The 114629-nt window shown below is 68.7% G+C and carries 109 protein-coding genes and 2 pseudogenes (1 of these 111 only partly in view); 44 read left to right on the forward strand and 67 right to left on the reverse strand.

The window, feature by feature from the left end:
- Positions 1 to 7: 7 nt before the first annotated feature.
- The 3 genes from AB0H50_RS02835 to AB0H50_RS02845 all read right to left on the reverse strand — a co-directional run bounded on the left by AB0H50_RS02835 (position 8) and on the right by AB0H50_RS02845 (position 2204).
- A complete protein-coding gene (locus AB0H50_RS02835) occupies positions 8 to 778 on the reverse strand; it encodes an oxidoreductase (protein WP_357445722.1) in 771 nt (256 codons plus the stop codon).
- Positions 779 to 1245: 467 nt separating this feature from the next.
- Entirely contained in the window at positions 1246 to 1623 is a 378-nt protein-coding gene (locus tag AB0H50_RS02840; protein WP_357445725.1) for a hypothetical protein, read from the reverse strand.
- On the reverse strand, positions 1620 to 2204 hold the full coding sequence (locus AB0H50_RS02845) for a TetR/AcrR family transcriptional regulator (RefSeq protein WP_357445728.1): 585 nt from the start codon (positions 2202 to 2204) through the stop codon (positions 1620 to 1622). Before AB0H50_RS02845 ends, AB0H50_RS02840 begins: the two co-directional genes overlap by 4 nt.
- A gap of 405 nt (positions 2205 to 2609) precedes the next feature.
- On the opposite strand from AB0H50_RS02845, the gene AB0H50_RS02850 reads away from it, so the two are divergent.
- The 5 genes from AB0H50_RS02850 to narI are packed head-to-tail and all read left to right on the forward strand — an operon-like array spanning position 2610 to position 10764.
- Positions 2610 to 3947 (forward strand): MFS transporter, encoded by a 1338-nt coding sequence (locus AB0H50_RS02850; RefSeq protein WP_357445731.1) that lies wholly within the window; start codon positions 2610 to 2612, stop codon positions 3945 to 3947.
- Between the two features lie 34 nt (positions 3948 to 3981).
- Positions 3982 to 7683: a nitrate reductase subunit alpha gene (locus tag AB0H50_RS02855; RefSeq protein WP_357445734.1), complete on the forward strand. Its 3702-nt coding sequence runs from the start codon at positions 3982 to 3984 to the stop codon at positions 7681 to 7683.
- Complete coding sequence (narH, locus tag AB0H50_RS02860; protein WP_357445737.1) at positions 7683 to 9377, forward strand: nitrate reductase subunit beta; 1695 nt, start codon at positions 7683 to 7685, stop codon at positions 9375 to 9377. The genes AB0H50_RS02855 and narH overlap by 1 nt, the downstream gene beginning before the upstream one ends.
- A complete protein-coding gene (gene narJ, locus AB0H50_RS02865; protein WP_357445740.1) occupies positions 9374 to 10009 on the forward strand; it encodes a nitrate reductase molybdenum cofactor assembly chaperone in 636 nt (211 codons plus the stop codon). Before narH ends, narJ begins: the two co-directional genes overlap by 4 nt.
- Before the next feature lie 38 nt (positions 10010 to 10047).
- Positions 10048 to 10764, forward strand: a complete 717-nt coding sequence (gene narI, locus AB0H50_RS02870) for a respiratory nitrate reductase subunit gamma (protein WP_357447217.1) — start codon at positions 10048 to 10050, stop codon at positions 10762 to 10764.
- Between the two features lie 184 nt (positions 10765 to 10948).
- On the opposite strand, the gene AB0H50_RS02875 is transcribed toward narI, so the two are convergent.
- Complete coding sequence (locus AB0H50_RS02875) at positions 10949 to 11797, reverse strand: SDR family NAD(P)-dependent oxidoreductase (RefSeq protein WP_357445743.1); 849 nt, start codon at positions 11795 to 11797, stop codon at positions 10949 to 10951.
- Positions 11798 to 11901: 104 nt separating this feature from the next.
- Here AB0H50_RS02875 and AB0H50_RS02880 point away from each other — a divergent pair, with 104 nt between their 5' ends.
- The 7 genes from AB0H50_RS02880 (at position 11902) to AB0H50_RS02910 (ending at position 19576) form a co-directional block, all read left to right on the forward strand.
- A complete protein-coding gene (locus tag AB0H50_RS02880) occupies positions 11902 to 13200 on the forward strand; it encodes a helix-turn-helix domain-containing protein (RefSeq protein ID WP_357445746.1) in 1299 nt (432 codons plus the stop codon).
- Between the two features lie 403 nt (positions 13201 to 13603).
- Positions 13604 to 14167, forward strand: a complete 564-nt coding sequence (locus AB0H50_RS02885; RefSeq protein WP_357445749.1) for a GNAT family N-acetyltransferase — start codon at positions 13604 to 13606, stop codon at positions 14165 to 14167.
- Between the two features lie 299 nt (positions 14168 to 14466).
- On the forward strand, positions 14467 to 15282 hold the full coding sequence (locus tag AB0H50_RS02890) for a class I SAM-dependent methyltransferase (protein ID WP_357445752.1): 816 nt from the start codon (positions 14467 to 14469) through the stop codon (positions 15280 to 15282).
- Positions 15283 to 15583: 301 nt separating this feature from the next.
- Positions 15584 to 16249, forward strand: a complete 666-nt coding sequence (locus AB0H50_RS02895; protein ID WP_357445755.1) for a TetR/AcrR family transcriptional regulator — start codon at positions 15584 to 15586, stop codon at positions 16247 to 16249.
- A 94-nt stretch (positions 16250 to 16343) separates the two neighbouring features.
- Entirely contained in the window at positions 16344 to 17579 is a 1236-nt protein-coding gene (locus AB0H50_RS02900; protein ID WP_357445758.1) for an MFS transporter, read from the forward strand.
- Positions 17580 to 17773: 194 nt separating this feature from the next.
- Entirely contained in the window at positions 17774 to 18691 is a 918-nt protein-coding gene (locus AB0H50_RS02905) for a universal stress protein (protein ID WP_357445761.1), read from the forward strand.
- Positions 18692 to 18709: 18 nt separating this feature from the next.
- Entirely contained in the window at positions 18710 to 19576 is an 867-nt protein-coding gene (locus AB0H50_RS02910) for a universal stress protein (RefSeq protein ID WP_357445764.1), read from the forward strand.
- Between the two features lie 124 nt (positions 19577 to 19700).
- Here the strand turns inward: AB0H50_RS02910 and AB0H50_RS02915 are convergent, their stop codons facing one another.
- Positions 19701 to 20138: a MarR family transcriptional regulator gene (locus AB0H50_RS02915; RefSeq protein ID WP_357445767.1), complete on the reverse strand. Its 438-nt coding sequence runs from the start codon at positions 20136 to 20138 to the stop codon at positions 19701 to 19703.
- Between the two features lie 66 nt (positions 20139 to 20204).
- Here AB0H50_RS02915 and AB0H50_RS02920 point away from each other — a divergent pair, with 66 nt between their 5' ends.
- Positions 20205 to 21125 (forward strand): PHB depolymerase family esterase, encoded by a 921-nt coding sequence (locus tag AB0H50_RS02920; protein WP_357445770.1) that lies wholly within the window; start codon positions 20205 to 20207, stop codon positions 21123 to 21125.
- A 141-nt stretch (positions 21126 to 21266) separates the two neighbouring features.
- Here AB0H50_RS02920 and AB0H50_RS02925 read toward each other — a convergent pair whose 3' ends face one another.
- Positions 21267 to 21830, reverse strand: a complete 564-nt coding sequence (locus AB0H50_RS02925) for a DUF1772 domain-containing protein (protein ID WP_357445773.1) — start codon at positions 21828 to 21830, stop codon at positions 21267 to 21269.
- Between the two features lie 67 nt (positions 21831 to 21897).
- Here AB0H50_RS02925 and AB0H50_RS02930 point away from each other — a divergent pair, with 67 nt between their 5' ends.
- The gene (locus AB0H50_RS02930) at positions 21898 to 22485 is read left to right on the forward strand and encodes a TetR/AcrR family transcriptional regulator (protein ID WP_357445776.1); all 588 of its coding nucleotides are present in this window, start codon (positions 21898 to 21900) and stop codon (positions 22483 to 22485) included.
- A 142-nt stretch (positions 22486 to 22627) separates the two neighbouring features.
- Here AB0H50_RS02930 and rox read toward each other — a convergent pair whose 3' ends face one another.
- The gene (gene rox, locus AB0H50_RS02935; protein WP_357445779.1) at positions 22628 to 24052 is read right to left on the reverse strand and encodes a rifampin monooxygenase; all 1425 of its coding nucleotides are present in this window, start codon (positions 24050 to 24052) and stop codon (positions 22628 to 22630) included.
- Between the two features lie 381 nt (positions 24053 to 24433).
- On the opposite strand from rox, the gene AB0H50_RS02940 reads away from it, so the two are divergent.
- The gene (locus AB0H50_RS02940; RefSeq protein ID WP_357445781.1) at positions 24434 to 24589 is read left to right on the forward strand and encodes a hypothetical protein; all 156 of its coding nucleotides are present in this window, start codon (positions 24434 to 24436) and stop codon (positions 24587 to 24589) included.
- A gap of 80 nt (positions 24590 to 24669) precedes the next feature.
- Positions 24670 to 25506, forward strand: coding sequence for a class I SAM-dependent methyltransferase (locus AB0H50_RS02945; protein ID WP_357445784.1), 837 nt, complete (start codon positions 24670 to 24672; stop codon positions 25504 to 25506).
- Between the two features lie 126 nt (positions 25507 to 25632).
- Here AB0H50_RS02945 and AB0H50_RS02950 read toward each other — a convergent pair whose 3' ends face one another.
- The 3 genes from AB0H50_RS02950 to AB0H50_RS02960 all read right to left on the reverse strand — a co-directional run bounded on the left by AB0H50_RS02950 (position 25633) and on the right by AB0H50_RS02960 (position 28669).
- On the reverse strand, positions 25633 to 26739 hold the full coding sequence (locus tag AB0H50_RS02950; RefSeq protein ID WP_357445787.1) for a mechanosensitive ion channel domain-containing protein: 1107 nt from the start codon (positions 26737 to 26739) through the stop codon (positions 25633 to 25635).
- A gap of 75 nt (positions 26740 to 26814) precedes the next feature.
- On the reverse strand, positions 26815 to 26961 hold the full coding sequence (locus AB0H50_RS02955; RefSeq protein WP_357445790.1) for a hypothetical protein: 147 nt from the start codon (positions 26959 to 26961) through the stop codon (positions 26815 to 26817).
- Between the two features lie 202 nt (positions 26962 to 27163).
- A complete protein-coding gene (locus AB0H50_RS02960) occupies positions 27164 to 28669 on the reverse strand; it encodes an MFS transporter (protein ID WP_357445792.1) in 1506 nt (501 codons plus the stop codon).
- A gap of 75 nt (positions 28670 to 28744) precedes the next feature.
- Here AB0H50_RS02960 and AB0H50_RS02965 point away from each other — a divergent pair, with 75 nt between their 5' ends.
- Positions 28745 to 29653, forward strand: a complete 909-nt coding sequence (locus tag AB0H50_RS02965) for a LysR family transcriptional regulator (RefSeq protein WP_357445795.1) — start codon at positions 28745 to 28747, stop codon at positions 29651 to 29653.
- 60 nt (positions 29654 to 29713) lie between these two features.
- Here AB0H50_RS02965 and AB0H50_RS02970 read toward each other — a convergent pair whose 3' ends face one another.
- From AB0H50_RS02970 to AB0H50_RS02985, 4 genes and pseudogenes are all read right to left on the reverse strand, one after another.
- Positions 29714 to 30295 (reverse strand): TerD family protein, encoded by a 582-nt coding sequence (locus AB0H50_RS02970; RefSeq protein WP_357445798.1) that lies wholly within the window; start codon positions 30293 to 30295, stop codon positions 29714 to 29716.
- A 189-nt stretch (positions 30296 to 30484) separates the two neighbouring features.
- Positions 30485 to 30610 (reverse strand): annotated as a pseudogene (locus AB0H50_RS02975) (aldo/keto reductase); the annotation flags it as partial.
- Entirely contained in the window at positions 30606 to 31334 is a 729-nt protein-coding gene (locus tag AB0H50_RS02980) for a TetR/AcrR family transcriptional regulator (protein WP_357445801.1), read from the reverse strand. The pseudogene AB0H50_RS02975 and the gene AB0H50_RS02980, both read right to left, overlap by 5 nt.
- A complete protein-coding gene (locus AB0H50_RS02985) occupies positions 31235 to 31930 on the reverse strand; it encodes a type 1 glutamine amidotransferase domain-containing protein (protein WP_357445804.1) in 696 nt (231 codons plus the stop codon). Before AB0H50_RS02985 ends, AB0H50_RS02980 begins: the two co-directional genes overlap by 100 nt.
- Positions 31931 to 32204: 274 nt before the next feature.
- Between AB0H50_RS02985 and AB0H50_RS02990 the strand changes: the two genes are divergently transcribed.
- The 5 genes from AB0H50_RS02990 to AB0H50_RS03010 all read left to right on the forward strand — a co-directional run bounded on the left by AB0H50_RS02990 (position 32205) and on the right by AB0H50_RS03010 (position 38296).
- Positions 32205 to 33080, forward strand: coding sequence for a metal-dependent hydrolase (locus tag AB0H50_RS02990; protein ID WP_357445807.1), 876 nt, complete (start codon positions 32205 to 32207; stop codon positions 33078 to 33080).
- A 47-nt stretch (positions 33081 to 33127) separates the two neighbouring features.
- Complete coding sequence (locus AB0H50_RS02995) at positions 33128 to 34150, forward strand: PDR/VanB family oxidoreductase (RefSeq protein ID WP_357447222.1); 1023 nt, start codon at positions 33128 to 33130, stop codon at positions 34148 to 34150.
- Between the two features lie 43 nt (positions 34151 to 34193).
- Positions 34194 to 35672, forward strand: coding sequence for an NAD(P)/FAD-dependent oxidoreductase (locus AB0H50_RS03000; RefSeq protein ID WP_357445810.1), 1479 nt, complete (start codon positions 34194 to 34196; stop codon positions 35670 to 35672).
- Positions 35669 to 36604 (forward strand): SDR family oxidoreductase, encoded by a 936-nt coding sequence (locus AB0H50_RS03005; protein ID WP_357445813.1) that lies wholly within the window; start codon positions 35669 to 35671, stop codon positions 36602 to 36604. Before AB0H50_RS03000 ends, AB0H50_RS03005 begins: the two co-directional genes overlap by 4 nt.
- A gap of 63 nt (positions 36605 to 36667) precedes the next feature.
- Positions 36668 to 38296 (forward strand): FAD-binding oxidoreductase, encoded by a 1629-nt coding sequence (locus AB0H50_RS03010; protein WP_357445816.1) that lies wholly within the window; start codon positions 36668 to 36670, stop codon positions 38294 to 38296.
- Between the two features lie 128 nt (positions 38297 to 38424).
- Here the strand turns inward: AB0H50_RS03010 and AB0H50_RS03015 are convergent, their stop codons facing one another.
- Positions 38425 to 38814, reverse strand: a complete 390-nt coding sequence (locus AB0H50_RS03015; RefSeq protein WP_357445819.1) for a hypothetical protein — start codon at positions 38812 to 38814, stop codon at positions 38425 to 38427.
- Positions 38815 to 39010: 196 nt separating this feature from the next.
- The gene (locus tag AB0H50_RS03020) at positions 39011 to 39436 is read right to left on the reverse strand and encodes a DUF6010 family protein (RefSeq protein WP_357445821.1); all 426 of its coding nucleotides are present in this window, start codon (positions 39434 to 39436) and stop codon (positions 39011 to 39013) included.
- 214 nt (positions 39437 to 39650) lie between these two features.
- Between AB0H50_RS03020 and AB0H50_RS03025 the strand changes: the two genes are divergently transcribed.
- Positions 39651 to 40589, forward strand: a complete 939-nt coding sequence (locus AB0H50_RS03025) for a helix-turn-helix domain-containing protein (RefSeq protein ID WP_357445824.1) — start codon at positions 39651 to 39653, stop codon at positions 40587 to 40589.
- Positions 40590 to 40643: 54 nt separating this feature from the next.
- Here the strand turns inward: AB0H50_RS03025 and AB0H50_RS03030 are convergent, their stop codons facing one another.
- Positions 40644 to 41186: a hypothetical protein gene (locus AB0H50_RS03030; protein WP_357445827.1), complete on the reverse strand. Its 543-nt coding sequence runs from the start codon at positions 41184 to 41186 to the stop codon at positions 40644 to 40646.
- Positions 41187 to 41432: 246 nt separating this feature from the next.
- On the opposite strand from AB0H50_RS03030, the gene AB0H50_RS03035 reads away from it, so the two are divergent.
- A complete protein-coding gene (locus AB0H50_RS03035) occupies positions 41433 to 44138 on the forward strand; it encodes an AAA family ATPase (RefSeq protein ID WP_357445830.1) in 2706 nt (901 codons plus the stop codon).
- Positions 44139 to 44142: 4 nt separating this feature from the next.
- Here the strand turns inward: AB0H50_RS03035 and AB0H50_RS03040 are convergent, their stop codons facing one another.
- Both AB0H50_RS03040 and AB0H50_RS03045 read right to left on the reverse strand, forming a co-directional pair.
- Positions 44143 to 45318 carry an NAD(P)-binding protein gene (locus tag AB0H50_RS03040; RefSeq protein ID WP_357445832.1) on the reverse strand — a complete coding sequence of 392 codons (1176 nt, stop codon included), beginning with the start codon at positions 45316 to 45318 and terminating at the stop codon, positions 44143 to 44145.
- Entirely contained in the window at positions 45315 to 45965 is a 651-nt protein-coding gene (locus tag AB0H50_RS03045) for a helix-turn-helix domain-containing protein (protein ID WP_357445835.1), read from the reverse strand. Before AB0H50_RS03045 ends, AB0H50_RS03040 begins: the two co-directional genes overlap by 4 nt.
- A gap of 150 nt (positions 45966 to 46115) precedes the next feature.
- Between AB0H50_RS03045 and AB0H50_RS03050 the strand changes: the two genes are divergently transcribed.
- From AB0H50_RS03050 to AB0H50_RS03060, 3 genes are all read left to right on the forward strand, one after another.
- Positions 46116 to 46976 carry a helix-turn-helix transcriptional regulator gene (locus tag AB0H50_RS03050; RefSeq protein WP_357445838.1) on the forward strand — a complete coding sequence of 287 codons (861 nt, stop codon included), beginning with the start codon at positions 46116 to 46118 and terminating at the stop codon, positions 46974 to 46976.
- An 84-nt stretch (positions 46977 to 47060) separates the two neighbouring features.
- Entirely contained in the window at positions 47061 to 48446 is a 1386-nt protein-coding gene (locus AB0H50_RS03055) for an APC family permease (RefSeq protein WP_357445841.1), read from the forward strand.
- A gap of 143 nt (positions 48447 to 48589) precedes the next feature.
- Positions 48590 to 49081 (forward strand): hypothetical protein, encoded by a 492-nt coding sequence (locus AB0H50_RS03060; RefSeq protein WP_357445844.1) that lies wholly within the window; start codon positions 48590 to 48592, stop codon positions 49079 to 49081.
- 105 nt (positions 49082 to 49186) lie between these two features.
- Here the strand turns inward: AB0H50_RS03060 and AB0H50_RS03065 are convergent, their stop codons facing one another.
- On the reverse strand, positions 49187 to 50161 hold the full coding sequence (locus AB0H50_RS03065; RefSeq protein ID WP_357445847.1) for a WYL domain-containing protein: 975 nt from the start codon (positions 50159 to 50161) through the stop codon (positions 49187 to 49189).
- A gap of 170 nt (positions 50162 to 50331) precedes the next feature.
- Here AB0H50_RS03065 and AB0H50_RS03070 point away from each other — a divergent pair, with 170 nt between their 5' ends.
- Complete coding sequence (locus AB0H50_RS03070) at positions 50332 to 50685, forward strand: RidA family protein (protein WP_357447225.1); 354 nt, start codon at positions 50332 to 50334, stop codon at positions 50683 to 50685.
- A 76-nt stretch (positions 50686 to 50761) separates the two neighbouring features.
- Positions 50762 to 51238 (forward strand): DUF488 domain-containing protein, encoded by a 477-nt coding sequence (locus tag AB0H50_RS03075; protein ID WP_357445850.1) that lies wholly within the window; start codon positions 50762 to 50764, stop codon positions 51236 to 51238.
- Positions 51239 to 51497: 259 nt separating this feature from the next.
- Here AB0H50_RS03075 and AB0H50_RS03080 read toward each other — a convergent pair whose 3' ends face one another.
- Both AB0H50_RS03080 and AB0H50_RS03085 read right to left on the reverse strand, forming a co-directional pair.
- Positions 51498 to 51917 carry a hypothetical protein gene (locus AB0H50_RS03080; RefSeq protein WP_357445853.1) on the reverse strand — a complete coding sequence of 140 codons (420 nt, stop codon included), beginning with the start codon at positions 51915 to 51917 and terminating at the stop codon, positions 51498 to 51500.
- Positions 51918 to 52049: 132 nt separating this feature from the next.
- Positions 52050 to 52646 (reverse strand): AAA family ATPase, encoded by a 597-nt coding sequence (locus AB0H50_RS03085; RefSeq protein WP_357445856.1) that lies wholly within the window; start codon positions 52644 to 52646, stop codon positions 52050 to 52052.
- Between the two features lie 140 nt (positions 52647 to 52786).
- Between AB0H50_RS03085 and AB0H50_RS03090 the strand changes: the two genes are divergently transcribed.
- A complete protein-coding gene (locus AB0H50_RS03090; protein WP_357445859.1) occupies positions 52787 to 53284 on the forward strand; it encodes a peroxynitrite isomerase in 498 nt (165 codons plus the stop codon).
- A 25-nt stretch (positions 53285 to 53309) separates the two neighbouring features.
- Here AB0H50_RS03090 and AB0H50_RS03095 read toward each other — a convergent pair whose 3' ends face one another.
- Positions 53310 to 54647, reverse strand: a complete 1338-nt coding sequence (locus tag AB0H50_RS03095) for a serine/threonine-protein kinase (protein WP_357445862.1) — start codon at positions 54645 to 54647, stop codon at positions 53310 to 53312.
- 205 nt (positions 54648 to 54852) lie between these two features.
- On the opposite strand from AB0H50_RS03095, the gene AB0H50_RS03100 reads away from it, so the two are divergent.
- Together AB0H50_RS03100 and AB0H50_RS03105 are read left to right on the forward strand one after the other, a co-directional pair.
- Positions 54853 to 55989, forward strand: coding sequence for a BTAD domain-containing putative transcriptional regulator (locus AB0H50_RS03100; RefSeq protein ID WP_357445865.1), 1137 nt, complete (start codon positions 54853 to 54855; stop codon positions 55987 to 55989).
- 105 nt (positions 55990 to 56094) lie between these two features.
- Positions 56095 to 56433, forward strand: a complete 339-nt coding sequence (locus AB0H50_RS03105) for a peptidoglycan-binding domain-containing protein (protein WP_357445868.1) — start codon at positions 56095 to 56097, stop codon at positions 56431 to 56433.
- Positions 56434 to 56482: 49 nt separating this feature from the next.
- Here AB0H50_RS03105 and AB0H50_RS03110 read toward each other — a convergent pair whose 3' ends face one another.
- The 5 genes from AB0H50_RS03110 to dxr all read right to left on the reverse strand — a co-directional run bounded on the left by AB0H50_RS03110 (position 56483) and on the right by dxr (position 63187).
- Positions 56483 to 58270: a penicillin-binding transpeptidase domain-containing protein gene (locus AB0H50_RS03110; protein ID WP_357445871.1), complete on the reverse strand. Its 1788-nt coding sequence runs from the start codon at positions 58268 to 58270 to the stop codon at positions 56483 to 56485.
- Positions 58271 to 58391: 121 nt separating this feature from the next.
- Complete coding sequence (locus AB0H50_RS03115; RefSeq protein ID WP_357445874.1) at positions 58392 to 59255, reverse strand: GNAT family N-acetyltransferase; 864 nt, start codon at positions 59253 to 59255, stop codon at positions 58392 to 58394.
- A 69-nt stretch (positions 59256 to 59324) separates the two neighbouring features.
- The gene (gene ispG, locus AB0H50_RS03120) at positions 59325 to 60482 is read right to left on the reverse strand and encodes a flavodoxin-dependent (E)-4-hydroxy-3-methylbut-2-enyl-diphosphate synthase (protein WP_357445877.1); all 1158 of its coding nucleotides are present in this window, start codon (positions 60480 to 60482) and stop codon (positions 59325 to 59327) included.
- 150 nt (positions 60483 to 60632) lie between these two features.
- The gene (locus AB0H50_RS03125; RefSeq protein WP_357445880.1) at positions 60633 to 61829 is read right to left on the reverse strand and encodes a M50 family metallopeptidase; all 1197 of its coding nucleotides are present in this window, start codon (positions 61827 to 61829) and stop codon (positions 60633 to 60635) included.
- A gap of 218 nt (positions 61830 to 62047) precedes the next feature.
- Positions 62048 to 63187 (reverse strand): 1-deoxy-D-xylulose-5-phosphate reductoisomerase, encoded by a 1140-nt coding sequence (gene dxr / locus AB0H50_RS03130; RefSeq protein ID WP_357445883.1) that lies wholly within the window; start codon positions 63185 to 63187, stop codon positions 62048 to 62050.
- A 154-nt stretch (positions 63188 to 63341) separates the two neighbouring features.
- On the opposite strand from dxr, the gene AB0H50_RS03135 reads away from it, so the two are divergent.
- Positions 63342 to 63611, forward strand: coding sequence for a DUF2631 domain-containing protein (locus AB0H50_RS03135; protein WP_357445887.1), 270 nt, complete (start codon positions 63342 to 63344; stop codon positions 63609 to 63611).
- 245 nt (positions 63612 to 63856) lie between these two features.
- Positions 63857 to 64795: a dihydrodipicolinate synthase family protein gene (locus AB0H50_RS03140; protein ID WP_357445890.1), complete on the forward strand. Its 939-nt coding sequence runs from the start codon at positions 63857 to 63859 to the stop codon at positions 64793 to 64795.
- A gap of 50 nt (positions 64796 to 64845) precedes the next feature.
- Here the strand turns inward: AB0H50_RS03140 and AB0H50_RS03145 are convergent, their stop codons facing one another.
- Complete coding sequence (locus tag AB0H50_RS03145; protein ID WP_357445893.1) at positions 64846 to 65802, reverse strand: LysR family transcriptional regulator; 957 nt, start codon at positions 65800 to 65802, stop codon at positions 64846 to 64848.
- A 95-nt stretch (positions 65803 to 65897) separates the two neighbouring features.
- On the opposite strand from AB0H50_RS03145, the gene AB0H50_RS03150 reads away from it, so the two are divergent.
- Positions 65898 to 66323 (forward strand): DUF5997 family protein, encoded by a 426-nt coding sequence (locus AB0H50_RS03150; RefSeq protein WP_357445896.1) that lies wholly within the window; start codon positions 65898 to 65900, stop codon positions 66321 to 66323.
- A 154-nt stretch (positions 66324 to 66477) separates the two neighbouring features.
- On the opposite strand, the gene AB0H50_RS03155 is transcribed toward AB0H50_RS03150, so the two are convergent.
- The 9 genes from AB0H50_RS03155 to rpsB form a co-directional block, all read right to left on the reverse strand.
- Positions 66478 to 67116, reverse strand: coding sequence for a Uma2 family endonuclease (locus AB0H50_RS03155; RefSeq protein ID WP_357445899.1), 639 nt, complete (start codon positions 67114 to 67116; stop codon positions 66478 to 66480).
- A 199-nt stretch (positions 67117 to 67315) separates the two neighbouring features.
- A complete protein-coding gene (locus AB0H50_RS03160) occupies positions 67316 to 68944 on the reverse strand; it encodes a protein kinase (RefSeq protein WP_357445902.1) in 1629 nt (542 codons plus the stop codon).
- A gap of 16 nt (positions 68945 to 68960) precedes the next feature.
- Positions 68961 to 70070: a 23S rRNA (adenine(2503)-C(2))-methyltransferase RlmN gene (rlmN, locus tag AB0H50_RS03165; protein ID WP_357445905.1), complete on the reverse strand. Its 1110-nt coding sequence runs from the start codon at positions 70068 to 70070 to the stop codon at positions 68961 to 68963.
- 130 nt (positions 70071 to 70200) lie between these two features.
- On the reverse strand, positions 70201 to 70548 hold the full coding sequence (locus AB0H50_RS03170) for a lipopolysaccharide assembly protein LapA domain-containing protein (RefSeq protein WP_357445908.1): 348 nt from the start codon (positions 70546 to 70548) through the stop codon (positions 70201 to 70203).
- A 67-nt stretch (positions 70549 to 70615) separates the two neighbouring features.
- Entirely contained in the window at positions 70616 to 71473 is an 858-nt protein-coding gene (locus AB0H50_RS03175) for a phosphatidate cytidylyltransferase (RefSeq protein WP_357447228.1), read from the reverse strand.
- 192 nt (positions 71474 to 71665) lie between these two features.
- Positions 71666 to 72223, reverse strand: a complete 558-nt coding sequence (frr, locus tag AB0H50_RS03180; RefSeq protein ID WP_357445911.1) for a ribosome recycling factor — start codon at positions 72221 to 72223, stop codon at positions 71666 to 71668.
- Between the two features lie 50 nt (positions 72224 to 72273).
- Entirely contained in the window at positions 72274 to 73002 is a 729-nt protein-coding gene (pyrH, locus tag AB0H50_RS03185) for a UMP kinase (protein ID WP_357445914.1), read from the reverse strand.
- A gap of 256 nt (positions 73003 to 73258) precedes the next feature.
- Complete coding sequence (gene tsf / locus AB0H50_RS03190) at positions 73259 to 74083, reverse strand: translation elongation factor Ts (RefSeq protein ID WP_357445917.1); 825 nt, start codon at positions 74081 to 74083, stop codon at positions 73259 to 73261.
- A 97-nt stretch (positions 74084 to 74180) separates the two neighbouring features.
- Positions 74181 to 74996, reverse strand: coding sequence for a 30S ribosomal protein S2 (gene rpsB / locus AB0H50_RS03195; RefSeq protein WP_357445920.1), 816 nt, complete (start codon positions 74994 to 74996; stop codon positions 74181 to 74183).
- A gap of 799 nt (positions 74997 to 75795) precedes the next feature.
- On the opposite strand from rpsB, the pseudogene AB0H50_RS03200 reads away from it, so the two are divergent.
- Both AB0H50_RS03200 and AB0H50_RS03205 read left to right on the forward strand, forming a co-directional pair.
- Positions 75796 to 76314: pseudogene (locus AB0H50_RS03200) on the forward strand (M23 family metallopeptidase); the annotation flags it as partial.
- A gap of 104 nt (positions 76315 to 76418) precedes the next feature.
- Positions 76419 to 76940, forward strand: coding sequence for a DUF1990 domain-containing protein (locus AB0H50_RS03205; protein WP_357445923.1), 522 nt, complete (start codon positions 76419 to 76421; stop codon positions 76938 to 76940).
- 27 nt (positions 76941 to 76967) lie between these two features.
- Here the strand turns inward: AB0H50_RS03205 and AB0H50_RS03210 are convergent, their stop codons facing one another.
- Positions 76968 to 77567, reverse strand: coding sequence for a sigma-70 family RNA polymerase sigma factor (locus AB0H50_RS03210; RefSeq protein WP_357445926.1), 600 nt, complete (start codon positions 77565 to 77567; stop codon positions 76968 to 76970).
- Between the two features lie 196 nt (positions 77568 to 77763).
- Positions 77764 to 78465 carry a GAF and ANTAR domain-containing protein gene (locus AB0H50_RS03215; RefSeq protein WP_357445928.1) on the reverse strand — a complete coding sequence of 234 codons (702 nt, stop codon included), beginning with the start codon at positions 78463 to 78465 and terminating at the stop codon, positions 77764 to 77766.
- A 243-nt stretch (positions 78466 to 78708) separates the two neighbouring features.
- Here AB0H50_RS03215 and AB0H50_RS03220 point away from each other — a divergent pair, with 243 nt between their 5' ends.
- Entirely contained in the window at positions 78709 to 79437 is a 729-nt protein-coding gene (locus AB0H50_RS03220) for a GAF and ANTAR domain-containing protein (RefSeq protein WP_357445931.1), read from the forward strand.
- 4 nt (positions 79438 to 79441) lie between these two features.
- Here AB0H50_RS03220 and AB0H50_RS03225 read toward each other — a convergent pair whose 3' ends face one another.
- The 17 genes from AB0H50_RS03225 to AB0H50_RS03305 form a co-directional block, all read right to left on the reverse strand.
- The gene (locus AB0H50_RS03225; protein WP_357445933.1) at positions 79442 to 80146 is read right to left on the reverse strand and encodes a GAF and ANTAR domain-containing protein; all 705 of its coding nucleotides are present in this window, start codon (positions 80144 to 80146) and stop codon (positions 79442 to 79444) included.
- Positions 80147 to 80592: 446 nt separating this feature from the next.
- Positions 80593 to 82494: an alkyl sulfatase dimerization domain-containing protein gene (locus AB0H50_RS03230; RefSeq protein ID WP_357445936.1), complete on the reverse strand. Its 1902-nt coding sequence runs from the start codon at positions 82492 to 82494 to the stop codon at positions 80593 to 80595.
- Between the two features lie 46 nt (positions 82495 to 82540).
- Positions 82541 to 82855 (reverse strand): DUF202 domain-containing protein, encoded by a 315-nt coding sequence (locus tag AB0H50_RS03235; RefSeq protein ID WP_357445939.1) that lies wholly within the window; start codon positions 82853 to 82855, stop codon positions 82541 to 82543.
- On the reverse strand, positions 82852 to 83217 hold the full coding sequence (locus AB0H50_RS03240; protein ID WP_357445942.1) for a DUF202 domain-containing protein: 366 nt from the start codon (positions 83215 to 83217) through the stop codon (positions 82852 to 82854). Before AB0H50_RS03240 ends, AB0H50_RS03235 begins: the two co-directional genes overlap by 4 nt.
- A 226-nt stretch (positions 83218 to 83443) precedes the next feature.
- Positions 83444 to 83689 carry a hypothetical protein gene (locus tag AB0H50_RS03245; RefSeq protein WP_357445945.1) on the reverse strand — a complete coding sequence of 82 codons (246 nt, stop codon included), beginning with the start codon at positions 83687 to 83689 and terminating at the stop codon, positions 83444 to 83446.
- A 36-nt stretch (positions 83690 to 83725) separates the two neighbouring features.
- A complete protein-coding gene (locus AB0H50_RS03250; protein ID WP_357445948.1) occupies positions 83726 to 84649 on the reverse strand; it encodes a tyrosine recombinase XerC in 924 nt (307 codons plus the stop codon).
- A 398-nt stretch (positions 84650 to 85047) separates the two neighbouring features.
- Entirely contained in the window at positions 85048 to 86205 is a 1158-nt protein-coding gene (dprA, locus tag AB0H50_RS03255; protein ID WP_357447231.1) for a DNA-processing protein DprA, read from the reverse strand.
- 53 nt (positions 86206 to 86258) lie between these two features.
- Positions 86259 to 87767, reverse strand: a complete 1509-nt coding sequence (locus AB0H50_RS03260) for a YifB family Mg chelatase-like AAA ATPase (RefSeq protein ID WP_357445951.1) — start codon at positions 87765 to 87767, stop codon at positions 86259 to 86261.
- Positions 87767 to 88123, reverse strand: a complete 357-nt coding sequence (locus AB0H50_RS03265) for a YraN family protein (protein WP_357445955.1) — start codon at positions 88121 to 88123, stop codon at positions 87767 to 87769. Before AB0H50_RS03265 ends, AB0H50_RS03260 begins: the two co-directional genes overlap by 1 nt.
- Positions 88124 to 88294: 171 nt before the next feature.
- On the reverse strand, positions 88295 to 88600 hold the full coding sequence (locus AB0H50_RS03270) for a DUF2469 domain-containing protein (RefSeq protein ID WP_011210678.1): 306 nt from the start codon (positions 88598 to 88600) through the stop codon (positions 88295 to 88297).
- Positions 88601 to 88722: 122 nt separating this feature from the next.
- Positions 88723 to 89478 (reverse strand): ribonuclease HII, encoded by a 756-nt coding sequence (locus tag AB0H50_RS03275; protein WP_357445958.1) that lies wholly within the window; start codon positions 89476 to 89478, stop codon positions 88723 to 88725.
- A 57-nt stretch (positions 89479 to 89535) separates the two neighbouring features.
- On the reverse strand, positions 89536 to 90288 hold the full coding sequence (gene lepB / locus AB0H50_RS03280; RefSeq protein WP_357447234.1) for a signal peptidase I: 753 nt from the start codon (positions 90286 to 90288) through the stop codon (positions 89536 to 89538).
- Between the two features lie 104 nt (positions 90289 to 90392).
- The gene (gene rplS, locus AB0H50_RS03285) at positions 90393 to 90734 is read right to left on the reverse strand and encodes a 50S ribosomal protein L19 (protein WP_357445961.1); all 342 of its coding nucleotides are present in this window, start codon (positions 90732 to 90734) and stop codon (positions 90393 to 90395) included.
- 201 nt (positions 90735 to 90935) lie between these two features.
- Positions 90936 to 91823 (reverse strand): hypothetical protein, encoded by an 888-nt coding sequence (locus tag AB0H50_RS03290; RefSeq protein WP_357445964.1) that lies wholly within the window; start codon positions 91821 to 91823, stop codon positions 90936 to 90938.
- A 34-nt stretch (positions 91824 to 91857) separates the two neighbouring features.
- Positions 91858 to 94179: a Tex family protein gene (locus tag AB0H50_RS03295; RefSeq protein ID WP_357447237.1), complete on the reverse strand. Its 2322-nt coding sequence runs from the start codon at positions 94177 to 94179 to the stop codon at positions 91858 to 91860.
- Between the two features lie 405 nt (positions 94180 to 94584).
- Positions 94585 to 96231, reverse strand: coding sequence for an AMP-binding protein (locus tag AB0H50_RS03300; RefSeq protein ID WP_357445967.1), 1647 nt, complete (start codon positions 96229 to 96231; stop codon positions 94585 to 94587).
- Positions 96228 to 97871 (reverse strand): AMP-binding protein, encoded by a 1644-nt coding sequence (locus AB0H50_RS03305; protein ID WP_357445970.1) that lies wholly within the window; start codon positions 97869 to 97871, stop codon positions 96228 to 96230. Before AB0H50_RS03305 ends, AB0H50_RS03300 begins: the two co-directional genes overlap by 4 nt.
- Before the next feature lie 87 nt (positions 97872 to 97958).
- Here AB0H50_RS03305 and AB0H50_RS03310 point away from each other — a divergent pair, with 87 nt between their 5' ends.
- From AB0H50_RS03310 to AB0H50_RS03320, 3 genes are all read left to right on the forward strand, one after another.
- Entirely contained in the window at positions 97959 to 98819 is an 861-nt protein-coding gene (locus tag AB0H50_RS03310; protein WP_357445973.1) for a LuxR C-terminal-related transcriptional regulator, read from the forward strand.
- A 115-nt stretch (positions 98820 to 98934) separates the two neighbouring features.
- Positions 98935 to 99303 carry a VOC family protein gene (locus AB0H50_RS03315; protein WP_357445976.1) on the forward strand — a complete coding sequence of 123 codons (369 nt, stop codon included), beginning with the start codon at positions 98935 to 98937 and terminating at the stop codon, positions 99301 to 99303.
- Between the two features lie 958 nt (positions 99304 to 100261).
- Positions 100262 to 101533: a helix-turn-helix domain-containing protein gene (locus tag AB0H50_RS03320; protein WP_357447240.1), complete on the forward strand. Its 1272-nt coding sequence runs from the start codon at positions 100262 to 100264 to the stop codon at positions 101531 to 101533.
- An 806-nt stretch (positions 101534 to 102339) separates the two neighbouring features.
- On the opposite strand, the gene AB0H50_RS03325 is transcribed toward AB0H50_RS03320, so the two are convergent.
- Positions 102340 to 104565: a bifunctional SulP family inorganic anion transporter/carbonic anhydrase gene (locus AB0H50_RS03325; protein ID WP_357445979.1), complete on the reverse strand. Its 2226-nt coding sequence runs from the start codon at positions 104563 to 104565 to the stop codon at positions 102340 to 102342.
- A 458-nt stretch (positions 104566 to 105023) separates the two neighbouring features.
- Between AB0H50_RS03325 and AB0H50_RS03330 the strand changes: the two genes are divergently transcribed.
- Positions 105024 to 105197: a hypothetical protein gene (locus tag AB0H50_RS03330; protein WP_357445982.1), complete on the forward strand. Its 174-nt coding sequence runs from the start codon at positions 105024 to 105026 to the stop codon at positions 105195 to 105197.
- Between the two features lie 652 nt (positions 105198 to 105849).
- Positions 105850 to 106257, forward strand: coding sequence for a MarR family transcriptional regulator (locus tag AB0H50_RS03335; RefSeq protein ID WP_357445985.1), 408 nt, complete (start codon positions 105850 to 105852; stop codon positions 106255 to 106257).
- A 333-nt stretch (positions 106258 to 106590) separates the two neighbouring features.
- Here AB0H50_RS03335 and trmD read toward each other — a convergent pair whose 3' ends face one another.
- The 4 genes from trmD to rpsP form a co-directional block, all read right to left on the reverse strand.
- Complete coding sequence (gene trmD / locus AB0H50_RS03340; RefSeq protein WP_357445988.1) at positions 106591 to 107274, reverse strand: tRNA (guanosine(37)-N1)-methyltransferase TrmD; 684 nt, start codon at positions 107272 to 107274, stop codon at positions 106591 to 106593.
- Positions 107275 to 107335: 61 nt separating this feature from the next.
- A complete protein-coding gene (rimM, locus tag AB0H50_RS03345) occupies positions 107336 to 107860 on the reverse strand; it encodes a ribosome maturation factor RimM (RefSeq protein WP_357445991.1) in 525 nt (174 codons plus the stop codon).
- Positions 107861 to 108103 carry an RNA-binding protein gene (locus AB0H50_RS03350; protein ID WP_067782143.1) on the reverse strand — a complete coding sequence of 81 codons (243 nt, stop codon included), beginning with the start codon at positions 108101 to 108103 and terminating at the stop codon, positions 107861 to 107863.
- The gene (gene rpsP / locus AB0H50_RS03355; RefSeq protein ID WP_357445994.1) at positions 108103 to 108534 is read right to left on the reverse strand and encodes a 30S ribosomal protein S16; all 432 of its coding nucleotides are present in this window, start codon (positions 108532 to 108534) and stop codon (positions 108103 to 108105) included. The genes AB0H50_RS03350 and rpsP overlap by 1 nt, the downstream gene beginning before the upstream one ends.
- A gap of 287 nt (positions 108535 to 108821) precedes the next feature.
- Between rpsP and AB0H50_RS03360 the strand changes: the two genes are divergently transcribed.
- Complete coding sequence (locus AB0H50_RS03360; protein ID WP_357445997.1) at positions 108822 to 108998, forward strand: hypothetical protein; 177 nt, start codon at positions 108822 to 108824, stop codon at positions 108996 to 108998.
- 217 nt (positions 108999 to 109215) lie between these two features.
- Here the strand turns inward: AB0H50_RS03360 and AB0H50_RS03365 are convergent, their stop codons facing one another.
- From AB0H50_RS03365 to AB0H50_RS03385, 5 genes are all read right to left on the reverse strand, one after another.
- On the reverse strand, positions 109216 to 109770 hold the full coding sequence (locus AB0H50_RS03365) for a dihydrofolate reductase family protein (protein ID WP_357446000.1): 555 nt from the start codon (positions 109768 to 109770) through the stop codon (positions 109216 to 109218).
- A 211-nt stretch (positions 109771 to 109981) separates the two neighbouring features.
- A complete protein-coding gene (locus tag AB0H50_RS03370; RefSeq protein WP_357446003.1) occupies positions 109982 to 111076 on the reverse strand; it encodes an amidohydrolase family protein in 1095 nt (364 codons plus the stop codon).
- Positions 111077 to 111154: 78 nt separating this feature from the next.
- Positions 111155 to 112717, reverse strand: a complete 1563-nt coding sequence (gene ffh / locus AB0H50_RS03375; protein ID WP_357446006.1) for a signal recognition particle protein — start codon at positions 112715 to 112717, stop codon at positions 111155 to 111157.
- 102 nt (positions 112718 to 112819) lie between these two features.
- Positions 112820 to 113137 (reverse strand): hypothetical protein, encoded by a 318-nt coding sequence (locus AB0H50_RS03380; protein ID WP_245668712.1) that lies wholly within the window; start codon positions 113135 to 113137, stop codon positions 112820 to 112822.
- Between the two features lie 128 nt (positions 113138 to 113265).
- Positions 113266 to 114629, reverse strand: the 3' portion of a protein-coding gene (locus AB0H50_RS03385; RefSeq protein ID WP_357446009.1) for a [protein-PII] uridylyltransferase. 1087 nt of this gene lie beyond the right edge of the window; the window shows 1364 of its 2451 coding nt (coding positions 1088–2451); its start codon lies beyond the right edge, outside the window — the gene reads right to left on this strand; it ends in the stop codon at positions 113266 to 113268.

Genomic DNA, 114629 nt, shown 5'->3' on the forward strand with positions numbered 1-114629 from the left:
AAATCTTTCAGCCTCTGGGGAATTCGCCGCCGTCGACGACGAGACTGCTCCCGGTCAGCCAGCTCGCCCGGTGGGACACGAGGAACAGCACCGCGTGGGCGATGTCGTCGGGCTGACCATCGCGCCCCAGCGGTGGGGTGGTGTCGCCCTGGCCCGGCCCCGCGTCCAAGCGCGCCCACTGCTCCCGCGTGGCTTCGCCGCCGGGGGTGGCGGTTCTGCCGGGAGACACGGTGTTGACCCGGATTCCGAACGGGGCCAACTCCGCGGCCAATCCCCGGCTGTAGTTCTCCAGCGCTGCCTTCGCCGTCGTGTAGTGCAGGAACGGCGGTACCACTATGGGGACCGCGGCAGAAGAGATGTGCACGATCATCCCCGAACGCCGTTCCCGCATCCCCGGTGCCAGCAACGAGTCCAGCCGCACCGAAGCCAGGAAGTTCAGGTCCAGTGCGTCCTGCCACGCCTCGTCCGGGATCGCAAGAGCGCCTTGGTACGGTCCCGCCCCGCCCGCGTTGTGGACCAGGATGTCCACCCCGCCGAGTACCTGCTGCGCGGCCGCGGCGAGCGCTTCTGCCCCAGCCCGCGTCCGCACGTCGGCCGCCACGAAGGTGGCCCCCTCCGGTACCGTGCTCGTCGCCGACCGGGCGGTCGTGAGCACTTCGGCACCCGCGTTGAGTAGCTGGCGCACAACGGCCGCTCCGATTCCGCGAGTACCACCCGTTACCAGGGTCCGTTTCCCCGCGAGTTCTCGCGTTCCCGAACCGTTCTCGATCGTGCTCATGCCAGAGGTCCTCTCGATTGCGCTTTGTCGGCTCGACGGAAAGAGAAATCGACGTGCCCCAGAGCGCATATCTTCGGTGAAACTGCGATGAGCACCTCGTCGAGCTGTTTCACGGTATGTCCGCAAAAGAAGGAGAGGCAAAGACAAAAATTCAGCAGGCGCCATAGGAAATTCCTATGCCACCCCGGCCCTTTCGCTCGTGATCGACGCAGAAAGCGGATCGTCCATCAGCAGCTCGGTCGGCACGATCATCCGCAACTCGGCACTTTCGTGGTCCGGTGCCGCGGTAGGTCACGGCTGAACGGGATGCGCCCAGCCACCGCGACACGCAACTTCGCGGCGTCATTGTTCACCGGTACCAGCCGACCTCGGTTCGGCTGACTGGGATCTACAGCCGCCAGAGAGGGTCTCGCTGATGTCGTAGGTGCCCCGCACCAGATCGGTCAGCGTCGGTTCCTCGGCGGCGCTCATACTGCACCGACCAAAGCCAGCACCGCGATCGGTGCCAGCAGTATCCACTGAGGCAGCCGCAGCAGTCGCCGTGGTCCCGGCAGCGCTGCCGCGATGATCACGAACACCACGGTGTATGCGGCAAAGTGGACAGCGGTCAGCAGTGCGACCATCTCGGTGCCTGCAGGCTCTGTGATCGCCACCGCGATCAGAGTCAGCGCGGTCAGCACGAGATCGGCACTGACCCAATGCCAGACCGCGTGCATGGTGCGTTTGGGGATCTCCGGCAGCGCGCTGGTCAGCAAGGGCCGCACCGGGTCGATGTGTCCGGCGACCACATGAACCCCAGCCACCGCTGCGGCGGCGATACCCGCGGTGAGCAACCAGCCGTTCATCGCACACCGATCCCGGCGGTCACGATCCGGCTCAGCTGCCCGGCCAACTCCTCGCGCACCGGCTCACCGAGCAGCCCGATATGAAAGAACACCGCACCGGCCAACGCGTCGAGCACCAGCTCGACCGGGACCGTGTCGCCGATCTCCCCACGCGCCAGCGCGCGGTCGAAGATCTCGAGCATGCGCGCTTTGGCCGGGGCCAGGAATGTGGTGCGCAACTGGGCGCGCAGTTGTGGATCGGCGGCGAAATCGGCCAGCAGCCCGGGTAGCGCGGCAGCCGCGGCCGGTGTGCCGAACTCGGCGATCAACGCTGCGGTCAACGCGGTGAGGTCCCCGCTTAAGGTGCCGGTATCGGGGATCGGGCCGGTGTCGACGGTGGTGAACAGCGCCTCGTAGATCACCTCCGGCTTGCCCGACCACCGCCGATAGATCGCGTCCTTGCCCACCCGCGCCCGCGCCGCGATCGCGGTGATGGACGTCGCCGAATACCCCACCTCGCTCACCAGGCTCTCGGCGGCGTCGAGGATCGCACGGTGGGTGCGCTGATCGCGTGGCCGACCGGGCGGTGTCTGTGTACTCACACAATTACCATACGGGTCTACCCGTTTTGTAATCAAGGGTCCTCGGTTGTCTGCAGAGGCCCTTGGTCCCCGCGGCGCGGGGCACCGGCCCTGCTCTGGCCTGCTCGTCTCGAGCGACCTCTTGCACCCCTGGCAGGGCTGGATCAAACCGGGCAGCCTCGCCGTGGGCAGCAACCGACGCCACGGCGGGCGCCACCGAGCCTCCCCAGAGGGCCCATGAGGTCTGTTTCCGGGTGTGTCGTCGGAAAGGTGATAACCGTCGACCTTGTTAGGGCATTCCGGCCTCGCGCCCCCGGGACGCTGGACCCTAGCTGGTCGCTAGGTGTGTGACGCACGCTCAGGATGCTCGACCGCCGGTGCGGTCGGGATGGCTTTCAGAGCAGACGAGTGACGGGTTCGGCGACGATGACTTCACTACCTCCCACTACACAGTCCGACCCTGCCGCGACCCGCGCGCGGCCACCTGATGCTGGCGCTGCAGGCTCCACCGGTGGGCAGCGCGCGGTGATGCTGGGGTTGGCCACCATGGGTTTCGCGGTCAACTTCTGGGCGTGGGCGTTGCTGAGCCCGTTGGGTCCGCGGTTCCAGGATGTGCTGGCGTTGAGCGCTTTCGAGCAGGCGTTGCTTGTCGCGGTACCGGTGGTGGTCGGCTCGCTGGGCCGAATCCCGGTGGGCGCGTTGACCGATCGCTTCGGCGGCCGGGTGATGTTCCCGCTGATTTCGATGGCCACGATTGTCCCGGTGTTGTTCATCGGGCTGATCGGGCACCAGTCGTTGGTGGCGTTGCTGGTCGGTGGGTTCTTCCTCGGCATCGGTGGCACCGCGTTCGCCGTCGGTGTGCCGTTCGTCAACGCGTGGTTTCCGCCGCAGCGGCGTGGGCTGGCGATCGGGATCTTCGGCGCCGGGATGGGTGGCACCGCGATCAGCGCGCTGACCACCGTGCGGCTGGTCGACCGGGGCACCACGGCGACACCGTTTCTGGTGACCGCGGCGGTGCTGGCGGTGTACGCGCTTGCGGCATGGTTGTGGTTGCGTGACGCCCCGGGACGGTCGGTGCCGACCCAGTCGTTGGGGCGGCGGCTGGCCGACACGGCGCGGCTGCCGTTGACCTGGCAGGCCTCGGCGCTCTATGCGGTGGCGTTCGGCGGGTACGTGGCGTTTTCGGTGTATCTGCCGACCTACCTCAAAGCCGTCTACGGGTTGTCCCAGGCCGATGCCGCCAACCGGATGGCCGGGTTCGTGGTGCTGGCCGTGCTGATGCGCCCGGCCGGTGGCTGGCTGTCGGACCATTTCGGCCCGGTGCGCATTCTCGCGGCGGGCCTGGCGGTGGTCACCGCGGCCGCGGTGGTCCAGGCGTTCACCCCGGCGCTGATGCCGGTGGCCACCCTGGCGTTCTTGTCCATGGCCGCGGCGCTCGGCGCGGGCAGCGGCGCGGTGTTCGCCCTGCTGGCCATGCTCACAGCGCCCGACAAGGTCGGCTCGGTCACCGGTCTGGTCGGTGCCGCAGGCGGACTCGGCGGATTCGTGCCGCCGCTGGTGATGGGCGCGCTCTACGGCGCCTTCGGCTCCTACGCGCTGGGATTGGCCGCGCTGGCGGTCGTCGCCGCTGCCGCACTCGGGTTGACCCTGACCCTCGTGCGCCGCAGCGTCATCGCACAAGGCCCGGACCCACGACCGCCGCACACCACGCCTGCGCAGGACCGCACCGCCACAGCGACCTCCCCCACCGAGCCCGTCCAGTAGCCGAGCACCCCGATAGTCAGGAGCAACACCCGCCATGAGTTCGACCGACACCGATCCGCACGACCGGTCTGTAGGGCTGGACAGCGAGTTGACCCAGGCGCTGGTGCGCAGTCGCCGCTTCTTCACTCGCGCCGAGGTCTCGTCCGATTCGCGCACGCTGTATCAGATCGGTGGCCGCCAGGCCGATGAGTTCTATCGCGACCGATGGAGCCATGACAAGGTGGTGCGTTCCACCCACGGGGTCAACTGCACCGGCTCGTGCTCGTGGAAGATCTACGTCAAAGACGGGATCATCACCTGGGAGACCCAGCAAACCGACTACCCGTCGGTCGGCGCGGATCGCCCCGAATACGAGCCCCGCGGCTGCCCACGCGGTGCGGCGTTCTCCTGGTACACCTACTCCCCCACCCGGGTGCGCTACCCGTATGTGCGTGGGGTGCTGCTGGATATGTATCGGCAGGCCAAAGCCGAAACCGGTGATCCGGTGCGCGCATGGGAGCGGATCGTGGAGACACCCGAGGCCGCGCGCGCCTACAAGACCGCGCGCGGCAAGGGCGGACTGGTGCGCGCGTCCTGGGCCGAGGCCACCGAATTGATCGCCGCCGCACACGTGTACACGATCGAACGCTACGGTCCCGACCGGATCGCCGGGTTCTCCCCGATCCCGGCGATGTCGATGGTCTCCCACGCCTCCGGCGCCCGGTTCGTCTCGTTGCTGGGTGGGACGATGCTGTCGTTCTACGACTGGTACGCCGACCTTCCGGTCGCTTCCCCGCAAGTGTTCGGTGATCAAACCGATGTGCCCGAATCCGGTGACTGGTGGGATGCGGGTTACCTGATCATGTGGGGCTCGAACCTTCCGGTGACCCGCACCCCGGACGCGCACTGGATGGCCGAGGCTCGCTACCGGGGCCAAAAGGTGGTGGCGGTCTCGCCCGACTACGCCGACAACGTCAAATTCGCCGACGAATGGCTCTCGGCTGTCCCCGGCACCGATGGCGCATTGGCGATGGCGATGGGACATGTGGTGTTGCGCGAGTTCTTCGTCCAACGCCAGGTCCCCTATTTCACCGACTACGTCAAGCGCTACACCGACCTGCCGTTCCTGGTCCGCCTGCAGCGCCAGGGTGAGGCATGGGTGCCGGGAAAGTTCCTCACCGCCGCCGATCTGGACGCCCACCGCGAGGTCGAGCACGCCGCGTTCAAGACCGTGCTGCTCGATGCCGCCACCGGCCAGCCCGTTGTCCCCGACGGGTCGCTGGGGTTCCGCTACGGCGAGCAGGGCCTTGGGCACTGGAATCTCGAACTCGGACAAGTAGATCCGCTGCTGAGCTTGCACGGCGACCGCGACAGCGTGCCCGTGCGACTGCCGCGCTTCGACCAGCCCGGCGCGGCGACCCTCACCCGCGGGGTGCCGGTGGCACGGGTCGGTGAACATGTGGTCACCACGGTGTTCGATCTGCTGCTGGCCCAATACGGGGTCGGCCGCGACGGGTTGCCCGGGCAGTGGCCCACCGGTTATGACGACGCCGGTCAGCCGTGCACGCCCGCCTGGCAGGAGACGATCACCGGGGTGCCCGCGGCCGCGGCGGCGCGTATCGCGCGGGAGTTCGCCGCCAACGCCGAAGAATCGCGGGGCCGGTCGATGATCATCATGGGCGCAGGCACCAATCACTGGTTCCACTCCGACACCATCTACCGCGCCTTTCTGGCGCTGACCACCCTCACCGGGTGCCAAGGCGTCAACGGCGGCGGATGGGCGCACTACGTCGGGCAGGAGAAATGCCGGCCGGTCACCGGCTGGTCGCAGCTGGCGTTCGGACTGGACTGGTCCCGGCCGCCGCGGCAGATGATCCAGACCGCCTACTGGTATCTGCACACCGATCAGTTCCGCTACGACCAGTTCAACGCCGACACCCTCGCCGCAGCCGGTGCCGACGGCGCGCTGGCCGGAAAGACCACCGCCGACCTCATCGCCCAGGCCGCGCGGCTGGGATGGATGCCGTCGTATCCGACCTTCGATCGCAACCCGCTCGACCTCGCCGACGACGCGGCCGCCGCGGGCACCCCGATCGACGACTACGTGGTGTCCGAACTGCAAAGCCAGCGACTACGTTTCGCCTGCGAAGACCCCGATTCGCCGCAGAACTTCCCGCGGGTGCTCAGCGTGTGGCGGGCCAATCTGCTCGGCTCCTCGGCGAAAGGCAACGAGTACTTCCTCAAACACCTGCTCGGCACCGACAACTCCCTGCGCGCCGAACAAGCACCCCCGCATGCGCGACCGGCCGAGGTGCTCTGGCGCGAGCAGGCGCCGGAAGGAAAGCTGGATCTGCTGCTGTCACTGGACTTCCGGATGACCAGCACCACCCTGTTCTCCGATGTGGTGTTGCCCGCGGCCACCTGGTACGAGAAGCACGATCTCAACACCACGGACATGCATCCGTTCATCCACTCGTTCAACCCCGCGATCGCCCCACCGTGGCAGACCCGCACCGACTGGGCCGCCTTCCAGGCGATCGCCGAAGCCTTCAGCGCCTTGGCCGCCGAGCATCTCGGCGTGCGCCACGATGTGGTCGCCACGCCGCTGCTGCACGACACCCCCGACGAACTGGCCACACCCCACGGGCAGGTGCGGGACTGGAAAACCGGTGACAGCCAACCCATTCCGGGCGTGACCATGCCGCGCTTGACCGTCGTCGAACGCGACTACCCCGCGATCGCGGCGAAAATGGCGGCGTTGGGACCGCTGGCCGACACCCTCGGCGCCACCACCAAAGGCATCACCTACCGGGTCGAACGCGAAGTGGAATATCTGCGCGCCAAGAACGGCGCCGTGCGCGGCGGTCCGGCGGCGGGACGTCCGTCGCTGGCGCGGGATCTCGATGCGGCCGAGGCGATTCTGGCGCTGTCGGGCACCACCAACGGACACCTGGCGACCCAGGGGTTCCGCACCCTCGAACAACGCACCGGCACCGCGCTGGCCGACCTGGCCGCCGAACACGAAGGCAAACAAATCACTTTCGCCGACACCCAAGCCGCGCCGGTGCCGGTCATCACCTCTCCGGAATGGTCCGGCAGCGAAACCGGCGGGCGGCGATATTCCCCGTTCACCATCAACGTCGAACGCCACAAGCCCTGGCACACCCTGACTGGGCGCCAGCATTTCTTCCTCGACCACGACTGGATGATCGAACTCGGCGAGCAGCTGCCGGTGTTCCGGCCGCCGCTGAACATGACCGCCCTGTTCGGTGAAACCGCGATCGGCCAGCGCGGCGAGACCGGGCTGACCGTGCGGTATCTGACCCCCCACAGCAAATGGTCGATCCACTCCGAATACCAGGACAACCTGTTCATGCTCAGCCTCTCCCGCGGCGGGCCCACGATCTGGATGTCGAACCTGGATGCCGTGAAAATCGGTGTTTCCGACAACGATTGGATCGAAGCGGTCAACCGCAACGGTGTCGTCGTCGCCCGCGCGATCGTTTCCCACCGGATGCCCGAGGGCACGGTGTACATGCATCACGCCCAAGACCGGCTCATCGACGTGCCGCTGGCCGAAACCTCCGGCAAACGCGGCGGGATCCACAATTCGCTGACCCGGCTGCTGATCAAACCCAGCCATCTCATCGGCGGCTATGCCCAATTGTCGTTCGCGTTCAACTATCTCGGCCCGACCGGCAACCAACGCGACGAGGTGACCGTGATCCGGCGCCGCAGCCAGGAGGTGAGCTACTGATGCGTGTCATGGCCCAGATGGCGATGGTGATGAACCTCGACAAATGCATCGGCTGCCACACCTGCTCGGTGACCTGCAAACAAGCCTGGACCAACCGCTCCGGGGTGGAGTACGTGTGGTTCAACAACGTCGAAACCCGCCCCGGGCAAGGCTATCCACGCGGCTATGAGGATCAGCAGCGCTGGCGCGGAGGCTGGAAGCTCGGGCGACGCGGCAGGCTGCGACTGGTCGGCGGCGGACGGCTGCGCAAGCTGGCGACCATCTTCTCCAACCCGAAACTGCCCCGGCTGGCCGACTACTACGAGCCCTGGACCTACGACTACGCCAACCTCACCACCGCCGGACCCCAGCAACACACGCCGGTCGCGCGGCCGCGTTCGCTGATCAGCGGCGCCCCCACCAAGATCGAATGGTCGGCCAACTGGGACGACAACCTCGGCGGCGCACCCGAACACGGCCACCGCGACCCGATCCGGCAAGGCATCGAAGACAAGGTCCGTTTCGAGTTCGAGCAGACCTTCCTGTTCTATCTGCCGCGGATCTGCGAACACTGCCTCAACCCCTCGTGCGCTGCCTCGTGCCCGTCCGGGGCGATCTACAAACGCAGCGAGGACGGCATCGTGCTCGTCGACCAGGACCGCTGCCGCGGCTGGCGCATGTGCGTGTCCGGATGCCCTTACAAGAAGGTCTATTTCAACCACCGGACCGGCAAAGCCGAGAAATGCACCTTCTGCTTCCCCCGCGTCGAAGTCGGCATGCCCACGGTCTGCGCGGAAACCTGCGTGGGACGGCTGCGCTACATCGGGCTGGTCCTCTACGACGCCGACAAGGTCCTCGCCGCCGCCTCGACACCCGACGACACCGACCTCTACGACGCCCAGCGCGCGCTCCTGCTCGACCCCAACGATCCGCAGGTCATCGCCGCCGCCGAACGTGACGGCATCCCCGCCGACTGGATCGCCGCCGCGCAACGCTCACCGATCTACGCGCTGATCGACACCTACCGGGTGGCGTTGCCGTTGCATCCGGAATACCGCACCATGCCGATGGTCTGGTACATCCCGCCGCTGTCACCGGTGGTCGATATCGTCCGCGACACCGGCCACGACGCCGAAGACCACGGCAACCTCTTCGCCGCCATCGACGCCCTGCGCATCCCGATCGACTACCTGGCGCGGTTGTTCACCGCCGGAGACACCGCCACCGTCGAAGCGGTGCTGCGCAGGCTGGCCGCGATGCGCAGCTACATGCGTGACATCAACCTCGGCCGCGAACCTCGCGAACACATCGCCACCGCCGTCGGGATGACCGGCGAACAGATCTACGACATGTACCGGCTGCTGGCCCTGGCCAAATACGACCAGCGGTATGTGATTCCACCGGCGCACGCCGAACAAGCCCACGGCCTGGAAGAACTGGCCACCGAATGCAGCCTCGACTACGAAGGTGGGCCCGGTATGGGCGGCTCGGGCCCGTTCGGGGAAAGCTCCGGCGGCGTCTCCCCGATCGCGGTCGAGAACTTCCACATGCTGCGCCAACGTCAAGAAACGGACACCGTCGCAGCACCAGTCGACAAAGGCAGCCGCGTCAACCTGCTCAACTGGGACGGCAAAGGCCACCCGCCAGGGCTTTTCGGTCCAGCTTCGGACGCCGCGAACTCTGACGACCACTCGACAGGGAGGCAACCCGAATGACGGTCACCGACAACGACCGCCGCATCGCCTGGCAAGCCCAGTCGCTGCTGATGGCCTACCCCGACGACACCCTCGTCGCCCAGCTGCCGCTACTGAAGACCGCCGCCGCCGCGCTCCCGGCCGCACTCGGGCAACCACTCGGCTCCTTCTGCGACCACGTGCGGCACACCACCCTCACCGAGCTGGCCGCCGACTACGTCGCGACCTTCGACCACCACAAACGATTCAGCCCGTATCTGACCTACTTCACCCACGGCGACACCCGCAAACGCGGCATGGCGTTGCTGAGCATCAAACGCATTTACCGCACCGCCGGGCTCGTCCTCGACGAAACCGAACTGCCCGACCACCTGGCGGTGGTACTGGAATTCGCCGCGACCGCCGACCCCGCCACGGGACTCCGGCTGCTCATCGACTACCGCGCCGGCGTGGAGCTGCTGCGCCTGGGCTTGCAGGAGATCCGGTCTCCCTGGGCGCCTGTGCTGGACTCGATCTGCGCGACCCTGCCGCCGCTGCGCGGCGAGGAAGACCAGGCCGTGGCACGTCTGGCCGCCCAAGGCCCACCCGAGGAGGAAGTCGGACTCGCCCCGTTCGCACCACCGGACTACATGCCCCAGGGAGCCCACCAGTGAGCGCAGCACCCGCCACCACGACCGTCACCAGCCTCGACATCCTGCTGTGGGTCGCGATCCCCTACGCCTCGATCGCGACCTTCATCGTCGGCCACATCTGGCGCTACCGCTACGACAAATTCGGCTGGACCACCCGCTCCACCCAGCTGTACGAGAACCGGCTGCTTCGGCTGGGCAGCCCACTGTTCCACTACGGCATCCTGCTGGTGGTGCTCGGCCATATCGGCGGGCTGCTCATTCCGAAATCTTGGACCGAGGCAGTCGGAATGAGCGAGCACACTTACCATCTGCTCGCCGTCAGCCTCGGCATCCTCGCCGGCGCCGCGACCTTGACCGGTGCGGCGATCCTGATCTACCGCCGCCGCACCGTCGGCCCGGTGTTCTCGGCGACCACCCGCAACGACAAGATCATGTACGTGCTGCTGATCGGCACCATCCTGCTCGGACTCGGCACCACCGTGATCGGCAATCTCACCGACCACCCCCACGACTACCGAGAAACCGTCTCCCCCTGGTTTCGGTCGATCTTCTACCTCCAACCCGACCCCGCCCTGATGAAAGCCGCACCCATCGGATTCCAACTCCACGTCCTCGCCGCCTGGACACTGTTCGCGTTCTGGCCCTTCAGCCGCCTCGTGCACGTGTTCTCCATGCCGCTGGGCTACTTCACTCGCCCGTACATCGTCTACCGCAGCCGCGAGGCCGGGCGCCTCGGAACCCGCGCCGCTCACCGCGGCTGGGAACAGGTGCGCTGACGCCGGCACCCACGTCACGCCTTGCGAGAAGGAGTGCCCGCGCGCCGGTTGACAGACCATCGGTCGCTTGCCCGCTGTCGCGGAGCGCTCCTCCCGCGTGTCTCTGTCACAGGCAGTAGACGGTGCTCGGTGTTTCGCGATGCGGGCAGCGCCCATGGTCGACTGGTTCGCTTGGCTGGTGGCCCTATTCGACGACTTCGGCCAGTTTCGAAGCGACCCAGCGGGCCGCGGGTGGGACGGCGCGGGAAAGCACGTACATGAGGTGGGCTTCGGCGGCGATCGGTGTCACGGCGCGGTCGCGGTCGACTGCGCGCAAGATGTTGCGTGCCACGCGTTCGGGGGTGTAGCCGCGCTTCTGGTAGGTCGCGGCAAGGTTGTTGCGGCGCTGGTCGATGTTGTCGGATCCGCGGATGCGACTGTTCTTGGTGATCGCGGTGTCGATGACGCCGGGACAGATCGCCGTCACTCCGATGTCGTTGGGCTTCAGCTCCATCCGCAGCGCCTCGGACAGGCCGAGCACAGCGAACTTGGTCGCGCTGTAGGCCGACAGTTGCGGGTTGGCGAGCAAACCGGCAGCCGACGAGAGGTTCACGACATGACCGCCGCGACCACGCTCGATCATGGCCGGGAGGAAGGCGTCGCAGCCGTGGACGACGCCCATGAGGTTGATCGATACCAGCCATTGCCAGTCCTCGAGGCTGGTGTCGAGGAACCCGCCGACGAGTCCGACTCCGGCATTGTTGACGAGCATGTCCACGCCGCCGAAGCGACTCTGCGCGGCGTCGGCGAACTCGGTCATCTGCTGGGAGTCGGACACGTCGACCCGATGGGTGAGGACGTCGCGCCCGGCGGCCCGAACCGCGTCGGCGGTCTCGGCGAGGCCGGCCTCGTTGATGTCGGACAGTGCGAGGTTGGCGTTGCGGCTCGCGCACAGCAGTGCGAGTTCGCGACCGATGCCGCTGCCTGCGCCGGTGATGGCCACCGTGCGACCGGTGAGGTCGGAGGTCCTGATTCGTGATCGAGTTGTGAGCATGCTCGCACGGTAGGGACGCGCGCCCGCACGCCGCTCGTGTGCAAGCGCCAAGATGTTGGGCGTTCGTTGTCGCGGCGCCACAATCGTGAGTAGATTCGGCCGTCATGCAGGTCGAGTGGCCACCGGCGCGTGAGCCCGCAGCGCAGCGGGTCTGGCGGGAGGTGTTGCGGCCGATCGCAGCCGAGATGCGAGCATCCGCGGATGATCTGGCGGCGCGAGCGGTGGCACGAATGCGCAGCGAGTTGCCGGAGCTGTTTCCGGATGCGCAGACCGTCGAGGAGAATCTCGTCAGCACGGAGGCGAGTCTGCGGCAGCTGGCTCAGATCATCGAGTTGGCCGGGGATCCATGTCGGCTCGACCTGCCGCCGCCGACCCTGGCCATCGCCCGGTCCGCGGTGCAGCGGCAGGTAGCGCTGGCCGATCTGATGCGGTTCTATCGGCTGGCCCAGGAACAGGTGTGGCAGTGGATGTTCGCGCGCATCACCGCCGCCGCCCGAGACGCAGGCGACCAGGCGACAGCGTTGGAGTTGGCCACCGGCTTTCTGTTCGCCTACGCCGACGGGGCCATGCTCAGGGCTGAAAAGGCGTACGAAGTCGAACGTGAGGTGTGGTTGCGTGGCGCGGCCGCGGCCCGGGCGGTGGCGATCGAGGAGATCCTGTCCGGCCGCGAGCGTGACGGGCGGCGGGCGTCGTCGCGGTTGCGCTACGAGGTGAACCGGCATCATGTCGGTGCCATCGCCTGGGTGGAGCATGCACCCGAAAGCGGCGACGCCCAGCCTGTTCTCGACGACGCCTTCACCACGCTCGCCCACCTGCTCGGGGCCGAAAGCACCCTGGTTCACCCTTTGAGCTCGCTCGCGGTCGCCGGATGGGTGAGCCGCCATCAGGTACTCACCGTCGCCGACCTCGACGCGGTGACGGGGGTGCGAACACAGGCCGTGCCGCCCGGTGTGAGAGTGGCGCTCGGCGAGCCCGGACGGGGCCTGGAAGGATTTCGCCGCACCCACATCGAGGCAGATCACGCGCGGCGGGTGGCCTCGCTGATAGGTCCGCACGGAGGGGCTCTCACCCGCTATCGGGACGTCGCCGTCACCGCGCTGGCCACGGCCGACCGCGATCACGCGTTGTCGTTCATCACTCGGGTGCTGGGGCCGTTGGCCGCCGACGACGAGACCACCTACCGGCTGGCGATGACGCTGTCGGTGTACCTGGAGGAGAACCGCAGCCGCACCCGCGCCGCCGAGCGTCTGACCGTGCACCCCAACACGGTCAGCTACCGAGTCCGTCAAGCCGAGGAGATCCTCGGCCGCAGCGTCGATATCGATACCCTCGAGCTGCGGGTCGCGCTGGTGATGCTGCCGGCCGTGTCAGGTCTCCGGCGTTCCCAGGTGAACGAACTGTGACGCGAGCACAATCGGCGCCTCGAGCGTCGTCACGGCACGCCTGACGCGACCGTGCGCGCCACGACCCAGCTCAGTTTCCTTTGCGGGGTCGCGGCGATGCCGGTGAACACGCTCTGATGGCGGGTCGGGCCGAACTCGGTCAGCTGCTACTACGCGAGCTACGAACCGATCGATGACGCGATCTTCGGCGAGTCTTTCCCAGGGTCGCGATGCCGAACCGCTGTAACGACAACAGCGACACCAGCATCGTCGCCGCCAGCAGCGGCGCGGGCGAGCGGCGCGAACCGCGCCATCGCCGGCGATCACCGCTGGCCGGGCCACAGCTCTTCCGCCAATCGAATCGTCGAAGGTGTCCACGGGACGCTGACATGATCTGATGGATAGCGTCCAGAAGGGGGGCCACATGATCCAGTTGCCGATGCTGTCCGCCGTCCAGATCGCAACCGACCGGGTCCTGCTGCGCAAGGCGCGCGACGCCGATCGGGAAAGGCTCATCCAGCTACAGACCGACCCGGAGGTCTGGGCCTACATCGGAGCCCCGCGGCTGCGAGAGGATGTCGAGCAGCGCCTCGACGCGATCGGCGGCACAGCCAACGCGACCGCCACTCCCGGCCACTTCGTCATCGCCGACAAGACCACCGAGGACCTCATCGGAACATTCGAGCTCAAACGGCGCGCTGCCGACCACCCCGGTCACGTCACTGAAGACGGCGAGGAACTGGAACTGGGTTACCTGATGCGGCGCGACGCCTGGGGCGCGGGATTGGCGTTCGAGGCCGCCACCGCCGCGTTGCGCGCCGCCGCAGACGAGCTCCCCGACCAGCCGGTCCTCATAGCGACCCAGACGGCCAACAAACGCTCGCTCAGACTCGCGGCCCGCCTGGGATTCCAGCCGGTCAGCACCTTCGAATGGTTCGATGCCGAGCAGACCCTGTGCCTGGCCGGCTTGCACTCGTTCAAAGCCTGAACGGCAGGTACGCGGTCCCACGACCCGTTTCGCGACACGCCGTACAGGTGAGGTCACTTTCACCGGCACAACGCGAGCCCGAAGCCGCTCAATGACACCAGAATTCACCGACAAACGACGTCGACATTCGGATCTGGCCCACTTTCCGTGACGAAAGGTGTTGTGCCACAGCACCGCAGATCCCGGCGTCATCGTTGCCCGGCTGTGAGAAGCACGCGTTTGCGTAGTAGTGGAAGCCCAGCCCGGCCGAGACCGGTAAACCAACCCTCGGGCCACGACACCGGGGCTAGCGTCTGGTCATGAGCTGGTCTTCACCAATCTCCTCGCCGGGTGACCCGTACTACACGCTGCCGAACGGATGGGATTTCGCTGACGAGCGTCTTGCCCTGCTCGGCGCGGCCTATGACTCAGGAAGTATCGCGCTTACGCAACGGCTGGGTGTGCGTGCGGGATGGCGGTGCCTGGAAGCCGGAGCAGGCGGCGGGTCCTTCGCGCGATGGCTGTGTAGTGCCGCACTGCCCGGCGGTCGAGTGCTCGCGGTCGATGCCGACCCACGCCACCTCGCCGACCTACCCGGCCTCGGTGGCGAAGTTGCCCAGCTCGACCTTGTCGCCGACGACATCCCTGAAGGCGCATTTGATTTCGTCCACACTCGATTCGTACTGCTGCACATTGCCGACAGAGACATCGTCTTGGAGCGATTGGTCCGAGCGCTGGCACCTGGCGGCGTTCTCCTGCTCGAAGAAGGCGATGGGCTCGGCGTACTCGATGAGATGCCAGGTGCATTCGGCGAAGTCTGGCGTGCCTTTGCGCGGTTGACCGAAATCGCGGGCGCAAGTCAATCGTGGGCCCGGAACCTGCCTGCGCATTTGGAGGCGCTCGGGCTCGTCGATGTTCATGCCGAGGCGGATATCCCTATGTTTCGTGGAGGCTCACCGATGGCGCGCATGTGGAACCTGGCATGGCAACAAGCCCACGACACCCTGGTCACGCTTGGTGTCCGACCCGGGGGAATTGCCGCCGCCCAAGCCGAGCTGGAAGACGAACAGCGATGGCACTACACCCCACCCACAGTCCGCGCATGGGCCCGCCGAGACGATACGCCCGGTCTGTGAGCGGTTGTCTGCTGTTGCCATGACGCGCGCGTTCCTGCGGAGCCGCGGGGCCAGCCAGCGAACGCACTCAACTGGCCGGGATCTGGTCCTGACACCAGTCTCTAACTAGCCGCTGGGCGTTCGTTGGTCGCCTATCCGAAAACCGGCTCGGATCGATTGGGCGGCACGGACCTTTGCTCGCAGCCATAGGGCAGCGGCGAGGTACTCGCACGGGACTCCAGACCTGATCACGAAATGTTGGGCCAGATCCCGACATTCACCGCCCTAGCCACCACCCCCCTCTGCGCCCCGCCATGCCCGGGTGTCGCCTGCCGACGCTCCGAAGTCTCTTGACAAGTTATACATACATGCTTACATGTATCTCATGAAGCGGTCGGTTGACGAGGCACGGGCGACACGGGCGAGCATTCTGGCGGCAGGGTTGGCGTCGTTTGCTGAACTCGGTTGGGAGAAAACGACATTCATCGGTGTAGGCGCGCGGGCGGGTGTGACGCGCGGTGCGGTGCATCACCACTTCCCCGACAAGCTGGGTTTGCTGACGGCGGCGCTGGACGAGGGTTGGGCCGATGCCGTCGCTCCGCTGCTGGCGGCGCTCGCCGAACCCGGCACACCCGGCCAGGAGCGGTTGGTCGCGTTCGTTTCGAGCTATGTGCGGTCGTTGACCAGCGATGACCGGTTTCGCAAGCTCGCGATCGTCTCGACCATCGTCGCGCCGCAGGCGGTAGCGATCGAGCCGGGTCTGGCGGCCAAGCAGCGAGCCATGTCGGCGTGGGAGGACGGGATCCGCGCGGCGTTGGCCGACACCCGGCGCCGGCGGGGCGTTACCGCCGAGGTCGCGGTGCTGGCGATCGTCACGGTGATCCATGGCCTGACGATGACCGCCGCTACCCAGCCCGAGCTGTTGCCCGCCGACACCGCCGGTGCCCGCGCTCTGGCGCTGGCCTGCATCCACGGCCTGGTTGCCTGAATCGGCTGCGCTCATTCCATGACCGGCCGCATCTCGCGCGTCGGCGTCCTGCGACCCGGCGATATCCGGGTCGCGTTGTAGAAAGGCAGTTCTCGTGTCCGCTCCTGTGAGCGCCAAGTCGTCGACCGCGGCAGTGGTCGTCGCGTGTGTGGCGCTGTTCACCGACATGTTCATCTACGGCCTGGCGATCCCCGTGTTGCCGCTGCTGCCTGCGACCGTGGACGCGGGCCCGGCAGCGACCGGGCTGCTGTTCGCCAGCTACGCGGCCGCGATGCTGGCGGCCACACCGGTAGCCGGCGCCCTCGTCGATCGCCGCGGCCCGCGCCTCTCGCTGCTGATCGGCCTGATCGGTCTAGCCGCTGCCACAGTGGTTTTCGCGCTGGGCGCACCTTTCTGGCTACTGCTGATCGGCCGCAGCCTGCAGGGGTTCGCGGCGGGCATGGCCTGGGTGGCGAGCCTGTCGTTGATCGCGGCGACCGTGCCGTTCGCCAAGCGCGGACCGGTGATGGGCGCGGCGATGAGCATGATCAGCGTCGGCATCCTGCTCGGGCCTCCGATCGGCGGGCTGCTGGTCGAGCACTTCGGCACGGTGGTTCCGTTCCTCCTCGCCGCCGCGCTGGCGGTCATCGACGGCATCGCACGCGTGGTGTTCGTCCGCGTCGACCACCACGCCACCGACGACCCCACCGGACCGATGGCTGTCCTGCGGGTTCGTGGCACGGGCCCGGTCGTGGTGGTCGTGCTGCTCAGCGCGGCGATGATCGCCGCGATCGAACCCGTTCTGCCGTTGCACCTGATCCGCGCCTTCGACACGAACCCCCTCGGCATCGGATTGCTGTTCGGTCTGACCGTCGTCGTCGGCGCGGTTCTCAACCCGATCGTCGGCTCGCTGATCGGCAAGATCGATGCGCGCATCCTCGTCGGCCTCGGCGTCCTCACCGCCACCGCGGGCTTGGTGGTGCTCGGTCTCAGCGACCGGCTGTGGCTGGTGATCGTCGCGATGGTTCTGCTCGGCGCGGCCGTCGCGTTTCTATCCGCACCCGGCACGACCTTGATCGGATTCCAAGGACAGCACACCGACCCACCCGCACTCGGTGGCGCCTACACCCTGTTCAACCTCGCCTACGGCACCGGCCTGATGGCCGGTCCCGCACTCGCGGGCACACTGACCGACGCATTCGACCTGCGCGTCGCACTGCTGATCATCAGCGTCACGATTCTTGCCGCCGGGCTGACCGTCGCGGTGAAACTGCCCGACGCGCTCAGTGCTCCGGCCGCGCCGGCAGACCGGTCGCAGCGTCCGGCCGAGCCGACGCCACCACTGCCCTGAGCTCGCGACGCCCCTCAGCACCCGGCCCCGGTGCTCGACCGACGAGCGCATCCGCCGGAGGACTCGGCTGGAGCGGGGACCGAGTGCGAGCGTGGGGCTTTGGGCCCGTGCGCGGAGGACTTCCGACCGCCGCGGCGCGCGGGTCCGGGTTCTTAGCCTGGAACCAGACAGCCGTCCTGGCGAAGGAGGACCTCGTGGTCACCGCCCCCATTGATCAGTCCCACCGGCTCGACCCGGGCGCGATCGTCGTCGGCGTCGACGGCTCCGAGGCCGGCGACCTCGCGCTGCGTTGGGCCGCCGAGACCGCCTCGGCACGCGGGCGGCGTCTGCGGATCGTGCGCGCCCTCGACCTCGCCGCCGCCCGCGCCGTGTTCGGCTCCTACGACCTGCTGATCCCCTCCGTCACCGGCGAGCTGCGCGAGCAAGGCGCGCACGACATCGCCAGGGCGCGTCGCCTCGCCCAACACATCGACCCGACCCTGCGCATCGACAGCGAGATCTCCGACCGCGGCGCGGCCGCGGTATTGATCGACGAATCCGAGACCGCGCACCTGACGGTGATCGGCGCCGCCGGATCCGGCACCACCCTCGGGCACCTGGGTTCCACGCTGCTGGCGGTCACCGCGCACGCGCACGGCTCGGTCGTCGTCGTGCGCGACACCGGCACCGAACAACAAACCCGCCGCGACGGACCGGTCGTGGTCGGCATCGACGGCAGCGGATTCGGGCGCGCCGCGCTGGAGGCGGCCTTCGGTGAGGCCGGCGAACGCCACGCCCAGCTCATCGCGGTGCACTGCTGGACCGACCTGCGTTTCGAACGGCTGACCGGCCTGCCCGACACGATCACCGACCGCGACGTCGCCGAGGCCGCCCAAGATTTTCTGACCGAGCAGCTGACCGAGTGGACACAGAAGTATCCCGAGGTGCCGGTCCTGCGCAAGGTGTATCTGTCCGGGCCCCGCCACCACCTGCTCGAGTGGTCGAAATCGGCGCAGCTGGTCGTCACCGGCAGCCGTGGCCGCGGCGGATTCCGCGGACTGCTGCTCGGCTCGACCAGCAACGCACTGGTCCAACGCGCGCACTGCCCCATCATGGTCGTCCACCCCAGCTGACCAACCTCAGGAGAACCCGTGAATCCCACCGCTTCCACCTCCACGGTCGTCGTCGGCACCGACGGGTCGGCCTCGGCCGCATACGCCGTGCGCTGGGCCGCCCTCGACGCAGCCGCCAACCACACGCCCCTGCACATCGTCACCGCCATCGGCTCGATGGCCGACTTCGGTGTCGCATTCGGCCCAGCCGCCATCGACTTCCAGGAAATCCGAGAGGCCGGGGCGCGCACTCTCGACGAGGCGAGCGCGATCGCCGAGCAAGCCGTCGAGCCCCAGCGCCTCGAGATCATCACCGCGATGGCCGAATCCGCGCCGGTCCCCGCGCTGAAGAACTGCTCCAAGGATGCGCGCCTGCTGGTGGTCGGCACCCGCGGCCGCGGCGCGTTGCGACGCGGACTGCTCGGCTCGGTCAGCACCTCGCTGGCCCGGCACGCACACTGCCCCGTCGCGGTCATCCCCGACGAAGATCCTGTCCCCACCGAGGGCCCAGTCGTCGTCGGCGTCGACGGCTCCCCCAACAGCGCTCACGCCGTGCGCATCGCCTACGAGCAAGCCGCCGCCCGCAACGCCGAACTGGTCGCGGTCCACACCTGGTCGGAGGTCTACCGCTACATCCCGCGCGAGGAGATGCTGCAAGAAGATTCCGCGCTGCTGGCCGAAAGCCTCGCAGGCTACAGCGACCGCTACCCCGACGTCGCGGTCCGCCGCGTCGTCGTCGAGGATCGCCCCGCCCGGCGGCTCTTGCAGGAAGCCCAAGGCGCGCAACTGCTCGTCGTCGGCAGCCACGGACGCGGCGGCTTCGCCGGAATGACCCTCGGCTCGGTCAGCCAAGCCGTCCTGCACGCCGCACAGTGCCCGGTCATCATCGCCCGCCGCGAAGACTGACCACCCGGCCCTGGACACACATCATCGGGAACGAACCCCGGATGGCTGGCAGTCTCTCGAGGCCCGCGGTCGTAGTCGGGCCCGCCCAGTGCGCATGCTGCTCGCGCTCTCGGGCGACCGATGTTCATCGCCCGGTTTCGAGATCGAGCACAGCGCTCAGCAGGCGGCGCAAATGGGCCAGGTCGTCGTCGCCGAGTGCCTGACGCCATCGCTGTTCGACCTGTTCGCCGGCGGCCCGCGTCACTCGCAGCGCGTGCCTGCCGCGGTCGGTGAGGCACAGCAGTTTGGCGCGGGCGTCGGCGGGATCGCTCACGCGCGACACATACCCCGAGCGCTCGAGCGTCACCGCGACTTGGGCGACCGCCTGCGGGGACACCCCGATCTCGGTAGCCAGATCCACCGCGCGTCGGCCGCCGCCGAGCAGGCGGACCAGGACCAGCACGTGGGCGGGGCGCAACCCGTCCAGTCCCTCGGCGGCGAATACCTCGCGCAAGGTCCGGGTGTTGGCCTCGGCCAGGGCTTGGACCAGGCCGGGAACGGTGCGGTGCGCGGGGATGGTCATGACGAGCACTCTGGCAGGCAGCTCCGCGCCTCGACAAATAGACAAGACTCTTGTCTATACTCCGGTATGCCTCTGCCGCGACCGCTGCTGACCGTCCTCGCCGCCTCGGCACTTCTGTTCGCCGCCGCGGGCTGCGCCGCCCGACCCGGCGATGCGGCCGCCCAACCCACCGGATCGACCGAGCACTCGCTGGAAAGCGGCGGCATCTCGCGCGACTACCGCGTCTACCGACCAGCCGGTGCGCGCGTCGAAGCGCCGCTGGTGGTCGTCCTGCACGGCGGTTACGGCTCCGGCGCGCAGGCCGAACGCGCCTACGGCTGGAACGAACAAGCAGACGCCGACGGTTTCCTGGTCGCCTACCCCGACGGCCTGGCACGCGCGTGGAACACCGAAGGCGGCGACTGTTGCGGGCCCGCCGAGCGCCGATCCGTCGATGACGTCGCATTCGTCTCCGCGATGATCGACGACATCGCAAAGAACTACGGAATCGACCGCACCCGGGTCTATCTCACCGGTATGAGCAACGGCGGAATCATGACCTACACCCTCGCCTGCCGCACCGAGCTCTTCGCCGCCATCGCCCCCGTCGCCGCCACCCAGCTCACCGATTGCCCCACCGCCGCACCGGTCTCGGTACTGCACATCCACGGCACCGCCGACGAGGCCGTCCGCTACGACGGCAACCCCGGCGCCAACACCAGCACCGTCATCGACGGACCACCCGTGCCCGAACTGCACGCCCAATGGCGCCGCCACAATGGATGCCCCGAACCGGTGGCAACCACCGCGGGGCCGGTCACCACCGCCCGCGCCACCTGCCCCGGCGACCGGGAAGTCATCCTGATCACCATCGACGGCGCGGGCCACCAATGGCCCGGAGCCGACCGCACCCCGATGCGCGAACGCCTGCTGGGCACCGACCCACCCAGCACAGCCCTGGACGCGACCGCCACCATCGCGCAGTTCTTCGCCCGACACCATCGGTGACAGCCGATTCCGATGCTTCTGACGGTATTCCGCTCGAACGACGAGACCGTGTCGCGCCGCGCGACCCGAATGTGCCGCCGGTTGCGCGCGGCCATCGCAGTGGTCGCCGCGCGGTCCCGCCGCACTGGCGGGCCGCATGGACTACGACGGACGCGGCGCCGCCGAGTCGAGATCTTGGCCGACCAGCTGCTCCGCCCGCGGTGAGCGGCTCGGCGCGGACGATGCCCGACCGTTGGCCGATCCAACGACGACGGCGACGAGCAGCACGAAAGCGGCCAGGGCGAGCCCGGTGCGAGTGAAGTGGAACAACTCCCACCTGCGCAGGATTTCGGCGTAATCGCTCGGCGGCGTGCCGACAGCCCATTGCTTGATCCGCTGATTGATCGGCACATTCCCGAACCTGGTCACCACGAACGCGGCAAACACCAGCACGCCCGCGCCGCTCGACACCCAGCGTGACCGCCCCTTCGACCGCACAGCCAACGTCAGCGCGCTCACCGCGGCCAGGCCCATCAGCGACTGCATCACCAGCCCGTTGACCCGCATCAGCGCGGTATGGAACGTGAAACGGACATCCAAGGGCACGGCACGGAACGCGTACAAGACGTTCACCGCACCGTATCCGAACGCGCCGGCCAGCAGGCCGGGAAACAACAATGCCGCTGCCCGAACAGATTTCGCCACCATGACCACTCTTCCTTCCATCGCAACTCCGAGTTGCGATAGCATCGAGGATGCCTCGATCGACCACATATCGCAACAAGGAGTTGCAATGAGTTCCGCTCCGCCTCCGGGCCGAGGGCCGAAAGTGCGTGCCGCCGTGCTGGCCGCGGCCGTCGCGGAGCTGGGTGAATACGGCTATGCGGCCTTCGCGGTGGACAATGTCGCCCGGCGCGCGGGAGTACACAAGACGACGGTCTATCGCCGCTGGCCGGATCGCGATGCCTTGATCACCGACGCGCTCGCCGACAGCGTCGCCGCCGAGATTCCGATCCCCGACACCGGTTCGGTCGAAGACGACCTGCGGGCACTGGCCGATGGTCTCGTCAGCTGGATCGAAAGCCCTTCCGGAAGAGCGGTACTGGCGGTCATGCTGCCCAACATCACCGATCAGCCGCAGCCGCCCGCGGGCGTCCGGCACGTCTTTCGCGACCGCATCCGGCGCGCGTTACCGATCGTCGAGCGCGCCGTCGCCCGCGGCGAACTAGGGCCGGGCACCGATGCCGCCGAGATGATCAAAGCCCTGGTGGCGCCGATCTATTTCCGCGCCCTCATCACCCGCGAGAAGCTCGACCATCGAACCGCCGAGGCCGCAGCACAACTCGCACTGACCGCCGCACACGCTGGACTGTTCGGATGAGCCGGCCGCCTCGGCATTGTCCTCTCGGCATTCCGGCGGCGATACTCGCGGAAGGGACTTGCCGAACCCCGAGGAAATATTTGGGGACGGGCCGGTGCGATACCGCACCGGCCGCATCACATCCCTTCCGGTCCTTGCAAACTCAGCCAGCGGCGCCGAACCAGCGAGGCAGACGGTCGAGCAGATCCTGCTGATCGTCACCGACCCAGGCCACGTGGCCGTCCGGCCGCAGCAGCACGGCCGGCACGTCCAGGTCCTCGCTGACGTCCACGACGTGGTCGACCCGATCCGCCCACCCCCCAACCGAAAGCGAGCCGGTCTGGTCGAGCAGCAGTCCGCGACCGCCGTGCATCAGCTCGTAGAGGCGGCCCCGCTTCAACCCCACGTCACGCATCCGTCGTCCGAGCAGCTCGTGCCCCTCGCCGAAGTCGTAGCGGACCCCGATCGCGGTGATCTTCTCGACCAAGTACCGGTTCACCTCCTCGAAATCCATCAGTTCCGACACCAGCTTGCGCACGGCCTGCGGGCCCGGCTCGGTGGACATCAGCTGCATCTGCGCGCGGGTGTTGTCCAGCACGTCGGTGGCCACCTGGTGCCGTTCGGCCTGGTAGCTGTCCAGCAGATCTTCCGGGGCCCAGCCGTCGATCTCGGCGGCCAGCTTCCACCCGAGGTTGAACGCGTCCTGGATTCCGAGGTTGAGCCCCTGCCCGCCGGTCGGCGGGTGGATGTGCGCCGCATCGCCGGCCAGCAGCACCCGGCCGACCCGGTACCGCTCGGCCTGCCGGGTGGCATCGCCGAAGCGGGACAGCCAGCGCGGTGAGTGCACACCGAAGTCGGTGCCCGCGACCACCCGCAGCTGCTGTTTGAACTCCTCGAATGTCGGCGGGACCGTACGGTCATCGGCCACCCCCGCGGCGGGCACGACGACGCGATACACCCCGTCCCCGAAAGGCATTGCGCCGAACCGCTTCTCGGTCTTGCGGACTTCGGTCATCACGGCGCTCAGCGTCTCCGGCGACGCGTCCACCGCCATCTCGCCCAGCAGCGTCTCGACCCGGCTCGGCTCGCCGGGGAAGCCGACACCGATCAGCTTGCGCACCGTGCTGCGGCCGCCGTCGCAGCCGACGAGGTAGCGCGAGCGCAACTCCGTGCCGTCGGCCAGCACCGCGGTCACCCCGTGCTCGTCCTGGCTCAGCCCGACCAGCTCGCAGCCGCGCCGGATCTCGGCGTCCAGTTCGGCGGCGCGCTCGGCGAGCAGGCGATCGGTGACGGTCTGCGGGATGCCGAGCACGTAGGGATGCGCGGTGTCCAGCCGGTCGGGCCACGGCTTGTCGATACCGGCGAAGAAACCACCCACGGCGTACTTCTGACCGTGCGCGAGGAACCGCTCCAGCAGACCGCGCTGGTCCATCACCTCGATACTGCGCACATGCAGACCGAGCGCGCGAACGAACGGAGGCTGCTCCGCTTCCTTCTCCAGCACGAGCACCCGCACCCCGTGCAGCCGCAACTCACCGGCCAGCATCAAGCCGGTCGGCCCGCCCCCGGCAACGATCACATCGAACATGAACCGCCCATTCCCTCGAGTTTGCATTTCGGCCAGCTGCTTCCCCGCAGTCCCGCGGCGCACACGCACGTCACGAGTCCCTGATTTTCAGCATGTTCTGGCTTCGGCCGGACATTCTGCGGCACAACCCGGGTCTTGCCGCAAGACCCCCACTGCGCTATATGTTGAAAGGGGCGGAGAGTTCTCCTACCCCTCTGGCATCCGATCTGGACGAACGAATTCCTCCCGTAGCGGTAACACGCAACGCACATCGATGGGCTCAGCGGTTCACCATCAGCCTTCGAACGCGTGAGACAGGCCTGGCGATGCCTGGCGTACAAGGGATTCGGGCCGCGCACGCTATTCCGTCACCGACCGGGCAACCTACCCCGCACCGTCTTCGTGGTCGCCGCGCTGCTCTGGGCGGCCACCCGGCTGCCGGTGTTCGTCAAAACGACCTCGGTGGCGCCGACAGACGAACTGGCGGCACTGATCGACGAAATGAATTCCACCGCGCCCCAAGGCACACCGGCCCTCCTGGCCATTCGGCCCGAATAACCCGGCCCGCCGAACAATCGCGTCGACGATATGACGCCGACACTCATACGACTCGCGACAGACCCATCGAAAGGACTGGCATGCACGAAGCGGAAGCGGTCGCCGCCAACCGGGCGAACTGGAACGACCGAGCCGATGTCCACACGCGCTCGGAAATGTATGACGTCGAAGGCTTTCTGGCCGACCCCGCCGATATCTCCTCGGTCGTGCGGAACGACCTCTCGGTGCTGGCCGAGCACCTGCCGGAGTCAGGGATCCGGGACCGCTCGCTGCTGCACCTGCAGTGCCACATCGGAACCGACACCATCTCCTGGGCCCGGCTCGGCGCGGCCGACGTGCACGGACTCGATCTGTCGCCGAACTCGCTGCGCCACGCGGCCCGCATCGCGAAGGCCGACGGCCGCGACATCACCTGGGTGGAGGGCGACGCGCGGTTCGCGTCGACGTTGCTCGACCGGCGCTTCGACACCATCGTGACCAGCGCCGGAACCATCGTGTGGCTACCGGAACTCGCCGACTGGGCCCGCTCGATCCACGACCTGCTCGAACCGAGCGGCGTGTTCCTGATCCGCGACGACCATCCGATCCTCGGCGCGATGGCGTTCGAACCCTGGGACATCACCGACGACTATCTCGGTGGCGGCGGCGCCCGCACCTACGAGGACTCCGGCACCTACACCGCCGATTCGGCGGGGCAGATCACGCACACCACGAATCACGAGTGGCGGCACGACCTGGGCGAGATCGCCGGCGCACTGCTGCGCGCGGGGCTCGTGATCGAGGCATTCCACGAACTGCCCTATATGGACTGGCCCGCGTTTCCCGACCTCGTCCCCTGCCCGCAGGGCTGGACACTGCCGCCGGAGGCGCCCCGAATTCCGTTGAACTTCGCCATCGTCGCCAGGCGGCCGACATAGTGAATGCCCGGACGTCCACAACCAGGTTCGAATGATCTTGTTTCGAACGAAATCTGCTGGCCCGCAACCGAACTCACGTCAACAGACCACCGTCGCTCGCGAGCAGGCTGGGCGGGCACCGGCGATTCACGAGTCGCCGTCACGACTGGCAGAATCGCCGGACCCGTTGGCCGCCAATGCCATTTCGTGGCGCTCGCCATTGGTCTCCGTGATCGCGGTGGGAATCTTCGGCAGCGCATGCGGATGGTGGCGGCCGAGCCAGTCCAGCAGTTCCTCGCGGACCGCACAGCGCAGGTTCCACGCGTCGTCGGCGTCCGCGGCCGACATCGTCGCGCGCACCACGATGTTCGTCGGCGTGCTGTCGGTGACGACCAGGTTCCAGTGGCGGCGATCCCATTCCGGGCGGTCACGAAGACAGTCGTGCAGATATTCGCGCAGCAGTGGCACCGGCGTGCTGTGGTCGAGGTGCAGGAACACCGTGCCGGTGAGCTGCGAGCCGCCCCGCGACCAGTTCTCGTACGGCTTGCTGTTGAAGTAGGAGACCGGCATGGTCAGCCTGCGGTCGTCCCAGATCCGCACGGTGAGAAAGGCCAGGGTGATCTCCTCCACGGTCCCCCATTCGCCTTCCACCACCACTGTGTCGCCGATCTTCACCGAATCACCGAAGGCGATCTGCAACCCGGCCATGAGATTGCTCAACGTCGACTGCGCCGCGACGCCCGCGATGATGCCGATCACGCCGGCCGAAGCCAGCAGCGAGGTGCCCAGCGTGCGCAGAGTCGGGAACAGCAGCAGGATCGCCACCGCGGCGGTCGTGACCACCAGCACCGAGGTGACGATGCGGCGCACCAGTGCGAGCTGCGTGCGCAGCTGACGCACGCGCGAAATCTCGTTCGTGCGTCCGGCATAGCGCCGCAGCAGGTTCTCGGCGACCGCGTCGGCGGCCCGGATGACCAGCCACGCCGCCGCCATGATCGCCGCGGCGGCCAGGATGTTCCGTATCACCGCGTCTTGCCGTAAGTTCAACTCCGCCAGTGGATATGCCGCATGCAGCGCCACCGCACCGAGCAGCGCTTGCACAGGCAACTGCACCCGGCGCAACAGCATCGGCAGATGCGTATCGGGACGACGACGCGCGCTGTAGCGCAGCAACCCGTCGACCAGCAGTCCGGCCGACACGGTGATCGCGACCGTGCCGAACAGGACGATCAGCGGCCGTAATACGTCCTCCACGAGCTCGAACTCCTCTCGTCGTCAGGTGGGTGACGGTGCGCCGCGGCAGCCGAAACGCACCGTTGCCCAGGGTGTTCACAGCAGTGCCAGCATGAAACTCAGCACGCACAGCACGAGAACCCATGCGGCGATGGTCAGGTGGATGGAACCCGCTTGGTCGGCCGAGCCGGAACGATGTCGGCGGTCGGCACGATACTGCGGGCGCGAAGCCGAAACGGCCACGTTGTCCTCCTTCAGTCGACTTGCCTCAGCCACTCGCATACCCACTCGCGCCGAAGATCACAGGAAGACCTTGTGGCACATCCCACCTCCGCCGCCGAGTTCTCCGCCGCGGTGTCCGCGCGCGGGTGCAGATTCGGCGTAACTCGCCCGCAACCCGAGTGGACCGCCGGTGGTCTGTTCGGTCGGCTTGCGCGCGCTCCTCTCAGCGCGGTTGCCCGCGTCGAGACAGCAGCGATTGCAGGACCACCAGGGCGCCGAGGGCGAGCACTGCCGCGCCGATCACGCGCAGTCCGAACTCGGCGCCCGAGACGAAGGCCGCGACGACCTCGTTGGCGCGCGCGGAGCCGGTGGCGGCGAGCGCCTCGGCCACGGTGCGCGCATCGTGGCCTGCGCGAATGTCGGCGGGCAGCGCGGCGACGAACCGGGAGTTGAGCGCAGTGCCGATGACCGCGACGCCGAGAGCGCTGCCGAACTCGCGGGTGGTGGCTTGCAGTCCAGCTCCGACTCCGGCTCGATCAGGCGGCAGTGACGTGGCGATCGCACCGGACAGCGTCGGAAGTGCCAGCGTCACACCGATTCCGGTCACGACAAGCCATGCGGCGTAGGCGGCGTATGGCGTCTGCTCGGCGCTCGTGGAGATGCCCAGCAGTCCGCCGCCGACGAACACGAAGGCGAGGGCGACCGTGGCGTCGAGACCGATGCGGTGCACGAGGCGTCCGACGTGCCGGGTGCCGAGGATGACCGGGACGGTCAGCGGGATGACTCCGAGCCCGGTTTGCAGGACGCCGAATCCCTTGCCGTATTGCAGAAACGACGCGTTGACGTAGAACAGCGCGAACATGCCGAAGAAGACCGTCGTCATACCGAGGCAGGCGCTGCGCAGGCGTGGCAGGCGCAGTATCCTCGGGTCGAGCAGCGGGTGCTCCACTCTCAGTTCGACGATCGTCCAGATCGCGAACAACGCTGCGGCGCAGCAGAATCCGCTGATCACAAGGGCGCTGTCCCAGCCCGCCTCCGGACCTTGAACGATGCCGAGCAGGAGTGCGACCGACGCGCCGACGAGCAGCACGGTGCCGAGGGGGTCGAGACTTCGGCCGTTGCGCGGCGATACCGGCGCGACCAGGCCGACGAGCGCGGCGAGGATCAGCGCGACCGGGATACCCGCACCGAAGAGCCAGCGCCACGACCCGCTCGTCAGCAGGGCGCCGCCGCCGATGTTGCCGACGACTCCGCCGATCCCGGTCATCGAGGCCCAGGTCGCTATCGTCGCGCTCCTGCGTTCGGCGGGTACCGCGTGCAGGAGGATCGCGAGCGTGTTCGGCAGCACGGCGGCGGCGCCGATCCCCGTGACGGCGCGGCCGGCGAGCAGGACGGCGACGTTCGGCGCTGTCGCCGAGATCAGCGCGCCGACCGCGAACAACGTCAGCCCGGTGAGCAGAATCCCCTTGCGCCCGAAGCGATCCCCCGCCGCCCCGCCGGGGATCACCAGGCAGGCGAAGCAGATCACGTAGGTGTCGACGATCCACACCAGCGCCGACGCGGACGGGTGCAGTGCGCTCGCCGCGAGCATGGGGACGGCGAGGTTGATCGCGGCGACCATCCCGACGACGAGGACGACGCATGCGCACAGGACGGTGAGCAAGCCGCGCCGGGCGGCCGGGCGCGCGGACGCGGCCGGTGATGTTGGGCTCAGGACAGTTGATCGCATGGCGATGACGGTATTGACCTGCGATATCTGCACGCCACGCAACTTTTACAACTGACGATTGCGTAGTATGCAATTGTGCCTGGGCAGCTCGACCTGAACCTCCTGCGCGTTTTCGACGCACTGCTGCGGGAAGGCAGCGTCACGGCGGCGTCGGAACAGTTGAATCTGTCCGTTCCGGCCACCAGCCGGGCGCTGGGCCGGTTGCGGCGCACGATGGGCGACCCGATCCTGGTGCGCGCCGGTCGCGGGCTCGCGCCGACACCGTTCGCGCTGCGCACCGCTCCGCGAGTGCGGTCACTGCTCGACCAAGCCGAGGCGTTGATCAACGCCGACCGGGAGATCACCGTCGCGGAATTGCAGCGCACGTTCACCATTCGCATCAACGACGGCGTCGCGGCGACGCTGGTGACGACAGCGGTCGACGCCGTATCCGCGGCGCCCGGCGTGACTTTGCGTTTCGTGACCGAAGGAAGCGAGAGCATCGAGGCGCTGCGTGACGGCTCGGTCGACCTCGACGTCGGTGTCGGCGACGTCGACGCTCCCGATATCCGGAACGCCGTCCTGTATCGGGAACGACTGGTCGGCGTCGTCCGGTCGGGCAGTGCACTGGGCCGTCGCCGCAGCCCGACCTTGGCGCAGCTGTGCCGATATCCCCACGTCTCGGCCTCCCGCAGGGGGCGCGCTCGAGGACCGCTCGACGACGCGCTCGCCGCCGCGGGCCTGCAACGCCACGTCGCCGTCGTCGTGCCGACCTCGGCCGTCGCCGCGCTGTTGGTGTCCGCGAGCGACTACGTCGGACTCATCCCCCAGCGCCTCGCCGAACAATACGGCCGGACCCTCGGCATCCGCTGGTTCTCGATCCCCGCGGACCTGCCGGAAATCGATGTGCGACTGCACTGGCATACGCGGCTCGACGCCGACCCCGCACAACGCTGGCTACGCGACACGCTTCACGAGGCATTCAGCGCTCCTCGTTCCGACTGACGGCCGCGGCGGTCGGTGGGCGTCGCACGGCCACCCGAGAACGGGCTGGACGTGGGCTGCCTACTGCATGGCGAAGCGGAGCAGCGCCTGCTTGTCGCCCTGCTTGATCTTGCCCTTGCGGTTGAGGACTTCCAGTTGCCATGCGCCGCCGTTGCGGAAGGCGCGGGCCACGGCATTGGCGTTGTCGGTGCCGAGCAGGGAGGGCCAGATGTCGGCGACCTGCTGGCTGTTGCCGCCGGTGGCGTCGTAGATCTTGAACGAGATGTTGTTCGCCTTCTCGAACGAGCTGCCCTTCTTGAAGGCCGCCGCCACGAAGACGATGGCGTCGATGCCGCCCGGCACGTCGGCGAAGGTGACGTGCACCGTCTCGTCATCGCCCGTGGCCGCACCCGTCTGCTCGTCGCCGCTGTGCAGGACCGCGCCGTTGCCCAGCGGGTCGAGCGAATCGAGGCCCGCGAAGCGGACCGGCTCGCTGCCCTGCATGAGAATCGCGATCAGGTCGAGGTCGACGCCGCGCTTGCGGCGCGCCCAGCCGAGCGCTCCGCCGCTGGTGCCCGCCGAGGGGTCCCAGCTCACCCCGACACTCAGCTTGACGATGCCGGCGAGATCCGCGGCGCCGTCTTCTTTCCGGAGCGTGATCATGGGTGCGGTCCCCCTTCTACCGTCCGAGTCTCGGCGGTGGCTTTCGCTCGGGCGCAACGCCCCTGGTCTCGACCACGACACTACCCATGAACCTCGCCGCCGTACAACACGAATCAGGCCGACGCGATGAGCGGGATTGCCCGGCCGTGCCTTTCGCGGGCACGGCCGGGCAGCGGCTCCTGATCGAGCCGCGGCGGACAGCGCCGCGAATTCGTCGTCGGAGAGCGTGATTCGCGCGGCGTCGATGTTCTCCTCGACGTGAGCGACCGAGGAGGTGCCGGGGATCGGCAGGATCACCGCGGGCGCCGGGCTACGTGCCCGCGCCGCGCATCATGCCCGGAAATGCCGCGACGGGCGCGCCGAATCCGGCGCGCGAGGAACCAGCGGACGACCGAGCGCCGAGCAGCCCGGCGAGTACCGCGTCGATCGCCGGATCGAACAACTCGCGGGGATTCGCGGCGGATTCCAAGCCGATCACCAGCGCGACGCAGATGTCGGCGGCGGTCGCGGGCGGCACGGAACCCGCCACGCCCGCGGTGTCGAACAGCTCGATCAGCAGCACGCGCAGATCGCCGGTGAATTCGGCGCAGATGTCGCCGAACAGGCGCGCCTCGGCGTCGAGCAACTCCGCCGCGTGCGGTGAGTCGCCGCGCAGCCGCAGCACCAGCTCCAGTTTCGCCGCCAGGACGTCCCGAATGCGTTCGGCCGCAGCGGCATCCGCCGACGCGGCGGCACGGGCGCCCGCGAGCGCCTGATCGTGCAGCCGCTCGGCGAGCCTGCGCACGGCGTCGTCCTTGCCGCGGACGTACTGATAGACCGCCGACCGGGACACGCCCATGGTGGCGCCGATGTCGTCGACCGTGGTGCGCCGCACGCCGTATCGCGCCAGGCACTCGTAGGTGGCATCGAGGACCTCGTCGAGCCGATCGGCGGCCACGATCAGGACAGTTTCCTGATCAGCTCCTCGGCGACGCCTGCCGAGGAGGCGGGGTTCTGGCCGGTGATCAGATTGCGATCGGCAACCACGTTCGGCGACCACGGGTCGGCCTCGCGGAAGTCGGCGCCGATCTGCACCAGCCGGTCCTGCAACAGCCACTTGGCTTTGTCCGCGAAACCGGCTTGCGTCTCTTCGGCATTGGTGAAGCCGGTGAGCGCGTAGCCCGCGAAGACGTTGGTCCCGTCGGCCTTGGTCGCGGCGAGCAGCGCGGCGGGCGCGTGGCACACCACGGCCAGCGGCTTGCCGGAATCCAGTGCGGCGGTGAGCAATGCGCCGGAGGTGGCGTCGACGGCGAGATCTTCCATCGGCCCGTGCCCGCCGGGGTAGAACACGGCGTCGTACTCGTCGAGGTCGACGTCGGCCAGCGCGATGGGTTCGGCGAGTTCGGGACTGGTGGACACCACCTTCGCCCGGTGCTCGGCCGTCTCCTGGCCGCCGTTGACCTCGGGCGCGAGGCTGCCCTTGTCCACGCTGGGCACGACGCCGCCGGGGGTGGCCACCACGACCTGGTGGCCCGCGCCTTTCAGCGCTTCGAAGGGCACGACGAATTCCTCGGCCCAGTATCCGGTGGGGTGCTTGGTGTCGTCGGCCAATGTCCAGTAGTCGACACCGGTCATCACGAACAGAATTTTCGCCATTCTCGTCTCCCTTGTTCGGAACCCGCGGCGGGTTCGGTCATCGGTGCACGTCGTCCGGTCCGGATCAGGTCGCCATGTCCACCGACTGACGTTTCGCGTCCGATCCGTCAGTGGCGACATCGATGACGGTAGGCCCGATTCCCCGGGCATCGCCAATAGGAATCGAGATGTGAGACATCGATATTTCTATGGCAGCGCATCTGTTGACATCATGTGATGTCAACAAATACCGTCAGGAGAGCCTGTTTCAACGATGAGACGCGAGGACGGCGGTATGACCACAACGGCGTACGACGACCAAGCGCACGCGATACACGCGCGCGACGTGCGGTTCGATTTCGATTCGGTCCCCATGCACTACATCCCCGGCGAGGTGATGGCGACCCACATCATCAACGTCATGCACCTGGTGCTGCCGGAGGGCGAGCGGGCCATGGCGCAGGCGCTGGCCGAAACGCTGCCGCTCATCGACGACGAACGGCTGCGCGAGGAAATCCAGGGGTTCATCGGCCAGGAGAACATGCACGCCAGTTCGCACGAGAAGGCGCGCAAGCATCTCGAGTCGATCGGGCTGGACGTCGGCCCGATGGTCGATACCGTGTCCTGGCTGGTCGATCGGGTGCTCGGCGATCACGGCCTGACCGGGCGCGCCAAGCACGAGTGGCTCTGCGAGCGGCTCGCCCTGTTCGCCGGGATGGAGCACTACACCGCGGTCATCGGCGAGTGGTTGCTGACCAACGACCAGCTCGAGGCCAAGAACATGCACCCGGCGATGCTGGATCTGATCCGCTGGCACGGCGCGGAGGAAGTGGAGCACCGCAGCGTGGTCTACGACGCGTACATGCACGTCGACGGCGGATACTTCCGCAAGGCGCGGACCAGCCTGCTGGCGAGCTTCGGCCTGCTCGCGCTGTTCGTGATCTCCGGCGGCTACCTGTTCCACAAGGATCCCGAGCCGGACAAGGGACGACACTGGCCGCTCCAGATGCTGAGCGCCTCGGCCCGCGGTGTGATTCCGCGGTTCACCACGTTCGTCACCGAGATCCCGCGCTATCTGCGGCCGGGTTTCCACCCGTCCCAGCTCGGCCCCATGGACAACGCGATTCGCTACCTCGCGCAGTCGCCCGCGGCCCGCGCGGGTGAGGCGTGAGCGCCGTCGTGACCGGGAGCTATCGTCCGCCGCTCCCGGCGCGCGCGGTGGCGGGTCTGCTCGGCGCCTACAAGCGCGCCTTTGCCTCCGAGGCGACGGCCGGTCTGCTCTCGCGACCGAAACCGGTGCGCCGCACGGGTTTCGAGCTCCAGGTGCGGATCGACGCGCGCGTCATCGAGGCCGAGGACGTGATCGGCCTGACGCTACGGTCGCCCAGCGGCGCGGATCTGCCGTCCTGGATTCCCGGAGCGCACATCGACGTGTCCCTGCCGTCCGGCCGCCAGCGGCAGTATTCGCTCAACGGCGATCCTTTCGACCGCAAGACGTATCGAATCGCGGTGCGCTACCTCGCCGACGGCGACGGCGGTTCCCGCGAGGTGCACGACGAGCTGCGAGAAGGCGACCTGCTGCAGATCAGGGGCCCGCGCAACGCCTTCACCTTCGTCGACGCGCCGGAGTACCTGTTCGTCGCGGGCGGCATCGGCATCACGCCGATCCTGCCGATGGTGGCCGAGTGCGCGCGCCGCGGCGCGCCGTGGCGGTTGATCTACCTCGGGCGATCGCGGGCGAGCATGCCGTTCCTGGCACGGCTCGAGCGCTGCCGCGGCGGCCGCCTCGAGGTGCGGCCGGACGACGAGTTCGGCGTCCCCGATCTCGATGCCCTCATGGCCGAGGCGCCGCGCGGCGCCGCCGTATACGTCTGCGGTCCGCCGCCGCTGATGGAGTCCGCGCGCCGCGTGCTCTCCGCCACCGACCCGACCGCCTCGGTGCACACCGAGCGCTTCTCCCCGCTTCCCGTCCAGGACGGCGCACCGTTCCGTATCACGTTGCTGCGCAGCGGGAAGACGGTCGACGTCGGCGGCGACGAGTCCGCGCTGGCCGCCATCCTGCGCGTGCGCCCCGGCACCGCGTTCTCGTGCAGGCAGGGCTTCTGCGGCACCTGCAAGACGCGGGTCTTCGCCGGCGAGATCGACCACCGCGACCGGTTGCTTCCGGAGTCCGAGCGGGACTCCACCATGCTCACCTGCGTGTCGCGCGCGCTCGGGGACGACCTCGTCCTCGATCTCTGACCCCACGGGCAACGGCGCCCGTTCTGGAAAGGAAAATCTCCTCATGTCCGCACCGAGCGGAACCGACCCCGAGCACCGCGCGATCGTCGTGATCGGCGCGGGCATCGCGGGTATCGGCCTCGCCGTCAAGCTGCGCGAAGCGGGTTTCGACGATTTCGTCCTGCTCGAGCGCGCGAGCAGGCTGGGCGGGACCTGGCAGGCCAACACATACCCGGGCTGCGCCTGCGACGTGCCATCACACCTGTACTCGTATTCGTTCGCGCCGAACCCGAATTGGTCACGCACCTACGGGACCCAGCCGGAAATCCTCGCCTACCTGCGCTCGGTGGCCGAGCGCCACGATGTGGTGCGGCACATGCGATTCGACACCCCGCTGCTCCGCGCGCGCTGGGACGAGGACGCGCTGCGGTGGCGCATCGAGACAGAGCGGGGCGAGCTCACGGCCGACGTGCTCATCTCCGCGGTCGGCCCGTTCAGCGAGGCCAAGATTCCCGGCTTCCCCGGGCTGAGCGATTTCGAAGGCGCGCAGTTCCATTCGCTGCACTGGGATCACGGGCACGACCTCACCGGCGAGCGTGTGGCCGTGATCGGCACCGGCGCGTCGGCGGTGCAGTTCATCCCGGAGATCCAGCCGATCGCCCGGCGGCTCACGGTGTTCCAGCGTTCCGCGCCGTGGATAGTCTCCAGGATGGACCGGAGGACGCTGGGCGTGGAACGCGCGCTGCTGCGGCGAATGCCCGTGCTGGGCAAGGCGATCCGTGGCGCGTACTTCGCGGGGATCGAGAGCTTCGGCCTGGTCGGATTCGTCGACCGGCGCTTCCGGCATCCGTTCCAGGCGCTGTCGCGGTGGCAACTGCACCGGCAGGTTCGCGACCCCGAGCTCCGCGAGAAGCTCACGCCCGACTACATGATCGGCTGCAAGCGCGCCATCTTCTCCGACGCGTACTACCCTGCGCTCGCCCAGGACAACGTAGAAGTCGTCACCGAGCGCATCGCGGAGATCCGGCCGCGGTCGATCGTCACCGACACGGGCGCGGAATACCCGGTGGACACCATCGTCTGGGGCACCGGATTCGGGTCGCTGCCGCAGCTGTACGAGCGGATCCTCGGCAAGGACGGCCGGTCGATCGCCGAGGCGTACCGGGAACGACCCGGCAGCTATCTCGGCGCGGCCGCCGCCGGTTTCCCGAACATGTTCTGCACGTTGGGCCCGTTCGGCGCGGCCGGGAACCAATCGGCCATCTACATGATCGAGGCCCAGATCGGCTACATCATCGACGCGCTGAAGACGATGCGCGACAAGGGCATCCGCCGCGTGGAGGTGCACCCCGGCGTGCAGCGATCCTTCCTGGACGAGATGGAGGAGCGCAGCAGGGAGACCGTCTGGCTGAAGGGCGGCTGCAACAGCTACTACACCACCGCCGACGGCCGCAACGCCGGTTTATATCCGGACTGGAGTTTTCACTACCGCCGCCGCGTCGCCGAATTCGACGTCGCGTCCTACGAAGCGAGTGTCCGATGAGTGCGCATACCCTGCACACCGTGCGAAAGCTGTTGCGGGCGGTCCCGTCCGCGCTGGCGGGCAGCGCCGGACGGTACGAGGTCGAGGGCAAGGTCGTGGTGATCACCGGCGCCGCCACGGGGATCGGATACGCGCTGGCCCGGCTGTTGTACGCGCGGGGTGCGCGTCTCGCGCTGGTCGACATCGACGGCAGGGCGGCCACCGCCGCGGCGGCCGGGCTCGGCAGCCGCGCCGTCGGAATCGGCGCCGACGTGGCGGATCGCGCAGGCATGCGCGAGGCGATCGACAGAGTCCGCGAGCGCTTCGGCGGCATCGACGTCGTCGTGGCCAACGCGGGCGTCGTGCCGAAACCGTCGAGCATCCGGTTGATGGATCCGGCGGATTTCGATCGCGTCCTCGCGGTGAATCTGACGGGCGTGTTCAACACCGTCCACCCGAGCCTCGACGACATCGTCGCCGCGCGCGGGCACGTGGTCGTCGTCTCGTCCTGCGCCGCTTTCGCACCGGGCATGGGCGGGTCGCCGTACATGGTGAGCAAGGCGGGCGTCGAGCAGTTCGGCCGGACGCTGCGCGTCGAACTCGCCGCCTCGGGGGCGACGGCGGGCGTGGCCTATTTCGGCATCGTCGACACCGCGATGACCCACGAGACGCTCGATGACGACGACATGGGCGCCGAAATCGGCGACCTGCTGCCCTGGCCGCTGAACAAGCGGATCAGCCCCACCGAGGCCGCCGCGTCCATCGCCGACGGCATCGCGCGGCGCGCGCCCCGCACCATCGCTCCCGCGGGCTGGGAGCCGTACGCCATGCTGCGCGGTGCGCTGAACGTGGTTCTCGATCAGCACCTCAGCACCGACGAGCGGGTGCGGTCGCTGACGAACCGCTTGGAGCAGCGCATTCGCGCGGACCGGAGTCGCGCGATCGATGCCTGACGACGTGGTTGTGAATTGACTCATAGCTAATTTACTATCGAGTCAATTCGAGCCGTGGAGAGGATGCGGATGGCGACGCGGTCGTGGTGGGGCTGGGGGAACGTGGTGGACGCCGTGACCGGCGAGGAGCGCGCGGCGTTGACGCGCCGGGTGGCGGCGACGCTGCCCGGCGCGGATCTCACCGTGCACGAGCCGCCCGAGCTGTCGTCGCTGGAACTACCCGCGCCGCGGGTGCGAGTGCCGGATGCGTTGGCCCCGTTGGCTTCCGAGGATCCCGTCGATCGCGTGGCGCACTCGAGCGGGCAGGCCTTCCGCGACGTGGTGCGGAATCTGCTCGGCCGCGTCGACCACGTGGTCGATCAGGTCGTGCGCCCGCGCACCGAGCGGGACGTGATCGACATTCTGGACTGGTGCACCGATTCCGGAGTCGCGGCGATCCCGTACGGCGGCGGCACCTCGGTCGTCGGCGGTGTCGAACCGCGTTGCGCCGAAGACTATCCCGCGACGATCGCCGTGGATCTCGGTGGCCTGAACCGAGTTCTGGAGATCGACCGCACCAGCCGCGCGGCGCGCATCCAGGCGGGCATGCTCGGCCCGGCGCTGGAAGACGCACTGCGTGGGCACGATCTGACGCTGCGCCACTTCCCGCAGTCCTTCGAGTTCTCCAGCCTCGGCGGTTGGCTGGCCACCCGCGCCGGTGGCCACTACGCGACCGTCTACACCCACATCGACGACATGGTCGAGTCGCTGCGGGTGGTCACCCCGATCGGCGTGAGCGAATCGCGCAGGCTGCCGGGGTCGGGTGCCGGGCCGGCGCCGGATCGGATGTTCCTCGGCTCCGAGGGCATTCTCGGTGTGATCACCGAAGCGTGGATGCGGTTGCAGGACCGGCCGCGCTGGCGGGCGGGCGCTTCGGTGGACTTCGACGACTACTCGAAGGCCGTCGCCGCGACCAGAACCATCGCGCAGTCCGGGCTGTTTCCGACCAATTGCCGGTTGCTGGATCCGGTGGAGGCTTTTCTCAACGCGGGAACCGCGTCCGCGGGCGGCGTGCTGGTGCTCGGGTTCGAGTCGGCGGACCATCCGGTGGTCGAGCCGATGCGGCGCGCGGTGCAGATCTGTCGCGAGCACGGCGGCCGATTTCCGGACGGCGTGCGCACCACGGACGCGGCCGAAGACAAGGCGAGCGCGGGCGCGGCGGACACCTGGCGGTCCTCGTTCCTGCGCATGCCCTACCAGCGCGACGCGCTCGCGGCGCAGTCCATGATCGTGGAGACCTTCGAAACCGCCTGCACCTGGGACCGTTTCGACGCGCTGCGCGCCGCGGTGCTGGCCGCGGCGACCTCCGCCTTCGACACGCTCGGTGTGACCGGGGTGGTCAGCTGCCGGTTCACCCACGTCTATCCCGACGGTCCCGCGCCGTATTTCGGCGTGTACGCCGCCGGGCAGTGGGGCCGCACCGTGGAGCAGTGGGACGAGATCAAAGCCGCGGTCTCGGAGGCTCTGGCGAGCAACGGCGCGACGATCACCCACCATCACGCGGTCGGCCGCGACCACCGGCCGTGGTACGACCGCCAGCGGCCGGATCCGTTCGCCGCCGCGTTGCGCGCGGCGAAGTCGACACTGGATCCGGCCGGAATCCTCAACCCGGGCGTTCTGATCGACCCGGCCCAGCCGGACCGGCGTCCGTGACGCGGCCGAGACAGGCGGCTACCGCGCTCGGTCCTCACCCCTCGCGCGGCACCACACCCGGGTGAACACGGCGTTCGCGCAGCCGCCCGGTACGCCGACGATCATGCCGAGCGGCTTGTACAACGTCGTTACGCCCGCCTCCGCCGCGTGATCCACCAGACCAGCACCACACCCGCGATCGCGGCCGCCGTGATCGGCAGCGACCGCCCGCGGCCTGCGCCGAGCACACGCTTACCGACGCCCGCCACCGGGGGCACGCCCGCGGTGGCGCGGTCGACCAGGTGCCCGACTTGCGCGCGGGCATGTTCCGCGGTGTCGCGGGCGTGATGCTTGGCGTCGGCGGCACGGTGCCGCGCCGCGTCCGCGGCGTGATGCATCTTGTCCTCGGCGCGGGTAGGGACATCGAATTTGTCGCTCAGTCCACCGACCGCCTCGCCGAGCCGCCGCTTCACCCGGTCCCCGTCCCGCCGCAGGACATCGGAAATATGCGAGACGTCCGGTCGTTCCTTGTTGCTCATCGTCGGCTCCTCTTCTCGGCCTCGACGTCATCGCGGAGGGCGACCGTCCGCTGAGGCGTGCGCGTCGCTCGCCTCCGTTCATTGGCCGGGTACCCGGCCATATCCTGGTGAAACAGGGTTACAGCGACGGCCGTGCCGATCGCCGAACCCGGTGTGGATGGATCCGAATCGCCGCGGATCTCGCCGCGCGGAAGTGCTACGGCTGGCGCATGGGCTCCCGAGATACGACCGCGCGCAGGCGATCACGAGTCCAGGCGATCACGTCGGGTCCGCCGCGCAGGCACCACACGGCGATGACGGGGTCGCAGATCGCGCAGCCGAGCGACGAGTCGTGCATGAAGGGCACGATCGGGCTGCCTTTGAGGTGGTGCAGGAAATCCCAGGCCGTGTGCAGCAGCCAGGCGATGCCGATGAACGTCCACGACCGCAAGCCCCGGTAGGCGCAGTAGGTGACGACCGCGGTGAACGCGAATTCCGCCGCGCCGAAGCCGCCGCCGCTGAGGTAGGCGGCACCGGCGCCCGCGACCATGACGGCGTTGAACTGGCGGCGATGCGGTTCGCGGATCAGGGACATCAGCGTGATGTAGACGACGCCGACGAGCAGCGGCGCGACATAGTTCATGGTGGGACAACTCCTGGGGCCGGGGATCGAAACGAGATCCGTTGCGGATCGCCACCGAAGTTATCGAGAGGATTTGGGGTCACCCAGTGGCATTTGTGCCAGGGAGCAACAGAAAATCGCCAACACCCAGCTACCTCACGAAACCAAAAGCATCGGCGATTCGGCCCGACCTGATTCGGATGGCGTGAAGCCGTGGCATAGGTACGTTGTAGCCATGCACGTGGTCGCGGTACTGGCCCTGGATCGGGTGATCCCTTTCGATCTGTCGACCCCGATCGAGGTCTTCACCAGGACCCGCCTGCCGGACGGCCGCCCCGCGTACCAGGTCCGCGTCTGCGCCGAACGGCCGGAGATCGACGCGGGCGCGTTCACGCTGCGCGCGCCGTGGGGCCTGGACGGACTGTCCGGAGCCGACACCGTGATCGTGCCCGGCGTCGCCGACCCGACGGCCCCGCCCTCCCCCGCGATCGCCGACGCCCTGCGGCGAGCCGCCGCCGCGGGCACCAGGATCGCATCCATCTGCACGGGCACCTTCCCGCTCGCCGCCACCGGATTGCTGAGCGGCCTGCGCGCCACCACGCATTGGGCCGCCACCGACGCGCTCGCGCGCGCACACCCCGACATCACCGTCGACCCCGACGTCCTCTACGTCGACAACGACCAGATCCTCACCTCCGCGGGCGCGGCCGCCGGGCTGGATCTGTGCCTGCACCTGATCCGCCGCGATTACGGGTCGGCCGTGGCCGCCGACGCCGCCCGGCTGTCGGTCATGCCGCTGGAGCGCGAAGGCGGGCAGGCCCAGTTCATCATCCAGTCGTTGCCGCCGACGCCGCGCGGCTCCGCGCTGGAACCGCTGCTGATGTGGTTGCAGGACAATCTTTCCCGCAACCTGACCCTCCCGGAGATCGCCGCCGAGGCGGGCACGAGCACCCGCACCCTGCTGCGTCAATTCCGCGAGCAGACCGGAACCACCCCGCTGCGATGGCTGCACCGCGCCCGCGTGCACCGCGCGCAGCATCTGCTGGAAACCACCGATCACACCGTCGAGAGGATCGGCGCCCAAGCCGGTTTCGGCTCCCCCACCGCCTTCCGCGATCGCTTCAAGCGCACGACGGGCGTCAGCCCCGACACCTACCGGCGCACCTTCCGCTGACGAACGACGACCGGCCGCAGCGAAAGCGGTGCGGCCGGCCGGGCGTCGCCGGGGTCAGCTCTTCGGACTGCCCAGGCAGAAAGTGGTCTTGGGCTCGGCCAAGGTGAGGTACTTGTCGGCGTCCTCGCCGCACAGCTGCTCGTCGGCCTGGCCGTCGATGCGAAGCACGACCTTGAAGCTGGCCTCCGAGGCGGTGCAGGCCACGTGCTTGTAGCCGGTGAGCATGCTCTCGTTGTAGCAGAGGCCCTGCTTGAAGTTCGGGGCCAGGCACAGGAACGCGGTGGTGCCGCCGTTGAGGGTCTCCTCGTAGGAGGTGTAGTCCTCGTGGCACTCGGTCTTGTTGTCGAAGACCTGCACGACCTTGTAGACGGCGAGGTCCGACGAGCAGTCCACCGGCTCCGTCTTGGAGTCGATCATCGACCCCTCGATGACGTTGATGCAGTCGCCCACGTTCGCGCGAGCGGTGTCGGACTTACCGGCATCCTGAACCATGTCGGCGCCCTTCTCCACCGCCGAACAGCCGAGCGCGCCCAACGCGGCCACCGTGGCGAGCGCCAGTGGCAGCCGCGTGAGGATGCCAGAACCAACGAATTTCATTCGTGTCACTTTCTTGTCGATGCGAAGGCGACCGACCGGAGTACCCCTCGTCGCGTCGAACTCCGGCCGTCGCCGTGCCCTTCGGCGCGCATCCCTCGGAGGGTCGCGATCGGCCTCGAACACCCAATCGCACAATCGTGCGGACAGCATCCGGGAAAACACGGGAATCCCTCGCGGCGTCCCGGCACCCGTTAAGCTCGGCCCGGATTGTTTCGCGGCAAGTTTGCCGGAATTCGGCGGAGGATCATGGTCGAGCGCGCATTCGTGGGACGCCGCGCCCAGCTCGCCGCGCTCGAAGAAGCCCTGGAATCGCCCGATGGCCCGTGGGTGCTGCTGGTCGACGGGCAGGCGGGCATCGGCAAATCCCGGTTGCTCGCGGCGCTCGCCCCGGCCGCCGCCCGCCGGGGACTTCGGGTGCTCGCGGTCACGGCCATCGAGGACGAGCAGCCGCAGCCTATGCACGTGATTCACGATGTGCTGGAACGCCTCGCCGACGCGGGAGCCGACGTGTCGGATGTGCCTATCGACGGCGACCTCACCCCGATCGGCAGCGCCCTGCGCAGGCATCTCGCCGCGACGAGCACGCTGCTCGTCGTCGACGACGCCCATTGGGCGGACGCCGAATCCGTGCGTGCGCTGGCCTATCTCGTCCGCAATCGCCCCGCGCCGTCTTTCCGGCTGCTGCTCTCCTATCGCTCCGGACAGTGCCCGGCCGCCTTCACCCGCGTGCTGACCGCGACCCATGCCGCGACCCGGTCGGTGTGGGTGCCGCCGTTCTCGGAAGACGACGTCGCCGCCCTGCTGCCGGAGACGACGGCCGCGCGCCGCGATCGGCTGCTCGCCGCCTCCCGTGGCAACCCGCTCTATCTGCTGTTGCTCGCCGACCTGCCGGATCGGGAGGTCGAGCGGGCGATCGACGGCGAGGAACCGGCCGAGGGCGACTACCAGGGACTGGACCGCACGCTGCGCGCTGAACTGGCGCAGCTGCCGCACCGGGAACGGCTCCTCGCGCAGGCCGCTGCCCTGTGCGGCGCGCACGCCGATCTCGAGATGCTCTGCGCCACCGCCGAATTGCCGCTCGACGAGGTCACCGCCGCGCTGGACGAGTTGAGCAGGCGGGGGCTGGTGCACGTCGCCGGATCGTCGGTGACCTTCGGCCATCCGCTGATTCGCACCGCCGCGCACCGGCTGGCGGGCGCGGGCTGGCGCGCGGCCGCGCATCGCAGGGCCGCCACGCTGCTCCGGCGCCGCGGCGCCGCCCTGCCAGCGCTGGCCCGCCACCTCGAACTCGGCCTCCTGGGCACCGACCCTGTCGCCGCCGCGGAGCTGAAAGGCGCTGCGCAGGAGGTGTTGCCGAGCGCGCCCGCCACCAGCGCGCGGTGGATCGCCGCGGCCATGCGGGCGGCTCCCGGCGGGCAGCCCGAACCGCCGGAGGACCGGCTGTTGCTCGGCCGTGCGCTGCTGCTGTCGGGAGCCGGGGCGCGAGCGCGCGAGGCGCTTGAACCCCTGACGAACCCGGGCGCGTATCGGCTGGAGGCGCTGTTGCTTTCGGCGCGCTGCGAACGCATGCTCGGCCGGGTCGACCTGGCGCGGGCGCTGCTGGCCGCGGCCGCCGAGCTGCCGCTGCTGCCCGGCGACGGACCCGTCCAGCTCGAGCTGGCCATCCTCGAGATGCAGGATCATCAAGACGCCGAAGGCCGGGCGCGACTGGATGCGCTATTCGCCTCCGAGGCCGTCACCGATCCCGCGGTGCGGGCGGCCGCGACCGCGCTGCGCTGCCTCGGCGCGGTGACCGAGCTACGCATCGAGGTGGCCCGCGCGGAATTCGAAAGGGCCGACCGGGAATTCGAGCGGCTCGACGACGGCGGGCTGCGGGAGGTGGTGCACGTGCTGCCCGCGCTGGGCTGGTCGGGGTACTTCCTCGACACGCAGGCGAGAGGATTGGCGCACCTGGACCGCGCCGTGCTGGTCAGCCGCCGCTTCGGTCGCAGCTACGCGCTGGCCGAACTGCACACGGTGCGTGCCTACTGCCTGCTGAAGCTGGGCCGCGTCGGCGAGGCGCTGGCCGCGGCCGAGGACGCCGACGACCTGGCGCGCCAGTTCGGCTATTCCGATCTGATTCCGTTCGCGGGTGCGCTCGCCGTCCGCGCACTGCAACTGGCCGCCCCGCGCGAGGACGTGCTCCGGCAGTGGGAGATGGTCTCGGGTCTGCCGCGACCGGTGATGCGCTGGTGGCGGCAGGTGGTGGAGTCGACGGTGCACGAGGTCGGGGTCCGCCTCGGCGTGCTCGATCCCGGTGTCCGGACGCCCGTCGGCGACCGGCCGGGCCCGATGCGGCCGACACAGTTGGCGCGGCACGCGAATCTCGTTCTGACCCAAAGCGATCGAGAGACAGCGCAGGAACTCGTCGGCCGATCCGAGGTAGCCGCCGCCCACCTCGGACTACCGAGTCAGCTCGCGGCAGCGTCCCTGTCGCGCGCCGAATACTGCTTCGCGACCGACGATCTCGACGCCGCCGAGGCCGCAGTGATCGCCGCAACCACGCAGTTCGACCTTGCCGATATGCCGGTCGATCGTGCGCGGGCGGTGCTGCTCGCCGCGCAGATCGCCGGGCGGCGAGGGGATTTCGCCCTCGCAACCAGGCGCCTGTCCGGTGCGCGCGAGACGTTCGCGGCCGCGGGCGCGACCCAGCTGGTGGCCGCCGCGACCACGGTGCAGCGCCGCCTGGCCGGTGGCCGAGCTCCCGGCGGGCCCGCGACGCTGACGCCGCGTGAGCGCGAGGTCGCCGAACTGGCCGCGCGCGGCCACCCGAACAAGGAGATCGCCCACCGGCTCTATCTCAGCCCGCGTACCGTCGAGGACCACCTGAGTCGCATCCTGCGCAAACTGGATCTGACCGGACGCGCGGGCATCGCGCACAAGCTCGGCGAGCTGGAACCGCCGGGGACCTAGGCGATCACGACCGGACCACGGTGGGCGCGCCCGAACGCAGCGCTGCGGTCGCCTCGCGCGCGGCGTGCAGGGCGCTGTTGATCGAGATCTCGCCGCGCATCCCAGGGGCGGCCACCATGTCGCCCACGAGGTAGACGTTGTCGCCCCGATCGACGGCGGGCCGGTCGCGCCAGGTGTAGCCGGGCAGATCCAGTGCGCCCGTGCGGTTCTTGGCGGTGGCGGCGCGCTGGAAGGTGACGCGATCGCGCCACCCGGGCACGCACAGTTCGGCGAAGCCCTCCAGGCGCTGATGGGCGCCGCGCGGGGATTCGCCGTCGCGCACCGGCATTTGGAGCTGGAACAGCGACTCCCCCTTCGGGGCGATCGTGTCGTCCTGCATCGTGTAGCTCTCGTGGAAGCCGCCCTCGTCGAGATCGAACACGATCGAGCGGTCGCGGCGGTCCGTGGTAACCGCGATATCCAGCAGTGCGCAGTAGCCGCCGGTCCAGGTCAGGCTGTCGTCGCCGAGCAGTCCGCGTGCCGCGTGCACGTCGGTGGCGACGATCACCGGGCCGTCGGTGGGCAATTGATCCACGCGCGAACCGATTTCGACGACGACGCCGAGCTCGCTCGCGCGTGCTGCCATCCGATCGATCACGCGCTGCCAGCCGCCGCGCACCCAGCGCACGGCGGGGATGGGCGCGCTGAACACCCGCTGGAACAGCTCCCACACGAACGCCGCGGAGAGCCTGCCGGTGTCGGCGTCGTAGGTGACCACGCTGATCGCGTTCGCCATGCGGTCCGCCGCCGCCTCGCCCCAGCGACCCGAGGCCCACGTCCGGAAGTCGACGTCGACCGGTGCGGTGAGCCCGAGTCGCGCCTGAGCGCGCAGCATCCGAACGGGCGGCCGCCGCCGGAGCCCGCCGTCGACGCGGAACCCGAACTTCACAGCGTCCGACATCGACGGCCAGCCTAGGTCGGCCACGAAACCGCGCTCCTTCAACCAGGTGTAGTGCGGTCCGTCGGCGTAGAACACGTGCGCTCCCTCGTGCGCGACGTGCGGCGCGGCCGTTGCCCGCGCGCGACCGCCCAGCGTCCGGTGCGCCTCGTACAGCCGGACCGGGACGCCTGCCTCGGCGCACGCGATGGCCGCGGTTAGACCGGCCAAACCGCCGCCGATGACGGTGATATGTGTGTTCACGGTGCTTCCTCTCCTCGGTGGCCCGCCCAGTCCACCCGGGCGGCGACCAGCTCCGCAGTGGCACGCAGGTAGCGGTCTTCGTCGACGGACGCCGGATGGTCGCCGTCGAAGATGTCGCGGATCAGCCAGAAATGCGCGAGTGCGCCGACGAGCACGGCGGCCGTGGCCGTCCAGTCCTGCTCGCCGTGTCCGGGGCCTGCCAGCTGGGTCAGCGCCCTCGTCACCACCGACATCACGACGCCGTATTCCTCGCGCCGGAAGACCTCCAGCACGCCGCGGTCGATCGAGTTGTCGCGCATCAAGATTCGGGTGACGTCGCGATCGTGGTTCAGCCGCTCCAGCCCGACTCGGCACAGCGCGAGGAGCCGGTCGACGACCGTACCCCCCGGCGTCGCCGCGTCGAGCAGCGCGACGAACGAGAAGTCCGGATCGAGGAAGGCTTCCCATTCCGCGCGTTCGGTCAGCCGGGTGCGCACCGCCTCGACCAGCAGCTCGTCCTTGGATCGGAAGTGCCGGTACAGCGCACCCGATCCGCCGGAAAGCCCTGCGGCCCGCTCGATCTGGGCTACCGAGGTCCGCGCGAACCCTTGCTCGCCGAACAGCCGGAGGGCCTCATCGATGATCCGCTCCCGCGACGTCCTGCTCATCCGCCCTCCGGTCGTACCGCTCTGCAAGTAACCACTTACTTACATTGAAGGCGAAGATCCCGTCGTGCGCAACCCCCGACCGCCGCAATCCCCGAAGCCGCGCCGAACACGGCGGTAGGGTGAGACGCTGTCACCACGAAAGGATTTGGGATGGCGGGCAAGCGCACGGTGCTCACGGCCGGTCTGCGCCGCCTCGCGGCGTTGCTGACCGAGATGCGCGACACGGTGGGGCTCAGCAAAGAGGAAGTCAGCGGGCGGACCGGGATCAATGTCACGACCCTGTACCGGATCGAACAGGCCCAGGCGCGTCCGCAGCGCCGCACCCTGAACACGCTGCTCGACATCTACGGGGTGGAACCCGACCGGCGCAAGTACGCGCTGGAACTGCTCTCGGACGCGCAGAAGCCCGGAATGTCCCGGCCGTGGGAAGCCGATCTGACCGAGGTGTACGCGGCCTACATCAACTTCGAATCCGAGGCTCTCTCGGCTCGCCACTACCAAACTTCGTTCATCCCAGGCCTTTTGCAGACGCCGCAGTACGCGCTCGCGGTGATCGACACATCCATGCCGAAGGTCGAGACCGCGATCATGGAGAGCCGCGTGCACGCCAGGCTGAACCGGGCGGTGGTGCTCACCAAGGAGAAACCGCTCGAACTGTGGGTGGTACTCGACGAAGCGGCGATCCGCCGGGTGGTCGGCGGACCGGAGACCATGTGCGGTCAGCTCCAGAAGCTGCTACAGGAGAGCAAGCGGAAAAACGTGATCTTGCAGATCCTTCCGTTCGACGCGGGGGCGCATCCCGGCATGGTCGGCTCGTTCACGCTGCTCGATTTCGAGAACCCCGACGACAACGAACTGGTGTACGTGGAGGGCATCGCGGGCGACACGCTGGTGGAGGGCCACAACGAGGTCCGCCGCTTCGGCGTGATCTTCGACCAGCTCAGGGCGATGGCGCTGAGCCCGCGCGATTCGATCGCGTTGATCGAGAAGATCGCCGCCGGGATGGGCTAGCGTTCCGGGGTGTTCCGGCGACTGATTCGCCGAGAGAATGGGTACACCAAGGTCCCATCCGCAAACCGCGCACAGGAGTCTCCGATGGCCGATGTGTCCGCCGAATCACCCGCCACGCCCGAACCCAGTCTGCACCGGGTGATGGGACCGGGCCTGCTGCTGTTGTTCGTCGTAGGCGATATCCTCGGCACCGGCATCTACGCCCTCACCGGGCGAGTCGCCGCCGAGGTCGGCGGCGCGGTGTGGGCGCCGTTCGTCGTCGCGTTCCTCGTCGCCCTTGTCACCGGATTCAGCTACCTCGAGCTGGTCACCAAGTACCCGCACGCCGCGGGCGCCGCCCTCTACACGCACAAGGCGTTCGGCATCCACTTCCTCACCTTCATGATCGCCTTCGCGGTGCTCAGCTCCGGCATCACCTCGGCCGCCACCGCCTCCCGCGCGTTCGCGGCGAACTTCGCCGAAGCCTTCGACTTCGAGGTCGGGACCGGGATCGCGATCACCGCCGTCGCGCTGGCGTTCATGGCCGTCGTCGCGGCGATCAACCTGCGCGGCGTCAGCGAGGGCGTCAAGCTGAACGTGCTGCTCACCTGCGTGGAACTGACCGGACTGCTGATCGTCATCGCGATCGGGCTGTGGGCGCTCGGCTTCGGCAACGGCGATTTCGGCCGCGTCACCGAATTCCAGACCGGCGAGCGCAGCGCGCTCGGTGGCGTGATCGTGGCGACCACGCTGGCCTTCTACGCCATGGTGGGTTTCGAGGACTCGGTGAACATGGCCGAGGAATGCAAGGAGCCGACCCGGATCTTCCCCAAGGTGCTGCTCACCGGATTGCTCGTCACCGGAACGATCTACGTGCTCGTCTCGATCACCTCGGTCGCGCTGGTGCCCGCCGACCAGCTCGGCGAAGGCGACACCCCGCTGCTGAAGGTGGTCGAGGTCGGCGCGCCCGGATTCCCCACGCACATCTTCGCGTTCATCACGATGTTCGCCGTGGCCAATTCGGCGCTGATCAACATGCTGATGGCGAGCAGGCTGCTCTACGGCATGGCGCGACAGGGCGTCGTGCCGCGCGCCTTCGGGCAGGTGCACGCCCGGCGGCGCACGCCGCAGATCGCGATCGCCTTCACCACGCTGCTCGCCCTCGGTCTGATCGCCTTCGTCGGCGAGGTGCCCGAACTCGGCGGCACCACCGCGCTGCTGCTGCTCGCGGTGTTCACGGTGGTCAATGTGGCGGTGCTGGTGCTGCGGCGGGATCCGGTCGCGCACAAGCATTTCCGCACGCCGACCGGGCTGCCGGTGGTCGGGGCGCTGTGCTGCGGGTTCCTCGTCACGCCGTTCACCGACCGCAACCCCGATCAGTACCTGATCGCCGGCGTACTGCTGGCCATCGGAGTCGTGCTCTGGCTGGTGAATCAGCTGGCGATCCGGCATCAACGCACCGAGCCCGCGACTCCGACGCCCGAGCCATGATCACGGACCGAGCGCACCGGTGTTCGCGCAGGTGAGCGGGCCTATGCGGCAAGCGGAATACGGTCGGCCACAGCCGATCACGTGCCCGATGTGACCGATCACCGGGATGACGCCGGGCGCCGGTGTCGGTAGAGTGAACGCCGATGACCAGCATGGAAGCCCGTCTCGGCGACGCTACCCGGACGGTGCCGCTGCCCAGTCCGTGGAATGTCAATACCTACCTGGCCGAGGTGGCGGCACACCGCGGGCGCTCCATCTCACTGCAGCCGGTGGCCGCCGAGATCCTGGCCGAAAACGGTTGTCGCGGTAAGGGTCTGTGGGTGGCGCGGAAGTTCGACGACATCATCGTGTACGACGCCGAGGCCACCGAGCGCAACGCCGATCACATCATCCTGCACGAGATCGGGCACATGTTGCTCGGGCACGGCAGAGACGATTCCGAGCCCGCCGCGCCGCTGTCGCCGAAGCTGGCCGCGCTGCTGCCCTCGTTCGCTGCGCAGCAGGTGCTGGGGCGCAACGAATTCGGCGCGGAGTGCGAGCAGGAGGCGGAGGTGTTCGCCGATATGACCATGGTGTACGCGACGCTGCCGCGAGGGCGCGGGCGCGGGTTCCGGCTGTTCGGGCGCGGACGCTAGAGGCGGGACGTTCGTGACGCTCCGCAACACCAGGCAGCGCTGCGCGTTGCACAGCATGGGGCGGTCCGAATCGCGTCGGCGGCGGCTGGCAGCAGACGACAACTCTCAGGACGACTCTTCGTAGCGGGTGGCAATCGCGGCGGCGCGGCTGCGCAGGGAAGTGCGCAACGATCGCGGGGCCAGGACTTCCGCGTCCGTAGTGAGCTGCCACAGCGCCCATTCGGCGTGTCGTGAATCTTGGAAGGTCACCTCCAGCCGCAGCCAGCCGTGTGTGTCGGGTTCCTCGGTGCGGACGGCCAGTGCGGTGCTCACCAGGTCCTCCCGCCGCGCCGGGTTCACCCGTACCAGCACGGTGATTCGGTCGCCGCCGGTCCGAAACTGTGTGCTGCGTTCTTGCCAGGCCCGGTCCAGATCGACCCGGTCCGATCGCTGTGCCGGTTCGGGGAGTTCCTCGGCAGCCAACACCCGCGACAGCCGGTAGGTGCGGTCCGCGCCGGATCTCGTGGCGAGCAGGTAGCCGCGGTCGCGAACGATGACCAGGCCGATCGGGTCCACCGTGCGCCACTTCGGGGTCTGGTCGACAGCCGCGTAGTGGATGCGCAGCTTGTTTCCGGCGAACACCGCGCGCCGGATCTCGGCCAAGACGGTGCCGGGCACTTCCTCAGCGACCAGCCGACGCGACAGCAGATCGGTCTCCGGGTCGATGAGCAATCGCTCGGCCACGTCCGCCGCGGTGTCCCGGTAGCTTTCGGGTAGCGCGTCAACCACCTTGAGCATCGCCGAAGCAAGCGCCGAGCCGAGGCCGAATGCCTGCGCGCCGCCTCGCGATCCGGCAACCAGCAAGGCAAGCGCCTCGTCGTGGTTCAGTCCGGTGAGCTCGGTCCGAAACCCAGGGAGCAATGCGAAACCGCCGTGCCGGCCGCGTTCGGCGAAGACCGGGACACCGGCCACGGACAGCGCCTCGATGTCGCGCAACACGGTGCGGGTCGACACCTCCAGCTCGTCGGCCAGCTCGGCCGCGGTCAGCCGACCGCGCTGGCGCAGCAGCAGCACCAGCGACACCAAGCGGTCGGCGCGCATACGAAAAACTTTACCGAATACACGACAGGAGATGTCGTAATTTGCTGGGAGGCTTGCCACTACGGACAGCGGGCTATCGGGCCGATGGACGTACGTACTTCAACGAATCGAATGGAGCTGATGTGGCAGCGGAACGAACGGCAGTCAACCCGGTGACGTGGTCGGTGGAGATGGGATTCAACCAGGGTGAGCTCGTCTCCGGGCACACCCGGACCCTGTTCTGCTCCGGGCAGACCGCGATGAGCGGCGACGGCAAGCCCCAGCACGACGGTGACATGGCGGCGCAGCTGGCGCTGAGCGTCGACAACCTGGAGGCCGTGCTCGGCAAGGCAGGCATGTCTCTCGCGAACCTCGTCCGGCTCAACGTCTACACCACCGACGTGGATCTGCTTTTCCAGCACTACGGCGTGCTGGCGTCGCGGTTGGGCGCCGCCGGGGTGGCGCCGGCCACCACGATGCTCGGGGTCACACGGCTTGCGATCCCCGGCCAGATGATCGAGCTCGAGGGAACCGCCGTCGAATGATGCCACCTCGCCGCCTCCGGCTGGGCTGCCGGAGGCGGCGAGTAGCAAGGAAGGTGGTGATTTCCCGGTGCTCAGAATGGTGACAATCGGCGTCTATGGCTTCGACGGCGAGTCTTTCCTGCGACGACTGCGGCACGCGGACGTCCGCCTGCTGCTCGATGTTCGCCAGCGCCGCGGTGTGCGCGGAGCCGAGTACGCCTGGGCGAACTCACGGCGGCTGCAGGCGGCCCTCGCCCAAGCCCGGATCGCCTACGAGCACCACCCCGAGCTCGCGCCTACTACCGAGCTACGCCGACTCCAGTACGCCGAGGATGACCGACAAGGGGTCGGCAAGCGCTCGCGCCGCGAGCTCGCTGCCGAGTACACCCGCCGCTACACCGCCGAGATTCTCGACTGGGCCGATCTCACGCCGATCGTGTCGGCGCTGCCGGGCAGCGGGACCGCGGCGCTGTTCTGTGTCGAGCGCGACCCAGAGGCTTGCCACCGCTCGTTGATCGGCCAGCGGCTTATCGAGCAGTACCACGTCTCGATCGAACACCTACGCCCGCTGTGACGCGGGAATTCCGCAGCCGCGAGGCCGTCTCGTACTCCTCGTTCGGGGCCCGGTTGTCTCATGCCGCACAACGCGACGGATCGCCAACCACCCGCGTCACGGCTCACCCTTGCCGTCACCAACGTCCAGCCCTCCCACAGCTAGAGCCCTCCGGACGCAGGGCGCTGAGGTCGGAGGACGCGGCGCAGGGCGGCGCTGAAGTCGTCGGAAGCAAGGTGCTGAAGTCGTCGGACGCAGAGCCCTAGACACCATCCGGTACCTAGCGCGTTCCGGCTTGTAGCGCGGCTACCAGGTCCTGATAGCGCTCGGCGAGTTCGACCACGGACGGCCACGCGTCGTGGAACATCGGCTCCGGCGCGGCAGTCGACGGGCCGCATGCATGCGCGATGAGCTGCGCCAACCGGTCCACCATGCCACCGACCGTCTCAGTGTTCGCAGGCCCGCCGCCCGGCACCGGCGTCGCCAACGTCATCCATCGGTCGATGGACCGCACCAACTGGAGACGCCGTCGGTCCAGCTCGGCCATCTCGTAGCCGGGCGTGCGCTCCCGCAACCCGTGTAGCCGCGCCAGCTCGCCCGCCGCCTCCAGCATCGGGTGGTCGTCGTGTGGAAATCCCCGGCAGGCCGCGACCAGCTGCTCCTTGCCGGGCACCATCCAGTTGTCGGTCGTCTCGGACATCGCACCGCCTCCCCGAACCACATGATCCCGGAACCGCGCCGCGGCGGGAAGCGGACAATCCGGCCGCCCACCCTGCCCGCGCATGCCATGTACACCAGAGATGTATCACCCGCGGCCGAATTCCGAGGCGCTTCAACCAAGGTCGATCGACGACACATCCGTGGCGAAGGCGGCGATCACGTCCAGCCCCGGCCGGTACTCCCCCGCGGTGTCCACCTCGAGAGCGGGCGCGTCCAGCCGCACCCGTTGGAAGGCATCGTGCCGCGCGCCGAGCGCCGCCCGATCCGGTTCGCCGGGCGCGGAATGGACGCGCCGCAGCGGCTCCTCGCGCCTGCGGTGACCGATCCGAGCGACCGCGACATCCCGGTCGACGACGCAGTGCAGAAACCGGAGGTCGGCCAGCCCGGTCAACGGCTCCAGCCCCGGCCGCCAGAGCCGGTCCTGAAAGGCCGCCTCGGCCACGGTGTCGACGCCCGCCCGCGTCAGGACGGTGAGCACCTCGAAGAAGGTACCGAGGGTCCGCAACGCGAGTTCGTCCTCCGGCGCGGGCTGAAACGCCGGATCGGCGTGCGCCATCCCCTGCTTGATCTCGTCGCGACTGATCACCGGCCACCCGACGACACGGCCGAGCGCGTGGGCCAAGGTCGTCTTCCCCGAGCCCGGCGGGCCGCTGACGACAACCAGCCGGGGGCGTCGTCCGGCGGGAGGAAGCTGGTTCACGTCTGTCACATGGTCCGAGATTACGTACCGCGGACCGGCCGGGCACGCCGCTCGGCGGCGGGGCTCGGCGCGGGCGTGCACCACCTCTCACCGGTGCAATTTCGGGACTCGGGGAGCACGGCGCCCGGCACGGGTCTAGGCTGTCCGCCGTGGTCGCACCCCAACCGTCCGTCGCTCCCCATCCTGATATCGCACCGCTCGCCGCGTTGCTCGGCACGTGGCGCGGTGGCGGGCACGGCGAGTACCCGACCATCGAATCGTTCGACTACCTGGAGGAGATCCGGTTCGGCCACCTGGGCCGCCCGTTCCTCACCTACCGCCAGCGCACCCGCGCGGCCGACGGCAGCAGGTCGATGCACGCCGAGACCGGCTACCTGCGCTGCCCGCGGCCCGACCACGTCGAACTGATCCTCGCCCACCCGACCGGCATCACCGAGATCTGCGAGGGCGGGCTCACCATCCGCGACGGTGAACTGCACATGGAGTTCGATTCCACCAGCATCGGGCGCAGCAGCACGGCGAAGATGGTGACCGCGCTCAACCGGTCGTTCCGGCTCACCGGCGACACCATCGACTACACGCTGCGGATGGCCGCGGTCGGCGAACCGTTGACCCACCACCTCGCCGCCACCCTGCACCGAGCCTGACTCGGCGGGCCCTGACGCCGCGCACTCACGGCGGGCCGATCGGCACACACGACTCGAACTCGCCGCCCGCGTCGCGATAGCGCGGCCAGCGCATCGCGCCCGAGGTCTGCGGACCGAACACGCCGTCTCGATCGAGGCCGTGCAGATCCTGGACGTAGAGCACGGCCAGGCCGGTCGCGGTGCTGTAATCGCCGTCACCGTCGGCCAGCTCCCGCTGATAGCAGCGGCGCAGCGCGTCTTGGAGCGCGCGCACGCCCTCGATCGGCGTGGCCCGCGGCGCGCCGGGACCGCCCGGATGGGAGTCGACATAGGACAGGATGCAGCGGCGCCCGCCGTCGTTCGTGGTGGGGAGCACGACGTGGTATCCGTCACCGGTCGGCACCTCGGTGGTGAAGTAACAGCGCGGCGAGACGCCCGCCGCACCCGTCGGCTCGGTCGACGCCCGGGAGCCGGCATCCGCCCGCAGCGACCACAGCACGACGGTCCCGGCCACCGTCAGTGCGAGAGCCGCACCAGCCGCCACTCGCCCGCGCGTGCCGAAACGGCGCTTCGGTTCGGCACGCACCGACTCCGCCCGCACCGCCGCGGCCAGCGCCGCCGCCAGCTCGCCACACGTCCCGTAGCGCTCTTCCGGATCCCCCGCCATGGCTTTGGCCAGGACCGCCTCGACACCGGCGGGCAGCCGCTCGCGATCAGCGAGCACCGCGTCGGGCAACCGCCCGGTCAGCAGTTCGTAACAGGTGACGCCGAGCGCGTACACATCGGCGCGCCGGTCGACGCGTCCGCCGTTGCGCTGTTCGGGCGGCGCGTAGGGCGCGGTGAACGTCCTGACGCCCGTGTCGATCTGAGTGGCGGCGGGATCCGTCCGGCGCGCGATGCCGAAATCTCCGACCAGCACCCGGTCCGCGCCCGCGTCGCCGGGCGCGACGAAGATGTTGGCCGGCTTCACATCCCGGTGCACGACGTGGTGTTCGTGCGCGTAGTCGAGCGCTTTGGCCGCCTCGGTGACGATGTGCACCGCGCGACCGATCTCGACACCCGCGCGCCCCGGACCGACCAGTGCCGCCGCGTCGCCGCCCGGCACGTACCGCATGGACATCCACAGCGTGCCGTCTTCCTCGCCGAAATCCTTGACGTCCACGATGTTCGGATGGTCCAGACCGGCCGCCAGCTGGGCCTCGCGACGGAACAAGGCGATGTACTCGGGGTCGTCGCGCCCCGCGCCGACCACTTTCAGCGCCACCCGCATCGGCAGTGTCGGGTGCTTGGCGAGATACACCGTGCCCATTCCGCCGGAACCGAGCCGTCGTTCGATCTGATGACCCGCGAACACCGAGCCCGCGACCAACTCCGCAGCGACCACCCTCCGCGCACCTCCCTGTGCCACCGCATCCGTGAGATCGGCGCTGCACCTGCGCGAACTGCCGCGCGGCCCCGCGCCCCGCGCGGCGGTTCGGTCCCGAAGGGCTCCGCCGCAGACCTCGGGCAATGCGTATGCTGAATCCACTCACCGTCGCCTTCGCTTCGCGAGACGACTTGGCGCGCAGTGTAGTTGGGAGGGATGCGCAGTGGCCACGACTGGTCCCGATCGGCCATCGCTCGACGTCCGAATACTCGGCCCGGTGCGGCTGCTCGTCGACGGACTGCCCGTCGTTCTTTCCGGCGCAAAACCGCGTGCGCTGCTGGCGATTCTGGTCGTCAATCGACGCCAGGGCGTGCCGAAGACCGCGCTGATCGACGCGATCTGGGGCGACGACCCGCCGCCGCGCGCCATGGACGGCCTCTACGCGTACGTGTCGAATCTGCGTACCGTCCTGCGCGGGGCCGGAATTCCCGATCGCGAAGTCCTGCGCACCGTCGACGCGGGCTATCTGCTCGACGTCACCGACGACCAGTGCGACGTCGGCCGCTTCGAGTCAGCGCGCACCCGCGGCGCCGCGGCCGCCCGTACCGGCGACTCACGCACGGCCGCAGCGTGTTTCGCGGAAGCGTTGAACCAGTGGGGCGGCACGCCGGTGACGGGCCTGCACGAACTCGGCTTCGCCGCGAACTTCGCCATCGACATGACCGAGCGCCGACACGACGTGCTCGTCGACCGGATCGCCGCCGACATCGCCGACGGGCGCGCGAGCGCGGTGATCGGCGAGCTGACCGCGTCGACCGCCGAACGCACCGTGGACGAACGCGTGTGGCGACTGCTGGCCAGGGCGCTGTACGCGTCCGGACGGCAGGCCGACGCGCTGAACGCCTTCCGGGAGCTGCGCCGCAACCTGGTGGAGGAACTCGGCGCCGATCCGCAACCGGAGACCGTGGACCTGGAGGAAGCGATCCGCAACCATCGGCTGCCGCCGGAATCGCCGTCCGCCCGGGGCGCCACCACCCGCGACGTGCCGAGCATCCGCCGCCGGGCCTGGCTGCGCGTCGGCGACGGCGACCGGATTCCGGTGCCACCCTCGGGTCTGCGCATCGGCCGGGAGTCCGACAACGACATCGTGCTCGACGACGCGCGGGTCAGCCGCAAGCACGCGCGCATTCTGCACCGCGACGACGGGATCTTCGTCAGGGACCGGGATTCGGCCAACGGGGTGTACGTGAACGAGGTGCCGATCCGCGCCGACACCCCGCTCGCGGACGGCGACGTCATCCGGGTCGGCTCGACGCGGCTGCGATACGGGGCGAGCGAGGAGCCCGTGCCACCGGCCTGACCAGGCAATTGCAGAAAGTCTCGAGAATCACCGAAGGCACGGCTCCTAGCTTGCTCATCGGGAGCACAGCTCCCGGACCGTAGCACTCGACAAGGGAGGATTCCCATGACTTTTCGCACGCTGATCGCCGCCACCGCACTCGCCGCCGGTCTGCTGACCGCGGCCGGGCCCGCGTGGGCCGCCCCCGCCCCGAAAGACGCCGACCCCGCCGAGCGCGGCAAGGGCTGCGGCTACACCGACTCCTACCCGACCATCAGCAGCGGAAGCCGCGGTGACGCCGTCCGGCAGGCGCAGTGCCTGCTCCAGCTGCACGGCTATGCCGTGCAGATCGACGGCGCCTTCGGGCCGGATACCGAGGCGGCGGTGCTGGACATCCAGGCCGCGTACGGTCTGAAGGTCGACGGCGTGGTCGGGCCGGACACGTGGACCGTGCTGTACTCCTAGGGATTTCGAAGGCGTCACCACCGCGGCGGCGACGCCTTCGCCGCGTCGCTCAGTACCCCGTCGGCAGCGCGGCGAACATATCGCGCGTCACCGCCACCGCGTTGTCGGAGCTGCCGCCCTTGACCAGCAGCGTCGCGAAGGCGATGTCGCCGCGATACCCGACGAACCACGAGTGCGAGCCGCCGTCCACCTCGGCTTCGCCGGTCTTGCCGTACACCTCGCCCTGATCGGCGATGCGCTCCGCGGTGCCGCCGGTGACCACCTTGCGCATCATGACGCGCAACCCCTCGATCACCTTCGGCGCGATCGCCGGCCGATCCCCCGCGACGGCGGTGGGCCGCCCGGCGATCAGGTACGGCACCGGCGCCGTGCCGTACGCGATGGTCGCGACCATCACAGCCATGCCGAAGGGACTGACCACCACCTTGCCCTGCCCGATCCCGTCCTCGGTGCGCTGCACCATCTCGTCGGCGGTCGGCACCGATCCGGACGCGGTGGGTAGTCCGATCACCGAATAATCCTGGCCCACACCAAGTTTCGCGGCGGTCACGTGCAGCGCGTCGGCAGGAAGTTCGCTGGCCAGCCTGGCGAAGGAGGTGTTGCACGACCGTTCGTAGGCGGTGGTCATCGGCACGCTGCCGACCGTGAAGAGGTTGTAGTTCGGAATGGTGCGCTCGCCGATGACGATGCTGCTCGGGCAGGGCAGCACGGTGTCGGGTGTGGCCAGCCCGGCGGCCATGGCCGCCGCGGCCGTCACCGTCTTGAACACCGAGCCCGGCGGATACTGGCCGATGGTGGCCACCGGTCCGTCCCGGTCCGCCTCGTCGTTCTGCGCGACCGCCAGGATCGCGCCGGTGGACGGGCGCAGCACGACCATCATGGTCTGCTCGGTGCGCACGTCGACGGCGCGCTGGGCGGCGTTCTGCACGTAGCGGTCGATGCTGAGCGCGAACGACGGCGCCGGTTGCGCTGGCACCTCGGTGAGCACGGCGGTGTCGGCGCCGTTGGCGTTCCTGGTCACCACGCTCCAGCCCGATTTGCCGTCCACCTCGGCGATCACTGTCTGGCGCACCTGTGTCATCAGGTCGGGGGCGAAATGGCGATCGGTCGCCACCAGGTCCCATTCCTGGGTCAGCGTCACCCCCGGCAGGCCGATCAGGTCGGCGCCGACCTGGTTGTATTCGAGCTCGGTGAGCAGCAGCACCGTGTACGCGCCCCTGGTGTTCTTCGCCGCCTTCAGGATCGCCTCGGGGGTGAGCCGTTCGTCGAAACGCGACAGCGCCCTGGACAGCCTGGCGGCCACCCTGGCGGGGTCGGTGGCGTCGGCGGCGGTGAAGGCGACGCGGGACACCTTGCCCGGCACCAGAACGTCGCTGCCGGATTGCTCGTTCACCCTGGCGCGCGGGGCCGGGTTCGCGCGCAGTTCCATGGTCTGGGTGTCGCCGAGCTCGGGGTGGATGTTCGACGACGTCCACCGCACCACCCAGCGCCCGCCGCTGCGGCCCAGCTGTAGCTGGCCGGTGTAGGTCCAGATGCGGTTCTTCGGCAGGCGCCACTCGTAGGTGTATTCGACGGTGGCGGTGTCACCGGTGACCCTGGCCGCACCGGTCCGCGCGGTCAGCTGTTCGGCCTGTAGGTTCTGCCACGCGGAAGTCAGTGCGACGGTGGCCTTCTCGGGCTGACTGGTGAGCTCGGCGGCCGCGTCCACCTCGTGGTCGGCGAAGGCCGCCACGAAGGCGTCGGCCACGGGCGCGGGGCCCTGCGGACCGGGCGAACAGCCCGCCGCCGCGGCGGCGAGCACCGCGACGGCCAGCGGAATCAGCATGCGTGTCGACATCGCTGCCGATGGTACTGGCCAACAATGGGCAAACGCCTGCGGCGCACCGCATCTCGCCCGACGAGGATGGTGTTCCGCGTCCGGTGACGCCGATGATCTCGAACGACCGGGATCCGCGATCTCAGTCCAGCAGGATGGTGGCGAAGGTCGCGATCTGGCGGAACCCGACCCGGCCGTACGCGCGGCGGGCCACCGTGTTGAAGTCGTTCACGTACAGGCTCGCGGTGCGTCCGGAGGCGACCACCGCGTTGGCCACCGCCGCCGTGCCCGCGGTGCCCACGCCCTTCCCGCGCCGATCCGGATGCACCCACACGCCCTGAATCTGGCCGGTGCGCCGGGACAGCGAACCGACCTCGGCCTTGAAGACCACCTCGCCGTCCTCGAAACGCGCCCAGGCCCGGCCGGATTCGATGAGGTGCTGGATGCGGCGCCGATAGCCGCGGCCGCCGTCGCCCGCCCTCGGGTCGACGCCGACCTCTTCGATGAACATGGCGATCGCCGCGTTCAGGTAGCGGTCCAATTCCTCGGGCCGCGCCCTGCGGACCTGCGGATCGGCCGTGGCGAGCGCGGGCTGGCCGAGCGCGAGCAGCGGCTGGGTGCCGCGCAGTTCCCGCTCGGGTCCCCAGCGTTCACTGAGCATCTCCCACAGCGGCAAGGTCAGCTCCTGGCGGCCGACCACGGAGGAGCACACGCGCGGCCAGCGGGCCGCGCGGTCGGCGAACGCGCGCAACGCGTCGTGATCGCCCCGCAGCGGCACCAGGTTGGCTCCGGAGAAGCAGAGGGATTCGGCGGGCCCGCCGCGGCTCCACAGCTCACCGTGCCCGCCTCGGGCGTCCAGGCCGAATTCCTGCAACCGGGCCGCGATCATGCACGAGGCGACCGGATCGCTGTCGAGCACTCGCAGGACCTGCGCCAGATCCCGGTTGGCGAGTTGACGCGCGGGGGCGAATTTGGCCCTTCGCGTCGGCTCCAGCAGACTCCGCACAATCGACAGCCTGCCACGAACTCGGCCGATCCGGTACGGGTATCCGAAACGCGCTGGTCCCGGCCGGTCTCAGCCGACGGTGACGACCGGCTCCCCCGCGTCCGTGTACTCGCCCATCTCCTCGGCGATCCGCATGGCCTCTTCGATCAACGTCTCCACGATCAGATGCTCGGGCACGGTCTTGATCACCTCGCCCTTGACGAAGATCTGCCCCTTGCCATTACCCGAGGCCACACCCAGATCCGCTTCGCGCGCCTCGCCGGGGCCGTTGACGACGCAGCCCATGACCGCGACTCGCAACGGCACTTCCATGCCTTCCAGGCCGGCGCTGACCTCGTTGGCCAGCGTGTAGACGTCGACCTGCGCGCGACCGCACGACGGGCACGACACGATCTCGAGCTTGCGCGGGCGCAGGTTGAAGGACTGCAGGATCTGACCGCCGACCTTGATCTCCTCAGCCGGTGGGGCGGACAGCGAGACCCGGATCGTGTCACCGATGCCCTCGCTGAGCAGCGCGCCGAACGCGACCGCGGACTTGATCGTGCCCTGGAACGCCGGACCGGCCTCGGTCACCCCGAGGTGCAACGGGTAATCGCATTGGGCGGCCAGCTGACGGTAGGCCTCCACCATGATCACCGGGTCGTTGTGCTTCACCGAGATCTTGATATCCCCGAAGCCGTGTTCCTCGAACAGGCTCGCCTCCCACAACGCCGACTCCACCAGCGCTTCGGGGGTGGCCTTGCCGTACTTCTCCATCATCCGCTTGTCCAGCGAACCGGCGTTGACGCCGATGCGGATCGGGATACCGGCGGCGCCCGCGGCCTTGGCTACTTCCTTGACCCGGCCGTCGAACTCCTTGATGTTGCCCGGATTCACCCGGACGGCAGCGCACCCGGCGTCGATGGCGGCGAAGATGTAGCGCGGCTGGAAATGGATGTCGGCGATCACCGGGATCTGCGACTTACGCGCGATCGTCGCCAACGCGTCCGCGTCCTCCTGACGCGGACAGGCGACCCGCACGATGTCACAACCCGAGGCCGTGAGCTCGGCGATCTGCTGCAACGTCGCATTCACGTCATGCGTCTTGGTGGTGGTCATCGACTGCACGGAAATCGGGTGGTCACTACCCACACCGACCCCACCCACCATCAACTGACGGGTCTTACGGCGGGGCGCGAGAACGGCCGCGGGTGCGGTCGGCATCCCCAGTCCGATTGTGCTGGTCACTTTCGGCTGCCTACTTTCGTCCGTGTGCTGCGGGCGTTCGACTACCGAGCTTAGCCGCGCCCCGTGGACCACCACCCTGTGACGCCCGTGACACGGCCTGACAACGTGTTGTCCCGCGATTGCCGGCGACAGGGTACCTCGCGGGAGAACTCAGGGAAACAGCTTGATCGGGTTCACGATGTCGGCGGCCAGCGTCAGCACCATGTACGCGCCGCCGAGGACGACGGCGACGTAGGTCGCGGGCAACAACTTGAGGTAGTCGACCGGACCGGCGGGCGCGAGGCCACGCCAGCCGCGCACGGTGTTGCGGAGCTTCTCGTAGAGGACCACCGCCATGTGACCGCCGTCCAGCGGCAGCAGCGGCAGGATGTTGAACGCGCCCAGGAAGAAGTTCAGGCTCGCCAGCATCAGCACGAACACCTGCCACAGGCCCGCCTGCGCGCTCTCGCCGCCGATGCGGCTCGCGCCGTAGATGCTGACCGGCGTCTCAGGATCGCGCGTGCCGCCGGTCACCGCGTCCCACAACGCCGCGACCTTGGCGGGCATCTGCGCCAGCGACTGGAAGGTGCGCACGAAAAGGTCGCCGGTGAAAGAGGCCGAGGCGGGGATCGCCGTGACGACGTTGTACTGCTCGATCGGCGGGTTGTCGAGGGTGACGCCGACCGCGCTGACCTGGGCCTTCGTGCCGTCCTTCGCGTAGCGCGTCACCGGCTGCGGCGTGACCGTCACCTGCACCCGCTGTCCGGCGCGGTCCACGGTGTAGGTGATCGGGCCCTGCTGCTTGCGGGTCTGTTCGGTGAACTCCGACCAGGTGTCGACCGCGACGCCGTTCACCGCCGTGATGGTGTCGCCCGGCTGGAGCCCGCCCTGCTGCGCGGGGCCGACGCCGCTGCACTGCTGCAGCGTCCCGTCGGGGTTCGCGTCCGCGACGCACTGCAGACTCCCGACGGTGGGGGTCGGTTCGTCCAACCGCGGCAGGCCCCACCCGACAGCGAGCACCACGATCAGCAGGAAGCCGAGCACGAAGTTCATCGCGATGCCGCCCGCCATCACCACCATTCGCTTCCAGGTCGCCTGGCGGTACATGGCGCGGTCCAGGTCCTCCGGCCGCACCTCGTCCAAAGCGGTCATGCCCGCGATATCGCAGAATCCGCCCAGCGGGATGGCCTTCACGCCGTATTCGGTCTCGCCGCGGTGGAAGGACCAGAGGGTGGGCCCGAAACCGACGAAGTAGCGGCGCACCTTCATGCCGGTGGCCTGGGCCGCCCACATGTGTCCGCATTCGTGCAGGGCGACCGAGATGAGGATGCCGAGCGCGAACAGCACGAACCCCATGGCGAACACCATTTGCTCTCCAGCCCTCCTGCGTTGCGCAGCTCTTCGACATCCCGCGCACGCGTCGGCGCGGCCGCGAGCACCCCGACCACACTAATGGACGCGGCCGGACCGAGTCCGTCACCTGCGCACGGCCGAGTGAACGCGGTACGCCTCCGGACGAATTCCATCCCCGATCCTTACGCCTCAGTCTGCCAGCGCGCGGTCGTGCGCGCTGAAGACCGGCGGGTTCAGGCTCCGACGACGCGCCGGGCGTAGTCACGCGCCCAGCTGTCGGCGGCGAGGACCTCGGCCAGGCTCTGCGGCTCGGCCCGCCACTGATCGGCCGCTTCCACCGCGCGGGCCACCGTGCGCACGATCGCAGGGAAGCCGATGAGACCGTCCAGGAACGCCTGCACCGCGATCTCGTTGGCGGCGTTGTAGACCGCCGTCACGCTGCCTCCCGCGGTGCCCGCCTGCCTGGCCAGGTCGACCGCGGGGAACACCTCGTTGTCGACCGGCTCGAAGGTCCAGGTGGCGGCGGTCCCGAAATCGCAGGGGGCCGCCGCGCCGGGCACCCGATCCGGCCAGCCGAGTGCCAGCGCGATCGGCAGCTTCATGTCCGGCGGGCTGGCCTGCGCCAGCGTCGACCCGTCGGTGAAGGTGACCATCGAGTGCACGATCGACTGCGGGTGCACGGTGACATCGATGCGGTCGTAGGGAATCCCGAACAGCAGGTGCGTCTCGATCAGCTCCAGGCCCTTGTTCACCAGCGAGGCCGAGTTCAGCGTGTTCATCAGACCCATCGACCAGGTCGGGTGCGCCTTGGCCTCGGCAGGGCTCACCGATTCGAGCATCTCGGCGGTCCAGCCGCGGAACGGCCCGCCCGACGCGGTCAGCACCAGCCGGTCGACCTCCTCGGCGCGGCCGCCCCGCAGGCACTGCGCCAGCGCCGAGTGTTCCGAGTCCACCGGCACGATCTGGCCGGGTGCGGCGGCGCGGGTCACCAGCGAACCTCCGGCAACGAGCGATTCTTTGTTGGCCAGCGCGAGCCGCGTACCCGACTCCAGGGTGGCCAGGGTCGGTTCCAGGCCGAGCGAGCCGACCAGCGCGTTGAGCACCACGTCGGCCTCGGTGCGGCGGACCAGTTCGGTCACGGCCGCCGGGCCCGCCAGCGGAATGTCGAGCGCCGCGGCGGCGGCCGGATCGGCGACGGCGACATTGCGGGTCCCGGTGGCCGCCATCTGCGCGGCGAACAGCTCGCTGTTGCCACCGCGTGCCGCCAAGCCGACCACTTCGAACTTGTCGGGGTTGGCAGCGATCACCTCGAGCGCCTGGGTACCAATGGATCCGGTGCTGCCGAGCAGTAGGACTCTCACGATGTCGGACACCAAGCCATTGTGTCCTACCTGCCGGGCCGCTCACCGCTCGCGTCGAACGCGGCCCGACTACCAACGACGCGGCGTCGTATGTCACGATATCGAGCAGAAGCCCCACCGAGTGTGTACCGGAACGTTCGGTACCCGAACCACCTGAGGAGCGATCGTGGCCGCCACGGAAATCGAACCCGCCAAGAACGAGCGCGCCATCGTCACTCACGTGGACACCGCCGAGGTCCCCTCCGCCGCGTGGGGTTGGAGCGGTGAGTCGCGCCGCACCTTCCGCATCGCGGGCTGGATCGTCGCGTTCGCCCTGGTGGCCATGGTCATCGGCAACCACAAGGGCAGGATCGAGGACGTCTACCTGGTCGGCTTCGCCGCGCTCATCGTGGTCATCCTGGTGCGCGACACGATCCTGCGGCGCAAGCCCCGCTAATTCTTCGCGGCCGCGCGCCCCGGTCGATGCCGGGGGCGCGGCCGTTGTCATGCTTCGGCCATCTGCGCGCTGTCCCACCAGAGTTCGCGCGGCCGCCGCCTGCGCGCGTGCCCGCTCCGTCGCGTGTTCGACGCCACCCGTGCGCTCGGCGTCACTCACGGTGGTCGCGAACGGACGGCCCCGGCTATCGAGCGTGATCCGATAAACTGGTCAGCTGCCGTGTCGATGTGGAGGAGTGCCCGCAGATGACCGTTGGGCATCCGGTGCAGCGCGTTCCCTGGCCGGGAACCGTGCGGGTCAACCCGATCATCGCCACGGTCACGCCGTTCACTCACGACCACACGGTCGACACCGGAGCGCTGGGCGAGTACCTCGGCTTTCTGCATCGGGCGGGCGTCCCTGCGATCCTCGTCAACGGCACCACCGGCGAGTTCGCGAATCTGACTGTCGCCGAACGCAAGAAGGTCCTGGAGCAGGCCCGCGCGCAGTGGCCCGGCCACCTCGTCGCCCACGTCGGCGCCACCGCGTACGGCGACGCGATCGACCTGCTCGACCACGCACGCGATCACGCCGACGCCGTCGCCGCCATCGCCCCCTACTTCTTCGCCGACCCGCCGGAGACCGGCGTCCGCGACTTCTTCGGCAGGCTGCTCGCCCGCACCGAATTGCCGATGCTGCTGTACAACTTTCCCCGCCACACCCAAACACCGATCTCCCCCGCGCTGCTCGGTGCACTCGCCGCCGAGTACCCGATGCTCGTCGGCATCAAGGATTCGAGTGGTCAGCTCGACGTCGCCCGGGCGTATACCGCGACCGGACTCGCGGTCTTCGCGGGCAACGACGGCGCGGCCGCACGGATCGGCGAGCTCGGTGTGCACGGCATCGTCTCCGGCGGGGGCAATCCCGTGCCGGAGATCCCCGTTCGCATCGCCGCCGCCCTGCGTGACGGCGACCGGGATGCGGCAACGCGCTGGCAGGCCGTGTTCGACGAGTGCCGCGCCCTCCGCCACGAATCGGGCCTTTCCGACATCGCGTTCGTCAAAGCCGCTCTCGCCGAACGCATTCCCGGGTTCCCGGCCACCGTCCGCAGCCCGCTGCTCACCCCGGCCGATGCCGTGATCGCCGACATCCGCGCGCACCTGCGCCACAAGATCCTGCCCCGCATCCACGAGGGCATGCCGTAATACGCATCGGGATCACCGGGCACGTCCGCCTCATACGAAGCGCCCGCGGATCAGCGCCCGCGCCGCTTGCTCTTCGCGCCCGAGGAGCGTGCCCCGCGCGCCGCGGACGCGCCCTTCCCACCCGTCGGCTTCCGCTGCTGCGCAGGCTTTTTCGCCGTGGTCCGCTTCGTCGGTTGTTCGGCGCGTGGTGAGCGCGAGCTCCGTTCGGAACGGCCGCGCACCACGCCGATGAAGTCCTCCACCAGCTCGCCGGTCTCGGCCGCGGGCCAGGCCAGGGCGATCTCGGTGTCGGGGTGATCGGTGACGGTCCGGTACACCAGATCGCGGCGGGCGTGCAGGCGCGCGATGGAGTGCGGGACGACGGCGAGTCCGACTCCGGCGGCGACCATTTCGAGGGTGACCGCCGCCGCGTCGATATCCGAGGCGTCCTGCAGGCGTTCGTCGGCCAGCTCTGCCGCGCCGACCTCGGAGAACAGCGAGATCGGGTGTTCCTTGGGCACCACGACGACCGGCATCTCGCGGTACAGCGGAATCGCGCTGAGCCCTTCGCGGTCGATCGGCAGGCGCACGAAGCACATGTCGACCCGGCCATCCCGCAGCGCGGTCAACTGGTCGGCGGCCGCGAGCGGAATCGTCTCGAGCTGGACGTCCGGGAACCGCTCACCCCAGATCCGTTCCCACTTCGACACGGTGACACCGGGCACGAACCCCACCCGCAGGACCGGCCGGACCTCCTCGGGCTCCGGCCGCGCCGCCTCGGCCTCCGCGCGGGCAATGACCTCACGCGCGGCGGCGAGCAGCTCCAGACCCTCGTCGGTGAGCTGGGTCGGCTGGGCGCCGGGGACGAACAGCTTCGTGCCGAGTTCGTCTTCCAGGTCGATGACCGTCCGGCTGAGCCGCTGCCGCGCGATCCCCAGCGCTTCGGCCGCCCGCGCGAAGTGCAGCTCCTCGGCCACCGCGACGAACCAGCGCAACCGCGCGACGTCGATCGACTCCACCTGACTCATTCGACCAAGGGTATTGCACGCCGCGCCGGCCGGGACGGCCGCCGCGACGACGAGGCTGGCACGGAGGCGGTCCGGCGGTCGACTAGGCTGTCCCGGTGAGCCCGGACAAGAAACCGCAGATGATGAAGCCGCTGACCGCGGCCGACAAACTCGGCATCTACCTCCCCGCCGCGCCGGAGGAGTTCCGGAACTCGCCGATCTCCCGCGCCGACCTCGACCGGCTGCGCACCGATCCCCCGGCCTGGCTCACCGAACTGCGCCGCACCGGGCCGTTCCCGCGCGACATCACTGCCCGCAAGCTCGGCGTCTCCAACAGCGGCCTGGCCCGCTCTGGAATCTCCGACGCCCTCACCGCGGACGAGATCACCGCCCTCCTCGCCGACCCTCCGGAATGGCTGACCCGCGAACGCGAGAACTACCAAGCCGTCCTCCGCGAGAACGAGCGCGTCAAGGCGAAGGAAGCCGAACACCGCGCCTCGACCAACCGCCCGGCCAAGAACCGCTTCGGTACCGGGGCCTGAGAGAGCGCCGGCCGCGACGTGCCGGAGACCGAAGCGGAGGCGCGGAGCCGCCGGGCGGGCGCCGCCGGACAGAGTCCGTTGACAGAGCGGCGCACGGCCGAGGCGCCAGTCGGGCCGCGCGGTCATCGAAACCGAGCAACAAGGGCCGGGGCGATCAGTCCAGGCCGAGATCGAGCTGATTCCAGCTGATGGTGATGTCGAGCGGGTCGGCGACATCGACCGCCACCATGTCGCCACGGGCCCGGAGCGACATGTTCTCTCGGACGTACGTGCCGTCGGCGGTGAGTCTGAGCATCTCGATCGATGTCGCAGGCCCATCGTCTTGAACCATGCGCACGATCCAGTAGTACGGGATGTTCAGCCGCGCGTATTCCGCGCGCTTTTCGACAAGATCGGCTGTCACCGTGTTCGGCGAAACGACCTCGACAACCAGCAGCGTGTCCGACGCTGTCGGCTTGGTCTTCCACTTGCCCCGCGGCTCATCGATACAGCGATACACGATCGCATCCGGCCGCTTGTAATGGAACGGGACCTCGGAGACCAACATGTCGAGCTCACCGCTGGCCCGCAGGCACGGCGCGTCACCGGGACGCTTGGACACCGCCTCGCGCAGCGCGCCCTTGATGTTGTCGCTTATCGCAACATGATTCGGCGAGGGCGATTCGCAATGCACGATCATGCCATCGCGGATTTCGAGAGTGCGGGCGATGTCCTCGGGCATGTCCAGGTACATGGCCATATCGACGATCGGGATCGTGGTACGCAGCCATGACCAGTCGACAGCCTCGCTCATGCCGCTTAGCGTAGCGTCTCGGCACTGCCCCCTTCGCCGACTCCTGACCCGTGCTGGCGCGACTCGGCGAACCCAACCGACCCACAACCTGTCCTCTACTCGAGGTCTGTAGCGCGCTCCAAGAGCCTCCCATCACCATCATCACGCACGAGAACCCCATCGGCCGTGGCTCCAGCAACTCTCATTCCGCTAGGAGTTCTCAGAGCGGGGCGTCGCGGACCTTTGCCGCGAGTTTGTCGTCTCGGTTCGTGGGGCCGTGGAAGGTCAGCACCCAGCGGTCGCGCGACGGGTCGGAGAAGGTCGAGAGGATCAGAGCGGACTCGCCGCCGAATTGGCCTCGGTAGACGAAATGTTCGTCGGTCCTGGTGCCCTCCGTGCTGGAGCCTTGGGACTTGGCGCGAGACTTGAACGTGGTCACCGCCTGCCGCGCCGCCTGCGCGGTCGGATAGGCGTAGAAGTTGTAAGCCAGCTTGCCGCTGGGCCCCAGGAAGCACTCCCACTGCGCCTGCCAGCGGTCGAAGGCCGATTCGTCGCCGTCCGTGGCCCGCCAATCCTTCCATTCGGAAATCGGACTGCAGGGCGAGCCGTTGTAGCCCTCGCCCTTTTGGCGATTGTCGCTCGGCAGCATCCTGGGAAATGCCGCGGACATCTCCGACAGATCCTTGTGGCCCTTCGAGCGTCCTGTCAGCTGCGACACCCACGTCGAGTCGTCGGTCCACACGAAGGCTCCGCACCCGGCGACCAACGTGAACACCAAACCCAGAATTAATACCAGCACTTTCGGCCCGGAGCCACGACGCCGCGGCGGAACGGGCGGACGGAACCCGGCGGGGACGGCGCCGTAACCGGGCGGATAACCGGGCGGCACAGCACTGTTCGCATAGTGCGGTGCGGGCTGGACGTAGCGCGGCGGGTGCGCCACCGGCATCGGGTTCGGCGCCGAGCCCGGCGGACCCATCGGATGCGGCCTGGACTGCGCGACGGCGTGCGGCGCGCTCACCGGTCCCCGCAACGCCTGCTGCACGGCCGCGGCGAACTCCGCGCAGGAGTCGAACCGATCCGCGGGCCGCTTGGCCAGCGCGCGATCCAGCACCGCGTCCAGCGCGGGCGGCAGGCCGGGCCGCACCGAGCTGAGCGGCGGAGGCGGCTGCTTCAGGTGTCCCTGGATCACCGCGACAGCCTGCGGGGAATCGAACGGCACGGTGCCGGAGAGCAGCCAGTACAGGGTGCATGCGAGTGAGTACTGGTCGGTCCGGTGATCGAGCGCCGCACCGGTGAGCTGCTCCGGTGCGGCATAGGCGAGGGTGGCGGTGAAGGTGCCGGTCTGGGTGAGCTGGTTGGTGTCCTCGCGCGGGCGGGCGATGCCGAAATCGGTGAGCAGCACCCGCTCCTGCCCCGCCGAGCGGGACAGCAGGATGTTCGCCGGTTTCACATCACGGTGCAGCACACCCATGCGGTGCGCGTAGTCCAGCGCGAGCGCGGTCTCGGCGACGATCTGGGCGGCCCGCTGCGGCGGCAGGGTGCGCGGGTCCACCGAGGCCGCGTCCACGCCGTCGATGAACTGCATGGAGATCCACAGCTGCTCGTCTTCGATGCCGCGATCGAACACCGCCACGATGTTGGGGTGGTCCAGCTGCGCGACCAGATCGGCTTCCCGCTCGAAGCGAGCGCGAATCTCCGCGTCGGAGAACAACTCCCGGTTCAGCAGTTTGAGCGCCGTCCGGCGGGGCAGCCGCGGATGCCCGGCCAGATACACCGCGCCCATGCCGCCCTGACCGAGCAGTCGTTCGATGGCATACCCGGCGAATACGTCACCTGGCTGCAGCAATGGCCCCCCTCGGGATTCAGTTCTCGGCGGCCAGCTGCCCGCAGGCGGCGGCGATCTCCTGGCCGCGGGTGTCACGGACGGTGCACGGTACACCTTGGGCGTTGACCCTGCGGACGAACTCGCGCTCGACGGGCTTCGGACTGGCGTCCCACTTGCTGCCCGGCGTCGGATTGAGCGGGATGACGTTGACGTGCACGCGCGAGCCCAGCGCCTTGTGCAGTTTCGCGCCGAGCATGTCGGCGCGCCACGGCTGGTCGTTGATGTCGCGAATCAGTGCGTACTCGACCGAAACCCGGCGACCGGACTTGTCGGCGTAGTAGCGCGCCGCGTCCAGCACCTCGGCAACCGGCCAGCGGTTGTTCACCGGCACGAGCGTGTCGCGCAGTTCGTCGTCCGGGGTGTGCAGCGAGACCGCCAGCGTGACCGACAGATCCTCGTCGGCGAGCTTGCGGATCGCCGGAGCCAGACCGACGGTCGACACCACGACATTGCGCTGCGAGATGCCGAGACCGTCCGGCGCGGGCGAGGTGATGCGGCGCACCGCGGCGACCACCCGCTTGTAGTTGGCCAGCGGCTCGCCCATGCCCATGAAGACGATGTTGGACAACCTGCCTGCCCCGCCCGCCACCTCGCCGTCGCGCAGCGCGGCCGCGGCGGCGCGCACCTGGTCGACGATCTCGGCGGTGGACAGGTTGCGGTTGAGCCCGCCCTGACCGGTCGCGCAGAACGGGCAGGCCATGCCGCAGCCCGCCTGGCTGGAGATACACAGCGTGTTGCGGTCGGCGTAGCGCATGAGCACGCTCTCCAGCAGGGTGCCGTCACCCGCCCGCCACAGCGTCTTGCGGGTCTGGCCGTCGTCGCAGGCCACGTGCTTGACCACCGAGAGCAGCGGCGGGAACAGCGCCGCGCCGACCTTCTCCCGCACCGGCGCTGGCAGATCCGTCATCTGCTCGGGATCAGCCTGCAGCCGCCCGAAGTACTGCCGCGCGATCTGGTCCGCGCGGAACTTGGGCAGTCCGAGCTCTTCGACCGCGGCGCGCCGCCCGTCGGCATCGAGATCGGCGAGATGCCGCGGCGGCATGCCACGGCGCGGAGCATCGAAAACCAGGGGCAGGGAGGCGGTCATAGTTCTCCCAGTCTCTCATCCGCCCCCGGCTGTCGAATGGTCAGCCCGAAACAGTGCGCGAGGACACAGACCGCTACCCCGCGACGTCGCGCGCGGCTTGCTCGATCAGGTCGGCGATCGCGTGCGAAAGTCAGTGTTTGGCGGCCCGCCGCAGTTGCAGGATGCGCATGCCGCCGACCAGGGCCATCACCAGCGCTCCGCAGATCACCGAGAGCAGCACCGCGACGCCGATCGGCAGGTGGAACTCCCAGAAGAACAGGCTCACCTGGATGGTCTCCAGGTTCTGGAGGATGAAGATGAGCAGCACGATCATGATCAGCGTGCCCACCACGAGCCCGACCCAGGCGTAACCGGTCCGCGAGGAGATCGAGGGCTTTTCGCCGGTCATGGGGGGCTTGGTCGCCGGCGGAGTCGGCGGCGGAGCGGTCGGCTCCTGACGCCGGCTCGCCTCGGGCTCGTGCTCGGCATTCGTGGACATGCCTCGATCATGGACGATCGCTATCACGCCCGCCGGGATTTGGCGGTATATCGCCCGGCCCCGCCGATCAGAGCAGCGTGCTCAGCACCAGCCAGGAGACGAACGCGGAAGGCAGCATCGAATCAAGGCGGTCCATGATGCCGCCGTGCCCGGGCAGCAGCGTGCCCATGTCTTTGATGCCGAGTTCGCGCTTGATCTGCGATTCGATCAGGTCACCGACGGTCGCGACCAGCACGAGTCCGACACCGAGCACGACGCCGATCATCGAATTCGCGTCCAGCAGCAGGGTGACCGTCAGCAGGCCACCGATGACGCTGAACACCAGCGAGCCGCCGAAGCCCTCCCAGGATTTCTTCGGGCTGATCGACGGCACCATCGGATGCCTGCCGAACAGCACGCCCGCCACATAGCCGCCCACGTCGGAGCAGACCACAAGGATCATGAAGGTCAGCACCCGCAGGTTGCCGTCCGGCTCGAGCAGCAGCAGCGTCGCGAAGGACGCGAGCAGCGGGATCCACGCGAGGGTGAAGACAGCGATCGCCGTGTCGCGCAGGAAGTTCCGCGGGGCGGTCTGCAAACCGTGGTCGAAAAGGCGCCACACCATGCAGGTCAGCGCGGTGGCCGCGAAGGCGCCCGCGACACCGCTCGCGCCCAACGGCCAGCCGAGCCAGAACACCGCCTGCCCGCCCACGATGAGCGGGATCCGCGGGACGAGCACGTCCGCCTCGCGCAGCCGCTTGGCCACCTCCCAGGTGGCCACGCCGACGCCGGCCGCTGTGACCGGGATGAACACCAGCGGCGCGAACAGCAGGATCGCGACGAGCGACAGTCCGAGCCCCAAGCCGACCGCGAGCGCGGCGGGCAGGTTGCGTCCCGCTCGCGATTTCGTGGCGGCGGGCGCGGGAACCACGGGCTCGGCAGGCACGGCATGGTCGGGGTGCGCAGTATGGAACTGCCCGACGAAGTCACCCGAACGGACCGGGGGCGCTTCGGCGGCGCCGTTCCCCGGAGTCGGCTCCTCGGCCGCACCCGTTGCGGCGGCATTGTCGGCCACGATTGTCCCGTCGCTCACTCGTTGTTCCTCGTCCCCCGCCCGTGCGGGCCCTCAGATCTGACCTCAGACCTCGAGCAGTTCGGCTTCTTTGTGCTTGACCAGCTCGTCGATCTGGTGCACATACTTGGCGGTGGTCTTGTCGAGCTCCTTCTCGGCGCGCCCGACCTCGTCCTCACCCGCCTCGCCATCCTTCTGGATGCGCGAGAGTTCGTCCATGGCCTTGCGCCGCACATTGCGGATCGCGACCTTGGCGTCCTCGCCCTTGCTCTTGGCCTGTTTGACCAGCTCACGGCGGCGTTCCTCGGTGAGCTGCGGGATGCTGATGCGCAGGATGTCACCGTTGTTGGTGGGGTTGACACCTAGGTCCGAGTTGCGGATCGCAGTCTCGATGGCGCCGAGCTGACCGGCCTCGTAGGGCTTGATCACCACCATCCTCGGCTCGGGCACCGTGATGCTGGACATCTGGGTGACCGGGGTGGGCGAACCGTAGTAGTCCACGACGACCCGCGAGAACATGCCCGGATTCGCGCGTCCGGTACGGATGGTCCCGAGATCGTCCTTCGCCACCGAGACGGCCTTCTCCATCTTCTCCTCGGCGTCGAAGAGCGCTTCTTCAATCACGACCGTTTCCTCCACAGCGTCGTCATCGTCATGATCCGCGGTTCGCGGGCTCAGGACCGAACCAATGTGCCGATCTTCTCACCGGCGACCGCGCGGGCGATATTGCCCTTCGTCAACAGATTGAACACCAGGATGGGCATCTGGTTGTCCATACACAGGCTGAAGGCCGTCGCGTCCGCGACCTTCAGGTCGCGCTCGATGACCTCTTTGTGCGTGATTTCGGTGTACATCGTCGCCGTCTCGTCGACCCGCGGATCCGCGGTGAAGACGCCGTCGACCGCCTTGGCCATCAGCACCACGTCGGCGCCGATCTCCAGGGCACGCTGGGCAGCGGTGGTGTCGGTGGAGAAGTACGGCATGCCCATGCCGGCGCCGAAGATGACCACTCGGCCCTTCTCCAGGTGGCGCTTGGCGCGCAGCGGCAGGTACGGCTCCGCGACCTGGCCCATCGTGATCGCGGTCTGCACCCTGGTGTCGATCCCTTGCTTCTGCAGGAAGTCTTGCAGCGCAAGGCTGTTCATCACGGTGCCGAGCATGCCCATGTAGTCCGAGCGGGCCCGCTCCATGCCGCGCTCCTCGAGCTCGGCGCCGCGGAAGAAGTTGCCGCCGCCGATCACCACGGCCACCTGCACACCGGTCGCGACGACCTCGGCGATCTGCTCGGCCACGGTCTGCACGACGTCGGGGTCGAGGCCGACCTTGCCGCCGCCGAACATTTCGCCACCCAGTTTGAGAAGTACCCGGCGATATCCTGGGCGGTCGGTCCCCGGGTCCGTCATCGGTGCTCTTCTCCTTTGGTGATGGTGGTGTTCTCAGCATGCTGAGGCATCAGGGGCACAGCGGATAAGTTTGCGATCCCGCAATACAAGGCGGTGTCTATCCTGCCCTACTCGGTTTCGGCGACCGCAGAAGACCCCCTACACACTACGTGCGGGTCGGGGATCGGGGTGCCGCGTCGCCTTGCGGCCGCCGGACGCGGACAGCAGAAGGCCCCTCATCCGTCGCGATGACGGGATGAGGGGCCTTCGCATGCTGTCAGGCCTGGCCGACCTCGAACCGCGCGAAGCGGCTCACGGTGACACCGGCCTCGTCCAGCAGGGCCTTGACGGTCTTCTTCGAGTCGGTGACCGACGCCTGCTCGAGCAGCACGACGTCCTTGAAGAAGCCGTTGACGCGGCCCTCGGTGATCTTCGGCAGCGCGGCCTCGGGCTTGCCCTCCTCGCGAGCGGTCTGCTCGGCGATGCGGCGCTCGTTCTCCACGAGGTCGGCCGGAACCTCGTCGCGGGTCACGTACTTGGCCTTCAGCGCGGCGATCTGCATGGCGGCGGCGCGGGCGGCCTCGGCCGCGGCATCGCCCTCACCCTGGTACTCGACCAGCACGCCGACGGCGGGCGGCAGGTCCGAGGAACGCTTGTGCAGGTAGGTCGCGACCGGGCCATCGAAGGACACGGCGCGGCGCAGCTCCAGCTTCTCGCCGATCTTCGCGGCGAGCTCCTGCACGGCCTGGTCGGCGGTCTTGCCGCCCAGGTCGACGGCCTTGAGCGCGTCCAAGTCGGCGGGGCGGGCCTTGGCGGCCGCCGCGACGATCTGGTTGGCCAGACCCTGGAACTCGTCGTTCTTGGCGACGAAGTCGGTCTCGGAGTTGATCTCGATCAGCACGCCGTCCTGCGCGACGACCAGACCCTCGGCGGTGGCGCGCTCGGCGCGCTTGCCGACGTCCTTGGCGCCCTTGATGCGCAGGACCTCGACAGCCTTGTCGAAGTCACCGTCGGTCTCTTCGAGGGCCTTCTTGCAGTCCATCATCCCGGAGCCGGTCAGCTCCCGGAGCCGCTTCACATCGGCAGCGGTGTAGTTCGCCATCGGTGGCGAGCCTCCTTTGGAGAAGTTCAGTTACTGGGCAGCGGTGATCACCATGGCACTCCTAGGTGATCACCGCTGAAACAGCGGATTACGAGCCTCAGGCCTCTGCCGGGGTCTCGGTGGAGGCCTCGGCGCCCGGCGCGGCCTGCGCCAGCAGCTCCTGCTCCCACTCGGCGAGCGGCTCGCCCGCGCCCGCTTCCGGCTTTTCGTCGCCGGAGGCCAGACCGGCCCGCGCCTGCACGCCCTCGGCCACCGCGGAGGCGACGACCTTGGTCAGCAGCGCGGCGGAGCGGATCGCGTCGTCGTTGCCCGGGATCGGGTAGTCGACCAGGTCGGGGTCGCAGTTGGTGTCCAGGATCGCGATGACCGGGATGTTCAGCTTGCGCGCCTCGCCGACGGCGATGTGCTCCTTGTTGGTGTCGACGACCCAGATGGCCGAGGGCACCTTCTGCATGTCGCGGATACCGCCGAGGGTCCGCTCCAGCTTGTTCATCTCACGCGTGAGCATGAGGATTTCCTTCTTGGTGCGACCCTCGAAGCCACCGGTCTGCTCCATGGCCTCGAGCTCCTTGAGGCGCTGCAGGCGCTTGTGCACGGTGGAGAAGTTGGTGAGCATGCCGCCCAGCCAACGCTGGTTCACGTAGGGCATCCCGACGCGCGTCGCCTCGGCCGCGATCGACTCCTGGGCCTGCTTCTTGGTGCCGACGAAGAGAACGGTGCCACCGTGGGCGACGGTCTCCTTGACGAACTCGTAGGCCTTGTCGATGTAGGTCAGCGTCTGCTGCAGGTCGATGATGTAGATGCCGTTGCGGTCGGTGAAGATGAACCGCTTCATCTTCGGGTTCCAGCGCCGGGTCTGGTGTCCGAAGTGCGCGCCGCTGTCGAGCAGCTGCTTCATAGTTACGACAGCCATGGCTCCCGTATCTCTCTTTCGTTGCCGGTTGACGCAGTGGGTCGGCGACCCGCTGCCCTGGCGCCTCCGAATCGTCGGACCCGGTCGGATCACCGATCGGGACCAGCCGGCGATTCCCTGTTCCCACTGGCACTGCCGCGAACGAGCACTCTCGGAATTCGGGAGCTGAGGTTCGAACGGCGCCGTTACGAACAAGCACGGGTGGCGCGCGAAGTCGGTCCGTGCCGGGCACAGACCGCTCGATCAGTCTACGACCAGGTACGTCCCTGACCTAAATCACCTGGTCACGACGCCGCGGCCAGGCGAAACGCGCGATTTCCACAGGGCCGATGTTGTCCACATATGCCGGATCGGGGATGTCGCGAGGGATTCGGACCGGCGAAGGTCGAACCCATGCACCGACCCTCACTCTCGATCACCGTAATTCTTCCCTTGATGTTCGTGCTCGCACTGGTGGGCGCGCGACCTGGAACGGCGCACGCGCGACCGGTCTCGGGTGCTGATCCGGGCTGCCCGCGGTCGGCGTGTCTGCCGCTTCGAGCGCGAGAACTGCCGTTCCTCCGGCTGGCGCCGATGCCGCTGCGTGTGCCCGACACGCGGTTTCGGTCCGGTCCCGGCGTGTCCTGTTCGGGGTCGGCATGCCTGCCGCGGCGAACGCCAGAACTGCCGCTACCCCAGCTCGCACCGATGCCAGTGCCAGACACGCGGTTGTCGATCGTGGCGGGCCGTCCGGCCTTCCCGAACGACTCCGCCCATTCGGCACAGTGGCAGCTGTGGTGACCCGAGCGTCGGCGAAGCCATGAAGGTGGCCTTGTTTGCGAGGAGACGGGAGCTCTTCGCCGTCGCCGCGGCGCTGCTCGCGGCCTCGACCGCGACGGCGGCGGCAGCGCCGGGCGGGGAGTTCGGGTGGCCGCTGCGGCCTCGGCCCGCGGTGGAGCGGCGGTTCGAGCGGCCTGCGCAGGACTGGTTGCCCGGCCATCGCGGCGTCGATCTGGCCGGGTCGCCCGGGCAGACCGTGCTGGCCGCGGGAGCCGGGATCGTGGTGTTCGCCGGGGAGGTGGCGGGCAAACCGGTCGTGTCGATCGACCATCCCGGCGGGCTGCGGACGACGTACGAACCGGTCGAAGCGCGGGTCTCGGTCGGTTCGCGCGTTGCGCGGGGCACTCCGATCGGAACGCTGGAGGAAGGGCACCCGGAGTGCGCGGCTCCCGCCTGTCTGCACTGGGGAGTGCGCCGGGAGGCCGGTCGGCGCGGACGGCCCGAATACCTCGATCCGCTCGCGTTGCTGCACGTCGCACCACTGCGCCTGGAACCGGTCGGACCGGCACGAGTCCCAGCCGGGTCGGAAGGTCGCCCCCTCCTGAGACCGGCTGTGGCACGGGTCGCCTTCCGAACCGCACGGAACCGGACAATGATCGAGAGATGGAGAATGCGCTCGGCGGTCCCTGGTTCACCTATCGTGAGATCGGCGCCACCAAGGGCGAATTCCCGGAGGGCTACCACCACTTCCGGGTACGACGCCGCCTCGGCAACGGCAGAGACCTGTTCGAGCGGGCGGGCGCGGAGATCCTCGCCTATCGGATGCAGAAGGGCGTCGGCATCTTCGATCAGGCGAGCACGCCGACCGCCGAACCGGGCACCCTGCTCACCGTTCGACTCGGGATCGGGCCGCTAGCCATTGTCGCGCCCTGCCGCGTGGTGTACGTGCTCGACGACGACGAGAACCGGCGTGGCTTCGCCTACGGCACGCTGCCCGGACACCCCGAGGTCGGCGAGGAACTGTTCTCGGTGGAGTACGACCCCGCCGACGACTCGGTCCACGGCGTCGTCTCGGCCTTCTCCCAAGCCGCGACCTGGTACACCGCACTGGGCGGCCCACTGATTCGGCTCCTGCAACGCATCGTCGCGGGCCGCTACCTCGCCACACTGCCCACCCGGGCATAGTCAGGGCCTGGCCCCCGGGGCGCGGCCTCAGACCGCGGCCGAGAGCGCCGACGCCAACTGGGCCAGTCCCGAGCGGATGCGGGATTTGACGGCGGGGAGGCCGACGCCGAGGCGCTCGGCGACCTGGGGGTAGGTGAGGTCGTGATAGTAGGCGAGCAGGACCGATTCGCGTTGCAGTGGCGTCAGGGCGGCCAGTCCTGTTCGTACACAGCGGTATTCGTGGCGGCGCAGCACCTCGTCGGTGACGTGGTCGGCGGGTCGGCCGTAATCGACTGCGGCCCAGGCCTGATCGCGATCGGTCGCGGCGCGTTCCCGGCGCACCCGGTCCACCGCCTGCCGGTGCGCGAGCGTCCACAACCAGGTCGTCACCGAGCCGCGCCGCTCGTCGAAACCTGCTGCGCTGCGCCAGACCTGGAGGTAGACGTCGTGACAGGTCTCCTCGGCGTAGTCGGGATCGCGCACGATCGTGAGCACCCGCCCGAAGACGAGCGAGCGGGTTCTGGCGTAGAGCAGTGCGTAGGCGTCGCGATCGCCGACGCCGATCCGGCGCACCAGCTCGGCGTTGGTGACGGTGTCCGGAATCCGATGGTGGGTGGACGTGCGAGCAGACAGAGCTGGCGGAACCATGATGCCCCCGATGGCAGCGGACGCTGACGAATGGACCACCCGTCGAGGACACGGACGGTGGCGTCTACCGCGGATTCCGGTCCGGGGGCATGGGTTTCGGACATCCGCCAATGGCCAGACTACCGGTCGGTCCGGGACCACGCCGCCGCTTCGGGCACGGTCGGCACGCCCAGCCCGGACGTCGGCAGAACTCGGCTCAGATCCGCAGACCGAGCTCGACGATGCCGCCCGCCACCGCGCGGACGCTCACTCGATGGCGGCGGGCGTGCGCCCGGATCAGCTCGTAGGCGGCCTGCGGCGTCGTGTTGCGCGCGTTGGCGAGCACACCTTTCGCCTGCTCGACCAGGACCCGCGAGTCCAGCGCGTGCTGCAGCTGTTCGGTCAGCCGCTGCTGGGCGCGGAGCCGTTCGGCGGTGAGAATATGCCCGGCGGCCATGCCCGCCAGCAACGCGCCGACCGACAGTTCGGGTTCGGTCCACTCGCGCGGGTGATAGGCGTACAGGCTCAGCGCGCCCACCGTCGTCGTGCCGGACCGCATCGGAATCTCCGCCACGGCGCGAACACCGTGGCGCACCGCGACGCTCGTGTACTCCGGCCAGGCGGTGTGTCGCTCGTGAACGTCGGCGACGGCGACCGGTTCGCCGTGGCGCAGCGCGTCCAGCGCCGGTCCGCGCTCGCTGCTGCGCTGGCTGAGCGCGACCTCCGCCAGCGCCGCGGCGGTGGCGGTGACGACGCCGGAGTGTCCGTCGGCCACGAGCAGCACCGCGCAACCCGCCACGTCGAGTGCGTCGGTGGCGCTGTCGATCACCCGGTGTAGCGGCTCGATGACATCGCCTGGTTCGGGCAGCAGCCCGACGAGCCCGGACAAGGCCGTGACCAGCTGATCACTGTCAGACATACCGAACCACCCCTGTTGCCGGCGAACGTCGCGCGCCCACCTCGGAGATACCGCACCGCACCTGCCCAACACTTCATGGTATGGACGGCGGGCGACTCGCCGAAACACTCGACCGCCCTGGCGATTCGATGCGCGACTCCGCAAGTGTGGTCGACACGAACGCTATTCGGGTGCAAACATGAAAGGCGAGGCTCCACTTCCGCTTGACTCAGCCGTCACTGCGATCACTCAGGGAGACCCGACATGGGAGCACACGCGCCGCTGCTGGACGTGCTCGTACGGTCCGTCGGCACGATGACGAGCGATTTCGACGTGGTGGAGCTATCCCAGCAACTTGTCGACGCGTGTACCGAATTGACCGGCGGCACAGAGGCCGGTCTGTTCCTCGGCGACCATCGCGGTGAACTGCGGGTGCTGGCCGCCACCGACGAGCGAGCCCGATTGCTCGTCGAAACGGTCGACGGGCCGTCCAGACAGGCCTATCGCACCAGCAGTCCGGCGATCGTGGACGACCTCGCCGCCGCCACCCTGGTCTGGCCCGAATTCGCCAGGTACGCACTGGAACACGGCTACCGGTCGGCCTACGCCCTGCCGCTGCGGCTGCGTACGGACAATCTCGGCGCCCTCACCATCTTCGGCGCCGCGCCGGGTGCACTGGATCGGACCGCCGTGCGATCCGGGCAGATCCTGGCCGACCTCGCCGCCATCGGCATCGCGCAGCACGTGCTGCGGCCCAGGGTGGAGCCGATGCAGGCCAGATTGCCGGTCGCGCTGCAGGACCGGGTGGTCATCGAGCAGGCGAAGGGTGTGCTCGCCGAGCGCGGCGACCTGGACATGACCGAGGCGTTCGGGCGACTGCGCGCCCACGCGCGGCGCTGTGGACTGCGGATGGCCGAACTGGCGGGCGCCGTGGTGGCGGGCAGCATCGACGCGGGGGTCGTGCTGGCCACGCCCGTCGAACGCCGGGCGTAGCGGTTCAGCGGGATCCGTTGTCGAAGCGGACGCTCCTGCGGAGCACCCGCTCGGCCGCCTCGGCCAGCGAAATCCCCTGGTGCACCGCATAAGTCCGCAGCGTGGCGTACGCGTCAGCGGCGCCGACACCGCGTTGCGCGATCACCATGCCCGCGGCCTGGTGGATCGACGCGCTCGTCAGCGGCCTGCGCAGCCACTCCCCCGCGTGCTCGGCGGAACCGGACCGCGCCGACACCAGGTGGGCGGTGATGATGTCGGCGATGTGCAGCCCGGCCGAAATCATCGCCCCGTCCACGCGACCGGGGCTCGCCCGGTACAGATCCAGCGCGCCGAACCGCACCGCCCCCAGCCGCAGTGGCATCGCCGTCATCGCGCCGGACACCGGTTCACGCGCCAGCGCCGCGGCGAAACCGGGCCAGCGTCCGCAGTTTTCGGTCAGATCGACGACGGAGACCGGCACACCGGTGGCCACCGCGTCCACCGCGGGCCCCTCCCCGACCGTCGCCTGCACCGTCTCGACTCGCGCGGCGATCTCGTCGCTGCTGCACCACGGCTGCACGCCCACGTCGCGTTCGTCGATCATGATGGCGGCCCGCTGCACAGGGAGCACCTGCACGGCGGCCTGGCAGGCTGCCGAGATGTCGCCTCCGCCTCGGCGCAGCGCGGAGAGGAATCTCTCGGTGAGTAACTCGAACTCCGCCACGCCCATCTATGAACCGCCTGGAATCGACCGGCAGCAGCCAGAATAGCGAAATCCCTTGGCGCGTGGCGGCTACAGCACGGCGGTCAGCGCGTCCGTCTCCGCGCGCAGCATGTCGCCGCGATCGACGCGTCCCAGTTCGTCGTAGGCCGCCGCGGCCCTCAGGCGTTCGGCGATCTCGGCGCGGACGGTGCCCTCGATGTCGGCCTCGCTCAGGTCGCGCCGCGCGACCTCCGCGCCGCCGAGCCCGGCCGCGCTCTCCTCGATCGCGCCCGCTCGCGCGTCCCCGACCTCGACGGCGGTGTTGTCGATGGCGCCGAGGGCCGAGCGCAGTGCCGCGGCGGCGTGGCGGTCGCGCGCTTCATGGCGGCGGGCAGCGGCAGGGACCCGTCGAAGGTTCCGATGGACATGAGCGCCGCCTGCACGCGGGCCCGCGGTCGCCGTGCCGCGGCCGCTCAGGGCGTCACGATGGCGAAATCCGGATCCGGCTCGTCGAACACCCCGACCAGGGCGGCGAGCTTGGTCGGATCGCCATCGATGGCGATGTCGCCCGCGGCGGCGGCCACCCCGAAGTCCTCGCCCTGCAACAGGACTCGGATCATGGTCGCCCTGGTGAGGGTGAATTCGGCGTCCGCGTCGGGCAGTGCGACGCCCTCGGGCCGGTCGTAGTGGGTCAGCCTGCCGTTGCTCAGTTCCAGCCGGTACACCCGACCTTCGTCGGTGAGGTGCCAGTCGGTGATCACCCGCATGTCCCATGCCTTCGGACCGTCCACGCGCAGCGCCATGGCGTCGAAGATCTGGTCGACGGTCAGCGCGGTCAGCATGGCCATCGAGTCGACCTTGGTCGGCGTGCCGAACGAGCCGTAGCGCAGTTCGTAGGCTCCGCTGAGGTAGAAGTTGCGCCACGTCGCGTTCTCGGCGCCGTACCCGAGCTGCTCGTAGGCCGAGGCGAGCAGGTCCTTCGCCGCCTCGTTGCCGGGTTCGGCGAAGACCACATAGTTGACCACCTGCGCGACCCAGCGGTAGTCACCGGCGGCGTACGACTCGCGCGCCCTGCGCAGTACCTGCTCGGCGCCACCCATGAATTCCACGTGGCGGCGGGACGATTCGACGGGCGGATGCTCCCACAGGTGCGCCGGGTTGCCGTCGAACCAGCCGAGATAGCGCTGGTAGATCGCCTTGACGTTGTGGTTGACCGAACCGTAGTAGCCGCGCGCGTGCCAGGCGTTCTCGATCGCGGGCGGCAGGGTCAGCTGCTCGGCGATCTCGGCGCCGACGTAGCCCTGGTTCAGCATCCGCAACGTCTGATCGTGCAGGTATCCGTATAGGTCACGTTGCAGCGCAAGGTATTCCACCAGGCGCTCGGTGCCCCAGGTCGGCCAGTGGTGCGAGGCGAACACGACGTCGGACTGGCGCGCGAACAGGTTGATGGCTTCGGTCAGATACCGGGCCCACACGTGCGGATCGCGGACCAGCGCGCCGCGCAGGGTGACGATGTTGTGCAGGGTGTGAGTGGCGTTCTCGGCCATGCACAGCGCGCGGCGATCGGGGAAGTAGAAGTTCATCTCGGCGGGCGCCTCGGTGCCCGGCGTGATCTGGAAGACGATCCGCACGCCGTCGACCGTCATCTCCTGGCCGGTCTCGGTGATGTCCACGGTCGGCGCGATCAGGGTGACCGTGCCGAGCGAGGTGGTCTGGCCGAGGCCCGCGCCCACCTGACCCAGCGGGCCCCTCGGCAGCACGGCGCCGTACATGTAGGCCGCCCGGCGTGCCATCGCGGTGCCCGCGAAGATGTTCTCGGACACCGCATGTTCCAGGAACCCCGCGGGCGCGATGACCGGAATCCGGCCTTCTGCTGCGTCTTCCGGGTCGGCGACCCCGAACGCGCCTCCGAAGTGGTCGACGTGCGAATGGGTGTAGACGATCCCGGTGACCGGGCGCTCGCCGCGATGCTCGCGATACAGCCGCAGACCAGCGGCCGCGGTTTCGGCCGAGATCAGCGGATCGATGACGATGACGCCCCGATCTCCTTCGACCAGCGTCATATTCGACAGATCCAAGCCGCGGATCTGATAGATCCCGTCGGTCACCTCGTACAGTCCCTGCGCGGCGACCAGCCCCGACTGCCGCCACAGGCTGGGATGGACGGAAGCGGGGCACGGCTCGCGCAGGAAACCATAGGAGTCGTTGTCCCACACCACGGATCCGTCGTCCTGGGTGACCACGCCGGGCTCCAGCGCGGCGACGAATCCGCGCTGGGAGTCGGTCAGGTCGGCCTCGTCGGCGAACGGCAGCATCGTCGCGGCGCGCTGCTGCGCGGCGACGATCACCTCGGTCGGTTCGGTCACATCGGGCATCGTTCTCCTCCTTCGTCTCGGCCGAACTCGTCTGTCCTGGCATGGATCATCGCGGTGGTTCCGTGAAACCCAGTGCGGCCGCGACACAACCGGCGAACAGCACCGCCAGCGTCGTCGCAGCGATGACGCCGTCGGGTCTGCCGCGGTGGCCGTGGCGCAACCACCGGCTGCGCAGGTAGCCCGCGACCGCCACCGCGACCATGGTCGCCGCCGCGACAGCGGGGGCGATCGCGGCCGCGCGCCAGCCGGAACCCACCACGTGCTCGATGCAGAGCGCGGCGACGACCATGGCGCTGATGGCGGTGCGGCGCCAGGCGAGCGCGGTGCGCTCGGCGGCCAGGCCCGGATCCCTCGCCGTCATCGCAGCAGCACCGCGATACACGCCATGATCGAGACGGCGCCGATACCCGCGGACAGGATCGGCACCAACAGTGTCTGCGGCAGCGGCTCGCCGCGGCGCATCGCCCGCCCGATCCGGCGCCAGTGCAGGTAGGCGCCGAGCGCGACGACGACGGCGAGCACAATGCAGCTGACCGCGAGCAGCCGTCGCAGACCGGCCATGTGGAACGGTTGCACCAGGGCGTGCACGGCGACGCCGCCCGCGAGCAGGCCGAGCGAGGTGCGCATCCACGCCAGGAAGGTCCGTTCGTTGGCCAGCGTGAAGCGATAGTCGACGTTCTCCTCGCCGTCCTCCGACTCCGCGCCGACACCCGGCAGTGTCACGCCGCCTCCCCCGGGAACGAGTGCGAAACGAACACGGCCGCAGCCGAATCGGCCGGGCGCTGAAGAGCGTCCGGGGTCACGCTTCCGCCAGGGTGCACGGGCACCACTCCGTCTCTGGTCCGATTCGTGCCGCAAGCAAACATTCCGCAACGTCAGCGTATCGGCAGACCGATCGGTCGTCCACGAACCTCGCTGGAGCGCGCGACACGCCCGCGGCGACCCGGAATCACACCGGCGCGGCGTCGTGGAAGGTCATCGCGAGCCGATCCACCGTCGAGGTCAGTGGCACCCGGATGGGCAGATCCAGCGCGGCCAGTTCCGCGGCCATCGGGTGGTCACCGAGGATCAGCTCGGCCCCGCCCACACGAGCGCGCATGCCCGACTGCTCCATCCGCCATGGCGTGCGCCGGGTGATGCCGTCGATATGCGAGTAGGCGTCGTACGCGCCGCCTGCGCCGCGACGCGACGGCATGGGCAGTCCTGGACCGGGTGGGGCCTTTCCGTTGCCTCAGGCGCGCGGATGCGCCTGATCGTGCACCTTCTTCAGCCGTTCGATGGACACGTGCGTGTACAGCTGGGTGGTGGCCATGCTGGCGTGGCCGAGCACTTCCTGCACCACGCGCAGGTCCGCGCCGCCCTCGAGCAGGTGGGTGGCCGCGCTGTGGCGCAGTCCGTGCGGGCCGAGATCGGGCGCGCCGGGGATCGCCGAAACGACCTCGTGCACCACGCTCCTGGCCTGCCGCTGATCCAGACGGCGGCCGCGTCTGCCGAGCAGCAGTGCGCGTCCCGATTCGGCGGTCGCGAACGCCGGGCGGCCGTAGCGCAGCCACTCGGCGACGGCACGGTCGGCGGGCGCGCCGAACGGGACGGAGCGCTCCCTGTTCCCCTTGCCGAGCACCCGCACCAGATGCCGCTCCCGGTCCACGTCGTCGACGTCCAGGCCGCACAGTTCGCTCACCCTGATCCCGGTCGAATACAGCAACTCGACGATCAACCTGTCCCGCAACGCCATCGGATCGTGCTGCGCTGCACCGGATTCCGCCGCGTTCATGGCCGCAACCGCCTGCTGCCTGCCGAGCACGGCGGGCAGCGTCCGGTGCGCCTTGGGCGAACCCAGCCGCAGTCCGGGGTCGACCTCGAGCCTGCCGGTCTTGGTGAGCCACCCGGTGAACGTGCGCGCCGAGGACGCGCGCCGCGCCATCGTCGTGCGTGCCGCGCCGCTCGCCGCCTGCTCCGCGAGCCAGGACCGCAGCAAGGCCAGGTCCAGCTCTCTGATCGCGGAATCCGGGGAGCGGGCGTACAGGTGCCCCAGCAGGGAACGAGCGTCGCCGAGATAGGCGCGCACGGTATGGGTCGAGCGATTCCGGCCGAGCCGCAAGTGCCGCCCGTATTCCGACAGCAGCGCGTCCAAGTCCTCCGGCAGGTCTTCCACCCCACCACGGTCGCCGCGGACTCGACGGTTGGCAAGGAACCGCGCCGCGCCGGGCGTCCCGGGGTGTCGCGCATCCCATCCCGAAAGACCTCGAGCGAGCCGTCGCGAGCGTGCGCTGGAGAGCCGAGTGGGCGACGGCGGCAGCGGTTTTCGCACATGACGACCAGCGTCTCCCGGTCGTCCGCGACCGAACACGCGCCGTTCTGCGGCCGCGCCGGGAGATCGCGGCGAACGACGCGGTCGCCGCCGAGCCTGCGTTCGGGGCGGGGTGGCGGCGACCATGGCGGGAGCGGTGGTGTCGATGCCGAGGAGTGGCCGCCGCGTCATGCGGCGCACGGGAACGACCGGAGTACTTCGCCGCACCTCGCAACGCGCAACAGGCATCGGCGGACAAGATCTCATGAGCGGCCTCCTGATCCCCTCGCGTGCTTACGGTGCCAACCGCTCTCGTCGAGACCGATCAATCCCGCCAGCTCGAGCGCGACGAGGGCCGCGCGGATGGCAGGCAGCGGGAGTGCGCAGTGCCGGGTCAGTTCGTGAGGCAGGCGGGAACCAATCGCTGGGAGCGCGGCGAAGACGGCGGCCTCGTCGCCGGTCAGGTGCTCCGGGGTATCCGGAACGCTGCCCCCGCTGCCGGGCAAGGACAGGCGCAGCGGGCCTGCCTCGTCGATGACTTCCTCGGTGCGGGTGACCAGCAGCGCCTCACCGTCGCGGATCATCCGGTGACATCCCGTCGACGCCGCCGAGGTGACCGGCCCCGGCACCGCCAAGGCCGGACGGCCCAGTCGCCGCGCCCATTTCACGGTGTTACGCGCGCCGCTGCGCAGCCCGGCCTCGGTGACGAGCACGCCGTCGGCGAACGCCGCAACCAGCCGATTGCGGGCCAAAAAGTGATGCTTTCTGGCCATCGTGCCCGGCGGGTACTCGCTGACCACGAGACCGACCTCCGCGATTTCGGACAGCAGCCGTTCGTGCTGGGCCGGATACGGGCGATCCACACCGCAGGCGAGCACCGCGATGGTCGGCCCGCCGACCGCCAGCGCCGCCCGGTGCGCCACCGCGTCGATGCCGAACGCCGCGCCGGACACGATGGTCCAGCCCTGAGCGGCCAGCTCGCCCGCGATCTCGGCCGTGACCCGATCGCCGTATCCCGTGCTGCACCGCGAACCCACCACGGCCAGCGCTCGTTCGCTCGACTCCAAGAGCGAGTGCGGTCCCCGGACCCAGAGCACCAGCGGCACCGAGCTATCCGGATCGCGCCCCGCTTCGAGCTGACTCAGTCCGAGCAGCCGCCACGCGGGCCACTCGGGGTCGTCGGGTGTCACCACACGGCCACCGATCCGCTCGATGGCCGTCAGATCATCGGCCGCCGAGTCGATCTCGCGCCTCCGCCGGGTCGGCCCGCGCAGCGACTCCGGCAGATCGCATTCCCGCACCGCCCGCGCGGCCTCCACCACCCCGACCGATTCGATCAACGCGGACACTGCCGCACAGGGCCCTTCGACGACCCGTGAGAGGTAGACCCAAGCCAGCCGCTGCTCGTCCGCATCCACCACCCGTAGCGAAACGTCCTGCGCCCCAATGGAACCGCCGATCTCCTCCAGCTCGTTCACTGCACACCCCGCTGGCGGAAGTTGAGCGCCAGCATGACGTCCTGCGCGCTGGGGACGTCGGCCCCGCGCAGATCGCATACCGTCCAGGCGACGCGAATGGCGCGGTCGGCGCCCCTGGCGGACATGCGGCCCATGCGCAGGGCCGCCTCGACCGGAGCCACGGATTCGCGCGGCAGCCGGAACCGCTGGCGCAGTGCGTGTCCCGGGACCTCGGCGTTGGTGAGCCAGCCGTCCTCGCGCCAGCGGTGCAGCGCGGCCGTCCTGGCGGCGGCGACGCGTTCGCGCACCACCGCGCTGCTCTCGGCGGCGTCGGTGCTGAACGTCGCACCGGACTGGCCGTGCATCTGCACCCAGATGTCGATCCGATCCATCAAGGGCCCGGACAGTTTGCCGAGGTAGCGACGACGCGCGAGGGGCGCGCAGATGCAGTCCACGTCGCGGGCGGGCGCGCACGGGCACGGATTCGCCGCCAAGACGAGCTGGAAGCGCGCCGGATACCGCGCCACCCCGTCGCGGCGGGCGATGCGAACCTCGCCCTCCTCCAAGGGAGTTCGCAGTGCCTCGAGCACCTTCCCGCCGATCTCGGCGCATTCGTCGAGAAAGAGCACGCCGCGGTGGGCGCGGCTCACCGCGCCGGGACGGGCCGAGCCCGAGCCGCCGCCGATCATCGCCGCCGCCGAGGTGGAATGGTGCGGCGCGACGAACGGCGGCTCCGTGATGAGCGGATGCTCGCTGGACAGCGCGCCCGCCACCGAGTGGATCGCCGTCACCTCCAGCGCCTCCGCTTCCGACAGCGGCGGCAGCAGCCCGGGAAGACGTTGTGCCAGCATGGTTTTGCCGATGCCTGGCGGCCCGGTGAGCAGCAGATGATGCCCGCCCGCCGCGGCCACCTCGAGCGCCCATCGGGCCTCGTCCTGACCGACCACCTCGCTGAGGTCGCCGCAGGAACGCGCCGTGTCGGGCAGTTCACCGTTCGGCTCCGGCAGCGTGCCCTCCCCGCGCAGCCAGGCGACCACGGCGCGCAGGCTGGAAGCGCCGAACACCTCGACGCCCTCCACCAAACCCGCCTCGGCCAAAGCGCATTCGGGCACCACCACCGTCGACCAGCCCGCGTTGCGCGCGGTGATCACCGCGGGCAGGATGCCGCGCACCCGGCGCACCCGCCCGTCCAAGGCGAGCTCGCCGAGCAGCACCGTCTTCGCCAGCCGCTCCGAGGGCACCGCGCCCGCCGCGTCCAGCACCGAGATCGCCAGCGCCAAGTCGTAGACGCTACCGATCTTGGGCAGGGTCGCGGGTGACAGCGCGAGGATCACCCGCCCGTCCGGCCACTTCTCCCCCGAATTCGCCACCGCCGAGCGGACCCGATCGCGGGATTCCGAGAGCGCGGTGTCGGGGAGTCCGACCAAGTGCACCGAGGGCAGACCCTGGCCGATGTCGGCCTCGATCTCGACCAGCTGCCCGTCCACACCCGCGACCGCGACCGAATGGGCGCGCCCGAGCGCCATCAGAAGACCGCCTCGAGGTGATCGATCACCGGGCGATGGCCTGGCGCGATCAGCACCGAGATCACGTCGAAGCGGATCCGCCGCCACGGACCGTCCTGTTCGGCCAGCCAGAGCAACGCCAGCCGCCGTATCCGCTGCTGCTTGGTGAAGGTGACGGCCTCGGCGGGCGTGCCGAAGCCGAGGCCGCTGCGGGTCTTCACCTCGACGAAAGCGGTGGTGTCGGAGTCACGCGCGATCAGATCGAGTTCGCCGTACCGACACCGCCAGTTGCGGACCACGATCTCCATGCCCGCGTCTTGCAGGAACCGTGCCGCCAGCTCTTCCCCGTACGCGCCGAGCGCCTGTTTGTCTGCCACCCGACGATCGTGACCGCACAGCGCCGCGGTCCGGCCGCGACGACCTGGGCCGATATCCGCCCTGTGGATGACGCCTGCGCTGTGGAGAACACGCCGTCGCGCCGCTCGTCGCCGGGTCGATCCGTCGTCGCGGTGCGCTACCGGGCTACGCCAGCGGACCTGGCCGCGGGATCACTCGGGAAGCCGCAGGTCGGGCTTCTCCAGCTCCTCGATGTTGACATCCTTGAAGGTGATCACCCGGACGTGCTTGACGAAGCGCGCGGGCCGGTACATGTCCCACACCCAGGCGTCGCTCATGCGCACCTCGAAGTACACCTCACCGTCGGCGTTCTGCGGGCGCAGCTCCACGGAATTGGCCAGGTAGAAGCGGCGCTCGGTCTCCACCACGTACGAGAACTGCCCGACGATGTCCTTGTACTCGCGATACAGCGAGAGCTCCATCTCGGTTTCGTACTTCTCGAGATCCTCGGCACTCATCGGGTGGCACGTCCTCCTTCTCGCCGCACTGCATCCTATCGGCGGCATTCGCGTGGCCTGCGTGGTTACCCCGCGCTACTGCCTCCTGGCCTGACGCTCACACCGCCTGGTCGTCTCTACAATCATCCCGCATGGGCGGCATCGGTAGCTACCCGGCCGTCCTCGAGGCCGTCTGCCAGCACCGCGTCCGCGTATTCGACGGCCGGATCGAGCGGCCGTAATCCCGCCGTCTCGCGCACATTGCGCCACGATCGCCGGTGTTCGCTGCACGGACCGAGGGCGTTGAGCGCGGCGGTGTGTTCGGGCGTGTTGTAGCCCTTGTGCGCGGCGAAACCGTAGCCGGGGAATCGCTGATCCATCTCGACCATGATCCGATCCCTGGTCACCTTGGCCAGGATGCTGGCCGCGGCGATGCAGGCAGCCGCAGCATCACCGCCGATCACAGGCAGCGATGGCACCGGAATGCCCGGGACGCGGAACCCGTCGGTCAGCACGTAGCCAGGAGTGTGCCCGAGACCCGCCACGGCGCGGCGCATGCCCTCGATATTGGCCACGTGGATGCCGATGGAGTCGATCTCCCAGGCCGGTATCACCACGACCTTCCAGGACAGCGCCAACCGGGTGATGACCGGATACAGCCCCTCGCGGGTGGCCTCGGTGAGCTTCTTGGAGTCGTCGAGACCCGCGAGTTTGTCGTAGGCCTTCGGGGCGAGCAGACAGGCCGCCACGACGAGAGGTCCGGCGCACGGGCCGCGACCCGCCTCGTCCACGCCCGCCACCGGGCCGAGCCCGCCGCGGATCAGCGCCGCCTCCAGCGTGCGCAGGCCACCCGCCTTGCGCATCACCACGCGCGGCGGCCACCCGTTGCTCGCCGTCATTCGGTTACCCATCGCTCCGGCCTGCCCCACCGTCCAATTATGCTGCGGCCGCGCGCCTCAGTTCGTCTGAGGGTCCTGTGAACGGATGAGGCCCATCCGGTTCGGCGGCCAGATCTTCATGACCGCCTTGCCTCGCACATTGTCGATGGGAACAGTGCCCTGCAGCTCGTCACCGACGTGGGCGCGGGAGTCCGCGGACTGGTTGCGGTTGTCGCCCATCACCCACAGGTGTCCCTCCGGAACCTTCACCGGACCGAACACGCGGCCCGCGGGATAGGTGGCGTTCTGCTGTCCGGAGAGCCAGCGGTAGTCGTTCTGGACGTACGGCTCGTCCAGGGGTTTGCCGTCCACCATGACCCTGCCCTGCGCGTCGCAGCACTGCACGGTCTGGCCGCCGACCGCGACGACCCGCTTGACCAGATCGTTCTCGTCGGGCGGCACGAGGCCGAAGAAAGAGAAGAAGTTCTGCACCCCGCGCACCACCGCGTTGTCCGAGCGGATCGACTGGTAGCGGGTGTTCCAGGAGGGCGGTCCGACGAAGACCACCACGTCACCGGGTTGCGGGTCGCTGCCGTAGTAGCTGACCTTCTGCACGTAGATGCGATCGCCGATCTGGAGGGTCTCCTCCATCGACTGAGAGGGGATCACGTACGGCCGCCCGACGAAGCTGACCATCAGCGCGGCGATGACGGCCGCGATCACGATGAGGACCGGCAGCTCCTGCCAGAACGGGCGCTGCTTCTTCGTCTTCTTCGCCTGCCGCTTGCCGCGGCGTCCCGCCCCCTCGTCGTCCGATCCGGACACCGACACCGACCCACTTTCGTCTGCCACGCGGAACAGACTAGCCCGGCACCATGACTCGCGTCCGGTGCCGGGCCAGTGAAGATCATTTGTGCCGGGTCACGGCGAAACGCTCAGCGCTTCTCCTTGATCTTGGCCGCCTTACCGCGCAGGTCGCGCAGGTAGTACAGCTTCGCCCGGCGGACGTCACCGCGGGTCACGACGTCGATGTGGTCGAGGTTGGGGCTGTGCACCGGGAAGGTGCGCTCGACGCCAACACCGAACGACACCTTGCGGACGGTGAAGGTCTCGCGGATGCCACCGCCCTGGCGACGGATCACGACGCCCTTGAAGACCTGGATGCGCTCCTTCGAGCCTTCGATGACCTTCACGTGCACGTTCAGGGTGTCGCCCGGACGGAAGTCGGGGACATCGCTGCGCAGCGACTTTTCGTCGACGAAGTCAAGGGTGTTCATTTCCATCCTTCTGGAGTTCGCGCGAACAGAGGACCCTGGCGGCACGAGCGTGCTCGACCGGTTCATGCTCCGAATTAAGGGATGCTCCCGGGGTCGACATGCACCCAGGGCAACCTGTGCATTGTGCCAGACCAGAGGGCCTCGCCGAAAATCGGGCCCGCAGTATCGGGCACCGGGCCGGAGCAACGCGACCACGAGCACTCAGGCCGATCCGTGCTCCTCGCCGTGCTCCGCCGCCCACGGCAGGTGGTAGTGGTGCTCCCGGTGCGGCGCGGGCGGCGCAGGCACCACGGTCCTGGCCAGCTCCGCCTCCGCCGCGGTGCGGACGTGCTCGACACTCGGTTTGCCCGCGACCAGGTCCTGCACGAAGATCTTGGCCCGGATGACCGGCCTGCGATACCGGCGTTCCCGCACGATCGCCCGGTACCTCAGCCGCCGCCGTTCGGCGTAGCGCCACCGCGCCCACGGCGCGCCCGGCCTGCTCAACCGCAGTGCGCCGACCACGAGCAGCGGCGGGAAGAACATGCCGAACAGGCCGGTCCAGATCTTGCCCTTGGCGATGACGATCGCGGCCAGCATCAGATTCACGAGGGCGAACATGATCGCCACGATCCGCGCGGCGGTGCCGATGGAGTCGCGGAAGTTGTTGATCTCCAACAGCGACAGCGGATGGAAGCCGAGCAGCAGCAGCCCGGTCACGGCCAGCGCGACGAAGACCGCGTCCACCGAGGTGCGGCCCTGCTCCTCCCAGTACACATCGCGCAGGTAGTAGATCAGCGCGAACTCGTCGAGCACCAGTGCGGCGCCGACGCCGAACGCCGCGGACAGCGCGGCCCCGGTGGCGTTGCTCCCGTCTTCGAAGACGGCGACCAAGCCGAGCCCGGACCCGAGCACCAGGATGACGCCGAACACCATGTGGTGGATGTGCACCGACCCGGCCCGCAGGTTGCCCGGCCACCAGCGCACCTCGGCCCTGATCATCCGGACGCTGAGCCGGATGAACAGGAACCCGACGATGAAGCCGAAGAGGAAGAACAGCAAGGGCAGGCGGCCCTGCTCGATCACGTCTTCCTCGAGCCACCGTCGCATCGCCGCCTACATCCCTCCGCCCCCGCGCTGGCGCCTACTGTCCGAAACCGGCCCGGCGCAGCGCGTCGGCCATGGAACCGCTCGGCGCGGGGGCATTGCGCCGCTGATTACCCTGACCGCGGCCTTGCTGCTGCCGTCCTCGACCATTCTGCCGCTGCTTGCCGTCTTCGCCCTGCCGGCCGCCGCCCTGGCCGCGATTGCCGCCGCGCTCGTTCTTCGCGGGCGCGCCCGGCTCGTCGTCCAGACGCAGCGAAAGTCCGATGCGCTGACGGGCGACGTCGACCTCGAGCACCTTCACCTTCACCACGTCACCGGACTTGACGACTTCGCGCGGATCCTTGACGAAGGTATGCGACATGGCCGAGACGTGCACCAGACCGTCCTGGTGCACGCCCACGTCGACGAACGCGCCGAACGCCGCGACGTTGGTCACCACACCTTCGAGCACCATGCCCGGCTTCAAGTCGGCGACCTTCTCGACGCCCGCGGCGAACTCGGCGGTCTTGAACTCGGGACGCGGGTCGCGGCCCGGCTTCTCGAGCTCGCTGATGATGTCGGTAACGGTCGGGACGCCGAACTTCTCGTCGGTGTACTCCGCGGCCCGCAACGCTCGCAGCACCGTGGTATTGCCGATCAGCTCGGCCACCCCGCGCCCGGTGGACTCCAGGATGCGCCGGACCACCGGATAGGCCTCGGGGTGCACCGCGGAGCTGTCCAGCGGGTCCTCGCCGCCGCGGATGCGCAGGAAGCCCGCGCACTGCTCGAACGCCTTCGGACCGAGGCGGGGCACGTCGAGCAGCGCGGTGCGGCTGCGGAACGGACCGTGCTGGTCACGGTGCGCCACAATGCTTTCCGCCACCGAGGACGCGACACCCGAGACGCGCGAGAGCAGCGGCACCGAAGCGGTGTTGACGTCGACGCCGACCGCGTTCACCGCGTCCTCGACCACCGCGCCCAGCGAACGGGCCAGCAGCATCTCCGAGACGTCGTGCTGGTACTGCCCGACACCGATGGACTTGGGGTCGATCTTCACCAGCTCCGCGAGCGGATCCTGCAGGCGGCGCGCGATGGACACCGCGCCGCGCAGCGACACGTCCATGTCCGGCAGTTCCTGGGAGGCGTAGGCGGAGGCCGAGTACACGGACGCGCCCGCCTCGGAGACCACGATCTTGGTCGGCTTGTTCTCCGGTATGCGCGAGATCAGTTCGGCGGCAAGGGCGTCGGTCTCGCGTGACGCGGTGCCGTTGCCGATCGCGATGAGCTCGACGCCGAACCGAGCGACCAGCGCGCCGAGCACCGCGAGGGACTTCTCCGTCTGCCCCTGCGGCTTGTGCGGGTAGATCACCTCGGTGGCCACGACCTTGCCGGTCGCGTCCACGACCGCGACCTTCACGCCGGTGCGATAGCCGGGGTCGAGGCCCATCGTGGTCCGCGTGCCCGCGGGCGCGGCCAGCAGCAGATCGCGCAGGTTGGCGGCGAACACGTCGACCGCGTCCTTCTCCGCGGCTTGGCGCAGCCGCATCCGGATGTCGATGCCCAGGCTGACCTGAAGCTTGGTACGCCACGCCCACCGCACCGTGTCCAACAACCAGGAATCGGCGGGGCGGCCGCGGTCGGCGATGCCGAAACGCACCGCGATCCGGCCTTCGTAGACGCTGCGCTCCCCCGGCTCTGGCTCCTCGGTGTCCGGCTCCAGGTGCAGGCTGAGCACGTCCTCCTTCTCGCCGCGCAACAGCGCGAGCACGCGATGCGAGGGCAGCTTGTGGAACGGCTCGTCGAACTCGAAGTAGTCGGCGAACTTCGCGCCCGCCTCCTCCTTGCCCTGGCGCACCTTCGAGGTGATCTGACCGCGGTTCCACATCAGCTCGCGCAGCTCGCCAACCAGATCCGCGTCCTCGGCGAACCGCTCGACCAGGATCGCGCGGGCGCCGTCCAGCTGCTCGGCGGTGTACTGGGCGGGATCGGTGGACGGATCGCCGATCAGCGCGTCGGCCACCGGCTCGTGACCCGCCTCGCGCGCGATCTGCGCCTTGGTGCGCCGCTTCGGCTTGTACGGCAGGTAGATGTCCTCCAGGCGGGCCTTGGTCTCGGCCAGCATCAGCTGCCCGAGCAGCGCGTCGTCGAGTTTGCCCTGGCCACGGATGGATTCGATGATCGCGCCCCGGCGCTCGTCGAGTTCGCGCAGATAGGACAGCCGTTCGTCGAGCTGACGCAGCTGGACGTCGTCCAGCCCGCCGGTCACTTCCTTGCGGTAGCGCGCGATGAACGGCACGGTCGACCCCGCGTCGAGCAGCTCGACCGCGGCACGGACCTGGCTCTCACGCACCCCGAGTTCCTCGGCGAGCCGCCTGCCCACGCTGACCGGGGCGACGCCGGTCGGTGCGGCGGCGGTCGTGTCGGTGCTGTTCGGATCTGGACTTGCGATCTCGGGCGCTGTCGTCACGACCAGCAACCCTAGCTCGCCGGTCCGCCTCTCCGCGTTTCAGGCCGGTCGTGAGTGCCTCGGGAGATTCGTACCGGACCGGCGGTTGGGGACGGGACGAGTTCTGGGCGTACCCGGTGAGTTACCCGGGCCGTGCGAAATCAGTTGTTGCGTTGGTATGACGCAGGTTGGGCTTGATCGGGTAGGCGTGGCCGGTGAGTTGCGCGGATTGTGCAGGATCAGTTGTCGCGTTGGTATACCTCGGGCTCGAGGGCAGGGCTCGTGCGGGTTCGGGTACCCGACGAGCCCTTGTCCTCGCGGGATAGGCCGTCGCGGTGGTTATTCCGTGGTGTGGCCTAGGAGCTCCTTTGCCAGTTCGCGCATTTCGGCTTTGCGGATCTTGCCTGTCACCGTCATCGGGAATTCGTCGACGATATGGACGTAGCGGGGGATTTTGAAGTGGGCGAGTTTGCCGGTGCAGAAGGCGCGCAGGGTTGCGGCGTCGAGCGGAGTTGCGCCCTCGCGCATGCGAATCCAGGCCATCAGCTCCTCGCCGTACTTCTCGTCGGGGACGCCGATCACCTGGGCGTCCAGGATGTCGGGGTGGGTGTAGAGGAACTCCTCGATCTCGCGGGGGTAGATGTTCTCACCGCCGCGAATGACCATGTCCTTGATCCGTCCGGTCACGGCGAGGTAGCCGTCGGCGTCCATGACGCCGATGTCGCCGGTGTGCATCCAGCGGGCCGCGTCGATCGCTTCGGCGGTCTTGTCCGGCTGGTCCCAGTAGCCGAGCATCACCGAGTAGCCGCGGGTGCACAGTTCGCCGGGCTCGCCGCGCGGAACCGTCAGACCCGTCGCCGGATCGACGATCTTGACCTCCAGGTGCGGGCCGACGCGGCCGACGGTCGCGGTCCTGCGGTCCAGGTCGTCGTCACGTCGGGTCTGGGTGGACACCGGCGACGTCTCCGTCATGCCGTAACAGATGCACACCTCGTGCATGCCGAGCCGATCGATGACCCGTTTCATCACCTCGACCGGACACGGCGAGCCCGCCATGATGCCGGTGCGCAGGCTGGACAGATCCGGTGTCGCTCCGGTCTTTTCGAGCACCGACTCGAGCTCGGCCAGCACGGCGATGAACATCGTCGGCACGCCGTAGAGGGACGTGCACCGCTCTTGCGCGACCGCGGTGAGCGTGGCGGACGGATCGAACGACGGCGCCGGAATCACCACCGCCGCACCATGGCTGGTGGCGGCCAGATTGCCCATCACCATGCCGAAGCAGTGATAGAAGGGCACCGGCACGCAGATCCGGTCCTGCTCCGTGTATCCGCACAGCTCACCGACGAAATAACCGTTGTTCAGGATGTTGTGGTGGCTGAGTGTCGCGCCCTTCGGGAAACCCGTTGTGCCCGAGGTGTACTGGATGTTGATTGGATCGTCGGCGGAAAGCGTCGACGCGATCGCGGCCAGCCGCTCCGCGTCGATCGGCGCGTCGGCCGCCGCGACCCACATCGAATCACCGAGGATCAAAACCTGCTCGAGGCCGGGGCATTCGGGCCGCACCTCCTCGATCATCGCGACGTAGTTCGACGTCTTGAACTCCGGCGCGGCGATCAGCACCCGAACCCCGGCCTGGCGCAGCACATACCCGAGTTCACTGGTGCGGTAGGCCGGATTGATGTTGACCAGGATCGCGCCCAGTTTGGCGGTGGCGTACTGGACGAGGAACCACTCCGCGCAGTTCGGCGCCCAGATGCCGACGCGATCGCCCTTGCCGAGTCCACCGGCGGCGAGACCGGACGCGAGCGCGTCGACGGCGGCGACCAGCTCGCGATAGGTCCATCGGCGTCCGGTCGGCAAGTCCACCAACGCTTCCCGATCCGGGTGCGCCGCCGCCGTGCGGTCCAAGTTGGCGCCGATGGTGTCGCCCAGCAGCGGCGCGTCCGAGGTGCCCGATGCGTAGCTGGGCCATGCGGTGGTCATCGCGCGCCTCCCTGCTGCCGCAGCACGAAACGCTGCACCTTGCCGCTGGGCGTCTTGGGCAAGCTCGTCACGAAATGCACCCGGCGCGGATAGGCGTGCGCGGCGAACTTCTCCTTGACCAATTGCTGTAGCTCGGCGGCCAGCTCGGCGCTGCCCGAGGATCCGCTGCGCAACACCACGAATGCTTCGAGCACTTCGCCCCGCAGCTCGTCCGGCAGACCCACCACCGCGGCCTCCGCCACCTGCTCGTGCAGCACCAGCACGCTCTCCACCTCGAACGGGCCGATGCGGTAGCCCGCCATGATGATCACGTCGTCGTCGCGGGCGGAGAAGTGGAAGAAGCCGTCCGCGTCGCGGGATCCGGCGTCGCCGGTGAGGTACCAGCGACCGTCGGCGGTGTAGCGCTGGGCGGTGCGCTCGGGGGCGTCGAGATAACCGAGGAACCACAGCAGCGGACTGCGCTCGGTGTCGATCGCGACCCGGCCGAGTTCGCCCGGCGCCGCCTCGTGGTCGGCGTCATCGGCGAGCACGGCGCAGGTCCAGCCGGGCAGCTGCCTGCCCATCGACCCGAGCGGGGCCGCGGCGCCGACCTCGTCGTGCCACGCGTTGCAGATGACCATGCCGTGCTCGGTCTGTCCGTAGTGGTCGCGGACGGCGACGCCCAGGTTCCTCGCCGACCAGGCGACGACCTCTGGGGTGAGCGGTTCGCCCGCGGAGGAGGCGCGGCGCAGCGCGAAACCCGGTGGCGGCGAAGTGTCGTCGGCGCGCAGCGCCCGGTACACGGTGGGCGCCGCGGCGAAATTGGTGACCCCGAACCGCTCGAGCACCCGCCAGGTGAGCGGTGCGGAGAACCCGGCGTGCAGCAACAGGCTGCGGGTTCCCGAAGCGAGCGGGCTCAGGATCGCGTAGTACAGCCCGTACGCCCAGCCGGGATCGGCGGCGTTCCAGTAGACGTCGTCGGGGCGGACGTCCAGCGCGAACTCCTGATACGCGTGGAAGGAGGCCAGCGCGCGCACCGGGATCGGCACGCCCTTCGGCGTCCCGGTGGTGCCGCTGGTGAACAACTGGACCAGCAGTCCGTCACCGCCGACCGGGACCGCGGCCGCGCGCGGGTCGTCGGCAGCGTACGCGTCGAGCAGGTCGGCGAAGCGCAGCGTGTCCGGACCGACGTCCGCGGGCGCGCCCGCGACGATCAGCCGCCACGGCGCGTCGGCCGGAATGTCGTCGCCGGGTGCGAGCTTCGCGGCCTGGTCGGCGTCCGCGACGACGAGCGCGGCCCGGCTGGCCGCCAAGCGGAAGGCGATGGCGGGCGGCGCGAACGCGGTGAACAGCGGCACGTGCACCGCGCCGCGACGCCAGATACCGAGCAGCGCCACGATCAGATCCGCCGACTTGCCCATCAGGGTGGCCACCCGATCGCCCCGGCCGACGCCGAGACCGGCCAGCGCAGCGGCGAACCGCGCCGAACGCTCGCGCAGTTCGCCGTAGGTGAGGTCGGTGGCGCGCAGATCCGCCTCGACCATCGTGAACGCGACCCGGTCCGCGGGATGCCGGTCGCACAGCAGTTCCGCCGCGCACACCTCCGGTCCGTCGTAACACTCCAGCAGTTCGCGCACCCGCGATTCCAGGTCCGTGCTCATCTCGCCTCTCCTCATCGGTGATCCACGCCACCCTCGTGTCCAATAGGATGTGGGTCACATCACGTTCGTCACTACCCCCGAAAAGGGGTGAGTCGTTTGACCACCAGTCCCCTGCTGCGCCCCCGCGACGCGGACGCGCTGCGCGCCGAGATCCGCTGGGTGGCGCAACAGGCGGGCGTGCCGGTCGTCTTCGGCGGCGAGGTGCACGAGGACGCGCTGCTGCTCACCGAGTTCGTCGGGACGATGACCAACGGGCTGCGCGGACTGACCGTGCTCCGCAAGTCCGGCCTCGGCGGCCGGGTGATGGATATGCGCAGACCAGCGTCGGTGGCGGACTACCGTAGCGCCGCCTCCATCACCCACCATTACGACGCGCCGGTCTCGGGCGAGGGAATCCGCGCGGTGCTGGCGGTGCCGGTGATCGTGGACGACCGCTCGCGCGCGGTGCTCTACGCCGCGACCCGCGGGGTGAGCCCGCTCGGCGATCGCGCCGCCGACCTGGTGGTGCAGGCGGGCAAGCGCCTGGCCACCGAGATCGCGATCCGCGACGAGGTGGATCGGCGGCTGCGGCTGCTGGAGATGTCGGCCCCGACGCCGGACACCGCGCCCGCCATGGCCGAGGAACTGCGCGACATCGGCGCGGAACTGCGCGGCTTGGCCCGCACGGCAGGCGACGAGCGAATGCGGGCGCGACTGCACGGAATCTGCGACCGGCTCGGCCGGGCCCTCACCGGCGAACCCGTCGCCGACGCTCCGCGCCTGTCCCGCCGGGAGCTGGACGTGCTGGCCGAGATCGCACTCGGCTGCACCAATCAGGAAGCGGCGCATCGTCTTTCGCTCGGCACGGAAACGGTGAAGAGCTACCTGCGCAACGCCATGACGAAACTCGACGCGCGCACCCGCCACGAAGCCGTGGTGACCGCCCGCCGCCTCGGCCTGCTTCCCTGATCGCCGGGCATTTCGGGTCGACTGGACGAATTCGCCCGGCCGCCAACGGAATGCGGAGCGCCTCGATGACCTCCCGCGTCGCCGCGGAGATGTGGTCGGCCCTACACTCCCTTGCGTGACAGAGCCTTTCCGTATCGCGGGATTGTCCCTGGACTGCGCCGACCCCGATGCGCTCGCGCGGTTCTACCTCGATCTGCTCGGCGGACACATGCTGTGGAGCAAAGACCGCAGCGCGGCGATCCGCATTCCGTCCGGTCTCGCGGTCATCGCGCAGCGAATCGCCGACTACGAGCCGCCGGTATGGCCGGGCAGCGCGATCGTGCACTTGGACCTGTCGGCCGACGACGACCTCGACGCGTGCGAGCAGCGCGCCCTCGCCCTCGGCGCGGTGCAGGCACCGACCCAGCCCGGCGACCGGTGGAGGGTGTTGCTCGACCCCGCTGGTCATCCGTTCTGCATCACGACGGCGCAGTTGCCCGACTAGTTGTGTTTCCCACTAGATTTCGAAGCGTGTATTGGCGACGCAGATCAACCACCTGGCCGGCGGGCGCGGTGTCTACGTTCGCGACCCCGACGGCCACAGCTACGACTGTTCACCGCCGTTCCCTGAACCACACCGTCCGAGATCCGAGGGACGGGTCGGCCGCAACTTCGCCAACAGCCGACCACTATGCACACGCGCTCCGTCGACGAAACATGCTGGTCCTGGAGTGAATGGCGGGTCTCGTACCGGACAAGGCCCCCAGACCACCCCTTCGTAGGCTTCGCTCGTCATCAAGATGACCGGGACCAGCAGAATCTCGACCGGTATCGCAACGACAAACGTGAGTAGCAGGCAGAACGCAAGGTCGAGGATCCTGGCGGCGAGGCGCCGGAAGAATGGGGCGGATTCGTGCATTACTTTGAGCCGCCCCGATTCATTGTTTTGGCCACCACAGCTCGACACCAGGAATGAGGCGCAAATAAAATCACCTGAGCGGGTTTCGGACCGGAGCACTTCCCGCTTCGAGAATCCGGCGGAGGCGAAACCGGCTAGGTGAAATACCTGTATCGATGACCAGACGAAAGCAGCAGACCAGATGATCCTTGGTTAGAGAAACGAACCTTCCGTTGATCGCATGGTCGGCCGAGTCCGCACGGCGCAGCCCGCGCCGTACCTGCTGCCGAGACGGACCGGATGCGCACGCCGAAAGGTGTGGATCCTCGCCGTCGATATCCCGGTTGCGCTCTTTTCGCGATTTCCCCTGGTCGTGTTCCGCTGCTCTCCGGCATCTCGGCACATCAGTCGCAGTTCAGCCGACCGCCATTGTGAACTATCACTATCGCTTGCTGACGGCTCCTCCCGATATTTCATGTTACTCGGAGTAAGCCGTCCTCAGGAATCTTGTTCTGGTTACTCTGGTGCAATAGCGCAGTTAACGGGGATGGAAGGAAGTTCGACTATGTCTGTCACCGCTCCCCACCGGCAAGGACTCACTGTATCCGGCAGGCCCATGTCGTTGCCGTTGAAAGACGTGCGGGCCTTGTCACGTCAGATGGTCGGGCATTTCGTCGAAACCGTCGCCCCCTGCGGCACCTTACCCGGTGACGCGATCCACGGCGACATCACCATCATCACCCGCGTGTGCTTGGAACTGGCAGTCAGCATGCTGGACGGCAGCAACATTCCGGAGAAGACCGAACAGCTCGAGGACGCTGCGGCCCAATGGGCTCGCGAAGGCGTGCCTATTGGTACCATTCATCACGCTATCCATGAGGGCTTCAAGATCGGCTTCGACCTGGTGGTGTCCCCCGCCTTGGTCCAGCAGCGTGCCTCCGGCTCGGCCGACACCGAGCCGATGCTCGCCCCCAGCATGGCCGACTACCAAAGTATCCTCGACGGCGCCAAACTCGTCGTCGAAATGCTCGACACCATGACCACGGCGGTCTCGGTGGCTTATGTGCGCGAACTGCGCGCGGTCGTGTCGGAGCACCACACCGCGGTGCACACGCTCACCTCGGCGCTGCTCGGGGGCCACCCCACCTCCACCATGGCCCGCGAGTGTGGCATCGACATCTCCGACCGCTATCGCGTAATAGCCCTCGCCATTCCGTCCCACCCGGACGAGTCAAACCCCATGCTTGACGCGAAAGTCGTTGCCCGCCGCAAACTCCGGCGCGTGCAGGCGGAACTGGCCACCCGCTGCGACGACGCCGTGCTGTCGCTGCTGTCGATCGACGGCGGCACCCTGCTCATCCCCGCTGATCACGTCACCGAGGGCACCCTGAAGGAACTGATCGGGCATCTGTCGCGGGCGGCCCGCGTGCCCATCACCGCCGCGGTAGTCACCGCCGCCACCGACACCGTGCCCACCGCTGCCGATCAAGCCCACCAACTACTCGACATGGTCACCCGGTTGCGGTCGGTGCCGGGCCTGTATTACTTCGACGATCTGGCCTTGGAATACCAGCTCACCCGACCCGGGCCTGCCCGCGAATATCTCGGGTCGCTGCTCGATCCACTGGACGAGCATCCGGAACTGCTGGAGACCCTGCAGGTCCATATCGCGCACAATCTGAACCGCCAGCGCACTGCGCGGCAACTGCACGTACACACCAACACCGTGGACTACCGGCTCAAGCGTATCGGTCAGCTCACAGGTTTCGACCCCACGCAGGCGAGCGGGCTGTGGCACCTGCGTTCGGCATTGGTTGCCCACACTTACCGCAGATAAGCGGAGTGCGGTCGAGCGGGTGCGGTTGTGGGACGCAGTGCGCCACGACTTCTGGACCAAACTCATTCCGCTGCAACCACAGTGTCGACAGTGGCGACGGAATCGATCGTGAAAACCCCGCGCCCACTGCTGCGTGCACGTCGGGCTGTCAACCAACGACCACTGCCATGTAGTTCGACGCGGGAAAGACCTAGGCCTCTCGGCAATCTGACGCTGATGAACTGGTCAGCAAGCCCGCTGATTCCGCAGGCGCAGATACCGAGGTATGTTCAGCGCTGCCCACTCCGGGATTCGTTCGCCTGGCGCGACGAACTAGTGCGGTGCCCCAGCTCGTGGCTTGGTCCACACATAGCATCACCACCCACTCGCGCGGAGTGTGGGACAAGCCAACGACATCCACCATTTGCTCCACGAACAGTGGATCGGTGAAAATCCAGCTGTCGATCTGATGCGGCTTCACCGCGCCGGACGTGGCCGAGGACGTCGAGCTCGCCGAGAGAGCGACGATGGCCCTGAGCTCGTCCGGGAGTCCCGAATTGGCCTGTCAGGCGATGCGCGACTGGGCCGGTGAACATGTCGGTCCAGCGCCGGTCGAACCACTCTTGCCGCGATCGGCGTCGATCGCGGCCTTGCCGAACTGGCATATGCCCTGGCCTCGACGCCAATCGATACCCGAAAGAACCAGTCGCTGAATGCATCTCGTGTTTCAGACCGGAATCTGGCGACCGACGTGTGGGCCGGATGGTGTCGCCACCGGCACTGTGTGCGAGTTCACTTGGCGAACTGGCGAACTCGCACACAACCGGTCACGATGCCCGGGTGGCGACCTGGTCGGTGATTTCGCTGATGCCCTCGGCGGCGACCTCGAGCACGCACGCCGTGGAGATGTCGAAGAACAGGCCCGACACTGTCAGGCCGCGGTGGGCCACGGCCTGGCGGATCACCGGGTGGCGTTGCAGGGTCTCGAGCTGCACGGCGACGTTGACCATGCTCAGCTGTGCGGTTTCGTCGTAGCCTGCGGCCGCCGCAGCCGCCCGCACCGGGTGCCCGGCAAGATAGGCCTCCAGGCTGGGACGGGCGTGGACGAGCCAGGTGTCCAGTCCCGGTCCGGCGGAGGTGTCGGCGAGCAGGGCCTTCATGGCACCGCAGGAGGAGTGGCCGCACACCGCCACGTTGTGCACCTTCAGGTTGTCTACTGCGAAGGACAGGGCCGCCTCGACCGATGCATCCGAGCCGTGCGTGGGGAACAGGTTGCCGACGTTGCGGACGGTGAACAGGTCACCGGGGCCACTGTTGGTGATCACGTTGGGCACGATGCGCGAGTCGGCACAGGTGAGGAACAGCGAGTGCGGATCCTGCCGGTCACGCAGCTCGTCCAGGTGCGGCCGCATCACGTGGGCGTAGCTGCGGTGGTAGGCGGCCACACCGGCTGTGACCGCGTCGCCGTTGCGCTCGCGCCAAGGGCCGAGTACCTCGTCGAGCATGCCGCGCGCCCGGCCGCGCCGGGGCGGTCGGGTCATGGCGTGTTCCATGCGCGCTGTACCGATCTCGACGAATTGCACGTTACCGCCGCCGCTTTCGTGCTGGCGCGCCCAGTCGTGAACGGCCTCGTACGCAGCGTGGTCGAGGAAGTCGACGGTCAGCTCGACCAGTACGTCGGCACCGGTCGGCACCTTGGCCAGTTTCTTGGTCAGCTTCGGCAGCGCCAGGAACGTGCACGTACCGTCGACGCTCACGATCCAGCGGTCGGTGCCCGTCACCGGCGCGGCCTGTACCGACACCTGCACCACCCGCCACATCAGCATCGTGAACGCCAGCGCCAGGCCGATCAGCACGCCCTCGAGCAGGTTCAGGAACACCACGCTGACCATGGTCACCGCGTATACCGCCAGGTCGCCGGTGCGATGGGCGAGCCGGACGTGGGCCAGTTTCACCAGCTGGACGCCCACCACGATGAGCAACCCGGCCAGTGCCGACTTCGGGACCTGTTGCACGACGCCGACGAGCGCGATGGAGAACACCAGGATCCACACGCCGTGCAGAATCGCCGAGGCCCGGGTGCGCGCACCAGCGGCCACGTTGGTGGAGCTGCGCACGATCACGCCCGTGACCGGGAGGCCGCCGAGAATGCCGGAGGTCATGTTGGCCGCGCCCTGAGCCACCAGCTCGCGGTCGAAGTCGGTGCGCTTGCCGGTATGCAGCTTGTCCACGGCCACCGCCGACAGCAGGCTCTCCACGCTGGCGATCAGGGCGATGGTAAGCACCGCCAACACCATCCCGCCCCAGTTGTCGCTGGGCAGGCTGGGCAGTCCGATCGCGTCGAACAGCGAGCCGTCGATCTTGATGCGCTCCAGCTCCGGATTGCCGGGCAGGACCAGCGACAGCACCGTACCCACCAGCACCGCGACCAACGGGCCTGGGATCAGACGCACGTTCCCGGGTACCCAGCGCCAGGCGACGATGATGCCGATGACGATCAGGCCGATGACGAAGTCGTCACCGTGCAGGTTCAGCAGCTGACCGGGTAGTTCGGTGATGTTCTCGAAGCCCGAGCTGCGCGACGAGCCGCCCAGCAGCACGTGCACCTGCTGCAGCGCGATGGTGACACCGATACCGGCGAGCATGGCATGCACGACGACCGGCGCTATTGCCAGCGCGGCGCCCGCGATCCGGCTCAATCCGAACACGATCTGCAACAGGCCCGCCGCGACGGTGATGAAACACGTTGTCTTCCAGCCGAACTGGTGGATGGTCTCGGCGACGACCACGGTGAGGCCGGCGGCTGGCCCGCTGACCTGCAGTGGGCTTCCACCGACGAAGCCGACGACGATTCCACCCACGGCGGCCGCGACCAGGCCGGCGGCGATAGGGGCGTCGGAGGCGATGGCAATGCCCAGCGATAACGGCAGGGCGACGAGGAACACCACGATCGAGGCGGGCAGATCATTTCGGGAGATCGACGAAAGCCAATCGGACCATGGCCTCCCCGGTGGGGCGTCCGATCCAGGCGTCGTATCGGTGTCGGTGGACATATTTCTCCTTCACCAGGCCGGTGAGCCGGACCGGTCGGTCGAACATGGTCTCCAGGCATCGAAAGCACTTGCGGGACAAGCAGTCCGAGATATCGGTATCCGGCAGGCTCTCAGACGTAGGGAGTTTTCCAAGATCAAAGTACAGGTAACAGCGCAGGGAAAAACGGGCCAAACAGATGTTTGTGACCGACACTATTCCGAACGGCAGCGTCTTCCTCGGCGTCACAAGCTGGAGTGGCACAGGCTTCGATGTCGATGACGAAAGACCACAATCAATCGACAGAATCATCGTGTGCATTCACGACACGGGTTAGTGTGATTGTTCACGATAGTTTCGCAAATAATTGATATTGGAATCCGAATTATCGAAAGGGACGTGCAGTGATCCCCGGCGCTGTGATCTGATTGGGCCGTCTCGGGCCCGGGGCCTTTCACATAACACGACTGAGGATGACTGTATGAACTCGAGAATTATCCGTCCGCTCGCCGTCGTCGCATTCGCGCTGTCGGCCACCGCGCTCAGTGTCGGCACGGCCTCAGCGGACGCATCCGCAGCCACCCCCGTCTCGGGCTCGGTGGAAGTGTGCGTCCCCATCCCGGTGGGCCCTATCGAGCTGAGCTTCTGCCTGTAACCGGCTAGACCGAGGTGCATACGGCGGTGGCGACACCGTTCATGGTGCGCACGACTCCGCGCTTCCAGTTCGGAGTCGTCACCGCCCATAGCCTGCGCACCGAGGTCGACCTGGAGTTGATTGAGCGGCTCCGGGCGGGGCATCGGAGGGACTTGCGTGCGTGCGGTACCCCCACCCGGGGCGGGTGCCGCAGAGCCGGGTCAGCGCCGGGATCAGGCGAACAGCCCGGACGTTGGCCGTGTTCGTGCACAGCGACCACCTCCGGCGCCCCGGGCGCCTGCGCGATCACCGAGCGCGGGATCAGGCTGCGGCCTGCGGCGGCCCCGTCGGCTCTCGGCGATGCCCCAGCACCCGGCGGCGTCGGGGTCCGCACGGCAGACGCCAGCGGATTCCCGACGGCAGTCGGGGAACTCGCTCGATGCGAATCCGACCAGCAGGCGGATTCGCTATAAAGGCGCAGTTGGAAATAGAATTCCAAGCTGTACGACTCGCCCATCGAAATAAGAATTTCGACAATTCCGTCATTATTTACGCAAAGGTTGGGCTGGCCAGTGGTTTTCCGCGGCCATCGCCACCTTTGGATCGTTCCTGAGCAGGTAAGTAGGAGTTGTACGTGAGCGTTGACACCCCAGACGCCACAGCACTATCGGCCATGGCCGCGCGCCTGCGCATTGCGCTGACCGTGATTTTGCGCCGCGCCCGGAGGGATCCCGACGAGCGTCAATTGTCCGCGACGCAATGGGCGGTGCTGGGACGCCTGCATCGAAGCGGAGCCATGGCCGCCGTCGATCTGGCTCGCCTGGAGATGTTGCGCCCGCAGACGATGCGCAACATCGTCGACGGGTTACGAGATCAGGGCCTGATCGTCGGCTTGCGCGACCCGATCGACGGACGCCGCGTGAACCTGATGCTCACCGACGAAGGCCGGGCCTGGGTGCGCGGGCAGCAGGCACCGCTGAACGACGCTCTCGCGCAGATCTTGTCGGAGAACTTGCCGTCCGGCGAACTGCACAAGGTGGACGCAGCGCTGGATCTGCTGGAGAGAATTGCCTACGGGTGATCAAGGTTCTGTCTCCCAGTCGCGCCTGAGTAGTCCGCTCGGGGTGAGCCGATGGTGCATCATGTCCGCTGTGGCGAGGCTGGTGATTTCGCCGTGGCGGGATCCGCCGGAGGTGTTCGGGCCGTCGTCCTGGCCCTGGTCGTCGAGTGGCTCAGGTCATTGAGAGACAGAATCTAGCCGCTGACACCCACAAAAACCCTTCTGCCGGACGCAATTCGGCATTGGTTGCGCCATGCCCGGACCGGGTTGGCGGCGTGGAGCCGGACTGCTCGCGGCATGTCGCAGACGATCGTCCGCGCGAACCACAATGTGACGCAGCCGTCGCAACACACCTCAGTCCGGTGGCAGCAGGTCCGGGCGGCGCTCGCGGGTGCGGTCGAGGGACTGTTCGCGGCGCCAGGCGGCGACCTTCGCGTGGTCGCCGGAGAGCAGGATCGGCGGCACGTCCAGACCGCGCCAGCTGACGGGACGGGTGTAGGAAGGCCCTTCCAGCAGACCGTCGGAAAACGAATCCTCTTGGTGGGATTGCTGATTGCCCAGCACGCCGGGCAGCAGCCGCACCACGGCCTCGGTCATCACCAGCACCGCGGCCTCACCGCCGATGAGGACGTAGTCGCCGATGCTCACCTCTTCGACGCGCACCCGGCGCGCGGCGTCATCGAACACGCGCTGGTCGATGCCCTCGTAGCGGCCGCAGGCGAAGACCAGGTGCTTCTCGGTGGCCCAGCGCTGCGCGGTGGCCTGGGTGAACGGCACGCCCGCCGGCGTGGGCACCACGAGCAGCGCGTCGTCGGGACACACCTCGTCCAGCGCGTCGCCCCACACGGTCGGCTTCATGACCATGCCGGGGCCGCCGCCGTACGGCGCGTCGTCGACCGACTTGTGCACGTCGTGGGTCCAGCGCCGTAGGTCGTGCACGTCGACGGAGATCAATCCCTTGTCGATGGCCTTACCGAGCAGCGCCGTCCGCAGCGGCTCCAAGTACTCCGGAAAGATCGTGACGACGTCGAGCCTCATCCCAGCCCCTTCGTTCCACCGAGTAGTCCGCGCCCGGCCGCGACAGCGCGTGGCATGCCCATCACTCGGGATCGAGCAGGCCCTCGGGCGGATCGATGACCACCAGCCCGTCGGCAACCGACACCGTCGGCACGATCGCGGTGACGAACGGGATCAGGATCTCCCGCCCGTCGTCGGCGGCGCGCACCGAAAGCAGTTCTCCCGCAGCCGAATGCAGCACCTCGGTGACCGTTCCGACGACGGCGCCGTCGGTGAGCTGGACGGTGAGTCCCTCGAGCTCGTGGTCGTAGTACTCGTCCGGATCGTCCGAGGGCGGCAGGTCCTCGCTGTTCACGACGAACAGCGTGCCGCGCAGCGCGTCGGCGGCGGTGCGGTCGGTGATCCCGGCGAGAAACACGAGGAGCCGACCCGAGTGCTCACGGGCCGACTCCACGGTGAAGTCGCGAACCTCCGTCGAGCGCGGCAGGCGGCCACGCAGGGTGGTGCCCGCCGCGAAACGCTCGTCCGGTTCGTCGGTGCGGATCTCGACGACGAGTTCGCCGCGCACACCGTGCGACTTGGCGACCCGCCCTACGACGAGTTCCATCTACTGATCGGTGTCGACCACGTCGACCCGGATGCCACGGCCGCCGATGCCCGCGACGAGGGTGCGCAGCGCGGTCGCGGTGCGTCCGCCGCGGCCGATCACCTTGCCCAGGTCCTCGGGGTGGACGTGCACCTCGACGGTGCGCCCGCGGCGGCCGGTGATCAGCTCGACGCGGACGTCATCGGGATTGGCGACGATGCCGCGCACCAAGTGCTCGACGGCATCGGCCACAACCGCACTCATTACTCCGCAGCCTCGGTAGCGGCCACACCCTCGGCCTCTTCCTTCTTGGCCTTCTTCTTCGGGGTGACGGCCTCGGCGACCGGCTCGTTCTCGGCGGCGGCCAGCGCGGCGTTGAACAGGTCCAGCTTGGACGGCTTGGCCGGCTTCACCTTCAGCGTGCCCTCGGCGCCCGGCAGGCCCTTGAACTTCTGCCAGTCACCGGTGATCTCCAGGAGGCGCTGCACCGGCTCGGTCGGCTGCGCGCCGACACCCAGCCAGTACTGCACGCGCTCCGAGTCGATCTCGATCAGCGACGGCTCTTCCTTCGGGTGGTACTTGCCGATGGACTCGATTGCCCGGCCGTCACGACGGGTGCGGGCGTCCGCGACGACGACGCGGTACTGCGGGTTGCGGATCTTGCCCATGCGGGTGAGCTTGATGCGAACAGCCATGCTGATCTGCCTCTTTCAGGTAGTTGGTCACGGCGCAATTCAGCGACCCGCACGGTCTGCGAGCCCGGTTTTGCGCTTGAAGTGTGTGACCGCCGCGCGGTACGTAACCGGAGACGGGCTGACACTGTCCGGAAGGACGGTGGTCCATTCTGCCAGACCGGACCGTCCCGCCCGAAATCGCCTCACGACGTCGGTCACCTGGGCGAGGTATCGCATCTGGTCGACCCCACCGGCGGATTTCTCCGGCCCGAGCGCAACGTTTCGTGCCCGCGCCGCAATAACCGGTCATGGGGATCTTCCGACGACGCAACACCAAGCGCAGCAGTCTCCGGCGGGAGGCCGCGCACGAGGTCGGCGGCGACATCGCGGGCGAAGCGGCGATCGAGGCCGCGCCGCTGCTGTTCCGCCTCTTCGGCGCTGGACTGCGCGGCATCGGAGCGGCGGTCAGCGCGATCCTGAATTGATTCGTGGCGGGCCGCTGTTCACGCCCTCGAACGTCCTCGATCGAAGGTCACCTTGTAGTCCGTCTGACGGGCACCTTCCGTACTGGAGACATCCGCAGGCCTCCCCGTGTACCGGCCGTCCGACGGGACCCGATACCGGAATTTCACTCCGGTCGATGGAGAAATGGTTCTGGCGGTAGTCGATCGCGGTCGACCCTGGAGGCGAATTCGCCGCGAATCAGGCGGGGCGGTAGCGGAGCAGCACCACTCCGGAACGGAACGGCTTGCTCTCGACCAATCGCAGCGCCGGAATCCGCGCACCCTCGGCGAACAGCCGTGCCCCGCGGCCGAGCACGACCGGGTAGACGAACAACCGGTACTCGTCGACCAGCCCGGCCTCGATGAGCTGGTGCGCCAGCGCGATGCTTCCGGTGCAGACAATGTCCTTCCCCGGCCGCTCCTTCAGCGCGCGCACCTCGTCCAGGCCGCGCAGCACCGTGGAGTTCTGCCATCCCGGGTCGTCCATCGAGCGCGACACCACGTATTTCGCCATCTGGTTCAGGTCGTCGGTGATGCCGGTCCGGTCATCGGTCTGTTGCGGCCAGTAGCCGCGCATGTCCTCGAAGGTGACGCGCCCGAGCAGCACCGCGTCACAGGCCTCTGTGTGGGTCATCAGCTCCGCGAGGATGTCGGATTCGTCGTCCACCGCGTCGTTGCCGACGGTGAACCAGCCCTCCGTCGCATCGATCACCCCGTCCAGCGTGATGTTCTCCGTCACCACCAGATCCCGCATCGGCCGACCTCCCTGGTATGAAACGCCTTCCTCATTACCGACGGGACGAGTACGCCGAATTCATCGCGCCGGACTGCACGAGTGCGCCCACAGACCTCTCACACGCCTCACACAGGCGGTGCCTATGTGAGGCGTGTGAAAGGTCTGTGGCTCGAGATCGTTCCCCGGTGGGAACGGCACGCGGGGTGGTACGCGGTGCGACCGGAAATGGTCAGCGGTGGCCGGTGACGGGGGTGGCCGAGCGGTGGACACGGCCGCGCAGGACGACGTATTCGGGAGCGCTGAGGGCCGCCGGTGCGACGCGGGGGTCTTCCCGGTAGACGACGAGATCGGCGGGGGCGCCGTGCTCGATGCCGGGCCGATCGAGCCAGGTACGTGCGTTCCAGGAGGCGGCGCCGAGCGCGTCGTGCGCGGACAGACCCGCACCGGTGAGCGCGATGATCTCGTCGGCGATGCGACCGTGCCGAATGGAGCCGCCCGCGTCGGTGCCGGTGTAGATGGGCACGCCCGCGTCGTGCGCGTCGGCGACGGTGCGGCGGACGCGTCTGTGCAGGTCGCGCATGTGTGCGGCGTAGACGGGGAATTTGCCCGCGCCGTCGGCGATGGACGGGAAGGTGTCGATGTTGATCAGGGTCGGTACCAGCGCGGTGCCGTGTTCGACCATCATCTCGATGGTCTCGTCGGTGAGGCCGGTGCCGTGTTCGAGGCAGTCGATGCCCGCGTTGATCAGGCCGGGCAGGGCGTCCTCGCCGAAGACGTGCGCGGTGACCCTGGCGCCGTTGGCGTGCGCGGCGTCGATGGCCTCCTTCAGGATGGCGTCGCTCCACAGCGGGCGCAGGTCGCCGGCGGAGCGGTCGATCCAGTCGCCGACGATCTTCACCCAGCCCTCGCCGAACCGCGCCTGCTCGGCCACGATCTCCGGAAGGTCCCGTTCGTCGTCGAGTTCGATGCCGAGCTCGCGGATGTAGCGCTTGGGCCGCGCGATGTGCCTGCCCGCCCTGATGATCTCCGGCAGCTCGTCGTGCTCGTCGATGAAATGGGTGTCGATCGGCGATCCGGCGTCGCGCAGCAGCAGCGCACCGGCGTCGCGTTCGGTCACCGCCTGGGCGATCGCACCCTCGCGGGTCTCGTGGCCGCCGCCGTAGCGGATACCGACGTGGCAGTGCGCGTCCACCAGCCCGGGCACGATCCACCCTGTGGCGCACAGGGTTTCGGCGCCGGGCACCGGTTCGAAGGACACCAGCCCGTCGCGCACCCAGAGATCGCGCACCTCGTCGTCCGGCAGAACCACTCCGCGTAGATGCACAGCAACCTCCTCCGACGCCCTCGGCCGCACTCAACGCACCGTTGCCCGTGGCAGCGGTGCAACAGGCGATGCGCGCGCCTACTTCTTCGGGAACTTGAGCTTGGAAATGTCGAAACCTTCTAGGCCGGGCGGCAATTCGTTGAGCCCGGCGGGCATGTTCGACAGGTCCGGCATGCCAGCGGGCATTGCCGGCATCCCCGGCATGCCCGGCAGACCGCCGCGCATCTTCGGCTGAGTCGGGCCGCGTCCGCCCTTCTTGCCTTTCTTGCCCTTCTTGCCGCCGCCGCGCCGCGCGCCGGGCAGACCCATCTGACGGCCCATCATGGCCATCATCTTCTTGGCCTCGAAGAAGCGGTCCACGAGCTGGTTGACCTCGGAGACCGCGACGCCGGAGCCGTTGGCGATGCGCAGGCGGCGAGAAGCGTTGATGATCTTCGGGTTGTCCCGCTCGGCCGGGGTCATGCCGCGAATGATGGCCTGCACCCGGTCCAGCTGCTTGTCGTCGACCTGGGCGAGCACGTCCTTCATCTGACCGGCGCCGGGCAGCATGCCGAGCAGGTTCCCGATCGGGCCCATCTTGCGGATCGCCAGCATCTGCTCGAGGAAGTCCTCGAGGGTGAGCTCGCCGCTGCCGATCTTGCGCGCGGCATCCTCGGCCTGCTGCGCGTCGTAGACCTGCTCGGCCTGCTCGATCAGGGTGAGCACGTCGCCCATGCCGAGGATGCGGCTGGCCATGCGGTCCGGGTGGAAGACGTCGAAGTCCTCCAGCTTCTCGCCGCTGGAGGCGAACATGATCGGCTCACCGGTGACGTTGCGGACCGAGAGGGCCGCGCCGCCGCGCGCGTCGCCGTCGAGCTTGGTGAGCACGACGCCGGTGAACCCGACGCCGTCGCGGAACGCCTCGGCCGTGTTGACGGCGTCCTGACCGATCATGGCGTCGAGCACGAACAGCGTCTCGTCCGGCTGCACCGCATCGCGGATGCCCGCGGCCTGGCGCATCAGCTCCTCGTCGATGCCGAGGCGACCGGCGGTGTCGACGATGACCACGTCGTACTGCTTGGTGCGCGCCTCATCGACACCGGCGCGCGCGATCTCGATCGGGTCGGCCGCGGAGATGCCGAGCGGGTTGTCGCCGCCGCCGACGGAGGTGCCGGGATGCGGAGCGAACACCGGCGCGCCCGCACGCTCGCCGACCACCTGCAACTGGGTGACGGCGCCGGGGCGCTGCAGGTCACAGGCCACCAGCAGCGGCTGATGTCCTTGTCCCTTCAGCCATTTCGCGAGCTTGCCCGCCAGCGTGGTCTTACCGGAACCCTGCAGACCGGCGAGCATGATCACCGTCGGCGGGTTCTTGGCCAGGGTCAGCCGTCTGGTCTCGCCACCGAGGATGCCGATCAGTTCCTCGTTGACGATCTTGACGACCTGCTGGGCCGGATTCAGCGCCGCGGAGACCTCGGCGCCCTTGGCGCGCTCCTTGATCTTGGCGATGAAACCGCGCACCACGGGCAGCGCGACGTCGGCCTCGAGCAGCGCCAGGCGGATCTCGCGGCAGGTGGCGTCGATGTCGGCCGGTGACAGACGCCCCTTACCACGCAGATCCTTGAGGGCACCGGTAAGCCGGTCGGACAGGGATTCGAACACCGATCGCGCTCCTGATCTCGAGTGACGTCAACTTGCTCCCAGGGTAATGGGATCGCCCACGTGTTCGTGCAGGCGGTGCGTCCTTCGAGCGGAGCGCGGTATTTATTCGAGCGCGCGACGGCGTGGTTTGGAAGTCTTGCGGTAGTCGTGGTTCTCCAGCCGGACCATGTACGCGGCCTCCCGGCCGGTCAGCCCGAGCTCGAGCGCCAGATCGTCGAGCATCGCCCAGTCCGCGCCCTCGGGCGCGTCGGGCGTGGTGGACACCGTGGAGGCGATGGTCATCGCGGTCACGGCCTGCCGTCCGGTCAAGGTCCGGCCGGGCAACCAGGAAACGACCCATCGATCTCCGCCGACACACCGCGCCATGTGCGTGGTCTCGTCGCTCGTCATCATCGAAGCCGAAACAACCTCAATTGCCACCGACCTGCTCCCCTCGTGCTCGCGATAGCCAGACGCTCTGATAGTAGGGTGCGTCACAGCCCACGGAGCGAAGATCCAGCAAATCGCGCGCAACGGCGCCGTCCGTGCCGAGGCACGGGCCGTCGCCGTCAGGAAGCGCGGTCGGGAAGCGCCGAGTCGGGCGTCTTCGGCGCGGGTCGCGGCACCACGTCCAGCACCGCCTTCTCGATGGCGGCGCGGCGCTGCGCGGCATCGTCGCCCAGCTCCAGGCAGAACGCGTCGACCACGGCCGAACCCATAGTGACCACCTTCGCCCAGCGCACGTTCGCGCCGCAGGCCGCGAACGCCGCGGCCAACCGGCTGAGCAGCCCGACGCGGTCCTCGGCGCGCAGCTCCAGGATCACCTGGCCCGGCGTCGAGGTCGGCGACCAGATCATCCGCGGCTGGGCCTGGGCGTACGGGCTCGGGCCAACCCCGCTCGCCTCGCGTTCGCGCTTGGCGAGCAGGGCGGGCAGATCGAGATCCCCGGCGATGGCCCTGATCAGTTCCTGACGCAGCAAACCCGCGTCCGGCGGGTCGCCGAACTTGGGCGAGACCACGAAGGTGTTGACGGCCGACGCGCCCTCGCCGCGGAGCGCGGCGGAGAGCACCCGCAGCGAATGCAGCGCGAGCACGCCCGCGGCGTCGGAGAGCAGGCCGGGCGTGTCCGGCGCGATCACCGTGACCACGTAGGTGTACTTGCCCTCGCCCGGCTTCAGGTCGACGTGAACGCCGCCCGCCGCCGCCTTCGCCAGCAACTCCGCCGCTATGGGCTCGGGGGTCGGCAGTTCGAAGCCAGCCAGCACCGTGCGGCAGCGGCGCACCAGATCGCCGATGAGCGAGGCTTTCCAGTCGCCCCAGACGCCGGGGCCGGTGGCCAGCGAATCGGCCTCGGCCAGCGTGTGCAGCAGTTCCAGCAGCTGTACGTCGCCGTCGAGCGCGTCGACGACGAGCTGCACCGTGTCGGGGTCCGCCAAGTCGCGGCGGGTCGCGGTGTCCGGGAGCAGCAGGTGGTGGCGCACCACGGCGCTGAGCGTGCGCACGTCGGAGGGCCACAGCCCGAGCCTGCGGCCGATGTGGGTGGCCAGCTCGGCGCCGACCACGCTGTGATCGCCCGCGCGGCCCTTGCCGATGTCGTGCAGCAGCGCACCCAGCAGGAGCAGGTCGGGGCGGGCCACCCGGGTGCTCAGCGCGCTCGCGTAGGCGACGGTCTCCATCAGATGACGGTCGACGGTCCAGGTGTGCAGCGCGTCGCGCGGCGGCAGATCCCGCACCGCGCCCCATTCCGGCAGCAGCCTGCCCCACAGCCCGGTGCGATCGAGCGCCTCGATCGCGTCGATGGTGCCGCGCCCGGCGCCGAGCAGCACCAGCAGGTCGTTGAGCGCGTCTTTCGGCCACGGCTCGCGCAGCTCGGGCGCGTCCTCGGACAGTCGGTTCAGCGTGGTGGCCGACATCGGCAGCCCGGTCTGCGCCG

It is taken from the genome of Nocardia sp. NPDC050793, from assembly GCF_040654065.1.
Taxonomy (GTDB): domain Bacteria; phylum Actinomycetota; class Actinomycetes; order Mycobacteriales; family Mycobacteriaceae; genus Nocardia.

Excerpts from the sequence above, each read along its gene's own strand:
- AB0H50_RS03220 (WP_357445931.1), top strand. The coding sequence starts at position 78,709 with ATGGGAGCACACGCGCCGCTGCTGGACGTGCTCGTACGGTCCGTCGGC.
- AB0H50_RS02885 (WP_357445749.1), top strand. The coding sequence starts at position 13,604 with ATGATCCAGTTGCCGATGCTGTCCGCCGTCCAGATCGCAACCGACCGG.
- AB0H50_RS03215 (WP_357445928.1), bottom strand. The coding sequence starts at position 78,465 with ATGTCTGACAGTGATCAGCTGGTCACGGCCTTGTCCGGGCTCGTCGGG.
- AB0H50_RS02985 (WP_357445804.1), bottom strand. The coding sequence starts at position 31,930 with ATGGCGAAAATTCTGTTCGTGATGACCGGTGTCGACTACTGGACATTG.
- AB0H50_RS03350 (WP_067782143.1), bottom strand. The coding sequence starts at position 108,103 with ATGAGTGCGGTTGTGGCCGATGCCGTCGAGCACTTGGTGCGCGGCATC.
- AB0H50_RS03205 (WP_357445923.1), top strand. The coding sequence starts at position 76,419 with ATGGAGAATGCGCTCGGCGGTCCCTGGTTCACCTATCGTGAGATCGGC.
- AB0H50_RS03080 (WP_357445853.1), bottom strand. The coding sequence starts at position 51,917 with ATGTCCGAGACGACCGACAACTGGATGGTGCCCGGCAAGGAGCAGCTG.
- AB0H50_RS03210 (WP_357445926.1), bottom strand. The coding sequence starts at position 77,567 with ATGGTTCCGCCAGCTCTGTCTGCTCGCACGTCCACCCACCATCGGATT.
- AB0H50_RS03050 (WP_357445838.1), top strand. The coding sequence starts at position 46,116 with ATGGCGGGCAAGCGCACGGTGCTCACGGCCGGTCTGCGCCGCCTCGCG.
- AB0H50_RS03065 (WP_357445847.1), bottom strand. The coding sequence starts at position 50,161 with ATGCGCGCCGACCGCTTGGTGTCGCTGGTGCTGCTGCTGCGCCAGCGC.
- AB0H50_RS03330 (WP_357445982.1), top strand. The coding sequence starts at position 105,024 with ATGAACTCGAGAATTATCCGTCCGCTCGCCGTCGTCGCATTCGCGCTG.
- AB0H50_RS03005 (WP_357445813.1), top strand. The coding sequence starts at position 35,669 with ATGAGTGCGCATACCCTGCACACCGTGCGAAAGCTGTTGCGGGCGGTC.
- AB0H50_RS03245 (WP_357445945.1), bottom strand. The coding sequence starts at position 83,689 with ATGCCGTCGCGTCGCGGCGCAGGCGGCGCGTACGACGCCTACTCGCAT.
- AB0H50_RS02880 (WP_357445746.1), top strand. The coding sequence starts at position 11,902 with ATGCAGGTCGAGTGGCCACCGGCGCGTGAGCCCGCAGCGCAGCGGGTC.
- AB0H50_RS03235 (WP_357445939.1), bottom strand. The coding sequence starts at position 82,855 with ATGACGGCGAGGGATCCGGGCCTGGCCGCCGAGCGCACCGCGCTCGCC.
- AB0H50_RS03030 (WP_357445827.1), bottom strand. The coding sequence starts at position 41,186 with ATGAAATTCGTTGGTTCTGGCATCCTCACGCGGCTGCCACTGGCGCTC.
- AB0H50_RS02990 (WP_357445807.1), top strand. The coding sequence starts at position 32,205 with ATGACCACAACGGCGTACGACGACCAAGCGCACGCGATACACGCGCGC.
- AB0H50_RS03270 (WP_011210678.1), bottom strand. The coding sequence starts at position 88,600 with ATGAGTGCCGAGGATCTCGAGAAGTACGAAACCGAGATGGAGCTCTCG.
- narJ (WP_357445740.1), top strand. The coding sequence starts at position 9,374 with ATGACGGTCACCGACAACGACCGCCGCATCGCCTGGCAAGCCCAGTCG.
- AB0H50_RS03010 (WP_357445816.1), top strand. The coding sequence starts at position 36,668 with ATGCGGATGGCGACGCGGTCGTGGTGGGGCTGGGGGAACGTGGTGGAC.
- AB0H50_RS03325 (WP_357445979.1), bottom strand. The coding sequence starts at position 104,565 with ATGTCCACCGACACCGATACGACGCCTGGATCGGACGCCCCACCGGGG.
- AB0H50_RS02855 (WP_357445734.1), top strand. The coding sequence starts at position 3,982 with ATGAGTTCGACCGACACCGATCCGCACGACCGGTCTGTAGGGCTGGAC.
- rox (WP_357445779.1), bottom strand. The coding sequence starts at position 24,052 with ATGTTCGATGTGATCGTTGCCGGGGGCGGGCCGACCGGCTTGATGCTG.
- narH (WP_357445737.1), top strand. The coding sequence starts at position 7,683 with ATGCGTGTCATGGCCCAGATGGCGATGGTGATGAACCTCGACAAATGC.
- pyrH (WP_357445914.1), bottom strand. The coding sequence starts at position 73,002 with ATGACGGACCCGGGGACCGACCGCCCAGGATATCGCCGGGTACTTCTC.
- AB0H50_RS02890 (WP_357445752.1), top strand. The coding sequence starts at position 14,467 with ATGAGCTGGTCTTCACCAATCTCCTCGCCGGGTGACCCGTACTACACG.
- AB0H50_RS02925 (WP_357445773.1), bottom strand. The coding sequence starts at position 21,830 with ATGGAAGGAAGAGTGGTCATGGTGGCGAAATCTGTTCGGGCAGCGGCA.
- AB0H50_RS03060 (WP_357445844.1), top strand. The coding sequence starts at position 48,590 with ATGACCAGCATGGAAGCCCGTCTCGGCGACGCTACCCGGACGGTGCCG.
- AB0H50_RS02850 (WP_357445731.1), top strand. The coding sequence starts at position 2,610 with ATGACTTCACTACCTCCCACTACACAGTCCGACCCTGCCGCGACCCGC.
- AB0H50_RS03320 (WP_357447240.1), top strand. The coding sequence starts at position 100,262 with ATGTCTGTCACCGCTCCCCACCGGCAAGGACTCACTGTATCCGGCAGG.
- AB0H50_RS03145 (WP_357445893.1), bottom strand. The coding sequence starts at position 65,802 with ATGAGTCAGGTGGAGTCGATCGACGTCGCGCGGTTGCGCTGGTTCGTC.
- tsf (WP_357445917.1), bottom strand. The coding sequence starts at position 74,083 with ATGGCGAACTACACCGCTGCCGATGTGAAGCGGCTCCGGGAGCTGACC.
- AB0H50_RS03105 (WP_357445868.1), top strand. The coding sequence starts at position 56,095 with ATGACTTTTCGCACGCTGATCGCCGCCACCGCACTCGCCGCCGGTCTG.
- AB0H50_RS03025 (WP_357445824.1), top strand. The coding sequence starts at position 39,651 with ATGCACGTGGTCGCGGTACTGGCCCTGGATCGGGTGATCCCTTTCGAT.
- AB0H50_RS03290 (WP_357445964.1), bottom strand. The coding sequence starts at position 91,823 with ATGCGACGGTGGCTCGAGGAAGACGTGATCGAGCAGGGCCGCCTGCCC.
- AB0H50_RS03035 (WP_357445830.1), top strand. The coding sequence starts at position 41,433 with ATGGTCGAGCGCGCATTCGTGGGACGCCGCGCCCAGCTCGCCGCGCTC.
- AB0H50_RS03045 (WP_357445835.1), bottom strand. The coding sequence starts at position 45,965 with ATGAGCAGGACGTCGCGGGAGCGGATCATCGATGAGGCCCTCCGGCTG.
- AB0H50_RS02970 (WP_357445798.1), bottom strand. The coding sequence starts at position 30,295 with ATGATCACGCTCCGGAAAGAAGACGGCGCCGCGGATCTCGCCGGCATC.
- AB0H50_RS02835 (WP_357445722.1), bottom strand. The coding sequence starts at position 778 with ATGAGCACGATCGAGAACGGTTCGGGAACGCGAGAACTCGCGGGGAAA.
- AB0H50_RS02840 (WP_357445725.1), bottom strand. The coding sequence starts at position 1,623 with ATGAACGGCTGGTTGCTCACCGCGGGTATCGCCGCCGCAGCGGTGGCT.
- AB0H50_RS02945 (WP_357445784.1), top strand. The coding sequence starts at position 24,670 with ATGCACGAAGCGGAAGCGGTCGCCGCCAACCGGGCGAACTGGAACGAC.
- AB0H50_RS03055 (WP_357445841.1), top strand. The coding sequence starts at position 47,061 with ATGGCCGATGTGTCCGCCGAATCACCCGCCACGCCCGAACCCAGTCTG.
- AB0H50_RS03300 (WP_357445967.1), bottom strand. The coding sequence starts at position 96,231 with ATGACCACCGCATGGCCCAGCTACGCATCGGGCACCTCGGACGCGCCG.
- rimM (WP_357445991.1), bottom strand. The coding sequence starts at position 107,860 with ATGGAACTCGTCGTAGGGCGGGTCGCCAAGTCGCACGGTGTGCGCGGC.
- AB0H50_RS02930 (WP_357445776.1), top strand. The coding sequence starts at position 21,898 with ATGAGTTCCGCTCCGCCTCCGGGCCGAGGGCCGAAAGTGCGTGCCGCC.
- AB0H50_RS03230 (WP_357445936.1), bottom strand. The coding sequence starts at position 82,494 with ATGCCCGATGTGACCGAACCGACCGAGGTGATCGTCGCCGCGCAGCAG.
- AB0H50_RS03015 (WP_357445819.1), bottom strand. The coding sequence starts at position 38,814 with ATGAGCAACAAGGAACGACCGGACGTCTCGCATATTTCCGATGTCCTG.
- AB0H50_RS03360 (WP_357445997.1), top strand. The coding sequence starts at position 108,822 with ATGGGGATCTTCCGACGACGCAACACCAAGCGCAGCAGTCTCCGGCGG.
- AB0H50_RS03335 (WP_357445985.1), top strand. The coding sequence starts at position 105,850 with ATGGCCGCGCGCCTGCGCATTGCGCTGACCGTGATTTTGCGCCGCGCC.
- AB0H50_RS03070 (WP_357447225.1), top strand. The coding sequence starts at position 50,332 with ATGGGATTCAACCAGGGTGAGCTCGTCTCCGGGCACACCCGGACCCTG.
- AB0H50_RS03155 (WP_357445899.1), bottom strand. The coding sequence starts at position 67,116 with ATGAGCGAGGCTGTCGACTGGTCATGGCTGCGTACCACGATCCCGATC.
- AB0H50_RS02915 (WP_357445767.1), bottom strand. The coding sequence starts at position 20,138 with ATGACCATCCCCGCGCACCGCACCGTTCCCGGCCTGGTCCAAGCCCTG.
- AB0H50_RS03000 (WP_357445810.1), top strand. The coding sequence starts at position 34,194 with ATGTCCGCACCGAGCGGAACCGACCCCGAGCACCGCGCGATCGTCGTG.
- AB0H50_RS03020 (WP_357445821.1), bottom strand. The coding sequence starts at position 39,436 with ATGAACTATGTCGCGCCGCTGCTCGTCGGCGTCGTCTACATCACGCTG.
- AB0H50_RS02875 (WP_357445743.1), bottom strand. The coding sequence starts at position 11,797 with ATGCTCACAACTCGATCACGAATCAGGACCTCCGACCTCACCGGTCGC.
- rlmN (WP_357445905.1), bottom strand. The coding sequence starts at position 70,070 with ATGACCGCCTCCCTGCCCCTGGTTTTCGATGCTCCGCGCCGTGGCATG.
- AB0H50_RS03260 (WP_357445951.1), bottom strand. The coding sequence starts at position 87,767 with ATGGCGCTCGGGCGCGCCCATTCGGTCGCGGTCGCGGGTGTGGACGGG.
- AB0H50_RS03275 (WP_357445958.1), bottom strand. The coding sequence starts at position 89,478 with ATGACGGCGAGCAACGGGTGGCCGCCGCGCGTGGTGATGCGCAAGGCG.
- AB0H50_RS03365 (WP_357446000.1), bottom strand. The coding sequence starts at position 109,770 with ATGCGGGATCTGGTGGTGACGGAGAACATCACGCTGGACGGGGTGATC.
- AB0H50_RS03125 (WP_357445880.1), bottom strand. The coding sequence starts at position 61,829 with ATGGTGTTCGCCATGGGGTTCGTGCTGTTCGCGCTCGGCATCCTCATC.
- rpsP (WP_357445994.1), bottom strand. The coding sequence starts at position 108,534 with ATGGCTGTTCGCATCAAGCTCACCCGCATGGGCAAGATCCGCAACCCG.
- AB0H50_RS03170 (WP_357445908.1), bottom strand. The coding sequence starts at position 70,548 with ATGTCCACGAATGCCGAGCACGAGCCCGAGGCGAGCCGGCGTCAGGAG.
- trmD (WP_357445988.1), bottom strand. The coding sequence starts at position 107,274 with ATGAGGCTCGACGTCGTCACGATCTTTCCGGAGTACTTGGAGCCGCTG.
- AB0H50_RS03305 (WP_357445970.1), bottom strand. The coding sequence starts at position 97,871 with ATGAGCACGGACCTGGAATCGCGGGTGCGCGAACTGCTGGAGTGTTAC.
- AB0H50_RS02920 (WP_357445770.1), top strand. The coding sequence starts at position 20,205 with ATGCCTCTGCCGCGACCGCTGCTGACCGTCCTCGCCGCCTCGGCACTT.
- AB0H50_RS03140 (WP_357445890.1), top strand. The coding sequence starts at position 63,857 with ATGACCGTTGGGCATCCGGTGCAGCGCGTTCCCTGGCCGGGAACCGTG.
- rpsB (WP_357445920.1), bottom strand. The coding sequence starts at position 74,996 with ATGGCTGTCGTAACTATGAAGCAGCTGCTCGACAGCGGCGCGCACTTC.
- AB0H50_RS03225 (WP_357445933.1), bottom strand. The coding sequence starts at position 80,146 with ATGGGCGTGGCGGAGTTCGAGTTACTCACCGAGAGATTCCTCTCCGCG.
- rplS (WP_357445961.1), bottom strand. The coding sequence starts at position 90,734 with ATGAACACCCTTGACTTCGTCGACGAAAAGTCGCTGCGCAGCGATGTC.
- AB0H50_RS02960 (WP_357445792.1), bottom strand. The coding sequence starts at position 28,669 with ATGCGATCAACTGTCCTGAGCCCAACATCACCGGCCGCGTCCGCGCGC.
- AB0H50_RS03110 (WP_357445871.1), bottom strand. The coding sequence starts at position 58,270 with ATGTCGACACGCATGCTGATTCCGCTGGCCGTCGCGGTGCTCGCCGCC.
- AB0H50_RS03075 (WP_357445850.1), top strand. The coding sequence starts at position 50,762 with ATGGTGACAATCGGCGTCTATGGCTTCGACGGCGAGTCTTTCCTGCGA.